Raw genomic sequence first — 115,343 nt, 5'->3', positions numbered from 1 at the left:
CTATTTCTTTATCAATATGAGTTACTTTAGCTCTCAATGATTCTGATGTGGCGTCTCTTAAGGTTTTTCTTTTAAAAATTATATCTACATATGGTATGAATGATTTATAAGATAAATTTGGAGCGTAATCTAAGGTGCTTCCAAATAAGCCATATGTTATTTTTTGTATTTTAGTTTTTTCGAAAAACTGATTATATTGTAATGAGAATTGTCCAATAACTGTATTACTTTTTGTAGCGTAATAAGGAGCTATTTTAAACTCGAAATTTCTTTTAATAAGAGGTTTGTTGTGTAATTTAATACCAAGAATTAGTCCGTTGTAAAAATTATAACCAACATCTGGTTGATAAAAAACTTGATTGGTGTTTGGGGTATTAACATCTTTTAATAATGAAAACTTTATAGGTTTGTTAAATATTTGTTTGTCAATCCTTTTCCAGTTATTTAAAGTATTTAATTCAGGATATAAATTTTCGTAGTTCAATACAAACGTATCGTAATCTCCTTTCTTAAATTTTACAGTTTTTGTACTATCAATATCGTAGATCCATTTTTTAAACTGTACCTCTTTGTCTTTAAGTGCATAAATAGCCAAAGGAGTTATAATGTTTCTTTTGTTTTTTATGGTAACAGATACGCTATCTTTTTCTGTTTTTATGTGTTCTATTTTATGATCTATTTTTTTATTTGTTTTTACAAAATCATTAAAAAACCAATCTAATTTTTTAGTGGTTTTTGTAGAAATTAAATCATGGAATTTGTTACTGGAAATAATTTTCAATTGATTATTCTGATAAAACTCCTGAATTGTTTGGTTTAGAATACTGTCACCTAAATAGCCTTTTAAAAAACGGAATCCTAAACCAGCTTTGTATTTACTTACTATCTTTCTATTAAAGTTAGACAGTGAATCTGAAGATGTATTAAGTGCTTGGTCTAAAAATTGACGCGCTGTAAATTGATAAATAAACGGATATTTATCATTAAATTCTAATTTAGAAATATTAAAGTTTTTTAATGGCCAAGTGCTAGATGCATTACCTAATAGTTTAACTTCTGGGTAAAATTTTTCTACATATTCTATCATTAAATAATTCTGAATACCATCAATTAACCAATAATCTTTTCTTTTATTTAACAGAATTGTATTTTCTATATACCTTTTTGTTAAAGCTTTAAACATGGTAATATCCCATTTAAATGTATCAGAAAAAGGGCGTAAAAATTTTGGTAATTGATTTAAGCCAAAAATTGGGTTTTTACTTTGTGTGGCTTTATCTATGTAGATTTCTATATGAGGGTATTTTCCTAAGTATTTTTGTATAAAAAGTAATTCCCTATTTAAAATACTTGTGGTTAAATTAAAGTCTAATTCTTCAGAGAAAACATCTGTATGAACAGTAACCGTTTTTGTAACAAAGCTTTTTATTTGTGTGGTTTTGTTGATACCTAAAAGAACGTCAGTTTTGTTTTTTCCAACTAAATAATAGTTGTTTTTTTCTTTTTCTTTAGTTTCGTATTGATACAAATTAGATTCTACAATGAATTCTTTTGGTACGTCAATTTCAATCTTAAAATCTGTTCCTTTTTCATATAAATCATCTAGATTTAAATTACTCATATATTGCCATCCTTTGTTGTAAATAGCAGGAGTTATATACCAGTTTCTAAGATGATACCCTTTTTCTGTTTTACCATATTTAGTAAAACGTGCACTTGGTATTTTTACTATATAAATTAAAGATATTTTAATTTTAGAATTTGGATATAACGGGCTTTCAAGAAAAACTTCTAAGATGTCTGCTTGATCTTTTAATTCCTTAAAATTGACACTCGAAAAATCTACAGAAAGGCTTTTTATAGTAGAAGAACCTAGATCTTTTTCTTTTGCAAAGTATAGGTCTTTTTTAAAGTCTTTAATAAATCTTTTAGATAAAGGTGTCTTTCTGTCTTTGTAGCTATTTCCCCAATTGTGAAGGAAGATGCTTGTTAATATAGAGTCTGATGTATTGTAAAAAATAATTTCTTGTTGAATTTTTAATTCATCTTTCTCTGTATCTAATTTAGATTTTATGCTGATGGAGTTCTGTTGTGAAAACACAAAAGTTGATGCGAAAAGGCATAATAGTAATATGTAATAATGATTTTTCAAGTAAATTTCAGCAAATTTATTTTATGAAAGTAGTTTTTTTATACTGGTTCGTTTAGGTGAAAAAACGAACCAGTTATGTAAAAAAAAGAATATAAATTCTTTTTAAAAGTTAGGTTTTAATTGATATTTAGAATAGAATTTATTTAAATGTTCTACAGCTTCTTCTGCAGTATCAACAATTCTAAATAAATTTAAATCTTCTTCACTAATATTACCTTCAGCAATAAGTGTTTTTTTAATCCAATCTAATAAACCACTCCAAAATTCTGTACCTACTAAAACGATTGGGAAACGACCAATTTTTTTTGTTTGAATTAAGGTAATTGCTTCAAAAAGTTCATCCATTGTTCCGAATCCACCAGGCATTACAATAAAACCTTGTGAGTATTTTACGAACATTACTTTACGAACAAAAAAGTAATCGAATTCTAAATTTTTGTCACGATCAATCCAAGGATTATCATGTTGCTCGAAAGGTAATTCTATATTTAAACCTACAGAAATACCTTTTCCTCTGTGCGCGCCTCTATTACCAGCTTCCATAATTCCTGGTCCACCACCAGTTATTACTCCATATCCATTTTGTGTAAGTTGAAAAGCAATTTCTTCAGCTAGTTTATAATACTCGTGATCTTCTTTTGTTCGTGCAGAACCAAAAACTGAAACACAAGGACCAATTCTACTTAGTTTTTCGTATCCATCTACAAATTCTGCCATAACCTTAAAGATTCCCCAGGCGTCTTTTGTTTTTATTTCATTCCAAGTTTTGTGTTGTAATTTTTCTTTTATTTTTCTATCGTCGTTTGTCATTATTCGTCTTTTTTTAAATTTATGTTCCCTTTTTTTGAAAAAAGAAATGCTTGCTAAAATAGTTCTTTTTTCAAAAACTTAGCAGTATAACTAGTTTTATGTTTAGCAACTTCTTCTGGAGTTCCTTTACATAGAATTTTTCCACCTTTTTTTCCACCTTCCATACCAACATCAATAACATAATCTGCTAATTTTACAACATCTAAATTATGCTCAATAATTAAAACAGTATTTCCTTTGTCTGCTAATTTATTTAGAACATCCATTAAAACCCGAATGTCTTCAAAATGAAGTCCTGTTGTGGGTTCGTCTAAAATATAAAAAGTGTTTCCTGTATCTCTTTTAGATAATTCTGCTGCTAGTTTTATTCTTTGTGCTTCTCCACCAGAAAGTGTGGTAGATTGTTGTCCTAGAGTAATATACCCCAAACCAACATCTTTAATTGTTTTTAATTTTCTGTGGATTTTAGGAATTAGTTCAAAGAAAACGGTAGCATCTTCAATGGTCATATTTAAAACATCAGAAATCGACTTTCCTTTATAACGGATTTCTAAAGTTTCTCTGTTAAAACGTTTTCCTTGACACGTTTCACATTCTACTTGAACATCAGGTAGAAAGTTCATTTCTATAACTCTAACGCCTCCACCTTGGCAAGTTTCACATCTTCCTCCTTTAACATTAAAAGAAAAACGACCAGGTTTGTAACCACGAATTGCGGCTTCAGGAGTTTTTGCAAATAAACTTCTAACTTCACCAAAAGTACCTGTATAGGTTGCAGGGTTAGAACGTGGAGTTCTACCAATTGGAGATTGATCTATATCAATTACTTTATCTACATGTTCTAAACCTTCAACTTTCTTGTAAGGCATCGGTATTTTTACACCTCTATATATATGAGCATTTAAAATAGGATATAAAGTCTCGTTTATTAAAGTAGATTTTCCACTTCCTGAAACTCCCGTAACACAAATCATTTTTCCTAATGGAAAATCTACAGAAACATTTTTTAGATTATTTCCAGTAGCTCCTTTTAATTTAATGAATTTACCATTTCCTTCTCTTCGAGTTTTAGGAACGGCAATTTCTTTTCTACCTGTTAAATAATCAGCAGTTAAAGTGTTTTGTTTTTTTAAATCTTCAAAAGTCCCAGAAGAAACAATTTCTCCCCCATGTCTTCCTGCTCCAGGACCAATATCGAACACAAAATCTGCGTGTTCCATCATGTCTTTATCGTGTTCAACTACTAAAACAGAGTTTCCAATATCTCGTAATTTAACTAAAGAATCTATTAGTTTTTGATTATCACGTTGGTGTAATCCAATACTTGGCTCATCTAATATATAGAGAACTCCAACTAATTGAGATCCTATTTGAGTTGCCAATCTAATTCTTTGCGCTTCTCCGCCAGAAAGCGATTTAGAGGTTCTATCTAGTGCTAAATAATCTAAACCAACGTCTAATAAAAACTGGATTCTAGTTCTTATCTCTTTTAATATTTCAGAAGCAATGGTTAATTGTTTTTCTGATAAATCTTTCTCAATATTTTTGAACCATTTTGCAAGTTCAGTAATATCCATTTGAGCTAAATCACTGATGTTTTTGTCTGTAATTTTAAAATGAAGCGCTTCTTTTTTTAATCTTTTTCCTTCGCAAGAAGAGCAAGAAACTTCATCCATAAAACCTTTTGCCCAACGTTTTATAGAAGTACTTTCTGCGCTTGTATATTGATTTTCAATAAAAGAAATAATTCCTTCAAAATCAATTTTGTAATTTCTTGTTACACCAGCAGCTTTAGATTCAATTTCAAAAGATTCGTTTCCTCCATTTAAAATAATGTCTAAAGCTTCTTTTGGAATACTTTTAATGGTATCTGTTAATTTGAATTTATAACGTTCGGCAATGTTTTCTATTTGTTTAAAAATCCAGCTACTTTTTTGTTCTCCTAAAGGAATGATTCCTCCATTTTGAATAGAAACTGAATAATCTGGAATTACCTTTTTTAAGTTGATTTCGTTTGTAATCCCTAAACCATTACATTTATCACATGCGCCTTTTGGTGAATTAAAAGAAAAATTATTAGGTTCTGGATTTGGATATGCAATTCCTGATGTTGGGCACATTAACTCTCTACTAAAATAACGAGGATTATTGTCGTCAATATCAATAACCATCATAATGTTATTCCCAGAATACAAAGCCGTTTTAATTGTTTCCTCTAAACGTTTTTCTGATGATTCATTTATGAGAAGTCTATCAATTACAACTTCTATATCATGCGTTTTGTATCTATCTAAACGCATTCCTTTTTCTATTTCTTTAATTTCTCCATCAACTCTAACCCGTAAAAAACCTTGTTTAGAAATTTGTTCGAAAAGCTCACGATAATGTCCTTTTCTAGATTTAACTAAAGGTGCTAAAACAGCGATTTTTTTGCTATCAAAATCTTTTAAAATTAGTTGTCTGATTTGTTCATCAGAATAACTCACCATTTTTTCTCCTGTATTATAAGAGTAGGCATCTGCAGCTCGTGCAAAAAGTAATCTTAAAAAATCGTAAATCTCTGTAATTGTACCCACTGTAGAACGTGGACTTTTGTTTGTGGTTTTCTGTTCGATAGAAATTACTGGCGAAAGGCCATCAATTTTATCAACGTCTGGTCTTTCTAAACCACCTAAAAATTGTCTTGCATAGGCAGAAAACGTTTCAATATAACGTCTTTGTCCTTCAGCATAAATGGTGTCAAAAGCTAAAGATGATTTCCCACTTCCACTTAAACCAGTAATTACAACTAGTTTTTCGCGAGGTATTTTTACATCAATATTTTTTAAGTTATGGACTCTTGCCCCGTAAACTTCTATATATTCTTGGTCTTTCAAATGTGGAGTTTTTTTCGGAAAAACGCAAAGTTAAAGAATCCAATTTTAATCAAAGAACGATTGTTTAATGCTTTTAATATTTAACTTTTTGTTAAAAAGTGATTCCAGTAAAAACAGGAATCTAAATGTATTGCTATGAAACCATAAAATACTATCTTGCATTTAAATATTTTAACATTAAATGATTGATAGTATTCGACATTTTTTTGAAAGAAATGGATTTCATGTTTCATCGAGATTAGCTGATAGAATAGGAATGAGAGCTTTAAATGTGCGCTTATTTTTTATTTATGTTACTTTTTTTACAGTTGGTTTGTCTTTTGGTTTATACTTAACGATGGCATTTTTATTCAAGTTAAAAGATATGTTATACACCAAAAGAAGTTCAGTATTTGATTTATAGTTTATGAAGATAAATGTATTAGAATCTAAAATAAATAAAACATTTTTTTTAGTTGTTACTATTTTATCAATAGGAACAATTGGGTATATGTTGCTTTCTCATTATTCTTTTGTGGATGCATTATATATGACTGTAATTACTGTAACAACTGTAGGATTTGGAGAATTAAGACCATTTTCTCCAGAAGAAAAAGTTTTTACTATATTTTTAATTTTAACAAGTATTTCTGTTTTTGGTTACGCTGTTTCAGCTTTTTCAGAATATTTAGTAAGTGGTAGATTATTTGAACATTTTAAGCATAGAAAAGTGGAGAAACAAATATCAAATTTAAAAGGACATACCATTGTTTGTGGATATGGTAGAAATGGAAAGCAAGCAATTTTAAAATTAAAAAATTACAATACAAAATTTGTTGTAGTTGAGAAAAATAAGGAAAGAACTGAATCTTTAGAAGCAGAAGGAATCTTAAATATTTATGGTGATGCAACTTTAGATGAAACTTTATTAAAAGCGGGTATAGAAAAAGCTTCTAATTTAATTACGGCTTTACCTTCTGATGCAAATAATTTATTTGTGGTTTTAACTGTAAGTCAATTAAATAAAAATTGTAAAGTAATAAGTAGAGCATCAAACGAATCTTCTTATAGTAAATTAAAAATAGCTGGGGCAAGTAATGTTATTATGCCAGATAAATTAGGTGGGGATCACATGGCGTCGTTAGTTGTTACTCCAGATGTAATAGAATTTGTAGACAGATTAACCATAGAAGGAGAAACAACAGCTAATTTAGAAGAGATTGCTGTAGATGATTTACCGATAAAGTACATCAATAAAACCATTTTAGATTTAGATTTAAGAAAAGAAACAGGTTGTACGGTAATCGGTTTTATAAAACCTGATAAAGAATATATTATAAACCCAGAAGCAGATTGCGTTTTGATTAAAGGGTCCCATTTAATTGTTTTAGGTCGACCAGAGCAAATAATAAAATTAAGAGAATTATTTTAACTAGAACTTACTCTTGCAATGGTAGAAAAAACAATATTATATTTTAAAGTAAATGATTAAAGTTGTTATTACAGGTAGTAATGGATTGTTAGGTCAATCTTTATTAAATTTACTACTTAAAGAAAAAGATACATATAAGGTCTTTGGTTTTTCAAGAGGAAAAAATAGAAGTGGAAGAGATGACTTTTCTTATGTTTCTATTGATATCACTAATGAAGAAAACCTAAAAGATACACTAAAAGAGATTCATCCAGATTTTATCATTAATACTGCAGCAATGACGCAGGTTGATGATTGTGAAGGTGATAAAGAAGCATGTGATTTGCTAAATGTAACCGTTGTTAAATGGTTGACAGAAATTTCTGATGAAATAAATGCGCACTTAATTCATATTTCTACAGATTTTATTTTTGATGGAATAAAAGGGAATTATAAAGAAACAGATACTCCGAATCCATTAAGTTATTATGGATTGTCTAAATTGAAATCTGAAGAAGTTTTAATTAATTCTAAAATTGACTATACTATTTTAAGAACTATTTTAGTTTTCGGAAAAGTATATGATATGAATAGAAACAATATTGTGTTGTGGGTGAAAAGCATGTTAGAAAAAGGTAAAGAAATTACAATTGTTGATGATCAGTTTAGAGCACCAACTTATGTAGAAGATTTAGCTTTGGCTTGTAAAATATCTATGGATAAAAAAGCAACAGGAATTTATAATATCTCATCAAACGAATTATTAAGTGTTTATGAAATTGCACAACAAATTGCTGATGCATTTCATTTAGATAAAAGTTTGATAAAACCAATTTCTACATCAACTTTAAATCAAACTGCACCAAGACCAGCTAAAACGGGTTTCGATTTATCAAAAACAAATAAGGTTTTAGAGTTTTATCCAAAATCTTTTAAAGAAGATTTGCAAAGATTTAAAGTTATTATAGCGTAAAAATCACTTTTATCGCTCAAAACTTGTTGAAAGAGCAATTTTTTATGATATTGCGGCTACGATATAAAAACTAATCAAAATAAATTATGAATAAAAAACTTCTTTCGTTGTTATTTTTAGCAACGCCATTTTTCTCATTTGCTCAAGAAAAAGGTTTAGATCAACAAATTGATGAGGTATTTGGTAATCTTACAGGTTGGTTTGTAGACATCATTTTTTATCAAATTCCTTTTACAGATACAGTTAGTATTTATTGGGTATTATTTCCACTTATTTTAGGAGCAACTTATTTTACTTTTTACTTCAATTTTATAAACTTTAAAGGTTTTTTTACTTCAATAAATATAGTTAGAGGTAAATATGATGATTTAGAAGATAGAGTAGATCATAATGTAGAAATAGCGAAATCTAAATTTACAGATGAAGAAGATAATCCAGATACAATAAGAATTGAAGGGCATAGTGGAGAGGTTTCTCACTTTCAGGCTTTAACTGCTGCTTTATCAGCAACAGTTGGTTTAGGAAATATTGCAGGTGTTGCAATTGCGGTTTCTATTGGTGGTGCAGGTGCTACTTTTTGGATGATTATTGCAGGGTTTTTAGGTATGGCTTCTAAATTTGTAGAATGTACTTTAGGTGTAAAGTATAGAGATATTGAAGAAGATGGTACTGTTTATGGAGGTCCAATGTATTATTTAACAAAAGGATTAAAAAATAAAACATTAGGTAAAATTTTAGCAGGTTTATTTGCAGTCTTTGTAATTGGAGGTTCTTTTGGAGGTGGAAACATGTTTCAAGTAAATCAAGCTTTTCAATTAGTAGAAAATATTACAACACCAGTTGGAGGAGTATCTTTTTTACATGGTAAAGGATGGTTATTCGGGTTGGTAATGGCTATTTTAGTTGGTATTGTTATTATTGGTGGAATTAAAAAAATAGCAAAAGTAACTGATAAAATTGTTCCTTTTATGGTGGCAATTTATGTTGCAGCTTCTTTGTTTGTAATTTTTGCAAACTATAGTATGATTGGTGATGCATTTATGCAAATTTTTAATGGAGCATTTAGCCCAGAAGGAATTGCTGGTGGTGCAGTTGGAGTTTTAGTTCAAGGATTTAGAAGAGCAGCTTTTTCAAATGAAGCTGGTATTGGTTCTGCATCTATTGCACATTCAGCTGTAAAAACAAAGTATGCAGCAAGTGAAGGTATGGTTGCTTTGTTAGAACCATTTATCGATACAGTTGTAGTTTGTACAATGACAGCTTTAGTCTTAATTATTACAGGTAATGTTGCTGCTGAAAATGCATCTTTAAATGATGCGCAAGCTATTTTATTAACTTCAGGAGCATTCGAATCTGCAATTTCTTGGTTTCCTTATGTATTAACTGTAGCAGTTGTTTTATTCGCATTTAGTTCTATGATTTCTTGGTCTTATTACGGTTTTCAAGGTTGGGTTTACTTATTTGGTAGATCTAAAAAAATGGAATATACATATAAAGTATTATTCTGTGTTTTTGTGGTAATTGGTGCAGCAGCAAGTTTAGGTTCTGTAATCGGTTTCTCAGATGCAATGGTTTTTGCAATGATGGTTCCAAATATGATTGGTTTAATAATTCTTGCGCCTAAGGTAAAAGAAGAATTAGTGAAATATAAGGATGCTATAAAAGCTAGTAAAGCATAACATAATTTTTATGAACATATTTAAATCCCATTTCTGGTATAACAAAAGCCAAAGAAATGGGGTTTTCTTTTTAGCAATATTTGTAATCATATTACAATCAATTATTGTTTTTGGTGATTTTTTTTCGGATGACAAAACAGACTTAAATTCTTCAGAAGTCTTATCATTTCATCAACAAATAGATAGTTTACGAGCAATTGAAGTAGAAAACAGAAAGCTTAAAATATATCCTTTTAATCCTAATTATATAACAGATTATAAAGGAGAACAATTAGGAATGTCTTTAAATGAAATAGATAGATTACTTGCATTTAGAAAAACGAACAAGTTTATCAATTCAAAGAAAGAGTTTCAACAAGTAACCAAAGTTTCTGATAGCTTATTAAATAAAATCTCACCTTATTTTAAATTTCCAGATTGGGTTACAAAACGTAATAATTCTTCAAATTCGTCATTGCGAGGAACGAAGCAATCTGTTTATAAGAAACCGAAACCAACTTTAACTACTACGGATATTAATAAAGCAACTGCAGAAGATTTTAGAACTATTACCGGAATTGGAGCAGCCTTTTCAGAGCGAATTATTAAGTATCGTACTAAATTACAGGGCTTTTCTTTTAAAAGTCAACTTAACGAAGTTTGGGGTTTAGAAAAAGAAGTTGCAGAAAAAGTGTTATCAACCTTTAATGTGGCAGAGAAACCAATCATTCAAAAAGAAAACGTAAATACGGTAACATTTAAAGAGTTGTTGAAAAACCCTTACATAGATTATAATTTATGTAAAAAGATATTTGAATATAGAGATGAAGTAGCTGAACTTCAGTCTGTTTCAGAATTAAAAAAGATCAAGGATTTTCCATTGGAAAAGTATGATAGAATAGTCTTATATTTGGTCGCTGAATAATAAATAAATTTCTATAATAATGAACAGTATGTATTTTACTGAAGAGCATGAAGCTTTTCGTGCTAGTTTTAAAGATTTTTTACAGAAAGAAGTAGTTCCTCATATAAACAAATGGGAAAAAGATGGAAGTATAGAACGTTTCATTTGGAAGAAATTTGGAGAAATGGGATACTTTGGTTTAAATACTCCAGAAGAATTTGGAGGTTTAAACTTAGATTTATTCTACACTGTTATTTTTTTAGAAGAATTACAAAAAGTGAATTCAGGTGGTTTTGCTGCAGCAATGTGGGCACATGAATATTTAGCAATGACACATCTTAATAAAGAAGGTGATGATTTTATCAAAAACAAATATTTAGTACCAAGTGTAGAAGGAGATATGATTGGTTGTCTGTGTATAACAGAACCTTTTGGAGGATCAGATGTTGCAGGTATGCGTTCTACAGCAATTAAAAAAGGAGATAAATACATATTAAACGGCTCAAAAACATTTATAACAAACGGAGTTCATTCAGATTATTTAATAGTTGCCGCAAAAACTGATCCTTCAGAAAAATATAAAGGAATAAGTCTATTTGTTGTCGATAGAGCATCAAAAGGAGTATCAGCAACAATGTTAGATAAATTAGGTTGGAAAGCTTCAGATACAGGAGAAATTGCTTTCGATAATGTAGAAATTCCAGCAACAAATTTATTAGGCGAAGAAGGAAAAGGTTTTCCTTATATAATGCAACATTTTGCTTTAGAACGCTTAGTTATGGGAGTAAATGCCCATGCAAGAGCAGAATTTGCAATGGATTATGCTTTAGAGTATATGCAAGAGCGAATTGCTTTTGGTAAATCTTTAGATAAGTTTCAGGTCTTAAGACACAAAATTGCTGAAATGGCAAGTAGAGTAGATATGTGTAAAGAGTATAATTACTCAATTACAAAACGATTAAACGATGGTCAGTATGTAGTAAAAGAGGCAAGTATGTCTAAATTACTTTCTACAAAAATGGCGGATGAAGTTATCTACGACGCACTACAAATGTTAGGTGGTTATGGTTATATGGAAGATTATCCAATGGCACGTTTGCTAAGAGATAGTAGGTTAGGGCCAATAGGAGGTGGGACTTCAGAAATCTTAAAAGAGATTATCGCAAAAATGGTAATTGATAAAAAAGAATACAAGAAGGCAACTTAATAGTAAAATTACAGAGTCCCAGCTTACAATTCTTTAGTTTTGATAACTGATAACTGATAACTGATAACTTTTTTAAGGGCGTTACCTAAAGGTCGGGCTTTCACTACTCGCTTTTTATTTTAAAAAAAAAATAAAAGAGCTCAAACAAACCGTTCAATCCCTAACGCAAATCTGTTATTAAAAAGAATTAGCAATTAATAATTTGTAATTCGTAATTAATAATTACATTTGCAGTCGAAAAAATAAAATCAATAGTTTAGTTACTATTCAAAATATAAAGATACTATGAAGGGAGGTGCCAACTTATGTTAATTATACCAATTAAAGAAGGAGAGAATATAGATAGAGCTTTAAAACGTTACAAAAGAAAATTTGATCGTACTAAAACGATGAAAAACTTGCGTGCAAGAAAGAACTTCACAAAACCTTCTGTAGCAAACAGAGCTCAAAGAATTAAAGCTTCTTACGTTCAGAGATTAAGAACACAAGAAGAAGTAGGTTAGAAATAACTTATATTCTAGAAATAAAACCCGTATTGAATTTTCAATACGGGTTTTTTATGTTTAATTTTTTGTAGTTTTACTAACGACTAACGACTAACGACTAACGACTAACGACTAACTACTAACAATTTGATTGATGCTTTTTTAGAATATCTGTCTTTAGAGAAAAAATATTCTGTACATACAATTACTGCATATCAAAATGATTTAATCTCATTTAGAGATTTTTTAGCTACAGAATATACCCAAGAAGACTTATTGGAAGTTTATTATCCTCAAATAAGAAACTGGGTCGTTAGTTTGGTTGATAGTAAAATATCAAATAGAACTATTAATAGAAAAGTGAGTTCTTTAAAGTCTTTTTATAAGTTCTTACAGAAAACAAAACAAATAGAAAGTAATCCACTATCTAAACACAGAGCTTTAAAAATAGAAAAAAGAGTACAAGTACCTTTTTCATCTAAAGAAATAAATGCTGTAATTAATGAAATAGAAGTTGAAGATCATAATGATTTTGCTTCCATAAGAAACAAGTTAATTGTAGAATTGTTCTATTCAACAGGTATTAGAAGAGCAGAATTAATCAATATTAAACAAAGAGATGTTAGTTTTTCAGACAAAACTATTAAAGTATTAGGGAAAAGAAATAAAGAAAGGTTTGTTCCTTTATTAATGTCTGTAATTCAAACCTTAAAAAGATATTTAGAGCTGAAAAAAGAATTTACAATTGGGGTAGAAGAACTTTTTATTACAGAGAAAGGAAATAAAATTTATGAAACTCTTGTTTACAGAATTATTAATTCCTACTTTAGTAGAGTCTCTTCAAAAGAGAAAAAAAGCCCACATATATTAAGGCATTCTTTCGCAACACATCTTTTGAATGAAGGGGCAGATTTAAATTCAGTTAAAGAGTTGCTAGGGCATTCTTCTTTAGCTTCAACACAAGTCTATACTCAAAATAGCCTTGATGTTATAAAAAAAGTGTATAATCAGGCTCACCCTAGGAGCAATAAAAAAGGATAACGTATGAAAGTATTCACTCAGTCAGTAAATTTTAATGCAGATAAAGAACTTATAAATTATGTAGATGAAAAGGTTTTAACGTTAGTTAAGTACCATGATAAGATAGTTGATGCAGAAGTTTTTCTAAAAGTTCTTAATATTAGTGATAAAGAAAATAAATTAACAGAAGTTAAAATTAATATACCAGGAAGTGAATTAATTATAAAAAGAGAAGCAAAAACCTTTGAAGAGGGCATAAACCTTGCAGTTGATAATTTAAAGAGACAATTAAAAAGGTCAAAAGAGAAGCTTAGAGATTCAATAATTTCATAAGTTTCAAAAAAAAAATAAAAAAAGTTTTTGAAAAAGTTTTGAAATCTAAAAAGACTTCGTACATTTGCAACCCGTTAGGAATAGCGGGTTGTTTTTTGCATCAAAAGCCGATGTAGCTCAGCTGGCTAGAGCAGCTGATTTGTAATCAGCAGGTCGTGGGTTCGAGTCCCTCCATCGGCTCAAAACAACAAAATAATTGTGAAAGCAATTTAGTTCATTGAAATAGTAAATTTAAGGGGAGATACTCAAGCGGCCAACGAGGACGGACTGTAACTCCGTTGACTACGTCTTCGCAGGTTCGAATCCTGCTCTCCCCACAAATTTACATATTGCGAAAGTAGCTCAGTTGGTAGAGCGTCAGCCTTCCAAGCTGAATGTCGCCGGTTCGAACCCGGTCTTTCGCTCAAAAAAATATCAACAAGCCGGTGTAGCTCAGTTGGTAGAGCGCATCCTTGGTAGGGATGAGGTCGTGAGTTCAAATCTCATCGCTGGCTCACTTTAAAAAGAATATTACACGTTAAATATATTTAAACTAAGAATTAAAATTAATAATTATGGCAAAAGGAACTTTTGACCGTTCGAAACCACACTTAAACATTGGTACTATCGGACACGTAGATCACGGTAAGACAACTTTAACTGCGGCTATTACTAAAGTATTAGCTGATGCAGGATTTTCTGCTGCTTTATCTTTTGATCAAATTGATAATGCACCGGAGGAAAAAGAAAGAGGTATTACAATTAACACTTCTCATGTAGAGTATCAAACAGCTAATCGTCATTACGCTCACGTTGACTGTCCAGGTCACGCGGATTACGTAAAGAATATGGTTACTGGTGCTGCTCAGATGGATGGTGCTATTTTAGTGGTTGCTGCGACAGATGGTCCAATGCCACAAACTAGAGAGCATATCTTATTAGGACGTCAGGTTGGTATTCCTCGTATGGTTGTATTCATGAATAAAGTGGATATGGTTGATGATGAAGAATTAATCGAATTAGTAGATATGGAAGTAAGAGAATTACTTTCTTTCTATGAGTATGATGGAGATAATGGACCTGTAATTGCTGGTTCTGCTTTAGGTGCTTTAAATGGTGAGCAAAAATGGGTTGATAGTGTGTTAGAATTAATGACAGCTGTTGATGCATGGATTGAAGAGCCTTTAAGAGAAATTGATAAAGATTTCTTAATGCCAGTTGAGGATGTATTCTCTATTACTGGACGTGGTACTGTAGCTACTGGTCGTATTGAGACTGGTATTGCTAATACAGGAGATGCTGTTGATATTATTGGTATGGGAGCTGAGAAAATGGTTTCTACTATTACTGGTATTGAAATGTTCCGTCAAATCTTAGATAGAGGTGAGGCTGGAGATAACGCAGGTATCTTATTAAGAGGTGTTGCAAAAGAAGATATTAAAAGAGGTATGGTAATCTGTAAGCCAGGTTCTGTAACTCCTCATGCTAAATTTAAAGCAGAGGTTTATGTTCTTAAGAAAGAAGAAGGTGGACGTCACACTCCATTCCATAACAACTATCGTCCTCAGTTCTATGTAAGAACTACAGATGTTACAGGTACTATTAATTTACCTGATGGAGTTGAAATGGTAATGCCAGGTGATAACTTAACAATAACAGTAGATTTACATCAACCAATCGCATTAAATGTTGGTTTACGTTTTGCAATCCGTGAAGGTGGTAGAACTGTTGGTGCAGGTCAAGTTACTGAATTATTAGACTAATTAATTTTTAGTTTATTAATAATAAATTATAAGGGTGTTCCGTTTTTAACGGAACGCCTTTATCAATGAATAAGAAACGGGCGTAGTTCAGCGGTAGAGCACTGGTCTCCAAAACCAGCTGTCGGGAGTTCGAATCTCTCCGCCCGTGCAATAAAACATAAAAGTAATATGAACTTTATACAATATATCAAAGATTCTTTTGACGAATTAAGTAACCACATGACGTGGATATCTAAAGAAGATGCTCAGAAAACAACGGTAACTGTAGCTGTTTTTACAATTATATTCGCATTAGCAGTAGCTGGTATAGATTATGTTTTTCAAACTGGATTAGATAACTTTTTTGGAATGTTTAAATCTAATTAATTATGGCAACTGATTCAGTAATGAAATGGTATGTTGTAAGAGCCATTGGTGGACAAGAGAATAAAGTGAAAGCTTATATTGAAACTGAAATTTCGCGTGTTGGTTTATCTGATTATGTAAGTCAAGTAATTGTTCCTACAGAAAAAGTTATTCAAATTCGAAATGGAAAAAAAGTAAACAGAGAAAGAGCTTTCTTTCCTGGTTATATAATGGTTGAAGCAAATCTTTCAGGAGAGGTACCTCACGTTATAAAAGCAATTACTGGAGTTATAGGTTTTTTAGGAGAAACAAAAGGTGGTGAACCTGTTCCTATGAGAAAATCTGAGGTAAATAGAATGCTTGGTAAAGTTGATGAACTTTCAATTCAAGATGAAAACATTGCAATTCCTTTTAATATTGGAGAAACTGTAAAAGTTGTTGATGGTCCGTTTAATGGATTTGATGGAACTATAGAAAAAGTAAATGAAGAAAAGCGTAAACTTGAAGTAATGGTTAAGATATTCGGAAGAAAAACACCATTAGAATTAAGTTATATGCAAGTAGAAAAGATATAATTGTTACACAAATATTATATATAACGATTTGTTTTTAAGCTTCCAAAATTAAAACAAATCATTAAACATTTTTAAAATGGCAAAAGAAGTTAGTAAAGTAGTTAAGTTACAAGTAAGGGGAGGCGCAGCGAATCCATCGCCGCCGGTTGGACCCGCTTTAGGAGCTGCTGGTGTTAACATTATGGAGTTCTGTAAACAGTTTAATGCAAGAACGCAAGACAAACAAGGTAAAGTTTTACCTGTTGTTATTACTGTTTTCAAAGATAAATCATTCGATTTTCTTGTAAAAACTCCTCCTGCAGCAGTCCAGTTACTAGAAGCGGCCAAAATTAAAAAGGGTTCAGGAGAACCAAACAGAAAGAAAGTAGCATCAGTTACTTGGGATCAAATTAAAGTTATTGCAGAAGATAAAATGGTAGATTTAAATGCCTTTAAAATTTCTTCAGCAATGCGTATGATTGCAGGTACAGCACGTTCTATGGGATTAACAGTAAAAGGAGATGCTCCAGCATAAACTTTATAAAAAGTAGTAAAATGGCAAAATTAACAAAAAAGCAAAAAGAAGCTTACGCAAAGGTAGATAGCTCTAAATCTTATGATTTAGCAGCAGCTTCAGCGCTAGTCAAAGACATTACTAATGTAAAGTTTGATGCATCAGTAGATTTAGCAATACGTTTAGGAGTTGATCCTCGTAAAGCAAATCAAATGGTTCGTGGAGTTGTAACATTACCTCATGGAACAGGAAAAGATGTAAAAGTTTTAGCATTAGTAACACCAGATAAAGAAGCCGAAGCTACAGCAGCTGGTGCAGATTATGTTGGATTAGATGAGTACCTTCAAAAAATTAAAGGAGGTTGGACAGATGTAGACGTAATTATTACCATGCCTAGTGTAATGGGAAAATTAGGTCCTTTAGGTAGAGTTTTAGGTCCTAGAGGTTTAATGCCTAACCCAAAGACAGGTACAGTAACTATGGATGTTGCAAAAGCTGTAAAGGATGTTAAAGCTGGTAAAATTGACTTTAAAGTTGATAAAACTGGGATTATACATGCTGCAATTGGTAAAGTATCTTTTGATGCTAAGCAAATTGAAGAAAATGCAAACGAGTTAATACAAACAATTATTAAATTGAAACCAACAACTGCAAAAGGAGCGTATGTAAAAAGCGTTTTTATGTCTAGTACGATGAGTCCTAGTATTGAGGTTGAGGTTAAAGCTGTTTAATACGTTAAAACTTATAATCATGACTAGAGAAGAGAAATCACAAGTAATACAAGATTTAACAGCAGTATTAGCAGGAACAAATACTTTATATTTAGCAGACATATCTGGATTAGATGCACAAACTACATCTAATTTACGTAGAGAGTGCTTTAAGGCAAATGTTCAGTTATCAGTAGTTAAAAATACATTACTTGCAAAAGCAATGGAGGCTTCAGATAAAGAATTTGGAGACTTACCATCAGTATTAAAAGGTAATACATCAATGATGATTTCTGAAGCAGCAAATGCTCCAGCAAAATTAATCAAAGAATTCAGAAAGAAAACTAAAGATAGACCTATTTTAAAAGGTGCATTTGCAGAAGAATCTGTATATATTGGAGATGATCAATTAGATGCTTTAGTAGATATTAAATCTAGAGAAGAATTAATTGGAGAAATCATTGGATTATTACAATCACCAGCTAAAAATGTTATTTCAGCATTACAATCAGGTGGTCAAACACTTTCAGGTATTATCAAAACTTTATCTGAAAAATAATTACGCGCACAAATAAACTATAATAAACAAAATTTTTAAAACAATTAAAATGGCAGACTTAAAAGATTTCGCAGAGCAATTAGTTAACTTAACAGTAAAAGAAGTTAATGAATTAGCTACTATCTTAAAAGATGAATATGGTATTGAGCCAGCAGCAGCAGCAGTAGCAGTAGCAGGTCCAGCAGCAGCAGGAGAAGCAGAAGAAGAGCAAACTGAATTTGATGTAATTTTAAAAGCAGCAGGTTCTTCTAAATTAGCAGTTGTAAAATTAGTTAAAGAATTAACTGGTTTAGGATTGAAAGAAGCTAAAGGTATCGTAGATAGTGCTCCAGCAGCAGTAAAAGAAGGTGTAACTAAAGATGAGGCTGAAGGTCTTAAAAAATCTTTAGAAGAAGCTGGAGCTGAAGTAGAGCTTAAGTAAGATATTACTCTCGATTTCGAGTTAATCGAAATACGAGAAAACAAATTTAGGTTTAGGTACTAGGAACTATCGTTTTTAGGCCTAAACCATTTTGTGTATATATTCGTTTTTTATTTTTATTCAGATTTTAATCAAAAAAATATTCTCTTTTGGCAACGAAAAACACTACTGAAAGAATCAACTTCGCCACTTCTAAAATGATTAAGGAGTATCCAGACTTTTTGGATATTCAGGTAAAATCTTTCCAAGATTTTTTCCAACTTCAAACAAAAGCAGAAGAAAGAGGTGAAGAAGGTTTGTACAAAACCTTCATGGATAACTTTCCAATTACAGATACAAGAAATCAATTTGTATTAGAATTCTTAGACTACTTTGTAGATCCACCAAGATATTCTATACAAGAATGTATCGAGAGAGGTCTTACACACAGTGTGCCTTTAAAAGCACGTCTAAAGCTGTATTGTACGGATCCGGAGCATGAAGATTTCGAAACTATTGTTCAAGATGTTTATCTTGGAACAATTCCTTATATGACAAATTCTGGTACCTTTGTAATTAATGGTGCAGAACGTGTTGTAGTTTCTCAGTTACACAGATCACCAGGTGTATTCTTTGGACAATCTTTCCATGCAAATGGTACAAAATTATATTCAGCAAGAGTAATTCCTTTTAAAGGTTCTTGGATAGAATTTGCTACCGATATCAATCAAGTAATGTATGCTTATATTGATAGAAAGAAAAAATTACCAGTAACAACATTATTCAGAGCTATAGGTTTTGAAAGAGATAAAGATATTTTAGAGATTTTTGACCTTGCAGAAGAAGTTAAAGTTTCTAAAGCTGGATTAAAAAAAGTATTGGGTCGCAAATTAGCAGCTAGAGTTTTAAAAACCTGGCATGAAGATTTTGTTGATGAAGATACTGGTGAAGTTGTATCAATCGAAAGAAATGAAATTATTTTTGATCGTGATACAATTTTAGATAAAGAACATATTGATGAAATAATAGAAGCAGGTGCTAAAACCGTTTTACTTCATAAAGAAGACAACGATATGGCAGATTACGCTATTATTCATAATACTTTACAGAAAGATCCTACTAATTCAGAAAAAGAAGCAGTAGAACATATCTATAGACAATTACGTAATGCTGAACCGCCAGATGAAGAAACTGCGAGAGGTATTATTGACAAATTGTTCTTTTCTGAACAAAGATATAATTTAGGAGAAGTTGGTCGTTTTAGAATGAACACTAAACTTCAATTAAATGAGCCTATTGATCAAAAGGTATTAACAAAATTAGATATTATAACTATTATTAAATATTTAATTGAGTTAATCAACTCTAAAGCAGAAGTTGATGATATTGATCACTTATCTAACAGACGTGTAAGAACTGTTGGTGAGCAATTAGCAGGTCAGTTTGGTGTTGGTTTAGCTCGTATGGCTAGAACAATTCGTGAGCGTATGAATGTACGTGATAACGAGGTATTTACACCTATCGATTTGATTAATGCAAAAACATTATCATCTGTAATTAACTCGTTCTTTGGTACGAATCAGTTATCTCAGTTTATGGATCAAACGAATCCATTAGCAGAGATTACTCACAAGCGTAGATTATCTGCACTTGGACCTGGTGGTTTATCAAGAGAAAGAGCTGGTTTCGAGGTTCGTGATGTTCACTATACTCATTATGGTCGTTTATGTCCTATTGAGACTCCTGAGGGACCAAATATTGGTTTGATTTCATCTTTAGCAGTTTTTGCGAAAGTGAATAACTTAGGATTTATTGAAACTCCATATAGAAAAGTTGAAAATGGTATTGTTTCTACAGAAGAGCCTATTTATTTAAGTGCTGAAGAAGAAGAAGGTATGAAAACTGCCCAATCTAATTTAGAGTTAAAAGAAGATGGTACTATTGTTTTAGATAGAGTTATTGCGCGTGAAGAAGGAGATTTTCCTGTAGTTTCACCAAGTGAGATTAATTTGATGGACGTTGCTCCAAATCAAATTGCATCAATATCTGCATCTTTAATTCCTTTCTTAGAACATGATGATGCCAATCGTGCATTAATGGGATCGAATATGATGCGTCAAGCAGTTCCGTTGTTAAGACCAGAATCTCCAATTGTAGGTACAGGTTTAGAACGTAGAGTTGCAAAAGATTCTCGTATTTTAATCAATGCAGAAGGAGCTGGAGAAGTTACTTATGTAGATGCAAATAAAATTACTATTAAGTATGATAGAACTGATGAAGAAAAACTTGTAAGTTTTGAATCGGATGAAGTTTCTTACAACTTAATTAAATTTAGAAAAACAAATCAAGGAACAAACATTAACTTAAAGCCAATTATAGAAAGAGGTGATAGAGTTAGTGAAGGACAAGTTCTTTGTGAAGGTTATGCAACACAAAAAGGTGAGCTAGCTTTAGGAAGAAATATGAAAGTAGCCTTTATGCCTTGGAAAGGGTATAACTTTGAGGATGCAATTGTAATTTCGGAAAAAGTAGTTCGTGAAGATATATTTACATCTATTCATATCGATGAGTATTCTTTAGATGTTAGAGATACAAAATTAGGAACTGAAGAGTTAACTAATGATATTCCTAACGTTTCTGAAGAAGCTACAAAAGATTTAGATGAAAATGGAATGATTAGAATTGGAGCAGAAGTGAATCCTGGTGATATCTTAATTGGTAAAATTACACCAAAAGGAGAATCTGATCCAACTCCAGAAGAAAAATTATTACGTGCCATTTTTGGTGATAAAGCAGGTGATGTAAAAGATGCATCATTAAAAGCTTCTCCATCATTAAGAGGTGTAGTAATTGATAAAAAATTATTCAAAAGAGCTGTTAAAGATAAGAATAAGAGATTAAGAGATAAGGAAGCAGTTGCTACTTTAGAATCTTCTTTTGTTTCTAAGTTTGAAAGCTTAAAAGATGTTTTAATAGATAAATTATTTACACTAATCAGTGGAAAAACATCACAAGGTGTTTATAATGATTTAGGTGAAGAAGTTTTACCAAAAGGTAAAAAATATACACTTAAAATGTTAAATTCTGTTGACGATTATGTGCATTTAACAGGTTCTTGGACAACAGATAAAGAATTAAATAGTTCTGTAGGTGAATTAGTTCACAATTACAAAATTAAAGTTAATGATTTACAAGGTTCATTACGTCGTCAAAAGTTTACGATCTCTGTAGGTGATGAATTACCAGCAGGAATTTTAAAATTAGCTAAAGTTTACATCGCTAAGAAACGTAAATTAAAAGTTGGTGATAAAATGGCAGGTCGTCACGGAAATAAAGGTATTGTTGCTCGTATTGTTAGAGCGGAAGATATGCCTTTCTTAGAAGACGGAACTCCAGTAGATATCGTGTTAAATCCATTAGGTGTACCTTCTCGTATGAATATTGGTCAGATTTATGAAACTGTTCTTGGTTGGGCAGGTCAAAAATTAGGAACTAAATATGCAACACCAATTTTTGATGGAGCATCTTTAGATCAGATTAATGAGATTACAGATGATGCAGGTGTACCAAGATTTGGACATACTTATTTATATGATGGTGGAACAGGAAAACGTTTCGATCAACCAGCAACAGTTGGTATCATCTATATGATTAAGTTAGGACACATGATTGAAGATAAAATGCATGCGCGTTCTATTGGACCTTATTCATTAATTACACAACAACCATTAGGAGGTAAAGCTCAGTTTGGTGGTCAACGTTTTGGAGAGATGGAAGTTTGGGCATTAGAGGCATATGGTGCATCTAGTATCTTAAGAGAAATCTTAACTGTAAAATCGGATGATGTTATGGGTAGAGCTAAAACATACGAAAGTATTGTTAAAGGTGAAGCTATGCCAGAACCAGGTTTACCAGAATCATTTAACGTATTAATGCATGAACTTAAAGGTTTAGGTTTAGACGTTAGATTAGAAGAATAACAAAATTGATACAAGAAGTAGGTTTTTAATCTACTTCTTGTAATCATTTATTTATAAGTCTCATTGAGGCCATTTTTACAATTTTAATTCGAATCCATCAACATGGCAAGAAAACAAGAAAAGTACACTGTAAAAAAGTTTAATAAAATCTCAATTGGTTTATCATCACCAGAAGCTATTTTAGAAATCTCTAAAGGTGAAGTTTTAAAACCAGAAACAATAAATTACCGTACGCACAAACCAGAAAGAGATGGTTTATTTTGTGAGCGTATTTTTGGTCCTGTCAAGGATTATGAATGTGCTTGTGGAAAGTACAAAAGAATTCGCTACAAAGGTATCGTTTGTGATAGATGTGGTGTAGAAGTTACTGAAAAGAAAGTACGTAGAGATAGAGTTGGTCACATTAATTTAGTGGTACCAGTTGCTCATATTTGGTACTTTAGATCATTACCTAACAAAATGGGATACCTTTTAGGTTTACCATCTAAGAAGTTAGATATGATTATTTACTACGAACGTTATGTAGTAATTCAGCCAGGTATTGCAAAGAATGTTGAAGGGGAGCCATTACAAAAAATGGATTTCTTAACTGAAGAAGAATATTTAGATATTGCTGACGAGTTACCTCAAGACAACCAATACTTAGACGATACTGACCCAAACAAGTTTATCGCTAAAATGGGAGCAGAGTGTCTAATTGATTTATTAGCACGTATAGATTTAGAAAAATTATCTTTTGAATTAAGACATAAAGCAAATACAGAAACGTCTAAACAACGTAAAACTGAAGCTTTAAAACGTTTAAATGTTGTTGAAGCATTTAGAGATTCTCAAAAGAATAGAGAAAACAATCCAGAATGGATGATAATGAAAGCAGTTCCGGTTATTCCACCAGAATTGAGACCGTTAGTGCCATTAGATGGAGGTCGTTTTGCAACGTCTGATTTAAATGATTTATACAGAAGAGTTATTATCAGAAATAATCGTTTAAAAAGATTAGTTGAGATAAAAGCTCCAGAAGTTATTTTACGTAATGAAAAACGTATGTTACAAGAATCTGTAGATTCTTTATTTGATAACACACGTAAATCATCAGCAGTAAAAACTGAATCTAATAGACCCTTAAAATCTTTATCAGATTCATTAAAAGGTAAACAAGGACGTTTCCGTCAGAATTTATTAGGAAAACGTGTTGATTATTCAGCTCGTTCTGTAATTGTTGTTGGACCAGAATTAAGACTTTCAGAATGTGGTATCCCAAAAGATATGGCAGCTGAACTTTACAAGCCTTTTGTAATTAGAAAATTAATTGAAAGAGGAATTGTAAAAACAGTTAAATCTGCAAAGAAAATAATAGATAGAAAAGAACCAGTTGTTTGGGATATTTTAGAAAATGTAATTAAAGGTCATCCAGTTTTATTAAACAGGGCTCCAACTTTACACAGACTTGGTATACAAGCATTTCAACCAAAATTAATTGAAGGGAAAGCAATACAGTTACATCCACTTGCATGTTCTGCCTTTAATGCCGATTTTGATGGGGATCAAATGGCTGTTCACTTACCATTAGGACCAGAAGCTATTTTAGAAGCACAAATATTAATGTTAGCTTCTCATAATATCTTAAATCCTGCAAATGGTGCTCCAGTTACTGTACCTTCTCAGGATATGGTACTTGGTTTATACTATATGACTAAAGAGAGAATTTCTACTCCAGAAGTACCAATTAAAGGAGAAGGATTAACTTTTTATTCACCAGAAGAAGTAACTATTGCTTTTAACGAAGAAATGGTAGACTTAAATGCTGGAATTAAAGTAAGAACATACGATGTTGATGAAAACGGAGAACAAGTTAGAAAAATTATAAAAACTACTGTTGGTAGAGTTTTATTTAATGAAGTTGTTCCTGCGAAAGCTGGTTATATTAACGAAGTATTAACTAAGAAAAACTTACGTGGAATTATCGGTGGTATTTTAAAAGCTACAGATATTCCTACAACAGGAGATTTCTTAGATCAGATAAAAAATATGGGATATAAATTTGCCTTCCAAGGTGGTTTATCTTTCTCATTAGGGGATATTATTATTCCAAAAGAAAAACAATCTATGATTGATGCAGCCAATATAGAGGTAGATGCAATTGTAGGAAACTATAACATGGGTATGTTAACGCAAAAAGAGCGTTATAATCAGGTAATTGATATTTGGGGTAGAACCAATAACGATTTAACTGAGTTATCTATGAAACGTTTACGTGAAGACCAACAAGGTTTTAACTCAGTATACATGATGCTTGATTCTGGTGCAAGGGGTTCTAAGGAGCAAATTCGTCAGTTAACAGGTATGCGTGGATTAATGGCAAAACCTAAAAAATCGACAGCAGGTGGTGGAGAAATTATTGAGAATCCGATTCTTTCTAACTTTAAGGAAGGTTTATCAATTCTTGAATACTTTATCTCTACTCACGGTGCACGTAAAGGACTTGCAGATACCGCTTTAAAAACGGCAGATGCTGGTTACTTAACTCGTAGATTAGTAGATGTTTCTCAAGATGTTATCATTAACGAAGAAGATTGTGGTACATTAAGAGGTTTAGATGTTATTCCATTAAAGAAAAATGATGAGATTGTAGAATCTTTATCAGATAGAATTGAAGGACGTATTTCTTTACAAGATGTTTATCATCCATTAACTGAAGAGCTTATTATAGAAGCGAATCAACCAATTACTTCACAATTAGCTGAGGCTGTTGAGAAATCTGGAATTGATAAATTACAAGTAAGATCGGCATTAACATGTGAGTCTACTAAAGGTATTTGTGCAAAATGTTACGGACAAAGTTTATCAACTCTTAATAAAGTACAAATTGGTGAAGCAGTTGGTGTAATTGCTGCACAATCTATTGGAGAGCCTGGTACACAGTTAACATTACGTACATTCCACGTTGGTGGGGTTGCAGGTAACATTTCTGAAGAAAATAAATTAATTGCAAAGTTTGAAGGTAAAGTTGTTATTGATGATTTACGTACAGTTGTTGGAAAAGACAATGATGGTAAAGAAGTTGATATCGTAATATCTAGAACTGCTGAAATTAAAATTATAGATAAGAAATCAGGAATTACTCAGAGTACAAATATTCTTCCTTATGGTTCTCATATCTTTGATAAAGATAGAAAGTCAATTAAAAAAGGAGATGTAATTGTTCAATGGGATCCATTTAACGGTGTAATTGTTTCTGAATTTGGAGGAAGAGTTAAGTTTGATAACTTACAACAAGGTATTAATTACTCTGTAGAAGTTGATGAGCAAACTGGTTCTAGAGAACAAGTAATGATCGATTCTAAAAATAAGAAAATCATTGCTTCTTTAATTGTAGAAGATAAAGACGGTGTTGCTTTACGTTCATATAGTTTACCAGTAGGTGCACACTTAATGGTAACTGATGGAGAGAAAGTAGAAACTGGACATACTTTAGTTAAAATACCAAGAAAATCTGGTAAGGCAGGAGATATTACAGGAGGTTTACCACGTGTAACAGAATTATTCGAAGCACGTAATCCTTCTAACCCATCTGTTGTTTCAGAGATTGACGGTGTTGTTTCTTTCGGGAAAATCAAACGTGGTAATAGAGAGATTATTGTTGAATCTAAAACTGGAGATATCAGAAAGTATTTAGTTAAACTTTCTAACCAGATTTTAGTTCAAGAAAATGACTTTATTAAAGCTGGTATGCCTTTATCAGATGGAGCAACAACTCCTTCGGATATTTTAAGAATTAAAGGACCATCTGCAGTACAAATGTACTTAGTAAATGAAATACAAGAAGTATATCGTTTACAGGGTGTGAAAATTAATGACAAGCATTTCGAAGTTGTTGTTCGTCAAATGATGCGTAAAGTTAAAATTATTGATTCTGGTGATACATTATTATTAGAGAATCAATTAGTTCATAAAATTGACTTTATCAAAGACAACGATGCTATCTACGGAATGAAAGTTGTTGAAGATTCTGGAGATTCTGAAAACTTAGTAGCAGGTCAAATTATTTCTGCACGTCAATTAAGAGATGAAAATTCTTTATTAAGAAGAAATGATCAAAACTTAGTTGAAGCAAGAGATGCTAAACCGGCAACTGCAGAACAAGTTTTACAAGGTATTACAAGAGCATCACTACAAACAAAATCATTTATTTCTGCAGCTTCTTTCCAAGAGACTACAAAAGTATTAAATGAGGCTGCTGTAAGTGGTAAAATAGATACATTAGAAGGCTTAAAAGAAAATGTAATTGTTGGTAAGAGAATTCCAGCAGGTACAGGTATGAGAGCTTATGAAAAAATTCTAGTTGGTCCTAAAGACGAAATAGAAAAAAGTTTCTAAATAAACGTTTATTGGTTTAAAATTTTTAAAAGTTGAATTGTTTACTGTAATTTATTTACATTATTCAATTCAACTTTTTTATTTTTTGTACATTTCAACAATTATCGAATTGAACAATATAAATTATGGAAGAAAATAAAAACAAAGAAGGACAAATAAATATTGAATTAGATCAAGAAATTGCTGAAGGAACGTATTCTAATTTGGCAATTATAAATCACTCAATGTCAGAATTTATAGTTGATTTTATTAATATTATGCCAGGTGTTCCGAAGGCAAAAGTAAAATCGAGAATTATATTAACTCCACAGCATGCAAAAAGATTAACACAAGCATTAGCAGATAATGTTAGGAAGTTTGAACAAGCTCATGGAGAAATTAAAGATTATGAACAACCTCCAATTCCAATGAATTTTGGACCAACAGGTCAAGCTTAGTATCATAAAAAAATCCGAAACTTTATAGTTTCGGATTTTTTTATTTTTTATATAGTTCTTGTTTTATTGAGTAACCAATAATCAGCTAAAACCAAAGCGGTCATCGCTTCTACAATAGGTACAGCTCTTGGTACAACACAAGGATCATGTCTTCCTTTACCTGTAATCTCTGTAATTTCATTTTCTGAATTAATTGTTTGCTGAGAGCTCATAATGGTTGCAACTGGCTTAAAAGCGACTCTAAAATAGATATCCATTCCATTACTAATTCCACCTTGAATACCTCCAGATAAATTAGATTGTGTAGAACCATCCTCATTAAAAATGTCATTGTGTTCAGAACCTTTCATTTTTGCACCACAAAATCCACTTCCAAATTCAAAACCTTTTACAGCATTTATTGATAACATTGCGCTACCTAATTGAGCATGTAGTTTATGAAAAATAGGTTCTCCTAATCCTACAGGTACGTTTTGAGCAACACAAGTAATTGTACCACCAATTGTATCACCAGCTTTTCTTATTTCTTGTATTTTATTGATCATTTTCTCTGCTGAAGCTTCATCAGGACAACGAACAATATTACTTTCAGTTTTAGAAAAATCTAAATCTTGATACGGTTTATCTATAAATATTTCTCCTACAGAAGATGTAAATGCATTAATTTTCATGCTAGCAATCAATTGTTTTGCTAAAGCACCAGCAACTACCCAATTGGCAGTTTCACGAGCAGAACTTCGTCCTCCACCTCTATAATCTCTATTTCCAAACTTTTTATCATACGTGTAATCTGCATGAGAAGGTCTATAAACATTAGTGTTGTGATTGTAATCCTTCGATTTCTGATTTGTATTTTTAATGATAAAACCAATAGAAGTACCTGTTGTTTTACCTTCAAATATTCCAGAAAGAAATTCTACAGTATCTGGTTCTTTACGTTGGGTAACAATTTTAGATTGCCCTGGTTTACGTCTATTTAACTCATTTTGTATAGCATCAAAGTCTAGCTTCAATCCTGCAGGAAAACCATCTATAACTCCTCCAATAGCAGTTCCATGAGATTCTCCATACGTTGTTACTTTTAATAAATTTCCGAAAGAATTAAACGACATAAATTATATAATTAGAATAATAAACGCAAATATAATAAACTAGTATACAAGAAATCTATATTACATCAGTTTTGTAATGATTTCTAAAAAGTCTAATTTATCTATAGTAGTTGATTATTAGAAAGATAGGAATTGTATATAACTATATTCAAAAATAAAATAAAAAAAAACCGTTTTTTGTTTTTATAAACTAAAAAACCTTTATATATTTGCAGCCGCATTCAGGGAATACCTGATGAGACACACTGGAGAAATGGCAGAGCGGTCGAATGCGGTAGTCTTGAAAACTATTGACTGTAACAGGTCCGGGGGTTCGAATCCCTCTTTCTCCGCTTAGAGAATCACAATTCTCTCCAAAAGCCCATAAACATTATGTTTATGGGCTTTTTAACTTTCCACAAATATCATATAAAAGCAACGAAATACAAGAGTTTGGTGACCAATTAGGTGTCACTTTTATGTTTTTTAAAGTGACACCTAATTTGGTTTAATTTGTTGTAGATTAGTTAGTTAGGTTTGTTTTAGTAATTAATTTTTCGTATATTTATTACGAATTAATAACTGACACCTATGAATAATTTATTTTCTTTCATCTTTTATATCAAGCGTAGTAAGGCTGATAAGAACGGAAAAGCCAACGTATACTTACGTATAACGGTAAATGGAAAACGTTCAGAGCTAAGTATTTCAAAAAAAGTAGATGTAAATAAATGGGTAGGGGCAGCAGGTAAGCTAAAAGGTGGTTCGGCAGAAGCTCAACAACTAAATAGATATATAGATGATATTTCGAATAAGATTCACAAAATACATCAGAAGCTGGTGGAGGAGAATAAAAAAATTACTGCTCTTAGAATAAAAGAAATCTTTTGTGGTAAAGATGAAAGGCAAAAAATGCTTCTTATAATATTTCAGGACCATAATAATCAAGTGGAAAAATTAGTCGGAAAAGATTTTGCTCCAGGAACACTTGAAAGGTATAAGACTGCAAAAAAACATGTACAAGCTTTTATAAAATTAGATTACAATTTAGAGGATATCAATATAAAAGATGTGAATCATAAATTTATTCATGGTTTTGAATATTATTTAAAGACAGAAAGAAATTGTAGTCATAATACAGCTATTAAGTACATCACTAATTTTAAGAAGATAATCAGAATTGCTTATGCCAATGGTTGGATTAGTAAAGATCCTTTTTATAATTGGAAAGCAAGGCTTAAAACTGTAGATAGAGAATTCTTATCTAAAGAAGAGATTCAAAAATTAGTAGAAAAAGAACTTGCCATTAAACGACTGGATCAAGTTAAAGATATATTTATATTTAGTTGTTTCACGGGATTGGCGTATGCTGATGTTAAAAAATTATCCAAAAATGATATTGTAATAGGTATAGATGGAGACCGATGGATAAAAACCAAAAGAACAAAGACCAACACGAGAAGTAACATTCCGTTGCTAATTACTGCAGAAGCTATTTTAGAAAAGTATAGTGAGCATCCGGATGTAGTACAAAGTCAATTCTTATTACCTGTTTTAAGCAATCAAAAAATGAATGCTTATTTAAAAGAGATAGCAGATGTTTGTGAAATTAATAAAAACCTCACCTTTCATTTAGCACGTCACACTTTTGCTACTACGGTCACTTTAACGAACGGTGTACCTATAGAATCCGTTAGTAAAATGTTAGGACATAAATCACTAAAAACGACCCAACATTATGCTAAAATTTTAGATAGAAAAGTAAGTGAAGATATGCAGGCATTAAAGAATAAGTTCTTAGAACAAAAATCGAATGATTTTAATTCTGAGGGTTTAAGTACGGGGAGTTAATTTAACCATTTTATTTGATGTTTAATTTTAGTAACTATTTAACCAATAGGATCTTTACGTTTTAATTGTTTATTTTTAGACAATTGATTTTGCTAAGATTAAACTATGAAAAGAATCCTCCTACTATTCGAACAACATAATGTTCGTCAAAAAGACATTGTCTTAAAAGAAAAAATATCTATTGATATTCTAAAAGAACAAATAGAAATATCGAAAGATACCCTACAAAAGTTAAAAGTAAGTATCAGAAATATTAATTTTAAAAATAATTCTGAAGAGATTTATTTCTTTAAGCAGATCAAACCCAATATTTATGCAGATTTTATTTTTTATACAGAACAATTAAGATATTTAATTAGTAAACCAAATACGACAAATTCTATCTTAAAAAATTACATAAAAAATGAATTAAAGAAAATAGAAGGTAAAAAGAGAAAAAATATTAAATTCTATAGATATATCAAACAAAAAGGTTTTAATCTAGATAATTGCTATTTTTTGAGAGAAAATAAGCAATTAGAAGTCTTTGATATTGATTTATCAGCTTCTCTTGATAATGAATTTTATACAAGCCATGATACCTTGGCGGCTGAAGTTATTGCTTATGAATTATTAACCAACTTCTATAAAAAAGAAATTAAGATTATTTCCAATCTTGAAGAAGGTCGTTTTGATACAAAACACAATGATGAAATAAATTCTAATTTAAATTGGACAAGTTCTAAAACGGATTTAGTTGAATTGATTTATGCGCTCAAAGTTTCTGGAGCTATAAATGGAGGAGCTGTTAATATTAAAGAATTGATAGAAACCGCTTCTAAATTATTCAATATAAATATTTCTAACTTTTACAAAACCTATTCTGAAATTAAAAACAGAGGAAAAGAAAGAACAAAATTTCTAAATACATTAGTTAATAATTTAAAGACAAAATTAGAGTATGATGATAGTCTTTAGTTTTTCGTAACCTCAACGTAACTACGAAGAATTTTAAAAAGTTAAAAAGAGTACAAAATCATTAGTAAAATAGAGCTATTGATCGTTTTAACAGCGAAAATATTTTTTTCGGTAGTAACGAATAACTACCGAAATTGATTCAAAATATCTTCAGATGTTTGCCTAACGAAAGTCAAAATCGTTGGTTCACGAACACATATTTCTTTAAATAGTAAAAATCGTGAGCTAAATTAACCCAAAGAGGCTGCATGCAATGTGGGGGCATTCTGCAGCTTCTTTATTAAAATAAAGTTTATGTCAGCAACAATTATTACCACAGAAGATCTTCTAGAATTTAAACATGAGTTATTAGAAGGTATCAAAGAAATGATCAATAATCAGTCTAGTTTTGCGCCAAAAAAATGGTTAAAATCATCAGAAGTTAGAGAGTTATTGAGTATTTCTCCAGGAACATTACAAAATTTCCGAATCAACGGAACATTGCCATATTCTAAAGTTGGTGGTGTTATCTACTACGATTATGAAGATATTCAAAAAGTATTAGAAGATAACCGTATTGATAACAAATATTGACGCTAGTTTCATACTAAAGTTCTTTTGGTATTTCATCGCGAGCATCGTGAAAGCAATCTTAGTATGAGAAGTTGAATTTAAAATCCAAGGATTGAATTTTTGTTTCTTTTTGTTTCAAGACAAAATGAAATAATCAAATAAAAAGTACATGAATAAAAGCTTTATTTCTTTATGCAAAAAGTCAATTACATAAAACATCTAAAAGGTGTGTTTATTCAATTCTCTAAAGACAATCGTTTAAATCCAACACACATAAGTCTATACGTTGCATTATTCCAAATTTGGAACAGCAATCGGTTTTTAGAAGAATTCTATATTAATAGAGAAGAGGTGATGAGTTTTTCAAAAATAGGCTCAAAATCAAGATATCATAAATGTATCAAAGAATTAAACCATTGGCAATATATTATTTATTATCCATCACACAATCCATTCAAAGGCAGTAAAATTAAGATGTTCGATTTCGGGACAACCTCTGGACAAGTGCTGTACCCAAGCAGTCCTAAAAATGGACAAGCACTGGTATCTATTAATAAACATATACAAACTAATAAAAACATTAATAAACTTGACAAGCCTAAAAATGAAAAAATAGTAATTGATTTTTTTAAAAAAGAAAACTGGCCAAAAATTGAAGCTCAAAAATTCTTCAATCATTATCAAGGCATTGGTTGGAAAGTTGGTGGGAAAACAAAAATTGTTAATTGGCAAGCCACTGCCAAAAATTGGATGCTAAAAGCTGAGGAGATAAAAAACAAACAATCTTATAAACCAGTTAGCCAAAACTCTGTCTCGAGCTTGACGAGAGGTCAAGACAACCTAAAAACAACTAAAAATAAAAGCTACAATAAACCTCTTTGATGCTATGCATCATTCAGAACTTGTTTCAGATTCTCAAAAATAGAGTTGTCATTGCGAGGAGAAACGACGAAGCAATCTCTTTATATAACAAATACAATACAAAGTCAGAATCTAAACCGACCTATTCAATTTTTAAATCAGATCAAAAAAATGAGTCAGGATTTTTAACCGCCATCGAATCTGGCAGGCGAGTGTCTTCAGTTTAAAAATCACGTAAAATGAAATGCTGTTTGACACTGACTGTAAGGAAGTGGAGTTCATTTCATTTAGTGATTGAGAACTAGAAAGACCGCCGAAGATTCAAGGCTAGATTTTTTTGCTACTTTTTTGATCAATGCAAAAAAGTAAGGATTAAAAAATAAATAAAACAAAACCCAATACACAGTCAGAATCTAAAACCGACCTATTTTATTTTTCGTAAGAATTCAATTTTTATGGAATTCAGAGAACCCAAATAGCCTGCGGTCTGGGTTCGGAAATGGAATAAAAAGTAGAAATCAAGTAAAATAAAAGTGAGTCTTGATTTTTGAATACTTTTTATCAAGAAAAAGTATTAGCATTAAAAGGAAAAGAAATAATACCCAATCTCTAAATTAGTAAGTAATGAGTACCATTCATTCAACATACAATCCACAAAACCCTAGTATAGTTTCTATAGAAAGTACCCAATACCAATTAGGAGAACTAAAAGGAAATCACATTGAATACGATTTCAATAAAATGCTAATATTTCTAGTAGCAAAAGGAAAATCTCTATTTGGCCAAAACTTCAAAATCTTCAAAGAAGACCTAGAAATTATATACAAGCTATGTGTGTACATTATTCAAGACGAAGAGAGTTGTAAAGCACATAAAATAGACCCAAACAAAGGCATTCTATTATCGGGACCTGTAGGATGCGGAAAAACAACATTAATGAAATTAGTAAGACATATAACGCCACATAAAAAAGCATATAAAATAATCCCTTGCCGCAATGCGGTTTTTAGTTTCAATCATATAGGATTTAAAACAATTGAAGATTATGGAAATGATGGTTTTTATTGCTTTGATGATATTGGTATTGAACCTATGGGAAAACACTTCGGAGTAGATTCTAATGTAATAGGCGAAATTTTACTTTCTCGGTACGAGTTGTTTACTCGTAATCCAGAACTAGCTTCAAGATCTTATAGTAAAACCTCAACGGCAAAAAGTGGAAAGGCAATAGTAACACATGGCACTACAAACCTCAACGCAGATGAAATTGAAGAAAGGTACGGAAATCGAGTGCGTTCTAGAATGAGAGAACTCTTTAATTTAATTGCGTTCGATAAAAACTGTAGCGATAAAAGAAAGTAGGTTTCAAAATGTTATTGCGTGGATTTTTAAGTTTTACTGTGCTTGGTCGAAGTATGGCAACCTCATCAAAATAATCACTTTAGGTACAGTGTAAACTCCTCCAAATATATTTTTTGTTGCTTTTTAGATTATTTAGTCGAATCTATATTTTTTGTCTTGGGTAAATTTAATAATGGAGGCATCCTCAAACGGGTAAAACATTAAAACCGATCTATCAATATATGATCGATAAATATATCTGTAGTAAATAAAGGTTTAAGATATTTAAAGGAATTCTGTTGTTTTTTCGATTTTTTAGGTGAATTAAAATCTAAGTATGAAATCACTTTCTTACAATAAGCAATAATTCCCAAAGCTAAGTAACATAATGCGCAGTTATACTGCTCTTCCGTAAAAACTTCAGGCACTAATGCCATTATGTAAAATAGCGGCTCAACGCTGCTTAAAATAATAGCAATAAGTTTATTAGTAGCTATTCATTAACACCAGTAAAATAAAAAAGTCGTGAACTAAATAGCAGAATCCTGCCGCATAAAATAGAAGATAAAAAGAATTAATAGACAATTTTTAAACCTTTAGTGTTTAATATGAAACCATTTTTTCTTGTTTGTTCTCTAAATTTGATTTCACCTCATTAAAATGAAGTTATTTGAAAAACGAAAATTTATCTATTTTTAAAATTCAAACCAGTGCCTTTTTCTTATATGTTTAATTTTATCATATTTAATTACTTATTTTTACTTATAAAAAATTAACAAAATCACATGTTGAATTCAAAAACGAAGTTATTTTATTTTTTTATTTTATTTTTTTCGCAATTAGGAATTGCTCAAAATGCTTTAGAGTTTTCACAATTGTCAGGAGAAAATGTCTCAACACAGAGTATTACTTACGATATTAAACAAGATAGTGTTGGAAATTTATGGATTGCATCTGAAGAGGGTGTTTTAAAATATAATTCTAAATTTTTTAAAATTTATAATAGTTACAATGGTTTACCAGAATCTTTAAGTAACAGGACAAACAAAATTTTTGTAGACTCTAAAAATAATATTTGGGTTGGTTTAAATAACGGTTTTTGTATATATAATAAAGACTTAGACAAATTCGACTTAATAGAAGATAAAAAAAATCTTAATCCGTCTTTAATAAAAGAAATAGGCGAAGATTCAGATGGTAATATTTGGGTTGGTGGGTTTAATGGTTTATGGAGCTATAATGTTACAAGCAAAAAAATAAAAAGGCATATTTCTAAAAAGTCAATTCAGACTTTTGTAATTGTAGGAAATGAAATTTATATTGGGACACAAAAAGGCTTTTTTACATATAACCGAAAAACCGATATCGTAAAGAAAAATAAGCTAAAACCAGGTTTAAAAAATATTTTTTCTATCAATAAAATAAAAAACGATTTATTAGTTGGTACAAAATTTGGAAAATTATTTAAGTTAAAAGTTTCTAATAATAATGTTGTTTTCGATACGATTATTAAAAATTTTTCTCACCGAATTTCTGATGTAATTTTAGATAATTCAGATAATATTCTTGTTGCTACAGATGGAGGTGGTATTTTAAAATTAGATGCTGATTATAACTTAATTAATCAATTTACAGAAGATCCAAATAATATAAATTCAATATCTAGTAATGGTATTTATGATTTAGAAATAAATAAAGAAGGTGTTTTGTGGATTGCTACTTATGGTGGAGGTGTTAATTACGTTGATTTTAATAAATTACCTTTCACTAAAATAGAGCATAAACTTAATAATGAAAACAGTTTAATTACCAATTTTACTAGGTCTATCTCTCAAGACAAAAAAGGAAACTTATGGTTTGGCACCAAAAAAGGGGTTAGTATTTTTAATAAAAAAAATGGAAATTGGAAACATTTGCAGAAGTTTTCGAAAGACAATAAAGTTCAAGCCATTGTTTTAACATTAGAGTCTGATAATAATTTTATGTGGGTTGGTACATATAACCTTGGTTTGTTTAAAGTTAATATTAATGATTATTCGATCGTTCATTATAACTCTCTTTATCCAAAAGAAGACCTAATATCAAGAATTTATAACATAAAAAGAGATTCTAAAAATAATATTTGGGTAGCTGGTATAGAAAAAGATTTAGCAGTTATTTCTCCAGAAAACGAAATTAAAAAATTTCCAATACTTCAAGTAAAAACAATTACAGAAACTTCTGATGGTTTAATGTTGGCTTCTGGTAAAAATGGCGTATACAAAATAAACCTTCAGAATAATAGTTTTGAATTGATAGAAAATTTAAAACCAAATAAAAAATCACTTGCTTTTTCTTCTATTCATTCTGTTGAAGAAACAAAAGATAAAAACCTAGTTATTGGAACAAATGGAGCCGGTATTGTTTTTTATAATCCAAAATCAAAAGAAGTTAAAAAACTAACAATAAACTCAGGCTTACCTTCAGATATTATTCAAGGTATTTTGTTAGATAAAGATGATTTTATTTGGGCTAGTACAACAAAAGGATTGGTAAACATAAAGATTATTGAGAATGACACACTAATAAATGTATTCGATAAAAAAGATGGTCTTGCTAGTACAGAATATAACTATGGGAGTTTTGCGAAGTTAAATGGTGATTTATTTGCATTTGGTGGAGTAAATGGTGTTACTCTTTTTAATCCTGAAAAAATTATTGCTCAAAAACAAAAACCAAAATTAGTTTTTGATGATTTTAAATTGTTTAATAAAAGCATAAAACCATCTGAAAAACCTTTAGGGAAGCATATCAATGAAAAAGAGTTAATTACGCTTAAAAACGATGAAAACTCAATAGAAATTAAATTCACAGGAATACAACATAGTGCTTCTAGTAAAATGAAATATTCTTGGAAATTAGAAGGTTTCGATGAAGAATGGACGAAACCAAGTATAAATAACTTTGCAACTTATACTAATATAGGTAGTGGAGAATATGTGTTTAAAGCCAAAGCATTAAATAAATATAATAATGAAAGTAATACAAAAACGATTAGGATTACAGTTTCTTCTCCTTGGTGGACCACCACTAATGCTTTTATTATTTATTTTATCATTATTGTTTTATTAATTTTTGGAATAATACATTTTACAACGGTTATTATCAATAAGAAAAATGCAGATGATCAAATAGAATTTTTCAACAATATCACACACGAAATAAAAACACCTTTAACAATTTTAATGTCTTCATTGGATAATATTACCAATGAAAAAACAGATGAAAATACTACATCGAATAAAAGAATAAAGACAACTGTAAAAAGAATAAATTCTTTGTTTGAACAAATGCTGAATTTTCATAGAGTAACTTCTCAAGACAGTATTTTTCAAGAAGTATCAAAAATTGATATCAATAAGTATTTAGAAAAAAGAATTTATAATTTTAAACCATTAACAGAAGAACGAAATTTAACGATAGAAGTAAATAACAAATGGGAAAACGAGATTTTTTACTATTATAGAGATGTCTTTGATAAGATTATTTTAAACTTACTTTCGAATGCCATAAAATACTCATTTAACGATGGTAAAATTTTAATCAACTTAAATAAAACTTCTAAGTCAGAACTTAAAATAGAAATAGTAGACCAAGGTTTAGGAATTCCAAAAGATCAACAGAAATATATTTTAAAGCGTTATTACCGAGCAAGAAATGCGATTAATAGTCAAAGTCCAGGAACTGGTTTAGGGTTAATAATGACAAAAAAATTAATTGAAAAAACTGGAGGAAATATTAGTTTTGAAAGTTTAGAAAACAAAGGAACAACTTTTACAATACTACTTAAAAATTTAAAATCTGAATATAAAGAAAGTGCTATTCATGAAAATAATTTGCTAAAAAAAGAACATTCATTAAACGATCAAACAGAAATTGATAAGTTTAGTGATGCTAAAATTTTAATAGTAGAAGATAATGATGAGTTAAGATCTATCTTAGTAGAAGCTTTTGGTACATTTTTTCAGATTTTTGAAGCTAGTAACGGAGTAGAAGGAATAGAAAGTGCTTCTCAAAATTTTCCAGATCTTATTCTAACCGATTTAATTATGCCAGAAATGGATGGAATGGAAATGTCTAAAAAACTTAAAGAAGACATTAACTTAAATCACATACCAGTGTTTATGCTAACTGTTTTACAAAATTCTGCGCAAAAACTAGAAAGTATAGAAAGTGGTGTTTCTGAGTATATAGAAAAACCTATTGATATTAATTTATTGTTGGCGAAAATTATAAATACACTTAAATTTCAAAAGAAATTAAGAGAAAAGTACATTCATGATACTGATGCTGAAAATGCAAATTTATTCAGAAATAAAAAAGATCAAGACTTTTTAATGAACCTAGAAAATAAAGTTATTGAGAATATAGAAAACAATTCTTTTTCTGTGCACGACCTTTCTAAAAGTTTTGGTATGAGTAGAACTTCATTATATATGAAGTTAAAAAATTTAGTAGATTTATCTCCTCAAGATTTTGTAATTCACACCAAATTAAAATTTTCGAAAAATTTATTAATTAAAGGCGAATTAAGTATTAAAGAAGTTGCTTATAGTTCTGGTTTTTCTAATCCAAAATACTTTAGTACTTCTTTTAAAAAATTCTATAGTCAAACTCCTAGTGGTTTTTTAGAAGGGTTAAAAAATTAACTCTTTTACATATTTCTTTTTATTGTTTTTAGTTTTTTTACAAGAAACCTAGTAAAAACAGTCACTTTGACAATTATCGAACCTTTTATGATGTTAATTAAAATCGGAAATCGTAAGGTATAGATAAATTAGCATCATATAAATCAATCCAAATTATGAGAAAAATATTTTATACTCTTTTGTTTTTTTTGCCACTGTCTTTATTGGCTCAAACAACATTAAAAGGGAAAGTCATTGATGATAGTAAGTATCCGCTTCCTGGAGCTTCAATTATTATTAAAGGTAGTACAACAGGTGTAATTACAGATTTTGATGGTAAATTTACGATAAAAATACCTAAGACACCAGCCAGTTTGTTAGTAAGTTATCTTGGTTATACTACTAAAGAAGTTAGAATTACAAATCAAACGACAATAACAATTGAACTAAAGGCCGATAGTGAGCAATTAGAGGAAATTGTTGTCATTGGTTATGGATCTTCTGCAAAAAAAGATTTAACAGGTGCTTTGTCTGAAGTAAAAGAAACTGCAACCGTTGCTGCTCAGTATAATAGTGTTGCTTCTTTATTACAAGGTAGAACTTCTGGTTTACAGGTAAGTTCTAACACAGGTTCTCCGGGAGCACCTGTAAGTATTAGAATTCGTGGTGCAAATAGTTTAAGAGGTAATAATGAGCCTTTATATGTTGTAGATGGTGTAATTATTAATTCTGCGGGTGAAGATGTTTTAGATGGTTCTAGTGATTCTAATGAGAAACAATCAACTCAAAATGGATTAACAGGTATAAACCCAAGAGATATTGAAAGTATGGTGGTTTTAAAAGATGCATCTGCTACTGCAATATATGGTTCTAGGGGAGCTAATGGAGTTGTTTTAATAACAACTAAAAAAGGAAAACTTGGTAAAGCTGTTATAAACACTTTTTTCTCAACAACAATTACTGAAGTAACTAATAGAATACCTGTTTTAGATGGAGTAGGTTTTGCTAATTATAGAAATGATATCGCAGTTCTTAATGGAAACCCTATTGCATATGCAATAGAAGGAAATAGTGTATATTCTACAGATGCTTTAGGTGACAAAACTGGAGATGAACTACGTCAATTAAATTGGCAAGATGAAATATTTAAAACAACTTTCTCTTCAAACATTGGTTTAAACATTAGTGGAGCTACAGAAAAAAATAATTATTATTTGTCTGCAAGTTTTGATGACACAAATGGAATTATTCCAAATACATTTTTAACAAGTTCTAATTTACAGTTCAATTATACGAGTCAATTAAATGACAGGTTAGAGTTAAAAACTAGAATTGGTGTGTATTTAGGAAGAGGTAATATGAATCAAGGAGCATCTATTTCTGGAGGTTCAAGAAGTTTTACAAGACAATTAATTAGTTATAATCCACTTTTAAATGGAGAAATTGAAGATGATCAAGAATTATCTAATCCTTTTAAATTTATTGAAGGTGTTGAAGAAAAAATTAATGAGAAAAGAATAAATGCTTCTGTAAACCTTACGTATTCAATAACTGATAATTTAAAATATCAAATGAGAGCGGGTACTAATTACAGGAACAAAAGTCGTTCTCGTTGGTATGGTGCAGAAACTGCTAAAGGCTCTTTTACAAACGGATACTTAGCACTTGCTAATTTAGAAAAGACATCTTATACATTTGATAACTTATTAATGTATACTAAAAGATTTGATAACAAACATAGGTTAAACGCTACAGTTGGTATTACTTATGATGGTTCAGATTCTAATAATAGTATTTATGAATTAGGAGATTTTCCTATCAGTAATTTAAGAGAAAAAAGCCCCCAATTGGGAGAGTTAGTAATTACTCCTTTTACAGCTTTAAGGTTTAAAGATAATATCTTTTCTTATTTAGGAAGAGCTACTTATACAATTAATAATAAGTATGCTTTTAATGCATCTTTTAGAGCTGATAAGTCATCTAAATTTCAAGGAACAAATCAAATAGGGTACTTCCCAGCGGCATCTTTTGCTTGGACAGCATCAAACGAAAAATTTCTTAAAAATAATGAAGTTATTAATAATTTAAAAGTAAGAGCTTCTTGGGGGCAAGTAGGTAACCAAGCAATTAGCCCTTATCAAACATTTAATAATTATGATGCTGTTTTTTATTCAGATCCTAGCAACTCAACAGTTTTAGGAATAGCAGCTTTAAATATAGCTAACAAAGATTTAACTTGGGAAACGACTTCTCAAACGAACGTTGGTGTAGATCTTAGTTTATTTGATAATAGAATAACTACAAGTATAGATGCATATAGAAAAGAAACAACAGATTTATTAATAAATAAATCATTAGCAACATCTACTGGTTTTCAGAACTTTTTATTAAACCAAGGTGGTTTAGAAAATAAAGGGATTGATTTTACAATTGATGGTTTAGTGGTTAATAAGGAAGATTTTACTTTTTCTATTGGAGGTAATATTTCGTTTAATCAATCTAAAATTACAAATTTACAGGCTTTACCAACAAGTGATATATATATTGATGGAGAATTAATAACCACTCCTTTTTACGAGGGAAGCGCTGTTTCTACAGGAAATAATTTTAAATCGGCTTCAAATGCTTTTATCCAAGGACAAGAAGTAGGCTTATTTTGGGGGTATAAAACTGCTGGAATTTATGAAGATCAAATAGTTGCTGATTCTGGACCAACTTTTAATGGAAATGGAAACTTAGCAGGTGATGTAATTTTTGTTGATGTTAATGGTGATGGAAACATTAATGATTTAGATAAAACTAATATTGGAAATCCTAATCCAGATTTCACATACGGTATCAACACCAATTTAACATATAAAAACTTTACCCTTTCTGCATTATTTAATGGAGTTGTTGGTAATGATATTTTAAACGGAAATTTATTAGTTGAAGCAAATGCACAAGGAGGATCTAATAATATTAGACCAGAAGCTTATAATGATGCTTGGTCTCCAACCAATACAACCGGACAATATCCAAGAATTGGATCTTTAACAGCTACAAATGTACCAAGTGATCGATTAATAGAAGATGGTTCTTTTTTTAGATTAAACAATGTAACACTTGGTTATGATTTTGATATGGCAGAAGGTTCTTTCTTTAGTTCATTTAAACTTTTTGCATCAGGAAATAATTTATTGACAATTACTAATTATAGTGGGTACGACCCAGAACTTACAAGTTTCCTGTATGATGGAACTATCCTTGGTGTAGATTGGGTAGGAACACCAAACACGTCAAGTTTTGTAATCGGTGCTAATATCAAATTTTAAAAATTATAATTATGAAAAATTTATATAAAATATTAATTTTTACCATATTCACTTCTTTATTATATGTGTCATGTGATTTAGAAGAAAATCCACCATTCCTAGCTGAAGAAAATGTTTATACTTCTGTTGAAGGTGCTAGTGCTGCATTGAATGGAATTTATAGCTCAATGGCTAATTTTAATAACTTGAGTGCTGATTTTCATCACGCTACGTTATATATGTCAGGGATGTTTGTAACAAAAAAAGGGTCAGATAAAGCCACTATTGGGAGTTTAACACCAGAGCCAAGTATGAATTATACAACCAATCTTTGGAGAAGTTCATACCAAGCAATTGCGAGAGCAAATGATATGATTGCGAATGTGCCTAGTGATACAGACGATGAAGAGTTAAAGAACATCTTAGGTATCTCTTATTTTTTACGCGCTCATAATTACTTTACTTTAGTTCGTTTATACGGAGGTGTTCCTTTATATTCTTCTCCAGCAACTGTTACAACACTTAATAAAGAAAGAGCTAGTGTAGAAGAAGTGTATGCTCTTATCATAGCGGATGCAGAAAAAGCAAAGAGTTTAATGTTTGATGCAGGTATGCAAACAGGTGGTAGACCAGGTAAATATGCTGCAAGTATGTTATTAGCAAAAGCATATTTAACTTTAGCAGGAAATGATAATGCAAGTCCTAATTGGAAAAAAGCGTATGATGAAGCAATTCAAGTATATGGTAAATATTCTTTAGTTGCTAACTATGGTAATTTATGGGCATCAGAAGGTACTGCGAATAATAATACAGAATCAATTTTTGAAATACAATTTAACGAAGAGAATTCATCTGTATTAACTAAATTATTTACTCCAAATGCAGCATATCCTGGTAGAGGTTGGGAACGTTTTAGAGTGAATCCTGAAGTTGTAGATGCTCACATTGCAAGATATCCAGGTGACCCTAGAATCGACTTTACTTTCGTGTCAGAATACTTAAAACCAAATGGACAAACTGTAAAAGTATATCCAGCAAGAACTAGAGCAAGTTTTAATAATTCTTATCCTTGGGTAAGTAAATACTTTATTAAAGATCAAACGGCTACAACAGATGCTAGTAATTTTAATTATGTACACTATAGATATGCAGATTTATTGCTAATGTTAGCAGAAATTGAAAATGAATTAAATGGCCCTGCAAATGCATATACTTATGTAAATGAAGTTTTAACAAGAGCAAGAAATACAGCTGCAAGTGCAGAACCTGCAGATTGGTCTGGTTTAAGTCAAGATGATTTTAGAGCTGCTATAATGAAAGAATATCATTATGAATTATTAGCAGAAGGGCAAGACTTTTTTGTTGGTCATAGAAGAGGTTATGATTTCTTTAAAACGAATTATATAGATGTTCATAATTCAAGAAATGATAAATCATTTGATATTACTTACCCAGACAACAATAAGGTAATGCTTTTTCCTATTCCAAGTGTAGAAATTGATAGAAACGAAAAAATTTCTGGTACGGATCAAAATGTAGGTTACTAAAACATATAATTCAGAGAAGTCTAATTAATTATTAATTAGACTTCTCTTTCAAATACCTTTTTTTAATTGATGTTAGATAAAATATTTTTGCAAGTAATTTTAATTACAATACTCTTATCATCTTGTTCTTCTAAAGAAACAAGTAATTTTAGTAGTGCAATTTATTTAGAGAAAACACAAACAGTTGAAGAAAGAATAAATGACCTAATGTCTAGAATGACGATTGAAGACAAAGTCTATCAAATGTGTCAATATGTAGGCTTAGAACATATGAAAAAAGCAGAAACGAAGCTTTCAAAAAAAGAGTTAGATAAAAATGACGCTCAAGGTTATTATCCTGGTTTGAATAGCGATAGTATTGCAAAAAGAATTACGCAAGGTAAAATAGGTTCATTTTTACATGTACTTACTGCTAAAGAAGCGAATTATTTACAAGAATTAGCATTAGAATCTCCTTTAAAAATACCATTATTAATAGGTATTGATGCAATTCATGGAAATGGATTGGTAAAAGGAGCTACAATTTACCCTTCTCCAATTTCACAAGCAGCAACATTTTCTGATGATTTAATAAAAGAAGGTAGTAGACAAACTGCGTTAGAAATGAGAGCCAATGGAATGCATTGGTCTTTTACCCCAAATATTGATGTATTAAGAGACCCTAGATGGGGAAGAACAGGAGAAACTTTTGGAGAAGATCCTTTCTTGGTTGGAAATATGGGAGTTGCAACTATAAAAGGTTTACAATCTGATGATTTTAACGGAGAAGATAATGTAATAGCTTGTGCTAAACATTTAATTGCTGGTAGTTCTTCTATTAATGGTTTAAACGCTGCACCAACAGATGTTTCTAAAAGAACACTGTTCGAAATTTTCTTACCACCTTATAAATGTGCAGTAAAAGAAGCGAATGTTTTTTCAATTATGACAGCTCATAATGAAGTTGCTGGTTTACCTGGACATATGGATTCTTTTATGATGACTGATGTTTTGCGAAATCGATGGAATTTTGATGGCTTTTATGTAAGTGATTGGAACGATATTTCTAGAATTGCTAATTGGCATCACGTAGCAAAAGATTTTAAACAAGCTATTGAATTTTCTGTAAATGCAGGAATGGATATGAACATGCATGGCCCTTTTTTTGATGAACATCTTTTAGAATTGGTTAAAGAAGGTAAAGTTTCAGAACAAAGAGTAAATGATGCTTGCTACAAAATATTAGAAGCTAAGTTTAAATTAGGGTTATTTGAAAAACCTTTTGTGGATATAGAAAAGGCTAAAAAAATAAATTTTAAAAAAGCGCATCAAAAAACGGCTTTAGAACAAGCTAGAAAAGGAATTGTTTTACAACAAAATAACACCAGTTTTTTACCAATTTCTCAAAATGGAAATGGAAAAACTATTTTTATTACAGGTCCAAATGCAAACAACCATACAACTTTAGGAGATTGGGTTAAACCGCAACCAGAAGAAAATATTATTACGATGGTAGAAGGAATTTCTGACCTCGGAAAAAAATATGGTTACAAAATTAAGTATTACGATTCTGGAAATCGATCTAAAGAAATAACAAATTCTAAAATTCTTGAAGCAGAAAAGAAAGCAAAAAAATCTGATATTATTGTATTGGTTTTAGGTGAAAATTCTTTTCGTCACGATGCTAGAAGAAAAACTACAGGCGAAAATGTAGATAGAGCTACATTAAAATTATCTGGAAACCAGATGAGTTTAGCTAAAAAAATGTTAGCAACAGGCAAACCTGTTATTGTAGTTTACGTAAGTGGAAGTCCAATTGCAGAACCTTTATTAGAAGAAAAAGCAATTGCAGTTCTAAATACTTGGGAAACTGGAGCTTTTGCAGGACAAGCAACGGCAGAAATATTGTTTGGAGATATGAATCCTTCAGGAAAATTACCGTTAACAATTCCAAGATCTGTAGGTCAATTACAAATGGTTTATAATCATAAGCCAACTAATTTTATCCATAAATATAATACAGAACTTAAAACCCCTCTATACCCATTTGGTTTTGGTTTGAGTTACACAAAATTCCATTTTGAAAAACCAATTTTATCAAAAGAAATTTTCACCAATAAGAATGATGTTATTACTGCTAAAGTAAAAGTTACAAATATTGGAAAAGTTACAGGAGATGAAATAGTACAATTATATATAAGAGATAATGTAAGCTCATTTACAAGACCTGTAAAAGAGTTAAAAGCATATAAAAGGATTTCACTAAAACCAGGTGAATCTAAAATAGTTTCATTAAACATAACAGCAAGTAGTTTAGCAATGTATGATAAAGACTACAATTTTGTTATTGAACCTGGAGAATTTACAATTATGACAGGTAATTCATCTTCTTCAAAAAACTTAAAAGAGACTATTTTAATTTCTAAAGGTGATATAAAACTAGAGCACTAAAATGATCAAAATAAAAAAATATATTCCTATTTCTTTCGCCATTGTTACGGCTTTATTCGTTTTATCTTATTGTGGAAATAAAACAATAAATAAGATTTCTCAAAATAAAACCATCAAAGAAAGACCTAATGTTATTTACATTATGGCTGATGATTTAACGACACAAGCAATTAGTGCTTATGGAGGTATTTATAAAGATATTGCTCCAACGCCAAATATTGATAGGCTTGCAAATGAAGGTATGCTTTTTCAAGATGTTTTAACTACAAATGCTATTTGTGGACCTGCTAGAGCAGCAATTCTTACAGGTAATTATAGTAATTTAAATGGGTATTACAAAAATGAAAGAGGAGGGAAGTTTGACCAAACAAAATGGACTTTCCCACAAGAATTTCAAAAAAATGGATATCAAACTAGTTTATTTGGTAAATGGCATTTAGGTACAGAACCTCAGGGTTTTGATACTTTTAAGTATCATAACTCAGCAGGTCAGCAAGGTATGTATTGGAATCCTGTTTTTAATGAAAATGGAAAAGATGTTAAAGAAAAAGGATACTCTACAAATCTAAGTACAGATTTTGCAATGAATTGGTTAGAAAAAGATCGTAATCAAAAAGCTCCTTTTTTAATGGTTTTGCAATACAAAGCGCCTCATAGACCTTGGGAACCTGACACAAAATATGAAAAACTTTGGGATGATATAGAAATGCCTTATCCAGCTACTTTTAATGATGATTATAAAGGGAGGGAATTAACTGCAGGTGATGCTGAAATGACAATGGATTATTTTTCACGAAGAGATATGAAATTGGAAACTCCAAAAGAATTAAAAGGAAAGGAAAAACTAAAATGGGAATTTTATGGAGCAAAACCTGGCGAAATAGTTCAGCCAAAGAATTTGTCTGTAGAAGAAGGCAAAAAATGGAGATATCAAACATATATAAAAGATTATTTAGCTTGTGTTAAATCTGTTGATGATAATATTGGTCGTGTTTTAAAGTATTTAGATGATAATGATTTGGCAGAAAATACAGTAATTGTATTAACTTCTGATCAAGGATTTTATTTAGGAGATCACGGATTCTTTGACAAACGTTTTATTTATGAAGAATCTCTTAGAATGCCATTTATAGTTAAGTATCCTAAAAAGGTAAAAGCTGGTAGTATTAATGAAAATATTATTACAAATATAGATTTTGCACCTACTCTTTTAGATTTGGCAAACATAGAAACATCAGTGTCAATGCAAGGAAAAAGCTTTCAACCAATTTTATTTGGAAACACTCCAAATGATTGGCAACAATCGATGTATTATCATTATTATGAATTTCCTTATTGGCATCACGTTCAGCCTCATTATGGTATTAGAACAGAGCGATATACATTAGCACATTTTTACCATAATATAGATGTTTGGGAATTATATGATTTAAAGAAAGATCCAAAACAAATAAATAATAGTATAAACGATCCTCAATACACGAATGTAGTTTCTAAATTGAAACTAGAACTTAAAGGTTTAATGAAGAAATATCAAAATAACAAACCTTTAGAAGATTTCAGAAATATAACCAATACAGATTTTGGTTCAATCGTTGAAGGCAAAAAAGGAGAACCTTCAGTTCAAGATATTATTACGAATAAAAAGAAATAAAGTTTTTTAACCTTTTTGATTCTCTTTTCTTCAAAATGAGAGCTATGAGCTAAAAGTTAGCGAATTGGCTCTCATTTTGACGATATAAATACCTCTTCTGATTTTAAGTAGACCATTCTCTTTAGCTTTCACTCTATTTTTACTTCACTAATTACAAGACTAATAATACGTTTTCTTAAAGAGTTCGAATTTATCTGTCTTCTATTTTATTTAAATGAAGAAACTAAAATTAAGAGAAAAAATTGGATATGCCTTAGGTGATGGAGCCGCAAATATTGCGTGGAGAGGTGTCGCTACTTTTTTATTTATTTTTTATACGGATGTTTTTGGATTGAGTCCAATAACTGTTGGTGTCTTATTTTTAGTCGCTCGTTTTAGTGATGGAATTTCTGATATTCTAATGGGAATTATTGGTGATAGAACCAATACAAAGTATGGTAAGTTCAGACCTTGGATTCTTTGGACTGCAATTCCTTTAGCAGCTATTCTTTCTTTACTATTCACAAGTCCAGATTTTAATGATTCAGGAAAAATTGTGTATGCATATATAACATACATTTTATTCACTCTAATTTATACAGCCAACAACATTCCTTATGGAGCATTAATGGCTGTTATGACTGGTGATGATAAAGAGCGTGCAAGTTTAGGTTCTTACAGAATGGTTGGCGCTTTTGCTGGAGGAATGTTAGTGCAAGGAGCTTTATTATATTTAGTGGCAAGTTTTGGAAACATTAATCCAAACATAGAAATTCAACAGATTGAAAAAGATTCTTACAAAGTAAAAGTTTCATCCAAAGATAATTACGAAAACGTAAATATCAAAACAGAAAACGGAATTGCAACTTTTTCTATGATTGATAAAAAAGAAGAACCATCCAAAGGAAAAAGTTTTTCTATGATTGCTGATGAGACATACACTTTTTATGTTTCTGGAGAAGAAAATTTAAAAACTTCAAGTATTTCAATTATAAATCAAGACAAAGGCTATAGCAATGCTATGTATGTAATGTCTGTATTTTTAGCATTGTTACTTTTAGTTACTTTTTTCACAACAAGAGAAAGAGTACAACCTCCAAAAACTCAAAAGCACAATTTAAAACAAGATTTTAAAGATTTAATTTCGAATAAACCTTGGTTAATTTTATTAATAGTTGGTTTGTTATTCAATATTTATAATTCCATAAAACAAGGAATTGTAATTATCTATTTCACACATTATTTAAATGACCAGTTATTAGCTGCTTCTTTTTTAATAGGATTAATGATTGCTTCTATTTTCGGAGCAATGGTTACTGCTCCGTTGAGTAAAAAATTTGGTAAAAAGAATCTATTTATTGGTGCCTTATTATTTTCTGGAGCCATTAATAGTTTATTTCTTTTTTGTTCACCAGAAAATACAACAGCCATATTTTCTATCGGAATTATCTCAGAATTTACAGCAGCAATTTTTCCAACATTATTTTTTGTGATGTTAGGTGATGCAGCAGATTATTCAGAATATAAAAATAAAAGAAGAGCCACAGGACTCATTTATTCTGCAGGTTCTTTCGCGACAAAATTTGGTGGTGGAATTGCAGGTGCAATTATAGGTTTAGTTTTAGGAATGTATCATTATAATGGTCAAGATGCTGTTTCAATTGAAGGAGCAATTCCAGGAATAATAATGTTAATGAGTTGGATTCCTGCAATAATTACAATAATGGCTGCAGCATTAATGACATTGTATCCATTAACACAAACAAAAACTTCTGAAATAACAAAAGAGTTAAACTCAAGAAGACAATTAGAACAAAATAACAACATCATATAATTATGAAAAAATTTCCAGAAGATTTTATTTGGGGTACAGCTACTTCTTCTTACCAAATTGAAGGAGCTGCTGATATAGATGGTAAAGGACCTTCTATATGGGATTCATTTTGCACTATTCCAGGGAAAATTGCAGAAGGAGAAACGGGTAACATAGCTTGTGATCATTACCACAAGTTTAAAGAAGACATTCAATTGATGAAAGAGATGGGCGTAAAAGCATATCGATTTTCAATTGCCTGGGCCAGAGTAATGCCCACAGGAAAAGGAGATGTTAACGAAAAAGGAATTGAATTTTATTCTGAATTAATTGATGAACTTCTTAAAGCCGGTATAGAACCTTGGGTAACACTTTATCATTGGGATTTACCACTTGCTTTACAGTTAGAAGATGATGGTTGGTTAAATAAAAATATAACGAATCATTTTTCGGAATACGCAAATCTATGCTTTGATAGATTTGGAGACCGTGTAAAAAATTGGATTACATTAAATGAACCTTGGGTAGTTTCTATTTTAGGGTATGGCCAAGGTGTATTTGCTCCTGGAAGGTCATCTAATTCAGAACCTTATCTCGCCGCACATCATTTAATTATCGCACATGCAAAAGCAGTTGCAGTTTACAGAGAAAATTACGGGCATCAGGAAGGGCAAATCGGAATTTCTAACAATTGTGATTGGCGTGAACCTCTTACTGATAGCGAAGAAGATAAACAAGCAGCGCAAAGAGCTCTTGAGTTTTTCTTAGCTTGGTTTGCAGACCCTGTTTATAAAGGTGATTACCCAACTGTTATGAAAGAAAAACTGAAGGAACGTCTTCCTAAGTTTTCGGAAGATGAGAAAAAAATGATAAAAGGTTCTTCAGATTTTTTCGGATTAAACCATTATACAACAATGTATGCCGCACATTCAGACGGTACTAAGCAAGAAGAAATTTCAGTTAATGGAAATGGAGGTATCTCAGAAGACCAAGATGTTAACTTGTCTTTAGACAAAAGTTGGGATGTAACGTTAATGGACTGGGCAGTTGTGCCATGGGGTTGTAAAAAACTGCTAAAATGGATTGACGATCGTTATGATCAACCAAACATTTACATCACTGAAAACGGTTGTGCCTATCCAGATAAATTAGTTGATGGAAAGGTTGATGACCAAGAAAGGGTCGATTTTTATCAAGGATACTTAAAATCTTGCCAAGAAGCAATTGAGGATGGTGTTAAATTGAAAGGTTATTTCGCTTGGTCATTTATGGATAATTTTGAATGGGCCTCAGGATACGAAAAACGATTTGGTTTGCATTATGTTGATTTTGAAACTTTAGAAAGAATTCCAAAAAAGTCTGCACTTTGGTTCAAAGATGCTATCGAAAAGAACAGTGTTGAATCAAATAATATAATCAAACAAAAAATTAATTAATTATGGCAGAAAATACAAACCAAGTTGTTAGTAACGAAGACAAAGTTCCTTTTTCGAAGAAACTAGCTTATGCTGCAGGTGGTCCAGTAGATATTTTAGGAGTTTGGGTAATGGTAAGTATTGCTTATCAAGTATTCAACTTCGAGTTAAAAATGCCTCCAACTTATGTGGCGATTATTTTAATGTCGTTACGTCTTTGGGATGGAGTTATGGATCCATTAATGGGTTGGATTTCTGATAATTTTCGTTCTAAATGGGGACGAAGAAGACCTTTTATTTTAGTGGGTGCAATTTTAGCAGGTTTAACATATCCTCTTATTTGGTGGTTTCCAACAGATATGAGTCAAGAAGGAATAATGTTTTGGGTAATTGGTTTCGGAATTTTATTCTACACCTGTTTTACAGTTTGGGCAATGCCTTACCAAAGTATGTTAATGGAAATGACCCCAGATTATAATGAACGTACAAGAGTTGCAGAAATACGTGGGTACTTTCAAACGGTTGCCGGTTTTTTTAACGGTTGGGTTTGGTGGTTAAGTATGTTGCCAATTTTCTTTATTGATGGTGTTGCAAGTCCGGTTAATGGAATGCGTTACATCAGTATTATAATTGCTGTTATTATATTGGTTATGGGAGTTATACCTGCCATTTTTGTAAAAGAACGTTACTATGAAACAGATTTAATTCAGAATCAGAAAAAGGTAAAACTAACAGATAGTTTACGAGAAACATTTTCTAATAAACCCTTTATAATTTTATGTTTATTAACACTATTTTTCTTATTAGGAACCTCAATTTTTGATAGTTATGGTCGATATGTTGGAACCTATTATGTATTAGGTGGCGATTGGAATGAAGGTGCAAAATTTGCAGGTTATGGAACATTTGTGTACACAGGTTTCAGCTTTCTATTTATACCTCTTTTTAGAAAATTATCAGAAAAAATAGGAAAACCAAAAGTCTTAATGATTTCTATGATAATTGTAGTTGTAGCAGTTACAACAACTTGGTGGACGTTTACACCAGATAATCCATGGTTAATGTTAATGAATACAGCTTTTATTGGAGCAGGTTATGCCGGTTTATGGCTAATGATACCTTCTATGCAAGTAGATGTAGTTGATTATGACGAATTAAAAACGGGTGAAAGACGTGAAGGTAGTTTTGCTTCTATATTTTCTTGGGTTCTAAAATTCAGTTTTGTAATTGGTTTTATGATTTCTGGGCCTGTAATTGAAATGACTGGTTTTGATGCTAATTTAAATGGTAATCAAGCAGAAGGTGTTTATGATATTATGAGAATTGGCTTTTTAGTGATACCAATTGTATCCTTATTAATTGCAATTTTACTGTTAAGGAAGTTCCCAATTACAGCTGAAAAAGCATCAGAAATTAGAGTGCAATTAGAGGAAAGAAGAGGGAAGGTTTAATAGTAAACAGCAAAGTTTACTTCGTGAAATAAAAATTAAAAAAGTTATAAGATTTGTGAAATCCGTGATATTCGTGTCTATTTTTTAGCACACAGAAAGGATTTTAAAACGAATCAAACCAATAATCAACGTAAAAATATATTAAAATGAAATACGGATATTTTGATGACAACAAAAGAGAATACATTATTACAAACCCGAAAACGCCAGTAAAATGGACGAATTATGTGGGTACATTATCTTTTGGAGGTATAGTAGATCAAACAGGAGGTTCTTTAATTTGTAAAGGCGATCCTGCATTAAATAGAATTACAAAATATATTCCACAATTACCAGGATCAGATTTTAAAGGAGAAACTTTATACATCAGGTTTAAAGATGAAAATGGGAAAAATAAAATATTTTCTCCATTTTTTGTACCAACTTTAGATGATTACGATTTATTTGAATGTCACGTTGGTTTGTCTTATCAAAAAATAATATCAGAATTTTACGGAATTAGAACAGAGGTTACCATTTTTGTTCCAAATGAAGAAAATAGAGTTATTCGTAAGATTGAAGTAAAAAATATAAGTGGAAAAGAATTAGAAATAGATGTAATTCCTGTTATAGAATTTACACATTTCGATGCTTTAAAACAATACACAAATGCAGATTGGTGTCCTCAAACAATGACAATGAGAGCCAATAAAAATACAGATGGAACTTTGCTTTTACGTCAGTATGCTTTTATGAAAAAAGATACTGAAAACAACTTCTTTACATCTAATTATCCAGTAGATTCTTTTCAAACTGATAGAAAATTATTCTTAGGAGATAACGAATACGGAACTTGGAAAAATCCATTGGAATTACAAAACGAAAGTTTATCTAATTTCGAATCGAACAGAGGAGATAATATTGCCGCTTTATTGCACAAGTTAGGAACTGTTTCAATCGGAGAAACGAAAACGGTTATTACGCAATTAGGACAAGGAGCGCCAAATGAAATTGAGAAAAACGCAGAAAAATATAAAGATGTTGCTGAGGTAGATAAAGCTTTCAAAGAATTGTCAGAATTCTGGGATGATTATTTATCAAAAGCATCATTTAATACGCCAGATTCAGCATTCAATTCAATGGTGAATATTCACAATCCACGTCAATGTCATACGACATATAACTGGTCTCGTTATTTATCTTTATATCAATTAGGTTTGGGAGCAAGAGGAATTGGTTTTAGAGATAGTTCTCAAGATATTTTGGGAATTTTATCTGCAATGCCAGAAAAAGGAAAAGAATTAATCAAAAAATTAATATCTGTTAAGAAAGAAGATGGTTCTGCAATGCACCAGTTTTTCCCTTTAACAATGGAAGCTAACGAAGGTGATTCTCGTGAAGAATCTCACTTAAAAGACTTTTATGGTGATGATCATTTATGGATTGTACAAACGGTAATAGAATATATTAAAGAAACAGGAGATTATGATTTCTTAGAGGAAGAAATTACTTTTTATGATAAAGAAGTGAAATTAAAAGATCGTAAAAAAGGAACCGTTTTAGAACACTTAAAACGTTCTTTAAATTTTACAAAGAACAATTGTGGTCAACATGGTTTACCAATGTTAGGTTTTGCAGATTGGAATGATACTGTAAACTTACCTGGAGATTCTGAAAGTATTTTTAATGCTAATCTTTACGGAAAAGCATTAAACGAAATGGCTGCTTTGTTAGATCATTTAGGAAATACAGAATTAGCGGATACATACAGAAAAGACCACGCTCATATGAAAGAAGTGGTAAATACAAATTGTTGGGATGGAGATTGGTATTTACGTTATTATGAAGATAATGGAAACGCTATTGGATCGAAAGAAAATAGCGAAGGACAGATTTATACAAATGCACAATCTTGGACAATCTTAGCGGGTTTTGCAACTCCTGAAAGAGCTGAAAAAGCGTTAGATTCTGTGGAAGATAAATTGAATACTAAATTCGGAATTAAATTATCTTATCCAGGTTATAATGGATACGATGAAACCAAAGGTGGTGTAACAACATATCCTCCAGGAGCAAAAGAAAATGGTGGAATCTTTTTACATTCTAATCCTTGGGTGATGATTGCAGAAACGATGATGGGTAATGGAGACAGAGCTTTTCAATACTATAATCAAATAAATCCTGCATCTAAAAATGATATTATAGATACTTTTGAATGTGATCCATATTGCTACCCACAAAATATTTTAGGTGATGAACATCCACAATTCGGAATGGCAAGAAACTCTTGGTTATCAGGAACTTCTTCTTGGACATATCAAGCAGCTACAAAACACATAATGGGAGTTCGTCCAGATCATAAAGGATTAACAATTGATCCTTGTATTCCTAAAGCTTGGGATGGTTTTTCTGCGGTTCGTAAGTTTAGAAACGCAACATATAACATCACTGTTACAAACCCGAACAATGTTTCTAAAGGTGTTGTTTCTATGATTGTTGATGGTCAAAAAATAGAAGGAAATATTGCTCCTGTTTTTAATGATGGAAAGGAACATTCAGTAGTAGTTATTTTAGGGTAAATTTTTTAAAACAAATAAATCCTGCAAGATTTAAAAGCCTTGTGGGATTTAAATATAATCTTGATTTTATGAATTCTCAGATTTTGAAAATGTTGTTTTTATCACTTTTTACAATTTTTATTATCTCTTGTGATAATAAGTCAGGTAAAAAAGAAGGAGCAAAAAATCAACCAAAAAATATATTATTTATTGCGGTTGATGATCTAAAACCAATATTGGGTGCTTATGGAAATACAGTTGTAAAAACACCGAATATTGATAAGTTAGCTGCTAATGGTTTTGTTTTAGAAAATAATCATTGTCAACAAGCAGTTTGTGGACCTTCTCGAGCAAGTATCATGACTGGTAAAAGACCTGATTATACTAAAATTTGGGATTTAAAAACACATATCAGAAGCATAAACCCTGATATTGTTACGATGCCACAATATTTCAAACAGAATGGATATCAAACTGCTCCTGTTGGAAAAATTTTCGATTTTAGATCTGTAGATAGACAGCAAGATTCTATTTCTTGGACGCATAGATATGCGAATTTGAAAAGGAAAAACAAAGAATATGTAAATGAAACTACACACATTTCTTACGAAGTTTTACATATTCCTGATAGTGCAACTGTAGATGGAATGGTAGCAACTAGAAGTAACCATTTATTAAGAAAATTTTCAAAAGAGAAAAAATCTTTCTTTTTGGCAACAGGTTTTCATAAACCGCATTTGCCTTTTGTGGTGCCTGAAAAATATTGGGATATGTACCCAATAGAAACAATTACGTTGCCAGAATTTCAAAAAACTCCAGAAGGTGCTCCATATTATGCAACGCAACCAAGTTGGGAGTTAAGAGGTGGTTATGCAGATTTTACAAAAGATTATAGTGTACCAATTTCTGAAGCTAAACAGAAGAAATTGATTCAAGGTTATTATGCAAGTGTTAGTTTTATTGATACGCAAATAGGTTTGGTAATAGATGAATTAGACAGATTAGGGTTAAGAGAAAACACAGTAATTGTGCTTTGGGGAGATCATGGTTGGCATTTAGGCGACCACAATATGTACTGCAAACACACAAATTACGAGCAATCTACCAGATCTCCATTAATTTTTTCAGCAGGAAAAGATAAGATAGGGAAATCTAATTCTCCAACTGAATTTGTAGATGTGTATCCAACCTTGTTAGAATTAGCAGGGGTAAAATCTCCAGAAAATTTAGATGGTATAAGTTTAGTTCCGTTATTAGAAGGAAAAGTTGAGAAAGTAAAAGATTTTGCGGTAAGTCAGTTTCCAAGAGAAGATGATAAAATGGGGTATACTTTCAGAAATAAAACACATCGTTACACAATTTGGATGAAAGATAACTTTAGATCAAATCAACCTTTTGACGCTTCTTTAGTAGATGCTGAAGAATTATACGATTATGAAAAAGATCCAAAAGAAACAAAAAATTTGGTAAAAGAAGAGGCTTATAAAACTGTAAAAGAAGATTTAAAAGCACAAGCAATTGCATTTTTTAAAACTCAAGAAGTTAAATAAAATATGAAAACGAACATATTCATCTCATTAATAATAGTAACGTTTTTCGTTACTATTATTAGTTATAATAAATCCAAAGAACACAAATTACCAGAAGCAATTTCTTATAATTTTACTCCTAAAGATACTACTTGGAAAAGTTTATCAATTAGAGAAAAAATAGGGCAAACTATGATTGTACGTGCGTTTCACAAAGCGCAAGTTGCTGAGTTTGGCTCTATTGAAAAAATGATGGATGAATATCCTATTGGCGGAATTTTTGTTCCCTATTGGGATTATCTTTTTACGCCTCCAAGAGATCAAGTAATTCCGACTATTAAAAATGCGATTTTAGATTATGAAAACGCATCTAAATACCCAATGATTGTTACTGAAGATTTTGAAAGAGGAGTTGGAAGTATTTATAGTGAATTTACAAATATGCCTTCAGAAATGGCAGTTGGCGCTGCAAATAACACAGATTTAGCGTATAAATTTGGGAATGCAATTGCAAAAGAATCGAATGCTTTAGGTGTAAATTGGTTGTTACATCCTTTAGTGGATTTGAATATGAATCCGTTGCAAAGTTTGGTTATTGAACGTGCAATTTCTGATGATGCTACAAGAGCTTATCCGCTTTTAAAAGCGCAAATTGAAGGTATGAACGCTCAAGGCGTAGTTTCAACAATTAAACATTTCCCTGGAGATGGAGCAACCATTAAAAATCAGCATTTAATAACTTCTGCAAATAACTTATCAATTTCTGAATGGAATAAAACCTTTGGTACAATGTATCAAAAAATGATAAATAACGGAACACCAGCAATTATGGTCGGTCATATTCGTTTTCCTGCCTATCAAAAAGAAAAGAGAAAAGGTGTTTTCTTACCAGCTTCTTTATCCGAAGAATTGATGGTTGGTTTGTTGAAGAAAAAAATGAAATTTAACGGAGTAATTATGTCTGATGCTTTAAATATGGGAGGAGCAGCTGGTTATTATGAAAATGAAATTGAAACTTCTTTAGCTGCTTTTAAAGCAGGAGTTGATATGGTATTGTGGCCAACTTTAAAATTTATGGATTCTTTAGAAGTAAGAATCAAAAGAGGTGATATTCCAATGTCTAGATTAGATGATGCAGTGGAAAGAATTTGGGGAGTTCGTGAGCAATATAATCTGCTAAAAAAGAAGGAAACTATTTTTTATCCAATTTCGGAAAAAGAAACAAAAGTTATTCAGAAATATGCACAAGAAATTGCAAATAATGCTGTGACCTTGCTTACAGATAAAACTAAAATTCCACTAAAATCATCACAAAATAAAAGAATTGCAATTGTAAATATTAGTCACGAAAATAGAACAAATGAGTTGCGCTTAACTCAAAAATTATTGCAAGAAAAAGGTTTTGAAATAGATACTATTTTACACAACCCCAATTTTTTAGATTGGGGAGAAAAGTTGAAGTTTTTTGATAAATACGATAAAGTTTTAGTTGCTTTCGAAAATCGATATTTTAGTCCTTTAGGAGCTTCACTTTTAAAAGATAAAGAAGCATTAGGTGTTTGGACAATGGGAATGTTGCCTCAAGACAAAATTATTGCAGTTTCTTATAGCAATCCATATTACGTCAATTTCTATTTCGAGAATGCTTTTATTGGAATTAATGCATATAGTATAGATCGATTTTCTCAAAAAGCAGTTGTAGATGCTTTGACTGGAAATATACCTTTTATAGGGACATCTCCAGTGAAATTAGAGCACGATATATTAAAGTAATATTTATATAAATAACATTCAAAATGAATAAAGTAACCTTCTTTTTATCATTAGTATATTTTCTTTTTTTTAATTCAATAACTGCTCAAAATATTTTACATGTAGCAACAATTGGATCAGATTCTTCTGGAAATGGATCAGAATCTAATCCTTACAAAACATTGCAAAAAGCAGAACAAAAAGTAAAAGCTGGTGATACTGTTTATGTACATACAGGAACTTACAGAAATAGTGATTTTAATGATGGTGATATTTGGGGAGGAGAAAACTTATTAAAAATAACTGCAAATGGTACAGCTACTAATTACATTACATTTAAACCATTTCCTGGTGATGTTGTGATTTTAGAGTTTGATGCTACTTATGGAGTTTTAATAAAAGATTCATCTTATTTAATTTTTGAAGGTTTTGATATAAAAGGAATCTCAGATAATATTACACAGACTGAAGCAGATGATGCCTGGGGATTGTATATTGATAAAAATGACGGACAAGTTTATAATTTAGAGGATGAAATAGGCATAAGTTATCCAAATCCAAGTCCATATAAAAGAGGTGATGACATCCCTAAAATTTCTAAAAACCTTACAAAACCAAGTTATTTTTCTGGAAAAGGGATTGTTGCAAATAATTCGCATCATATTATTATTAGAAACAATATTGTTAGAGAAACTCCTGGTTCTGGTATTAGATCTAATGGTAGCGATTATGTAACAATTGCAAATAACGAGGTGTATAATTGCACTTTTTATACAACAGCAGGCTCAGGGGCTGTTACAGTTGCGGAGGCAAAAGTTATTCCTGAAAATGATTTGTTTGAAGGTGTTAAAATAATTCTTGAGAAGAATTATATACATCACAATGAAAACAGAATGGTTTCTTATGCGTCTTCAAAAGATTTTTTACATTTTGTTATTGATGAAGGTACAGGTTTGTTTTTAACTAGAAATCTAACATATAATCACGGTTATATACAGATTTCAAACAATATTTCATCTTATAATGGAGCATCAGGAATTGTAGTTCATTTTACAGAAAGAGTAATTGTAGAGCACAATACCGTTTTTAAAAATGGGACTACCAATGATAGTTCAGCAGGTGGAATAGGAATCAATAATACAGATAAACTAACAATTAGAAATAATATTTCTTACGCAGAACCAAATCACTGGGCAATTGGTACGTTAGCGAATCCGAATACAAGTCTAACAGTGGCTAATAACCTAGTTTATAATGAAGATGGTTCAGAAAGTATAAGTAGAAATATTTCTACAGGTTGGACAGAAGAAAATCCCTTGTTTGAAGATTCAGTAAATGGTGATTTCTCATTAAAATCGACTTCTCCAGCAATAGATAATGGTTCTACTGACGGAACCCAAACGACAGATTATTTTGGAAATAATAGAGATACATCACCAGATATTGGAGCGATAGAATTTGGTTCAGTGTTGGGGATTAAAGATGAAGATAAATTAGATGCTATTCAAATGTATCCAAACCCAACAAAATCTTTGTTAAACATTAATATTAAAGATGCAAATCTTGAAAAAGGGAAAATTGAAATTTTTGATATATCAGGAAGATTGATTCAGTCAAAGTTAATCACAAAAGATTGGATACAATTAGACTTGAAAGGCCCAATAGGTATATATGTAATAAAAATACAAAACAACAATTCTATAATTATTAAGAAAGTAGTAAAACAATAAATAGATTTAAAACTTAAATTTTTCCCTTACCAATTCATTATATACTTTTTCGCTAATTTACCAGATTCCGTTAAATCTTCATCAGACCAATTTCCAGAAATGTCTGCTGTTGGTTTTAATGCAGAAGCCCCTTCGTCTTTATTATTAATTGACCAATTACAATGTGTAAGATTGTTTTTCTTCATAAATTCCATCCATTTTCTTGTAGATTCTGGGTCTGCTTTTCCTCCTCCATCAGCCATAACACTTCCCCATTCTGTAACAATTAAAGCAACACCATTATCAAGTGCTTTTTGTGCTTTATTCATTAACCATTGGTTATGAGAAGCTGCATAAAAATGTAGCGTGTAAGCAATGTTTTTATATCCTTTTATTGGGTTTTCTGAAGCGTTATCAACATCTTGAGACCATTTTGGTGTACCAACTACAATAATATTATCTGGATCGATTTTACGAATTGCTGCAATCACCTTTTCGGCGTAAGGTTTTATAACAGTATCCCAAGAAACTTTTAAAGGTTCATTATATATTTCATAAATAATATTTGGGTGCTTACTATATTTAGTCGCCATTTTGGTAAAGAATTCAATGGCTTCTTTTTCGTTGTCTTCCGCTTTATGACTGTGCCAATCTATAATTACGTACAAGCCTAATTCTAAACAAGCATCAACAACAGTTTCTAATTTAGTTTGATTTGTTTCCTTGTCAAAAAGATAACTATCGTGAATATCTGGATCTGAAGTCATTGGTATTCTAATAATGGTTGAATTCCAATCAGTTTTTAAATGTTGAACTACATTTTTATTATAAAAACCATTTCCTCTATAATAGTCATTAGACCAAAATAAACTGTTTCCTGCAAAACTTACGGCTTCATCTTTACTGTTTACAATTTGATTTCCATTTACAGATAAAGCACCATTTTTTGAAACCACAGTTGCTTCTTTTCTATTATTTTCTTTATTCTTTATTGATGTTTTTTTTGAGTTACAACTCATAAGAATCATTAAAACTAAAAGGATACTTCTCATATTTTGTTTTTAGTAGAATTAGCACTTCAAACAAATTTAATTTATTTTTTACTGGAAATCCACTGTTTACAGTACGTTTGACGATATCTAAACCTTTTAAGATGCTGAATAAACCTATTTTTTAAAGTTGAAGAGTACTTTTACGGTGTAAAATTATCATCAATTATGAAAGACCATATTTTAAAATCTATTTATTTAAGTTTAATTGTTTTATTCTTTGTTGGCTGTAAAACTGAAAACAAAAAAACAGCAATTAGTGAAAAAAAGAAACCAAATATTGTCTTTTTTATTGCTGATGATATGTATCCGTGGATGTTTAATAATACTGCTGAGGGAAAAGATAAAGACGGAAAGCCTTTAAATTTAACGCCTACCTTAGACAGAATGGCTGCAGAAGGTGTTTGGTTAGAAAAGATGAAAGTAGTTTCGCCTGTTTGTACTCCAAGTAGATATAATTCTTTAACAGGAAATTATGCAAGTAGAGCTAAAAACGAAGCTTTTACTGGTTTTACAGAAGTAAATGATGGTCAAACTGTAATACAGTGGAATTCTTATATTGCTCCTGGTGAAAAAACAATGGGAACTTACTTTCAAGATTTAGGTTATAAAACTGGTTTTGTAGGTAAAAATCATATTATAGAAAGTTTATCTCAAGTTGGAGATGGAGGAGAAAAACCTGAATTAGATGCAGATCCAAATGATCCAAAAGTTCTTGAAGGTTTAGAATATAGATATAAGGAGTTACAAAAAGATATAAAAAAATCTGGATTTGATTATGCGGATAAATTATATCACAACAATCCAAATTGGTTAGGCATAAGAGCGTTAGCTTATCAAAATATGGATTGGATTGCAGAAGGTGGTGTAGAATTTATAGATAAGTATAAAGAAGATCCTTTTTTGCTTTACATTGCATCAACATTACCTCATGCACCACTGCAACCAAAAGTTTCTTGGCAAGCAGACAGAAGAATTACACCTAAAGGGATTTTAAAAAATGCACCAACTGTTTTACCTCAGCCTCCAGTAAAATCTTTACAAGAAAGAATAAAGAAAGCTGGTTATGAAGGAACAAGCAGAGAAAATATTTTATGGTTAGATGATGCAGTAACTGCGTTGTTTAATAAATTAGAAAAAGAAGGGGTTTTAGACAATACAATTGTTGTTTTCTTTAATGATCATGGTCAAAATTTTAAAGGAACTTTATATGAAGGTGGTGTAAATTCGCAAGCTTTTATTTGGAAAAAAGGAGGATTTAAAGTTGGTAGTAAAATGACAAACCCGGTATCTAATGTAGATTTTTTACCTACGCTTTTAGATTTGGCCGGAGATACAAAACATAAAGATAGTTTTGATGGAAAAAGTTTTAAATCTGCTTTAGAAGGAAAAGAATTTGCAGGAAGAACTTCTATGTATCACGAATTAGGATATGCAAGAGCAGTTGTAAAAGATGGTTTTAAATATTATGCAGTAAGGTATCCAAAATGGGCAACAGATTATACTTTGGAACAACGTAAAGATACTTTAGCAAAATACACAAAATTCAGAGAATCTTTTGGTGAACATGCAATTTCAGATAATCCAAAAGATCCTTATGGTCAATTAGAAATGGTTCCTGGTGGTGGAGGAGCAGAACACAATGCTTATTTGAATCATCCTAACTTTACAGCTTCTGATCAATTATATGATTTAAAAAATGATCCTGAAGAGAAAAATAATTTATTTAATGATCCAAAATATGCTGAACAATTAAAAATGTTGAAAGCAGAATTAAATTCTTACATTTCATCTTTACCTGGTAAATTTGATATTTAAATAGAGAAAAATAAAGCAATAGAAAGTAATAAAATAAAAGATGAAATTAAAATTAACGATTATAGCTTCTTTGGTAATTGCAACAATAATAAGTTGTAAAACGCAACAAACGAACTCATCAAATAATAAAAATAAAGTTGTTTCTACAGTATCTAATACAGCTAAAAAGAACATACTTTTTATAGCTATTGATGATTTAAAACCTTTGCTTTCTAATTATGGAGAGACTCAAATGATAACTCCAAATTTTGATAGATTATCAAAGTTAGGAATGACATTTACAAATGCACACGTGCAATATGCAGTTTGTGGTGCGTCAAGAGCAAGTGTCATGACAGGGACAAATCCTGATACAAACAAGGTTTGGGATTTACATACAGATTTTAGAGAATCTGCTCCAAATTTAGTTTCTATGCCAGAACATTTAATTAATCAAGGTTATGAAAGTACTGGATCTGGTAAAATATATCACATTCCTTCAGCAGCAAAAGGACATGATGGAAAAACTTGGAGTATTCCTCATCAAATGCCTAAAAATTATGACCCAAAATATGGAGAACCTGCTTTAGCATATTACCAAAATCCTGAAACTAAAAAGGAAATTGCAAGACTAACAGCAGAGGCAGAAGCTAAAGGATTAAAAAGAGGGAAAATAAGAAGTTACGTTTTTAAAAGATTTAAACCTTCAACAGAAAGTGCAGATGTAAGTGATACTGCTTATAATGATGGTTTGTATACACAAACAGCTTTGAAGCAATTAGAGAGTTTAGAAAACGGAAATAAACCTTGGTTTTTAGCAGTGGGTTATCAAAAACCACATTTACCGTTCGTTGCTCCAAAAAAATATTGGGATTTATATGATAGAGCTAAAATTGAATTGGCTCCTTTTCAGCAATTATCAGAAGGAACACCAAAGTTTGCGTTTCACTCCTTTGGAGAAATTAGAGCATTCTCTGATATAGATAGTAAACTAAAAATTGGTGATAAGATTCCTGAAGCAAAACAACGTGAATTAATACATGGTTACATGGCTTGTATTTCATACATAGATGCTCAAATAGGAATTTTATTAGACAATTTAGAAAAAAGAAATATTTTAGATGAGACTGTAATTGTTCTTTGGGGAGATCATGGTTTTCATTTAGGAGATCATACAGAATGGTGTAAACATTCTAATTTTGAGCAAGCAACAAGAATTCCTTTTATGTTTGCTGGACCAGGAGTTGCTAAAAATCAGAAGAGTCATCATCCGGTTAATTTAGTAGATTTATTTCCTACAATATTTGACTTAGCAGGAGTTAAACAACACCCTCAAACTGATGGAAAATCTTTAGTGAATTTATTAGATTCAAATTCTAAAACAACTGTTGAAATGGATTATGCATATCATCAATATATGAGAGGTTCAAGAATGGGTTATGCAATTAGAACAGATAGATTTAGATATACAGAATGGCATGGTAAAAACTATAGAAGTTCAGATAATTATTATACTTCTGAAATTGTTGGAAGAGAATTGTATGATTATGAGAAAGATCCTTTAGAAACACGAAACCTTGTAAAAGATAAAGAATATACTGCTGTGGTTGATGAATTAAAAAGTAAATTAAAAAATCATTTAACCCAAAAGTAAAGATTAATTTTTTTTGCACATTTTCTAAATTAAACTTAATAATCATAAACAAGTCTAAAGACAGTGTTTAATTAAAACATTAAAATGAAAAAAAGTATCTTATTTTTTACACTCTGCTTTTCTGTTTTGGCTTTTGGTCAGAACAAACCAAACATCTTAATTATTCATACAGATGATTTAGGGTATCATGATTTAAGCTTTACAGGTTCTCAATTATATGATACTCCAAGCATAGACAAATTAGCAAAAGAAGCGGTTTCTTTTACAAACGCTTATAGTAGTTATCCTCGTTGTACACCTTCTCGTTATGCAATGCTTACAGGAACCTATCCTGTAAACGAAAATAAAGGTTGGCTTGGTGGCATACCAAAAGAAAAGAACTTTATAAAGCAGTTTAACAATGCTGGTTATAACACTTCTTACGTTGGTAAATGGCATATTGGTAATGGAGATAGTGCCCCAGATAAATTTGGATTTTCTCATATTTATGCTGCTGGTGAAGCAGGTGGAATTGCATCTCGCCATTATCCTTTTAATATTACAGTCAAAGGCAAAAAGGGTAAATATATTGTTCCGAATGTACAAGAAGATGGAAAAGAAGGAGATTATGCATCAGATTTATTAACAAATGCTACTATTAAATTCATAAAAAACACACCTAAAGACAAACCTTTTTTAGCTGTTTTGGCATATTATGCTGTTCACACGCCTATTGAGGCAAAGCCAAAAGATGAAGCAAGAAATAAAGAACAATTAAAAAATATTGACTTCGGAAACACCCCTGAATATATTAAAGAAGGTGAAGGAAGAAGAAAAATGAGACAAGATGATGCTGCTTATGCTGGTATGGTTGAAAATGTTGATGAAAATGTTGGACGAATTTTACAAACACTGAAAGATTTAGGAATTGATGAAAATACAATCATCGTTTTTTCTTCTGATCACGGAGGATTATCAAATGATGGAAATAAAAATGAACGTCATTTAGCAACTACAAACTTACCTTTAAAAGCAGGCAAAGGTCATTTATATGAAGGTGGAATTCGTGTTCCATTATTTATCAAATGGACAAAAGAATTGAAGCCGAAAGTTGATGATAAATCAATAGTTATTGGTATGGATATTTTTCCAACACTTTTAGATTTAGCTATTGATAAAAAAGTTGATGGAATTGATGGTGAAAGTTATGCAAAAGTTTTAAAAGGAAAAGATTGTTGGGAAGATAGAACTGTTTTTTGGATATCTAAAAAAGCAAGACCTCATAGCACTGGAGATAGTAAAGCTGCAGTTGTAAGATCTGGAGATTACAAGTTGATGCAGTTTTTAGGAACGGATAAAGTAGAAGTATACAATCTAATAAAAGATATTGGAGAAGAAAATGACGTGTCTAAATCCAATCCAAAGAAAACAGCAGAACTATTAACACTTCTTAAAGATTGGAAAAAAGCGTACTTAATTCCTGAAAAATTAAAAATTACAAATCCGAATAAACAGAAAGGGAAGAATAATAAGAACAAAAAGAAAAAATAACAATGAAATTTACTTTAAACCTTTTATATAGAAAGGTAAACTTAGTTGTTCTCACGGTCATAATTAGTCTTTCTCTAAGCACAAATTCTCAAACCATTACCACTTCATTAAAAACTGAAGTTACTGATGTTTCTGATTTAGATATTGGATTTAACAGACGTTCTGATAAAGGAACTTGGTGGACAGACAATTCATTTAAAACATTGGTTTCAGAAATGAATCCTGATGTGGTAAGATATCCAGGAGGTACACAAGCTAATTATTGGGATTGGAGAACAGGAAAATTTTTAGATAATACAGATAAGACTTGGAATAATAAAGAAGTACTTAAAATTCCAGAATTTGTAAACGTTTTACCAAACAGAACTAAAATTGTGTATGTGGTAAATATGGCAAGACCAACTCCAAATACAGGGATTTCTGTTACCGCAAATGAGCAAACTTTAAAAAGTACAGCAACACTAAACTTAAAAATAGACGATATGATATCGGCAATAAACAAGTTTAAAGAAGCTGGTAAAATGCCTTTTGCAGTAGAATTAGGTAATGAATTTTATTTTGGAAATGAAGAAAGTGGAATTTTTCATATTGTAGAAAATGGAGGGTTTTATTATTCTGGTTGGAATGCAGCAAATAATGCGCCCATTAAATCAAATGATAAAAAAGAAGCCACAGTTGTAAATGCAAAATTCTATTTACAACAATGTAAAACGATTGTAAGTAAGTTAAAAACTGAATTTCCTACGTTAAAATTTGCGCTAACAACTACAAAAGAAGAAACAAATGCTGCAGCAAGAGAAAGATGGAATACTACAATCTTTAATGAATTACAAAATAATTCTAATTTTTCTGCTCTAAAAAATGATATTTATGCAGTAACTCAGCATCATTATTTAAATGATAAATATGGTGTGCAAACTGTAATTTCAGATAATTCTTCATCTAAAGTTGCAATCTCTGAAGGAATTAAATATCCAAATGATAAAATATCAGATTATAATTTAGTCCCTAATAATTATAAAATTTGGTATACAGAATTTGGCGAAGTAAAAGAAATTGCTGAAGAAACTTGGGCATCTGCTATAAGATATGGAACATTTATTTATGGTTGGTTATCTTTAGGTGATAAAGTTGGGCAATTAGATTGGCATTATATTTCTGATAATAATGTTGTTAAAATTGGTTCTCCGATGAAGTTAGCGCCAGTAGGAATCGCTGCTAAAATTGTTTCAAAAGCTTTTGCAGATATGGAGCAAATGCAAGAAATTAATTTCACAAATAACCCAATTTCAGTGAGTAATGTAAACTCTTTGTACGGTCTTAAATTTAAAAATGATAAAAAAGAAACGGTATTAATTATTAATACTAGCAATTCTGATTTTTCTCAGGTAGATTTTAATAATTTATTCAGTTATTCTGGGCAACAAAAAATGACACAGTATTATTCTAACGTTCCTCATATTTCTAATGTTTCTGAAGGTAGCAGTAATATTAAATCAATTTTAGCAAACGTTACAAATTCAACAAGTATTAAAAATTTCTCTTTAACTGTTATTGAATCAGAAAATACAGCACTTTCTACTGATAATGAACTAAAAGATATCATCTCTATTTACCCAAATCCTGTAAAAGACATTCTAATTATTCAATCTAAAAATGAGGTAAAATCTGTTTCAATAATTGATTTATCAGGTAAAATTATTTTACAAGTTGAAAGCTTTAAGGATTCACAAATCAATTTAAAATCAATAAAATCGGGTATTTATATTCTAACTTTAGAAACCACAAAAGGTTTTGTTCATCAGAAAATAGTTAAACTTTAAAAATAGTTATATGACTTATAAAAAAATAAATTCTACAATCTTTATTGTTCTATTCTTTAGTAGTGCTTTTTTTATTCAGTCGTGTTCAACTCCTAAAAAAGTTTTAGAAAACAATATTTTAAGTAATAAGGTTGATTTTAAACAGTACAAAACCAATAACATTTTGGTTGGCGCAACTTTAAATCATTATGAATTAAACACAAAAAAAGAAGAGCTTTTTTTAAAGGATTTTAAATATTTAACTCCAGCAAATGCAGCAAAACAAAGTAGAGTTCATCCGCAACCAAACAAATGGAATTGGACAATAATAGATGACTTTATATCTTTTGCAAACAAACATAAACTTGCTGTAAGATTACACGGGCCAATGAGTCCTCAAGCATCTAAATGGGCAAAACAAGACCATAGAACTGCAAAAGAATTAGAAACTAATTTAATAGAATTTACAACTGCTTTTGCCAAACGTTTTAACAATGAAAAATCTGTTGTTTGGATGGATGTTGTAAACGAAACCATCCTTTCTAATGGAAAATGGTTTGGACCAAAAGAAGGTACAAACAAATGGGAAAATCCTTGGTTAAAAATTGGTTTAGATGAAAACGGATTTCCATTATACATATTAAAAGCTTTTGAAATTGCTACAAAACACGCAACAAATATAAAACTGGTTTACAACCAAAATTCAGGTATGGATGCTATAATGTGGGACAAAGTAAAAGAAACAATTTTATATATCCGTTCTAAAGGATACAGAGTAGATGGTATTGGTTGGCAAGCACATTTATTATTAGGCGCAAAACGTAAAGATTTTGTAGACAATACTGATGAAACAATGCGTAAGTTGGGAGGATTAATTGATTGGGCACATCAAAATAATTTGGCATTTCATATTACTGAATTAGATTATTTAGTGAAGACTAAAGATCTCAATAAAAAAGAATCTGAACGCAAGATTCAGAAAAGAGTGTATCAAAAAATAATTGATGTTTTAGTTGAGAAAAGTAAAAATGGAGAAGTAACAATTAATCTTTGGGATGTTGGTGAAAGATTAAAAAAAGGAACAGGTGTTTTTCAGTCTATTTATGATGAAGATTTTAAACCAACTCCAGCTTATGATGTAATAAAACAATTGATTTCGAATTAATTTTTATTTAAAAAAAACTCCTTGAGACCTAAGTCCATTAGTAAATGACGATAATTGAACCTTTTTAGATTTTTAGTTATAGCTTGTAAAAAATGAATTAGGTAATTTCACTTCGGATAAATCCAAAAGGTTAATTATGAAAAGAGTTTTTGCAGTTTTATTGTTTATTGGAAGTATGAGTTTTGTTTCTCAAACAAAAAAAACTCCAAATATCATATTTATAGAAGTAGATGATTTAATGCCTCGTTTTATGAATAAACTGGGAGAAGGATTTGGACACACACCAAACATTGATAGATTAGCTGAACAAGGAGTCCATTTTCCACATGCAGTGGCACAAGGTCCTATGTGTGGTCCTTCTAGAAATACTCTAATTACAGGTTTATATTCTCATAATTTAGGTTTTTATAAAAATGGAGATATGAGATTTCTTCCAGAAAATGTGTGGACTTTTCCAAAAGTTTTTCAAGAAAATGGTTATCAAACTGCTTATGTTGGTAAATCTCATGTAAGACCACAAAAAAGAAATCAATCTAAGGCAGATGCTTTAAAAGCTTATGGATTTGACTTTGTAAATGCTTCAGGAGAACGTCATGCGATTTGGCGAGATCTAAAAAAAGGGAAAGATGTTAGCGAAATTCCGTTTATAAAACATCTTAAAAAAAGAGGGAAATATGATCAGTTTTTAAAAGATAATAATGTTCCTGGTCATAAAATGAGAAGCACAATGCAAGATGATGTAGATTATCTTGATGGATATATGGCGCATGTTGGTTCTTATTGGATTGAAAATGAGCAAGATAAAGCCAAACCATTTTTTATGTGGTTTAACTTTTGCTTACCTCATGGACCTTATGACGTTCCTCAACGTTATTATGATATCGCAAATAAAATTAAAATTCCTGGGCCAAAAACTAATAAGTTTGGACATTTTGTTCCAGAACCTTTATTAGTAGGAAATAAACCTGCGGAAGCTAAAAAACTACCAAAAGAACGTATAGGAGAAGTTGCCAATGTTGCTTTTATGGATAAAATGGTTGGTAAATTAATTGCATCATTAAAAAGATCAGGTGAATTAGAAAATACGGTGATTGTATTTTTCTCTGATCATTCAATTTTCTTAGGAAATCATGGTCGTTCACATAAAACTACTTTATTTGAAGAAGCTTTAAATACTTCTATGATTATTAGTTACCCTAATTTATTTCCAAAAGATAAAATTAGTATGCAACCAATGGAATTGCTAGATTTAATTCCTACTGCATTTGAATTAGCAGGATTTAAGAATCCAAATAAAATTGCAAAAAACGGTATAAGTGTTGTGCCTCTTTTAACATTAAAAGAGAAAGTTAGGGAATATGCTTTTTCTGAAGTTTATGGAGCTCAATCTGCAACAGGAGAACGTTATAGGTATATTACTAGTGAAGGTTATGAAATTTTATATGATAGAGTTAATGACCCTAATGAGATGAAAAACATTGCAAAAGAGAATCCAAAAGTTACAAAAAAAATGGGTGATGCTGTTAAAAACTGGATGAAGAATAGTGGAGCAGTTTTAGAACCAAAAACACATTAAATATAAAAGATGAAAAACTTGAGATACATTTCAATTCTAATTTTACTAATTAGTTTTAGCTGTAAAGTAAAAGATTCTAAAACAGTTTCTACAAACTTAACAAAACCCAACATTTTAATTATTCATGTTGATGATTTAGGTTTTTACGATTTAAGTAGAAATGGCTCTAAAATTTATCAAACTCCAAATGTTGATAAATTAGCGTCAGAATCTGTGGTTTTTAATAATGCATATGCAAATTATCCACGCTGTGTGCCTTCACGATATGCGATGATGACAGGTAATTATCCCGTTCAAAATGGAGATGTTCCTGATGATGGTTTTAAAATGAATGGAATTGCAGACAATAAAAATTTTGTAAAAAATATAAAATCAGCAGGTTACCAAACGGCTTATTTTGGGAAATGGCATTTGGGTGACGAAAAAAGTTTAAATGAATTTGGATACGATTTTAGTTTTGCGGCTGGTCACGCAGGTTCACCAATTAGTTTTTTATATCCTTTTAATGTTGCTAAACGTGGAAATGGTAAGTCTAAAAAATCTCCAATTCCAGATGTTGATACCGTTAGTAAAGATGGCGATTATTTAATGGATGTTATGACAGATAATGTTGTAAAATACATTACAAATACAGATAAGAATAAACCGTTTATGGCAATGTTTTCGTTTTATGGAGTACATCAACCTTTAGAAGCAAAAGAAAAAGATTTTAAAAGAAATAAAGAAGAAATAAAAAACTTCGATTTTGGAAAACAACCAGAATTTATAAAAGAAGGAACTGGAAGAACTAAAATGCGTCAGAATCATCCAAAATATGCTGCTATGGTAGAAACGATGGATGAAAATGTAGGAAAATTACTTCAACTTTTAAAAGATTTAAAAATTGATAACAATACGATTGTGATTTTTTCTTCTGATCATGGAGGTTTATCTAATGACGGAACTAAAAAACGCGATTTAGCAACTTCTAATTTTCCTTTAAGAGCAGGAAAAGGTTGGTTGTATGATGGAGGAATTAAAGTGCCGCTTTTTGTGAAATGGCCAAACCATTTTCAACCAAAAGAAGACAATGAATCTTTAGTAATGCTAATGGATGTTTTTCCTACAGTATTAGATATTACTGCTAAAAAATCATTACAAACAGATGGAAAAAGTCTTCTGCCAATATTAAATAATGATGAAAAATGGACAGACAGAACTGTGTTTTGGCATTCATCAAAAGCAAGACCAGTAAATACAGGAGATACTAAATCATCAGCAATTAGAAAAGGTGATTATAAGTTGATAAATTGGTATAAAGAAGGAAGAACAGAATTGTATAATATTTCTAAAGATCCATCAGAATCTAAAGATTTATCAAAACAAAAATCGCAATTAACAGAACAGTTATTGAAAGAGTTGAATGATTGGAAATCAAATTTTTAAAAAATGAAAAAAATCATATTTATTATATTCCTTTTAGGAACTTTCTGTGGATTTTCGCAAAAAAAATATCCTAAAGGAGAAAATTTAATTGATTACAATAAGATTAAATTCATCAGCACAAATAAAACATTTGGAAAAGTTACTGTAATAGAACCTTTCAAAAAAAGTAATGCTCAATTCGAAATTGAAACGATAACGCAACCTCAATTCATTTATAAAAGTGCTACTTCTATACCAATTCATAAACAATCTGTAAAACTGGGTCGTGTTTTTTTGTTGAGTTTTTCAGCAAAAACTACAAAGTCTAGCCTAGAAACTGGAGAAGCTAAAATAAACCTGTTATTCAAACAATCAGAATCTTACAAAAACAACATTGTATCTACACAAAGCATATCTTCTAAGTGGCAGCAATACTATATTCCTTTTCAATCGGATATAAATATTGATCAAAATAATTTAGGAATTGTTTTGCACTATGGTTTTAAACCACAAGCTTTTTTAATAAAAGATATAAAATTTGAATTGTTTGCTGAAGGAACAAAATTTGAAGCACTTCCAAAAACTGAAATAGTTTACAAAGGTATGGAGCCAGATGCTAAATGGCGTAAAGAAGCGAATGCTAGAATTGAAAAAAATAGAAAGAGTGATTTTAAAATACAATTTCAAAAAAAGGGAAAAGCTATTACAGATAAAACTATAAGTATTAAATTAATAAAGCATAATTTTCCTTTTGGAGCAGCTATAAATGCAAAAGATGTTGTTGCTAATAATGAAAAGTATAAGAACTTTAAAAAGGCATTTGATTTGGCCGTTTTTGAAAATGATTTAAAAATTAAAAGTTTACGCTGGAAAAAGAAAAAAGACCAATTAATTGAAGCTATTTCAATCTTAAAAAATGATAATGTTACTATAAAAGGACATGTGTTAATTTGGCCTGGATTCAATTATTTAACACCAGAAATAAAAGAAAATAAAGACAACCCAGAAAAAGTAACTAACTTAATTGAAGATCATGTTACTAATCTTTTAAAGCTTACCAAAGATAAAATTTCTCATTGGGATGTTGTTAATGAGGCTTATACTAACAGAGATTTACAACAGATAACAGGTTCTGAAGCTATTCTATACAATGGTTTTAAAGCAACCAAAGAATTACAACCAATAGCAAAATGTTTTATTAACGAATACGGAATTATAAGTAAAGGTGGTTTAGATACCAAAAAGCAAGAATGGTATTATAATTTTATCAAACGCATTGATAAAAATACAGGTGGTTTAGTTGATGGAATTGGTATTCAAAGTCATATTGGATCGGATTTAACACCACCAGAAAAAGTATTAGAAATTCTAGATTATTACGGAACTTTAAATATAAAGATTAGCATTTCTGAGTTTACAATGGATATTCAAGAACCAGTAATAAGAGAGCAATATACAAGAGATTTTATGATTGCTGCATTTAGTCATCCTAACGTTAGTGAATTCCTTTTTTGGGGCTATGTAGAAGATGATAGAAAAAAAGTAGATATTTATAAAAAAGATTTTACTATTGGTGCAATGGGTAAAGCGTATTTCTCTTTAATTAACGATGTTTGGAAAACTGATTTTATAGGAAAGACAAATGATAAAGGAACAATTCTTGGAAATGGTTTTTATGGAACTTATGAATATAGTTTTGTAGATGGTTCAAGAGTTGTAAAAGGCGAATTTCAATTAAATCCTAATCAAAATGGAATCATAAACGTACATATTAAATGAGAAAATTACTAACCTTTTTTTGCATACTATCAATAATTGCATGTAATAAAAAAACGTTTCAAGAAAAAGGAATACAAAAAGAATTAAAGCAACCAAATATTCTTTGGATTGTTACAGAAGATATTAGTCCTACGTTTTCATTTTACGGAGACAATACTGCCAAAACTCCTAATTTAGATAAGTTAGCGTTAGAAAGTATGATTTACGATAATGCATTTGCGCCTGTTGGTGTTTGCGCACCTTCTCGTTCTTCAATCATTACAGGGATGTACCCTACAAGTATTGGTACAATGCATATGAGAACTGGTAAAGATGTTTTTTCTTGGGGAAGTCGTTCTTATAAAAAGAAAACTGGAATTAAAGATTTAGAAGGAAGCGATGTTATAGAATACGCTGCTGTAATTCCAGAAAATGTAAAATGTTATACAGAATATTTAAGAATTGCGGGTTATTATACAACTAACAATGCAAAAACAGATTACCAGTTTGCTGCTCCCGTTACAGCTTGGGATGAGAACAATCAAAAAGCACATTGGAGAAATGCACCAAAAGGTAAGCCTTTCTTTTCCGTTTTTAATATTGGTACAACGCATGAAAGTCGTCTTTGGAAAAATGAAAAATTGCCATTAACTGTAGATACACAAACAGTAAATGTTCCTCCATATTTACCAGATAATATTGCTTCAAGAAAAACAATTGCAAGACATTATAGTAATGTAGAATTAATGGATGCTGAAGTTGGAGTAATTTTAGAGCAATTAAGAAAGGATGGATTGTATGATAATACAATTATCTTTTTTTACAGTGATCATGGTGGACCTTTGCCAAGACAGAAAAGAGAAATTTATGATTCTGGATTAAAAGTCCCTTTGATTATTAAAGGATTAAATGGAAAAATAGGAAGAACAGATAGATTAATTTCTTTTGTTGATTTGGCTCCAACAATGCTAAGTTTAGCGGGTATTAAAGCTCCTAATTATATGGAAGGAAATGCATTCTTAGGTGAACATAGTAGTGATAAAAGAGTATATGTTTTTGGAAGTTCAGACAGGTTTGATGAATTTTCTGATAGATTAAGATCGGTTAGAAATAAACGTTATTTATATGTTAGAAACGATTTTCCAGAATTGCCAAAATATAAGGATGTTGGCTACAGAAAAAAGGTTCCTTTAATGGCTGATTTTCTTGATTTAAAAGAAAATAATAAAATAAATAAAGTACAAGAAATTTGGTTTCAAACAAAAACAAAAGAAGAATTATATGACTGTGAAACAGACCCACATAATGTAGTTAATTTAGTAGAAAAACCAGAATATGATGTAATTCTAGAGGAAATGAGAATTGCTTTAAAGAATCATATAAAAGACAGAAAAGATTACGCTTTACAACCTGAGTCTAAAATGATTCTAGAAATGTGGCCTAATTTTGAACAACCAATCACAGCTTCAACAGAAATTAATGTTGAGGGTAAAAATATCTCACTGTCATCAGCCACAAAAGGTGCTTCAATAGCTTATTTAATTTCAGCTAAAGCTGATGAAAAATTAGATTTTAATAGTAAATGGCAAGTTTACTATAAACCAATTAATGTTCAAAAAGGTAAAACTGTTTACACAATTGCTCAACGAATTGGTTATAAAGAGAGTGAAATTATATCACTAAAAATAAATTAGAATGAAATTATTTTTTCCTTTTTTGAGTGTCATTATTATGGCGATAATCTTGTTTTCTTGCAAAGCAGTAACTTTAGAGAAGGAGCAGAAACCAAATATTTTGCTTTTGTATATGGATGATTTACGCCCAGAATTATCAAGTTTTGGAGCTTCTCAAATTATTTCTCCAAATATTGATGGGCTTGCAAAAAAAGGAGTTCAATTTACAAGTGCCTATTGTAATGTACCAGTTTGTGGCGCTTCTAGAGCAAGTATGTTAACAGGAATGTTGCCAACAAAAAACCGCTTTTTAAATTATGATACGTTTGTAGAAAAGGAAACTCCAAATGCAATTACATTACCTCAATTATATAAAAATAACGGCTATACAACCATTTCTAATGGTAAAATTTATCATCATTTAGATGATAGAGAATCTGATTGGAATGAAGTTTGGCGACCTTATGCTTTTGATAAAAAGGATGAAAATTTAGTGCCCACTGATTATTGGCAGTCTCTTTGGAAAGATTATCAAAATGAAAAAAATAGAGTAGAGTACAAAGCTACAAATACAGGGCCTGCTTATGAAAGTGCAGAGGTTAATGATTCCATTTATATTGATGGATTAGTAACACAGAAAGTGATTAGAGATATCAAAAAACTTAAAAATTCTAATAAACCTTTCTTTTTAACTGCTGGTTTTATTTCGCCTCATTTACCATTTAATGCTCCAAAGAAGTATTGGGATTTATATGATAGAAATTCAATAAAACAACCTAAAAATTATAATTATATCCCTAAAAATGCTCCTGAAATGTCAATTAGTACTTGGCCAGAAATGAGAGCATATTCTAATATACCAAAAAATGGACAAGTATCTGATAGTATTGCAATTGATTTAATGCATGGTTATTATGCAACAATTAGTTACACAGATGCCTTAATAGGGCGAATTTTGTCAGAATTAAAAGCACAAGAATTAGATAAAAATACAATTGTTATACTAGTTTCTGATCACGGTTACAATCTACAAGAACATACACAATGGGCAAAATTCACAAATTATAATACATCAACTCAAGTTCCATTAATTATTTACAATCCGTTTTCAAAAAACAAAGGAAAAACAGATGCTTTGGTAGAATTGGTAGATGTTTATCCAACGCTTGCTGAACTTTGTAAACTAGAAACTCCTAAAAATCAATTAGACGGAAAAAGTTTTATAGACAATATAGAAGACATTTCAAAAGAAGGTAAAGAACACGTTTTTATTAAAAAAGGAAATGGTTTCACTTTAAAAACGAAGGAGTTTAGTTATACAGAATTTATCAATCCTAAAGATAATACCACGATTACTTCTATGCTGTATGATCATAAAAACGATAAAACAGAAAATGTAAATGTTGTTAATGATTCAAAATACATAGAAATAGTCTATAAATTAAAAACCATTTTACGTACAAACTATAAATCAAACATAGAAGGAATTTAAGAATACATTAAACTTTGATTCATTTTTTGAGTCAAATTAATTAAATATAATTATAAAAATGAAACAGTATAGCATCTTATTATTTATAGCTTTTTTTATATTAAAGTCAGCTAATGCGCAAAATACAGACAAATCAAAACCCAATATATTATTAATTTGTATTGATGATTTAAGAAATAATTTAGGTGTCTATGGGGATGAACAGGCTATTACACCAAATATTGATAAGTTGGCAAAAGAAGGTGTTACTTTTAGAAACCATCAAGTGCAATATGCAGTTTGTGGTCCTTCAAGATCAGCATTGACGACTAGTTTAATGCCAGAAGAAACGGGGGTGATTGGATTTAAACCCATCAGAAAAATATTAAAAGATGTTATTTTTTTACCACAACATTTTAAGAATAATGGGTATACAACTGCTGCCGCAGGAAAAATTCACGATCCAAGAACTGTTGGAAATAAAGCCAAAGATAATTTCACGAAAGATGGAGATGATGTTGCGTCTTGGACAATTCCTTATTTAGCACCAAAAGGGGGGCATAAATCAAAAGGAATGGCTTTAGATTTTCAAGATTTAACTGATGAAAAATATGTAGACGGAATTATTCGTATAGAAGGAATTAAGTTATTAGAGCAAGTTGCAAAAAAAGATGCTCCATTTTTTATGGCAATCGGATTTAAAAAACCACACGAACCTTTTATCGCTCCAAAAATATATTGGGATTTATATGACAATACAAAATTTAAAGTAGCAGAAAACCAAAAAGCGCCAATTGGTAGAGATGATTTAAAAATCTATGCAATTCACGGGAAAGATGTGAAACAAAATATGAATCTAAAAACAGGTTTAATTAATGATTATTTTCAGTTAAAGTTAAAAAAAGGATATTATGCGTGTACTTCTTTTGTAGATGCTCAAATAGGAATGGTAATCGATAAATTGAAAAAATTAGGTGTTGCAGATAATACTATTATTGTAATTTGGGGAGATCATGGATTGTTTTTAGGCGAACATGGACGTTGGAATAAACACTCTAATTTAGAAGTAGCATCTTCTTCGCCATTAATAATAATTGATCCAAGAAATCCGAATGCAAAAGGGCAAACTTTTTCAGCAGTTTCTACGGTAGATATTTATCCGACTCTTTGTGAGTTGGCTGGTTTAGATATTCCAGAACAACCCGAAAATGCTAAAATTTCTATAGGAAGAAAGATAAAAGGTAGAAGCTTAGTTCCAATTTTAAATGATACAAATGCACAAGTTAAAATTGGAGCAATTACTGTCTATAGAGGTCAAAGAGGTTTAGGGTACGGTTATAGAATTAAGGGAAAATATAGATATATTGAATGGGTGAAAAAAGGAAGAGATAATTTTTATGAATTGTATGATTATGAGATTGACCCAAATGAAACAAGAAATTTAGCTGTTGTAGAAAAAGAGGCTTATGCACCTTTATTACACAAATTCTCAAGAAATATTAGAAGTTTTGGTGAAGCAGATGGTTGTTTAGCTTTATTAAAAACAAAACCTTATCAATTAACAGATAAAAGTAAAGTTTTAAAGAGAGATGCAGATGGAGATGGAATACCAGATGATCAAGAAAAAAAAGGTGACAGTAATGGAAATGGAATCCCTAATTATTTAGATGCTTCAAAATAAAAATAAAATAAAAAAAACACTTTCCGTACTCTTTTTATTAGTGATGCTTTATAGTTGTAAAACAAAAAGTATTGTTAATAATAACCAATCAACAATAGTTAATATTAAAGCAATTGGAGAAAAACCTTTATTAATTCGTCAGCCTTATCTACAAATGGTAAGACCAACAACTTCCACTATTACTTGGAAAACAAATTTGCTTGTAACAAATTGTTCAGTGGTTTATAATGAGTTAAATTCATTAGAAAAAACTGTTGTAAAAGGTTTTTTAACTGAACACGAAGGAAATAAATTTAATGAAGTTGTCATTGTAAATTTAAAGCCAGAAACAACGTATAATTATGCAATTTATTCTAATGGGCATCTTTTAGAAACAGGAGAAAAAATATACATTTAAAACTGCTCCTGATAATAAAAAAACATCTTTTACTTTTTATGCTTTAGGAGATATTGGTGCAAAAGACAAAGGAAGTTTTGCAAAAGAACCAGCAGCTAGAATTACAGAATTAAAACTAAAACCAGATTTTGGTTTAGGCTTGGGAGATATTGTATATCCTAAAGGAGAAAGCAAAAATTACGACAATCATTTATTTAAACCTTTTCAAGAAGTATTTAAAAACACCCCTTTTTATCCTGTTGCAGGAAATCACGATTGGCTTTCTGATCCTGAAAAGAATTTTGACAAAGAATGGGCATTACCAGGAAATGAACATTACTACAGCTTTAGCTATTCTAATGCACTATTTATTGGTTTAGATTCAAGTAATGGAGGGTTTTTTAATAAGGAAGCACAAGTAGTTTGGTTAAAGGAAATATTAGAAGTCAACAAAAATAAATACGATTGGATTGTTGTTTATCTACATCATAATGGAAAAAGTTGTACCTATAAAAATGATTATGAACACGTAATTTCATTGTATTCTATTTTTGCTGATAACAAAGTAGATATTGTATTAAATGGTCATGCACATACATATGAACGTTTAAAACCTTATGATGGTGATGGAAATGTTGATGTATCTGAAACAAACCAGACTAATTATAAAAAACTAAAAAATAGATTTATTTCAATTACTATTGGAGCTGGAGGAAAAATCAATAAAAAATGGAAAGCAGACCCAACAGAATCTAAAAACTGCACAGATGGGTCAATTGTAGCTCATTTTGAACACGTACCAAGTTTTGGTCTTTTCTCTATTGATGGAAAAACACTTTCCTTCAAAGGAATAAATTCTTACACAGGAAAAGAGTTTGATAGATTTACTATAAAAAAATGAAAATGAATAAACTGGCTATCATAATAGTATTCTTCTTTGCAATTAATAGCAGCTCACAAGATAAAAAAACAAAAGTTTTTCTTTTAGCAGGACAATCGAATATGGATGGTCGTGCAAAAGCATCAGATTTATCAGAAATAGATAAACAACGTCTTAAAAAAGCACAAAAAAATGTAACCCTTTATTATAATTTTGATGAAGGAAAACCTCTTGATTCAACAAAAGTTGCAAAACATACTTCCAAAAAATTTAGAGCTGACTATCTTTTTGGCCCAGAATTATTTTTCGGAATTAAAATGTCAGAAAAATATCCTGACCATAAAATTCTGTTAATAAAGCGTTCAAGAGGAGGAATGTCTTTATATGGTGCTTGGAATCCAGATTGGAGTCTTGAAAAAGCAACTTTAATGAAAGAGCAAAAACAACCTAAACTATATGCCGAATTTATAGACTATTCAAAAAAAACACTTGCTAATCTTACAGATTATGAACTCTGTGGAATGTTGTGGGTACAAGGTGAAACTGATAGTGGCAAGCGTTTTGGACCAAAACCTGCAAATGAGTATGAAGTAAACCTAAAGAACCTTATTTCTTCAGCTAGAAAAGACTTCAACAAACCAAACTTACCTTTTTTAATTTTTCAAGTTGGTGGTGGAAAAGTAGTAGAAGGAATGAAAAATACCGCTAAAGAAGATGAAAACGTTGTTTTAATTCCACAGAAAACAGATAAGAAATCGAAATTCTATTTTGAAAGAAATCCACCTCCAGTTGGTCATTATGTAACAAGTAGTATGAAAAAAATTGGAGAATACTTTTTCGATTTTTATATAACAAACTTTCCTAATTAAATATAATGAGATACCTTAAACTAATAACACTTATTGTTTTAATGCCTCTTTTCACAACATGTGCTACTTATAAAAAGTCTAAAAAAGTAACATTTGATAAGAATAATTTAATTCCCTGGTCTATAGTTGGGTTTGACGTTAAAGAAAGAACTCCTAAGCAACGTTTAGAAATGTTAGAACGTTTAGGTTACAAACAATATGCGTATGGTTATAGACCTAAGCATATTCCAACTATGCAGCAAGAATGGGAATTAGCAAAAGAAAAAGGAATTGAAGTAAAAGCAGTTTGGTTGTATATAAATCTACATAAAGATAAAGTAGGCTCTTTAAAACCAGAAAGCGAAGTTGTTTTTAAAAATTTAAAAGAATCAGGTTTAAAAACCCAAATTTGGGTTGGGTTTCAACCAACATATTTTGATAAATTATCTGATAATGAATCGTTAAAACAGTCTATAGAAATGGTAGAATACCTTTCTAAAAAAGCCGAAAAAATAGGTTCTAAAATAGCACTTTATAATCATGGAGGTTGGTATGGAAAACCAGAGAACCAACTTCGTATTATAAAATCTTTACCAAAACAAAATTTAGGAGTTGTGTTTAACTTTCATCACACGCATGATTCTTTAGATGAATATTCAGAAAATATTAAAAAACTGTTTCCGTATTTATGGTCAGTAAGTTTAAATGGGATGAAATCTGGAGGGCCAAAAATCATCACTATTGGAAAAGGTGATTTAGAAAAAGAGATGATTCAACAATTATTAAACTTAAATTATAGAGGTCCTTTTAATATTTTAGGGCACGTAAAAGGAGGAGATCCAGAAGTGATTTTAGAAGAAAATTTTAAAGGTTTAAAAACTTTATTTTAATATGATAGTAGTATTTAAAGATTGTTTTTTTCTGAAAAGCACAATTTTTCAACAAGTAAATTACCTAAATTGTAGTTGATTTTATCCTTAATCGATTACGTTTTAATTTTCTAAAAACACCTTAAAGTCATTGATTTTAAGGTGTTTTTACGTTTTTTAAACCCTATTAGACAATTATTGAACCTTAAAAATCAATTATATGTAGAATTTTACAACATCAATATTAATTGAATTTAAAAAACCAAATACAAAATGAAAAAAATAACATTCTTATGCATTCTTTTTTTAGGGCTTTCCACGTTAGGCTTTTCTCAATCTAAAAAAGGACTAAAAAAAATTGAAAAAAAAGCAACTGAGTTAGTTGAAAAATTAAATAAAGAAATTTTAAAAGGAGATAACAGTTTATCATTATCTGATGAGCAAAAAGAAAAGGTGGCTAAAATTCAAGTTGAGAGAATTACCGCTTATAGAAAATTAGGTAAAAAGGCTAGTAAAGAAGATAAAAAGAAATTAAATAAATCTTACTACTCAAAAATTTTTAAAGTACTGACTAAAGAACAAATGAAGGCTCGTAAAAATGGAAAAAAGAAATAAAGTTTGAAAAATAAAAAAATCATATTATTAATATTAATCTCTCTAACGTTAACTGCGTTTGGGCAAGTATCCCCTAGCCAAATGGCAGCTAACATGGGGAGAGGTATTAATTTAGGTAATGTATTAAGTGCTCCTGTTGAAGGAAATTGGGCGCCAGCATTTACAGAAAGTTATTTTGAAGATATTAAAAATGTTGGTTTTAAAACAGTTAGAATACCAATTGATTTTTTTGGAAGTAGAACTTCCGGAGATACTTCTGGATATTCTAAAAATGCCAATACTTCTTCTAGTTACACCGGTAATTCTTCAGATTATATCATAAAAGACTCTTATTTAGATAGAATAGAGCAAGTTATAAAATGGTCTTTAAACAACGGTTTAATAACCATTCTAGATTTTCATGGATCCACTTTAAAAAGTGAATTTTCTTATACTTTTAGCTCAAAAGATAAATGGTCTGCTTATTATACACACCCAACATCTGCTAAAAGAGCTGCGGATAATCAGAAGTTTAGAGCAATCTGGACACAAATTGCAAATCGATTTAAAGAGTATTCAGATAATTTATTATTTGAAGTTATAAACGAACCTTATTTTTGGGTAAGTGATACTGAAATGGATATTTTAAATTCAGATATTATTTCAATCATTAGAAATTCTGGAAGTAAAAATCTTAATAGAAATATTATCATTACAGGAGGTTCAAAAAACTCTTATGAAGCTGCTTTACAAATTGGTGATGCTATTATAAAAAGTGATGACAATCTAATTGCAACATTTCACTACTATTGGCCAAGAGCTTTTACAGCTTCTGCAGGAGAAGTTGATAATGATTTTGATTGGGGAACAACAGTAGACAAAACAGAAATTGACACCAATTTTGGTTTCGTTAAATCTTGGTCTCAATCTAAAAATATTCCTGTTTTATTAGGTGAGTTTGGCGCAGATAACGAAAAAGGTTATGATTATTCTAAAAACACTGTTGGCGATTTTGGAGGACCTGATAAAACTTCTCGTGAAGAGTTTCATCGATATTTAGCTCAAAAAGCAATTGATCTAGGTTTTTCATTTACAGTTTGGGATGCAGGTGACAAATCAAACAAAACAATTTATAAAGTAGAAAACAGAGGTTGGGTTACTGGTGTTAGAAATGCACTATTAGGAATTAATTGCTTAAACTCTGAAATTATTAAAAACGCAGATATAGAATGTGGTTTTGATACTAATTGGAGTTTATTTGTTCAAACTCCAGCAGTTTCTGCTTTTTCAGAAGCTCAGGCTTCTAATAGTAGAAATAGCTCTAAATCTTTACAAGTTAATGTTACAACAAGTGGTGCAGCATTTAACAAAATTATTTTAAAAAATGCTCTTGTAGATAATAACACTCTTTCTGGAAAAACGATCAACTTTTCAGCTTTTGCAAAAGGGTCTGTAAACAACCTGCAGTTTAAAATAAGAATTAAGACCATTACTAATGGAACTACAGTATTATCTAGTTCTTCAAATTTTACGTTATCAAATTCAAATTATCAATTATTCGAATATGAATACAAAATTCCTCAAAATACAACATCACTAGAGTTTCAAGTATTGTGTGGCAATAGTATCGGAACTTATTATTTTGATGATTTTTCTGCAATTGACCAAAATATTTTAAATGTAGAAAATGACGTTACTGTAACTTCTGCCTTCAGGGTTTACCCAAATCCGGCAAATCAATTCTTAAACATCTCTTCAACTAAAAAAATAAAACAAATTCTATTAAGAGATATCAATAGCAAAATTTTTACAATTAAAGTGATTGAAAATCAAATAGATGTATCAAAATTTAGCAATGGTATCTATTTTTTACAAGTTTCTTTTGACGATAACACCTCTAAAATTTCAAAAATTATTATTACTAACAATTAAATCTATTCTTATGAAAAAAATTACTTTTTTATTATTAATGATCTTACCATTTATTGGAATTGGACAGACATTCGACTTTACAAACACAGATGATGGTTGGACAGTGCTTGGAGGTGTAACAGCAACTAACGAAGCAACTTCAATTAAACTTACAACAAAAGACAATACAACAGATGGTTCTTTAAAAAACCCAACGTTTGCTACTCTTACAGCAGGTGTAGATACATCTGTAAATACAATTGTTGGAGTTACATTAAAAAATATTAGTGCAACTGGTCCAGATTTTTTAAGAGTTTCTTTTTTAAAACCTTCTGGTGGTAGAGTATATAAAAACCTCGACATAACTACTGGAGATGCTGATTTTGTTACTTATTGGTTTGATATGTCTAATGCAAATTGGACAGGGACAATGGATGATATTAAGTTACACTTTAGAGCTGCTGGAAACACTGATTATGTATTGCCAGATCCTCAAGTAACTATAGATATTGATAAAATTCAAATTGTAGCAACAATACCGACTACACTGCAAGAAATATTTAGTTTTGCAACAAATAATGATACTGAGGGTTTTATAGCAACAAATGGAGCTATTTCTGGCCCAACAGCAGGTACATTAACATTTACACCAGAAGCATTAAAATTTGCAAAATTAGTTCAGAATTTACGTCATGTAAATGCAACTACTAATAAAACAGTTACCATTGTTTTGAAAAATAATTCTTCTACAAATGATCAATTACGTTTTGTTGCAAATGGTTCTACTGTTACCAAAGTAATATCGACAAATGATACTGAAGCAAAAACGTATGTTTTTGACTTAAAAGATATTGCTGAATGGACAGGAGATGTGTCTTTTTCAGTTGGTGTTGGTATTAGCACAGGCGACAATGCAGGTAAAGCAGCAGATGCAGGTACAATGGAGTTTAGCAGTATTGTTATAGATAATACAGAAGTGTTGTCTACAAAAGATAATGTTTTTAACAATTTATCTATTTACCCAAACCCAGCAAATTCTACTATAAAAATTAATACAACAAATACAATTTCTAAAATTTTAGTGTTTGATATCGCTGGTAAAAAAGTATTAGAAAGAGCATCTAACATAACAAATACTTTAAACGTTTCTAAACTAAATAGCGGAATCTATTTCGTAAAAGTTATTGATACTAAAAATAATTTATCTACACAAAAATTAATAATTAACTAAAAATCAGAAAATATGAAAAAAATTATACTAACAATTTGCTTTCTTGCTTCAATAGTTGTGAGTGCGCAAACAAATACATTTAACGACTCACTTCTAGATGGTGTTGCTGCAACTACTGGTGCAGGAGATGATACTTGGGAAACAGCTACAAATTGGTCTTTAGGAATAATACCAACAGCTGCACATGATGTAGTTATTCCTGATGGAATGTTAGCTAAAATAAAAGTAGCCGGAGCTTTAGCAAATTCTATTACTGCTTCAGGAACAGGGAAATTACAAATAAATGCAGAAAAAAGTTTAAATGTAACTAATAATGTTACTTCTGGTTCAAATAGTAATATTCTTTTTGTTACTGCAACTGGTAAAAGTATGGGTACCTTAATTTTTGGAGGTACATTTTCTGGTGGAAACATTACTGCTAAAATGAGATTACCTAGTAATGATGATTGGCATTTAATTTCTTCGCCTCTTAAACAAGCTACAATTAATAATTACGTTACTAATGCAACAACCATTGTAACAAATGGTAGTAGTAAATATTCATTAGCTTCTTACAATGACGCAAATGCTGCAGGGTTAAAGTATACTTATTTTCCAAATCCTTTACCTAATACAACTGACAAATTAGAAAAAGGTCAGGGGTATTCTACAAAATTGAACAACACTGGAGATATAACAAAACCAGATGTTCAATTTAAAGGTAAATTAGTTGATGCTGATTTTACTATTGCTATTACGGATGGTGGAAATGGATTTAATTTAATGGGGAATCCTTTTACTACATATTTGTTTGCAAATACAGCAGCACATGCAACTAATAATGTTTTAGCTTTAAATTCAGGAATTCTTGATGAAGCAACTTTGTGGTTTTGGGATAATACTGCTGGTGGAGGTACTGGAGATTGGATAACAAAAAATCTTGGAGATTTTGCTACATATCATATTTCACCAGTGCAAGGTTTCTTTGTAAAAGCAAAAACAGGTGGTGGTGCTTTTAAGTTTCAAGAAACGATGCAAACACATGCAAAAACTGATGGGTTTTATAAAACTTCTAAAGATAGATTTGAAATAGATTTATTAATAGCTACAGATGATGTTAGAAGAAGTACTTCTATTAGATATACAGATAATTCTACAACCTCTTTTGATAGTGGATATGATAGTTCTCTATTTGGTGGTTATAGTTCAGAGTTTGCTCTTTATACACAATTAGTAAAAGATAATACTGGTAAAAAATTAGCAATACAATCTTTACCTAATGCTAATTTAGAAAATATGATTATTTCTGTAGGCGTAAATGCTAAAGCTGGTTCAGAAATTACTTTTAGAGCAGACGTATTAAATGTACCTGCTGGGTATAACGTATATTTAGAAGATAGAACAAACAAAACACTTATACGTTTAGACGAAACAGATGCAACTTATAAAACAACAGTTTCTGAAGCGGTTACAAATGGTCGTTTTTATATACATACTAGAACATCTTCTGTGTTAGGTTTAGATGCAACATTATTAAATAGTGTAAGTATTTATAAAACAAGTAATAGTAATTTAAAAATTACTGGTTTAACACAAGGAGAATCGACTGTTTCATTATATAACCTTTTAGGTAAAAGAGTGATGACTACTTCTTTTGAAGCTGCCAACACAAATAATGTTTCGTTACCAAGCTTATCAACAGGAGTTTATATTGTAAAACTTCAATCTGATAAAGGAACTTTAAACAAAAAAATAATCTTAGAATAATTTACGAGAATTTTTAAAACAAGACAAAATGAAAAATAATATAAAAAATACAGAAGAAATTACTCGTAAAGACGCTCTTAAAAAGATTGGTAATTACGGTAAATATGCAGCACTTACTGCACTAGGAACTTATATGATATTAAGTCCACAAAAAGCGCAAGCTGCTAGCCCCGAAGCTCCAGGGACAGGGTTTTAAATATTAAACATAATTGTGTCATTCTAAAAGGTTGACGATTATTAATAAATTTAAAAAAGGCAGTAAGTATTTTTACTGGCTTTTTATGTAAAAAATTATGAGAAAAGAAATGGTTATTAATTAACTATATCTCCAACAAAATGTGTAAATGTCCCTCATGCCAATCTAGTTATAGAAAAAGACTAACAAGGCGTTTTATTTTAAAGTTGATACCTAAAGCCAAAGGATATAAATGTTATCATTGTAAAGAAAAGTATTTAAAAACACCTTTTATAGAACATCCTTTTATATTAAAACAAGGATACTCTCAAGAAGTTTCTTTAATTTGTCTAAAACAAAAAATCCTCCAAATTTGGAGGATTTTTTGTTTCTGTGTAGACGCCGAGAAACAAACTCGGATCCAAACGAGCAGTTAAAAGGCTTTTCATACTTAGTTCTTTATTAATTATCGACTAAAAGTTGATTAAACATATCTATGGTATCTTCGTCTAATGTTCTGTATGTTGCTTCAGCTTCTTAGCGAGTTTAGATAGATCGGTTAATTGTATGTGTTGAAAAATAATAATGTTTGTTATTCATTTTATAATTTTATCTGTTTAGATGCAACACTTTGGGGAAATATCTTCTTTTTTTATAATAGAATCATTACCCCCCAACTGTTGCAAAGAAATCTGGGTTATTAAATTTATGATGTTTAACTTAAGATTGATTAGTCTGCTTTGGTTTTTATAACTAATACAGATTTTACCCTAAAATGTAGATTATCGGTTTAGGCATAATTTTGTTCTTGATCCAATTATTAAATTAGTTTGATAATTGAATTTTCTATTCCTGATCTTATGTATAATACTCTCCCAGAGATTTGGTGTTTTTGTGGGATTCCCTTTTTACTCATATTATGAACACTAGAAATATTCATTGATAGTATTTCTGTGACCTCATGCCTTGTTAAATGTTCGTTTGGTGATAAAAGTTTACGTGTTTTATATAATGATGCTAGAAATCATAACGAGAAGAAGGTTGTAGTTAAATAGCAAATTGTACTAAATTCTTTTTGTAAATATTTAGGCTATGAAGATTATTTTGATTTTGCTGAAAATAATGTAGTGTTAAAAAATAATAGTGAACCACATCAGGGAAAACAAAAAAATAAAAAACTTGAAGCTACTGAAGGATTTTTAAAAGGCGTACAAAACAATAAAATTGCTGTTATATTAAGTATTATTTTTCTTACATTTTTAGTCGTTTTTTCTATCAATAAACAAAGATGAATGGTTTGAGATAATGATAAATATGTCGAGGTTAAATTTGATACAGAAAAATACAGTGTATGCCAACTAAAAATTCACAAAGAAGAAAGGATAAAATTTTTCAAAAAAAATGAGCCTAATTGTGAGGTAAAATATTTTGGGGAGAATGGTAAAGCAATAATTTGGTACGGAAAAAAATCAAATGGTAAATTAGAAGTATTTACATCTTTAGGTTTGCATCCTCAAACGGGTAAAACATTAAAACCGATCTCTCAATATATAATCGATAAATATATTTGCACTAAATAAAGGTTTAAGATATTTAAAGGAAGTCTATTTTTTTAGAATTTTTAGGGGAATTAAAATCTAAGTATGAAATCACTTTCTTACAATAAGCAATAATTCCCAAAGCTAAGTAACATAATGCGCAGTTATACTGCTCTTCCGTAAAAACTCCAGGCACTATAACGCCATTATGTAAAATAGCCGCTTCCCAATGCTTAAATTGTAACTATAAAGATATTTTAAGGATATTCATAAACTCCCGTAAAATAGAAAGGTCGTGAACTAAATAGCCGCTAATCCAACGCTCACGTAGTTACAAAATAGGATAATATAGTTATTCAATAAAGGTTCTAACACTTATGCATTGTTTTTATAAGTGCTATTTTAGTTTCAATAAAATGTTGAGGTAATATGTAAATTAGAATGATTCAAATAGTTTTGAGAGCACCTATAAAATCAAGAAAAATCCAATAAGAGTATAAATGTTTATTTGTTAACAAAACTGTAGTCAATTGTTTTCACTAAAAGTAAATGCGAATTACAATCTTACTTTATGAAGTATAATCGATAAAGTTTCAAATAGTAAAGAAATTTTAGGGCATCCACTTTTAACAAAAACAATCAAAAGGATAAAGCAAAACAAATAAAAAGTTATACACTTATCCACGCTGCTGCCAACACACTAGGTATTTTAATGGTTGTTTAAATTTAGTTCAAATAAAAACCCACATCGTAGAGAGGTGGGTAAAAATTGCTATGAAAAAGCCTTGAAAAAGGCTTCCTGAAAAAGAAGCTTAAATATAATGAAATAAAAGCCAAATAACAATGATTACAAAAACAATCCAAATCACAGAAGTATCAGTAGATGAATTAGCAGATAAAGTTGCTGATAAATTATTGCTAAAAATTGAAAGCTATTTAAAACAATTATCAAAAACCAAAAGTGATGAGTTGTTAACTCGTAAAGAAGTTGCTGAGTACTTAAAAATAAGTCTAGTTACTGTTAGTTCTTGGTCTAAATATGGTATTATAAATCCAATACGTTTGGGCAATAAAATTCGGTTTAAAAAACAAGATATTTTAAATGTTTTAGAACAACAATCAATCAATAAAAAAAGAGTGTACTAAATAGTCTATTCGATTAGTATAAATAAAAATGTCTAGCTATAATTTGGCTGTTTTTTTGTATCGAGTTCTCTTTTTTTTGCATTATGAGCTATAAAGTTGGTTTTTATAGCTCATTCTTATTTTTTCAATCAGGATTAACTTCACTAATTACTTTCAATTAGGTTGGTTGTATTGTAAGTTCTTTTTTATTCTATTTTTTGATATCTATGATCTAAGATAGTTTTATAAGATAGTTGCATCTCATCAGATAAAAAAGAAGCTTCAATGAATTGAATCGCTTTGGTTTTGTTTTTTAGCATGCGTTTAAAAACACCTTTGATTTGTTTTTCTGTCAATCCTAAGTCAATCCCTAATTGTTCAAAATGTTGTTTTTTTAGATTGCTTTTTTTCCCTGTAAGGGTTAAAGCAAGTTCTTCTGTATCTTCTGGCAATAGAATTGCAACATTTAACAAGTCATAAGCAGGGGCTAGTTTCCAGCCAGAAGCACTCTCAATCATAGAAAAATTCTTCAAATGCATGTCATTATTTCCTGTTAAAAAACTAAACAATGCCAATTCAAAAAATAAGATTTTATCTAATAAGGTGTTACTCGCATATTGCCCAATTGCTTTTCCTACTTTTTCCATAGAGCTTTTATATTTATCAAAAGCTTCTGTAATTTGAAAAAAGTCAATCATATGTATCTTGTCTCCTTCAGAAGTTCTATCAATACGTTTGGTAATATAAGAAAGCTCACCAGAGGCAAGTCGTATCAAACTAGAAGGAACAACGCTAATACTAAATGCTTCAGCAATACGCATCGTTAAATGCTCATTTTCTGGTATTTCTTTATATGCTGATGAGGGTGGTTTAAAAATATAGTTTCCTCCCAAGGCCCCAACAACTGTAAGTCTTGGGTTTTCTTTTGTACTAGTATTGTTGTCTAAAGACATTGATAGTTTGGGTTGTACTCCTGGCACAGCAATACTTCTAGAAATAACATCTTTGGCCAAAGCATCCATCTCTGTTAAATTATAACTGAGTTTGGGTGGAGTAGTAGTTCCAAAGAATTCTAAAGCACATTTTTTATGAAAATCAATTTCATTTTCTAAGGCTTTATAACAGTACAAACAGTTTTTTTTAGTTTTCATTAGACTCTTTTATGGGTACAACACTAACAGCTCCTATACAATTTTGACAACAAGCTAATAACAAACCCATTTTATCATTTGATTTTATCTTCCAGTTTTCGGTTGCTACATTCAATAGCCATCCTTCAGGAATCAATCCTTCAAAAAAAGGAAACAAACGGTTACTAATATAGGGGGCTTTTCTTACAGGCATACTAAAAGTAATAAATGATTTAGGGTGTTTTACAACATATGTTTCATCATAAACAAAAACATAATCTCCTTCACCAGTTTCTGTAATCGTTCCTGCCAAAATCTCTTTATAATATACGTTACCTTGTCTCATTTGCTACTTTTTTTGATACTGGTGCCAATTCGTGTCCAAACATCGCCAAAACCAAATTGACTTTTTCTAAATTCAAATTGGTTTTACCTTGTTCTATTTTTCGTATCACAGTTAAAGCAACACCTGCCCGTTCTGCAAATTCTTCTTGGGTAAGCTGTACTTCCTTTCTACGTTTTTTCACAAATTCAGATAACAATTCCATTATATGCTTTTAGATATAAATATAAGCAAATATATGAATTTATATGCATTTAAGTATAATTTATTAAAATAGTGTCTTTTTATATGCTTTAAGATATAATGTGTAGGGGTAATAGAAAAGATAGAAAGGTAAAAAAGAAAAACAAAAAAAGACAGCAAAACAATTGGTTCTCCTTGTACTGAACTTGTTTCAACTTCTCATTATTCTTATAACTGGTGTAATAGTATTAAAAGAGGTACTCTTTAACGCCAACGCTTTTAGCCTATAAAGGTCAAGCCCTCCGGGTTTTGAAAAAAATCTCCACTTTAAACGGAACTTGTTTCAGTACTTATTTACGTCTAATCAACATATATAAAGCATCAACTAAGTACTTTCTAAATCAGTAGTATTTTTCACAAAAACCTTGATAGTCTAGCCACACCAATTAAAAATAAGCTTTCTTTTTGTTGTTTTCCTTTTCAAAATTTTATGGAAAAAAGCGAAGCACAGCAAAAGAATCTTAACTTTTAATTAGATAATTATGCAAGCTTTTGAAATCAAGACACACCAACCTGGACGCAGCTATCCAAAACCTCATTTTTTTATTTTAAACAAAGGGCTAAACTCCGGAAAACCTTTTGGAGCTCCTGTAAGAAATTCGTTTGTAATTTCTACAGAAACGAACGAACAAAAAGAAGCACTCTTTCATTTGTCGTATATGCTTTTAGAGTCAAAATGTTATCGTATTTATTTAAAAGGGTCTGTCATTCCCTTTATTTACATTGCTGATGTTAAAAATTTATTGGTAAAAAATAGTAAGTATTTTGGTCAGAATAATTTTGAGTCCAAACTCAAGGCATTAAAAAAAGTGGAGGAATTAGAAATTGTTTTTAAAAATAAATACGAAGCCATTCAAGAATTAAAAAGGGTCTTAATGTGTTCTATGAAGTTCGAGAAGTAATAAAAAAAGCAGTACAATTATTTTTTGTACTGCTTTTTAATGGATTTGAGTAAGAGTTTCATTAGTACAGAAGCTACAAAACTGACCACAGCTCCCAGAATCGCAAGAACAATCGTAGCAATATAATCTTGGGTCCCAATATTGGGGAATGAAGAGAAAAATGTGCCTCCTAAAACTCCTGCTGTTAAATTAGAATTTGGAAAATGTGGACTCATAGGAGTTATTTTTTTACGGATTTTTCTGGAGAATTTTTGTCCATTATTTTTGGACTATCAGAAACAACTGCTTGACTTACGGCTGTTGCTACAGTTCCTACAACAGTCATATAAGTCGCGATTGAAATTACTATTGCAGGTACACTAATTGGAGCGGCAATAATTGCACCTCCTGCAGTTGCCAATGCAATACCAATATTTCTTAATAGCCTAAAAAATTTAGGGGTTGGTTTTTTATAACGTTCGATAATTTTCATAATTCTGTGATTTAATAGTGAATGATATTTTTTCTTTTCGCTCTTTTGCTTGATACACTAAAGACAATAATTTTTGCAGTGCATTTTTTGAGTGAAGACCTTTGCCAATGCCACTTAAATAGCTGACAGGAGCAATACAACCTTCCAAATCTTTCTTTGCATCATTTGCTGGATGAAACAAAATGTAGCTTCTACCAGTAACATTTTTGACAATCAAATGATGTTGAAATCGTTTCGAAAATCGGGGTTCAATTTCATAGTTCCCTTCTGGAATACAAGAAATATTTCGCTTGTTATTTTCCCAGGGCAATTCAATGGTGTGACAGAGAAATGCCTGAGAGCAAAAGAGAGTACCATTAGTACCCTCTTTAAAATATGCTCTTTCTAATACCAACTCCATAATTATGGAGTATCAATAGTAACAACTGATAAAGCATTGTAAGCTCCATTTTTTAGAGCATACATTTGTCCATTTACCTCTTGATAAAACTCAATTCCTAAAACTTGTACCACTGGTAATGTAGAGGCAGCAGTAATAGAAGCTGTTAATGCAATCGGTGCAGTATCGGCAGCTGAATAAGGTAAAATGGCAGTTGCATCATTCTCAAATGTTGAGGTTTCATTCACAAAATCTAATTCTGAAGCTCCCATCACTACTTTAAAATGTGTAGTTCCATTTGGAGCAGCAACACGAATGGTTGGAGAAAATGCTGCAATTGTTAAAGTTGCATCTCCAGTAACTCTATCAAAATTTTTACCATAAGCAGCAAATAATGTGGATCCTAATTTACCATTCAAATTGAATTCAAATCCTTCCAATAAACTCAAATTTCCATCTTGTAAATTTCTCAATCCTCTATCGTTTACTGCATCAGTTTTAACAATTGCCACAAGGTCTTTTGTCAATCTACTCACCACACGTTTGTCTTTTGCATTTTGCAAAAGCACACGAATGGCATTTCGTAAAACTTTTCCTCCTTTTCCTGCGCGTCCAAATTCAGAACCATTTTCACGTGTTCTTTGAAATGCTGGGTCATTTTGGATTCTACTTTTATCCACGCCTCCTTTTTCACGAGCTAAATGACCATCTCCAGTTTTGTAAAACGAGATCCCTCCAATAGTTCCTTTCAATTTGATAATTCCTGTTTGCTTTGCCATAATATTATATTTTTTGATTATGAGATCAAATCACGTAACTTTAGAGCGTATTGTAAAAAAAGGCATTCCAGAAATGACCATCCATTCCGATACAACCAAAAACATCTTTTTATTCGGTTTTTAATAAAGGTGATTGCAGTCTTCGGTATGGATAAAGCATAGATAAAGTATCATGAATCAAAAAAGAGCTTGTATTTATCCAAAAGATATCCAACGCATAACTGGTAGGAGTGAACGGTATGGTCGTAAGCTATTAAATGATATAAAATGTTTCTTAGATAAAGAGCCTCATCAATTTATAACAATCAATGAATTTTCAGAATATTCGGGTATTCAGATAGATATCGTAAATCAGTACATTTTAGACTAAAAATTAAGAATCTATTTCGGTGTCAGTTCGTGAATTTAAATCTTAAAACCCCTATGAATAAAGGGAACAGCCGTTTAGTTTTAGTTCCTCTTTCTCCGCAAAACCCTTGTTAATCTATTGATTATCAAGGGTTTATTTTTGGAGTTGACAGAGGCGTTGACAGTTGTGTCCTTTAAAAAATCTTCATTAGTTCTTTTACTTTCTTTTTTCTTAATTATTTATTCTAGTTTAATATTTATATTTCTAACTTTATTTAATAAACAAAGTTACTATTATGGAAAACCCATTTGAAATTATAAATCAAAGATTAGATCGAATTGAATTTTTACTTGAAAAAATAAATTCGAATATCGAAAGAAATACCTCAAAAAGTAATTATCCAGAAATAATGGGGATTAATCAATTGACGGAATATTTAAATTTATCTAAAACTTACATTTATCAATTAACAAGAACACGCTGTATTCCTCATTCTAAGAAAGGAAATAAATTATATTTTGATAAAGAAGTTGTCACTAAATGGGTATTAGAAAATAAAATATCTACACAAGAAGAAATTGAACAAAAAACTGATAAATATTTATTAAAAAAAGGATTAAATCTAAAAGTAGGATTATAATTTTTGAGTTATAAAAATCAAAAATAATGTCAGCAACGGATGTATATAATATTGCAAAACATTTATCTAAAGATGAATTGATAAAATTAAACGTTATGATAAATCGTGATTTAGTTAAATCAAAATTAACCAATACAATCAAAAAACCATTACCAAACTTCAGCTTTGAAGATGGTATAAGATACCTTTTAGAAAACCATATTAAAAAATCTTAACAATTAAAATGTTGTATGTTTATTAATAATAATAATAATAATAATAAAGAATTATTTCTAATAATTTTTTAATTCACTCTTAATTATTGAAACAATACTAAACGGCATATTTCTAAATGTTTTTTCATCTCTTAAGCTAACATCAATATTTATAATTTTATTTTCAGATAAATATTTAATATCAGAAATTTTATCTTTTAAATAGGAATAATTATTATCAGTAAGCTTACGTAAAAATTTCTTTTGTGTTTTTTTATCTTCCCTAAAACGTCTATTAACTTCTGAAATATTATTAAAATCAAATTTACTCTCATCATAACTCAACATAAAAGCTGAAATTATTTCTAAATACTCTAAAAGTGATATTTTACCAGCATTTCTGCCCTTTTCTAAAATTCTTTTATCATATTTATTATCAAAAAAGACCTCTAACCAAGGATTAAAAGTACGAGGATCTGGATACCCTAACTCTTTACGTGTTTGTGCTAATGTAAATACGGTATTTTCATTAACTTTATTAATAATTTCCTTTTCTAATGCTTCAGGAATATTATAACTTTTGGACATACTATCTAAAATAGATAATTTCTTATAGATTTCAACAGCTTCTTCTTTCGTCTTTCCTTTTAGTTTCTTTTCCCGAAATTCTTGCATCAGATCAATCAAACTTGTAAAATCTTTTGCGGCATTAAAAAGCTGTAAAAATTCCAACAGAATATCTACTCCAAGCTCTGACTTTAATTTTTCTTCAAAATCTTTATTATCTATTGATTTCTCTAATAAATCACCAAATGCTATTTTAGCTTTTAACCTACTGCCATATTTCTTAATAAAAAATGTTTCAACCATTTGAATACTCAAACTTTCATTATTTGGTATAACAGTTTCCTTTAATATTTTTTCAAAATCAATCATAAAACAAAAATAGCAATGCTATTATGACATTGCTATTATTTTTAATTAATAAAATTTAAAAAGTAGTTTTAAACCCTGTTATTCTCTGCAATTCCAATATTCATCATTATTATCATTTAATTGATTTGAGTGATTGTCTAAATCAGCTTGTGTTGGGTCATCTTTGAAATTTCTCATCTTTTTGTTTTTTTTAAGAATTAATAATATTCAAAATTAGTAAGTAAAGACCACATCTTTTTTAATTAATACACGATTAAGTATATTTTTAAAAATATTAGCCAAATAGTGAGTGAATAATCTAGAAATGGTAAGAAATAGAATTTATAAAATAAAAAGGAGTATATTTAATTTCTTTTTCGAAGAAGTCTTTTTCAAGGCTTATTCATAGCAATTTTTACCCACCTCTCAGCGATGTGGGTTTATTTTAAAAAAAAACTAAAACATTTCCTACTTTCTCAAACCTCTTACTTCTCTATTGTAAATTTCTTGAAATAATAGATTCTTAAACAAACCATTGGCTTTATCATCAGTCATTTTATTATAGAAATCTAGTTTTGTATTTATAAAGTTTAAAAACTCGTCATCAACTTCTTCTTCAAATTTATCTTTAATATCATTTTTAGAATTCTGCTTATTGAAATACGACATTAATTCTTGATTATCATATAAGTTTTTCTTGACACGATTAAAATCTAATTTATCTTCTTCTGTAAGTTCCAAACCAAAGGTATCATTCAATACTTTTATAATGTTAGATAAATAATCTACGTCTTCATCTATATTTCCTCCAGTTCCTTCTGGAGTCATTCCATAATCTTCACCATCTTCTTTAACTAAAGATAAATCGTTTTGAAATTTAAATTGAATCTTATAACTATCTAACTCTATATCATTAACAACATCTAAAGGCAAATTACTTTGTATGTATGGTAATTTTTTAAGTAATGCTGTAAGAAAAACATATTTCTTCTCAAGCTCTACATCTGTAAACGTAATAATCTGACTTAAAAAACGATAAATTTTTATAAACGACTTTGCTGCCGCTTTAAAACCTAATTGATCCTCTTCTTCTAATTCATCTGCAAAACGCGTTGAAATAGAATTTAAAATAGGTTGCAATAACTCAAAATCATCTCCTTTTCTAAAAAATATTTCTGCAAACGTATTTACTTCTGTTTCATAAAAAATTTTATATTCTTCTACTTGATTTAAAACATCATATAAACTATTAGGATCTGTTTCATTTTCTTCTTCCATAAAGTTTTTACCATAGAAATGCTGAAAATCAGCTTGCACTAACTCAGGGTCATTTACAAAGTCTAATACCATTGTAGCATCTTTACCTCTTCTGTTTCTATTTAACCTAGAAAGAGTTTGCACTGTATTTGCTCCTCCTAATTTCTTATCAACAAACATTGTTTGTAACAAAGGTTCATCAAAACCTGTCTGAAATTTATTAGCAACAATTAAAAGTCTCTATTTTGGCAACTTTAAGGCTTCAGGAATACTAATTTTCCCTTCAAGATTATTCATATTAACCTCAGTGTATTCACCATCAGTTTCATCATCTTTAACAGTTCCTGAAAAAGCTACCAATGCGTTGTATGGTAAATTCATTTCACTCATTAACTCATCAAACTTTCGTTTGAAACGTACTGCGTGCAATCTAGATTTTGTAACCAACATTGCTCTTGCCTGACCTTGAATTTCATTTTGCGTTTTACTCACAAAATGTTCTAACATTATTCTTGCCTTTTTCTCAATTGCATGGTCTTGCAAGTCAACATAATTTGCTAAAACACGAACTGTTTTTTTCTTTTCGTATTCTTTATCATCAATTTCTGTTTGCTTTATTAACTTGTAATAACGCTTAAAAGACATGTAGTTTTTTAACACATCTTTTATAAAGCCTTCTTTAATGGCTTCTTCCATTGTATACTCATCAAAAGCAGATAATTGACCATTTATTTTAGTCCCAAATAACTCTATTGTTTTTGGCTTTGGTGTTGCTGTAAAAGCGAATTGTGAAATATTATCTTGTTGTCCTTTTTTTGAAATTTCTTCAGCAATAATTTCATCAACAGTTTTTATATTTTCTTCATCTTTGGCAGCTTCTTCTAAACTTAATGCTTTACGCATGTGTCTTGAGGTTTCACCAGATTGAGAACTGTGTGCTTCATCAATTAAAACAGCATAATTTCTATCAGAGAAACTACCCACAACATCTGAAATTACAGGAAATTTTTGAATTGTTGTAATAATAATTCGCTTCTTGTCTTCTATTGCCTTTTTTAAGTCTTGTGCAGTAGTTTTTTCATCTAAATAAGCAACAACTCCAGGAGTGTTGTCTAACTGACGAATATTATCTTGAATCTGTTTATTTAATATACGTCTGTCTGTAACTACAATTACAGAATCGTACAGTGCTTTATTATCTGTATAATTTTGATAAAAATTAGCCAATCTGTATGCTAACCAAGTAATGGTATTTGATTTACCTGAACCTGCTGAATGCTGCACTAAATAGTTTTTACCTGTTCCGTCTACTTTTAGTGCTTCTAGAATTCTGTTTACCGCTCTTCTTTGATGAAAACGAGGAAACAATAATTTAGTAGATTTCTTTTCTTCTAACTTTTTTGTAGTAGAGTTATATACTTTTTCTTTATCAACTTGTACACTAATAAAATTTTGCACCAAGCTTAATAAAGAGTCTTTACGCAATACATCTTCCCAAAGGTATGATACTGCAAAACCATTTGGGTTTTCATTCACTAATCCTTTATTAAAAGGTAAAAAGAACGTAGACTTCCCCTTTAATTGAGTTGTCATAAACACTTTTTCTGTACCTACTGCAAAATGTACCAAACAACGTTTAAACTCTAAGAAACGCTCTCCCTTGGGGTCACGGTCTTGCATATATTGTTTGATTGCATTGTGGTGATTTTGTCTTGTTAATGCATTTTTAAGTTCTAAAGTAACTACAGGAATTCCGTTGATGCATAATACAATATCTATTTCGTTTTTATTTCGATTAGAATATTGCAATTGACGTACTAAACTTAAACGATTTTGACCAAAGGCAATTTCGTGTTCTGGAGTTTTATTATGTGCAGGTTTAAAATAAGCCAATGCTAATTTCTGACCTCTATCTTTTACTCCATTTCTTAAAACGTCTAACGTTTTATTTTTAGTGATGTTTTTAGCAATCGTTTCTACAATTTTAACATCAACTAAAGCGCCATATTGTTTCTCTAATGCTTGGTATTGTTTTGGTTGTGTGTCTTTTATAAAGGCAATAATTTCTGAAGGAATTACACATAAATCTTTGTCATATAAAGCTGGTGACACACTTGTATACTCTTTAACTGTTTTTGTTAAGTAGTATTCTATATGTTCCTCAAAATGAATCTCTTTAGTTCCTGATGCCATAAATTATTTTGTTAATATATTTATAGAAGCTTCATTTCGTATTCCTTTAGACAGTTCTTTTTTGTTTTTCACACCCAATTCTTTTAGTTTACTTGCTTGTAATACTAAATTATCATTACCACTACTTAATTGTTTAAAAGAATCATTATAAGAAGATTGAGCTCTATCTAAATGAGTACCTACTTTTTCTAAATTATCTACAAAACCAACAAATTTGTCATATAATTTTGCTCCTCTGTCTGCAATAGCAATTGCGTGTTGGTTCTGATATTCACGTTTCCATAAATCTACTATTAATTTTAATGAAGTAATTAAATTTGTAGGGTTCATTAACAGAATACGTTTGTCGTATGCATAATTCCAAAGGTTAGCATCTCCTTGCATTGCAGCAATATATGCTGGTTCACTTGGTATAAACATCATTACAAAATCTAAGGCTTTGTTATAATCGTCATAGCCTTTTGTACTTAAAGAAACAATATGATTCTTAATTGCTGAAATATGACTACTTAACTCCTTCTTTTGTTCATCAACTTCAGATGTTGCTAAGTATCTTGTAAAAGCATTTAAGGAAACTTTAGAATCAATAATTACATGCCTATTATCTGGATATTTAATTACTGCATCTGGTCGCATTTTTTTATTTTCTGAATCAGACCTTAATGGTTTTCCATCATCATCAGTTAATTGATGCTCCATAAAGTACTCTTCACCTTTGCGTAAATTAGATTTTTCTAAAATACTTTCCAGAATCATTTCACCCCAATTACCTTGGGTTTTTGCTTCTCCTTTTAAAGCATTTGTCAAATTGATTGCATCTTGACTAATCTGATCGCTTTTAACCGATAATTCTTTTACCTTTTCACCTAAAGAAAAACGCTCTTTACTTTCTTTATTATAAACATCTTCTACTTTAGTTTTAAACTCATTAATATCTTTATTTAAAGGACTTAATAACTCCTTAATTTTTGATTCATTTAATTCTGAAAAAGATTTGGTATTGTCTTTTAATATTTTGCTTGCAATATTTTGAAACTCTAGATTAAATTGTTCTCTTACTTCCTTAATTTCTTTTTGTTCTCTTGTTAGTTTGGCTTCTAAAGAGGTGTTTTCTGCCTTAGAAGTTGCTAAACTTTCGTTAGTAGTGTTGTATTTGTTATTAAGACCATCTAATTCTTCTTTTAAAGTTTTAATAGTTTCTTCTTGTTGATGAATGGTGTTTTTTGCAGCAGTTAAATTCGCTGTTTTGGTTGCTAGATCACCAGAAACTGTTTTATTTTCTTCAATTTTAGAACTGATATTTTTCTCTTGACCTATTATAACATCTGTTTTTTCTTTAAGAGTTAAGGTATTTGCATCTTCATTTGCAAACAATCTAGCTTGTTCTTTTTCTAGCTTTAAAACTTCTTTTTCTGAGTTTTCAAGTTCTTCTTTTACGACTGAAAGTTGACCCTCTTTTTCGAAAATATCCTTTATTTGTTGCTGAATTTCACTATTAGAAGTTGCCTTAAATTCTGCAAATTGTTTATCTAGTAATACAAATTCTTTTTGACTCTCTTCTTTTTGTTGATTTACTGATTTATTAGTTTTAAAATTGGAGATTAACCAACCAATGATAAAACCAAGTATAACTCCTAGTACAATGTATAATACAATCTCTCCCATAATTTTTTCTTTAGACTAGCGATCTAATTTTTTAATTAATTTTTCTATTTTTTTCTATTTTACCCATATTTATTAAGAATATCTGTTTATTAAAACCTAAACCTTATCATCTTTAAATTTTTCTACCAATTCACTCAACTCCTTTCCTTTAACACCTATTTGATTTAAAAGTTTAACCTTTTCTTCTAGGTCTTTCTTTTTTTCTTTTAGACTTTCAATTTCAAATTCTAAAACTGATTTTTCATTAAGAATTGCTTCATCATATAATGTAACTAGTTCTTCTTTAGAAATAGCATTAAACTTATTTAAATAATCTACAATATTTTGTAGTTGAGTGACAATAATGGATACTAAAACAACACCTTTATAAATAACTTGAAAGGTATCACTAACACCTTCTTTACTCGCCTTATTCCAAGTTAAGAGAATATCAAAATTAGCCAAAGTATATCTTTGAAAACTCGACTTATCAATATGAAAAATAGATCTTCTAGGTAAAATTTCGTTTATTTCAATCTCGAATTTTTCGTTTTTAACAATATATGTTCGCTCCATATTTTTTTCCTTTTAGATTAAACCTTTTTTTCAGAAATTTGCCAATCTCTTAAATCTATTTTACCTGTAACTGCTTCGCTAATGATAGATTGACGATAGGATTTTAGTTTTTGAATTACTGTTTTTACTTGAATAATTGTTGAATCAATTTTATCTGCTTTTAAATTAATTTGATAAACAATCTTATTTTGCTCTTCTATTTCTAATTTTGGAACATATAAGTTTTCAATTGTAGGTTTTCCAAGTCCAAATCGGGTAACTCCATTAGCGTTTGTTTCAAAAAAAGATTTTACGATATCGGTTTGTAAAAACCTAAAAAGATATTCTCCTTTTAGTTGATTTTCATAAGTTGATAATATCGCTAAATGATAACCGCAAACAGTATTTTGGAAGGTTTGAGTTACAAATGTTGGAACACCAATATCATCAGCACTTTCAGAATCTTTAGTAATTATTACTTGACCTTTTTTCAATTGATATTTTTCATATTCCGAAAAGGTACAAGTACCTTCACTTAATTTAGTTTCTGGTAGAATTTTATCATTTTTATAGGCATCAGGATAATGACAAATATTTACTTTTAGTTCATCCTTATATTGATGTCTATCAACACTACTAAAAGAAACATCAGAAATATACTTCAACTTCACAACCTTCCAGTGCTCTGGTATTTCTCCAAACCATTCTATACCAGAGTTTTTCATTTTAGCATTTTTATCTAAACCTTTGCATACTAATTCATTAATAATGGCTTGCCTTTGTGCTTGTAGTTTTTTTATAAGTTGCTCCTTTTTATCAATTAAAGCATCTATAATAGTTGTTTTGTGGTCTAAATAATTTGCTATTTTGGTTTGTTCTTTTAATGGTAATGAAAAAATATTTAATTTTCTCAAAACAGACAAAGAAACAAAGTTTTGAACACCTCCATTAGAATTTAAATCAAACTGTCTCTCTATAAAATCACTTGATAAAAGATAGTTTAAATAGGAAGTATTTATTTCTTCATTATTCGATGTCTTAAATAAAGCAACATTTTTTATTGAAAATTCACGATTTGTTTTAACAATAACAGGAGAACCTACACTTCCAATCATTGGCATTAAAATATCACCTTTTGAAACATCGGATCTTTTAATAATATTAAAGTGATCTTCTTCTTTTATAAATTTACATTTATAAAAATCTAAATTACCAGAAACTAAATCTTTTGAAGTAACCAGCGGGTATGTATAAGCACTTTCATCTACATATGATGGCGAGTCGTGAGTCCCATCTTTAACTTCTACCAAATAATTCATCTTACAACTCTTCCAGTGGATGGGTAATTCCTTAACTAAATTAGGAATAGAAGTTTCTTTATATGATTCGTATTTCTTCATTATACCAACAAATCATTTAAAAGTTTAGCAATCTCTTTTTCTAATTCTATAATATCCTCCTTAATTTCAGAAGCTGGTTGTAAACCTTTGTATTCGTAAAAATATTTGGTGAAATTAATTTCGTAGCCAATACGTGTTTTGTCATAATCTATCCAAGCTTCTGGCACGTGAGGTAATACTTCTTTTTCGAAATACTCATCTGGATGATTACCTAAAGAAACGTTCTCTTTGTCTCGTTTTTTAGAGTCTGGTTTTTTTACTTTTTTCAAAAACTCTGATAACTCTTTTAATTCTTTCTTGGTTATTTTAGATAAAACTTGGTTACAAAAAAGCCTTGAAAATTCAACATCATCTAAAAGTTCAATATTAGATTCTATTTTACTTTTATGATGTTCTAAATCGTCTAATAAAGTCTGTATATCATAAAAAGATTTTTCTTTAATCACGGGATTTTTAAAACAACTATAACTTTCTTTTAGTTTTTCTATTTCTTCTGCTCCTAATTTTGGTTGTTCTATAGTTAATTGGTAAAAGCCAAAATCGTCGTTATTATAAATTTTACAATATTGGTTTTCTTCAAAATTGGTGTATAAAGTTACCAATTCGTTAATATGTTCTTGAGTTAATTCGTTTCGTTTGTTTCCTAAACTCTTTTTGTTAGAACGTGCAAAAATATGTTCGGTTTCTTCTTTCCCTTTTGCATTTGTACCTGTTACTTTAGATGCATTTGCATTTATTAACTGTACTTTTCCTTTACGTTCTTTTGTTTTTTTATTGGTTAAAAACCAGATATACGTATTGATACCTGTGTTGTAAAACAAATCTTTAGGTAAGGCAACAATACACTCTAACCAATCGTTTTCTATAATCCATTTTCTAATATTGCTTTCACCACTTCCTGCATCACCTGTAAACAAGGGAGAACCATTGGTTACCACACCTATTCGTGAACCATTTTTCTCGTCCATTTTAGAAATCATATGTTGTAAAAACAATAATTGTCCGTCACTTGAACGTGGTGTACCTGCGTAAAAACGTCCTGCAGGGTTTAAGGCTTCGTTTTCTATATAATTTTTGTCTTTTTTCCAAGTAACTCCATAAGGCGGATTCGCCATCATATAATGGAATTTTTTCCCTTGAAATTGATCGTCTGTAAATGAGTTTCCGTGTTTTACATCTCTTGGGTTTTCACCAGATATTAAGGCTTCCGATTTTGCAATAGCACAAGATTGCTCGTTTAATTCTTGTCCGTACGTTAAAATAGTTGGCTTATTTTGGTTGTCTTTACAAACATCATCTAACACAAAATTCTTACCTAAATTTACCATTCCACCTGTACCACAAGCAGGATCAAAAATAGTTCTGATGATTCCTGATTTAGATAATTCGTCTTTTTCTGGAGTAAAAATAATGGCATTCATTAAGGCAATTACATCTCTTGGTGTAAAATGCTCTCCTGCTGTTTCATTAGATTGCTCGTTAGAAACACGAATCAATTCTTCGAAAACATAACCCATAGAGTGGTTGTCTATCGTATTTTGATGTAAATCTATTTTACAAATAGCATCTATCATTTCATACAACAAACGGTTTTTAACCAAACGTGCAATTACTTTATCGAACTGAAAACTTTCTAAAATATCTCTTACTTCTGCATTGAAACCATTTAAGTAATTATTAAAATTGATTTCTATGTATTGTGGTTCGTCTTTTAAAGAATGTAAGGTATGTTTTGAGGTGTTATAATAGGTTAAACCTCCTGCAGCCTTCTTTAAGATTGGGTCTAATTTATCTTCACTTACTTTGTCTCTAAAATCGGTATAAGATTTGCGTACTTTCTCGTTTACATTTTCGAGCATACAATCTAATCTTCTTATTACTACAAATGGTAATAACACATCTCCTATTTCATTCTTCTTGAAGGCATCTCGTAATACATCGTCTGTTATTCTCCAGATAAAACCTACGTCTACTTTGTTATTATTGGTGCTCATTTATTGTTTTGTTGTTGTTGTACGGTACAAATATATATATTATGTGTGCGGTTGATATGCACGATTAGTTGAAATTCAGAAAATTGGATATTTTATCTCCTTGAATGTAATCTGGATTGTTCTTATTTAAAAAAGTAATAGTCTGTTGAATATCTTCAACTAACTTAATTGCCAAATCATGATTTTCTTTTTTAGCCAAACTTGAATAAGATATTTCTCTTCCTTTTGTTATTTTCTGACCTCTGTTATTCCAAAAACTAAAAGTATCTCCAGAATAAATTCTTTCGTAATTTGTTAAAATCCCCCTATCATGCTCACGCTTTGTAAAAATTAACGTAAAAGACGGACGCTTGCCTAATTGGGTAGATAATTTACATGTTATTTTTTTCTTGATTTCATCAAAAGTATAACTAGAGCGGTTAGGGTCTGTTACTATAATAATATTTGCTTTAGTAAATGATTCTAAACATAATACGTCTAAATAATTTATTAGGTTTAAATCAATAGTATCTGTATCCGTATCTTTATTACTTAAAATAAAAGGATCTATAATCAGTATATCTGTTAAAGGCAATGAATATTCTTTTAAATCACTCCATGTTTTAAAATTGTCTCCATTAATTCTCCATTTTCTTTCAAAATCGTAATCATTTTGATTAATGAAAAGTTTATTAAGAATTTGTATTTCTTCCCCTACCTTACCTACCAAAACGCAACCAGAGTTTTTAAATTTTTCAGTTTCATCATCTTCCAATAAATACACTGATGTTAATTTATTAGAACAAAAATCATTAGAACTATTAGATTTTAATGGTCTTACTGGCTCTTTGTAATCAAATTTAATTACATTTATTTCACCCATTCCTTGACTCAAAGTAGTTATCCAATTTAATAATAAAGGACTTTCTTTTAAATCGCTTTTCGGGAAATTAAAGTAAACGTTTAGCTGCTTTTTTAATAATTTATTACAATCATCAAATAAAGTATGACTCTTAGATTTTATAAAAGAAATTAAATTAGCTTTATCTATATAAATATCCATAATTATAAAATATCAAAAGCTAAATTAGAACTAACATCAAAAAAACCAGAGCCAAATTCATTTGTAAATTTTCCATCTTTTCTATAAATCATAGAGTATGGTTTATCTTGTTTATCAAAATAATAGGCTTCAAAAGGGGTTTTAGTATTTTCTTCTTTTTCATTAATTTGCTTCACAATAATTTGAGACATCCTAATCATATATTCAGAATGAGTTTCTAAAATAAATCGAACACCAAATTTGAGATTAGCTTCTAAAAACAATTCTGCTAATTTTGATTGCAAACCAGGATGCAGATTTGCTTCAGGTTCTTCTATTAGAATAACAGATAAGTCTTCTTGAAACAAAGCCCCTTTTTCAGCTACTTTTCTTTGATTTTCTAGAATGCTTGAAGCTATTGCTAAAAGAATTGAAAAGACTTGTCCTGCTCCAAAACCTTTGTCTGACAAATTAATCCAAGATTCATCTTCAAAAACTTCAATTTTTGATACTGTAGATTCGTAAGTCGTAATTCTATAATCATCACCAATATCAAAATAATCTTTAGACATCCATTTTTTCATAAACTCTAAAACAGTTAAATCTGAATGCAATTGTTTTTCAAAATGATTTTGAACCAAACTATTAATATCTACATCTTTATTTTCGTGTATAAATATTTTATTTTGGCTACTTCTGTTGGGGCTTAAATGTTTAACATTAAAAGATAAAGCTAATAAAAGCTCATCACCAAGTTTGTTAGCTTTGTCAAGCTCTAAACTTTCATCTGAATTTTTAAAATCATTCTTTTTTCTTTTGCTCCCAAGGTTATTATCAACCAAATACTTAGGTAAAACAGTTCTTATAATTTTGTCAATTCTTCTATTTGAAATGCTAAAATCATCTAAAGAAAATCTAGGACTATAAAATAAGATTTTATTATCTACCGTTTGTTTTTTAAGTAATTTATCTATTTTGTTATTTTTTTTTTCATACTCTAAAATCATCTGATTCAAAGAGATGATACCTTTATTACTCTCTGATACTATTTTTTTTAATTCCTCTGTTTTATTTTGGTAGTCGTTTTGGTAAAATTCTGGTAAACTAGAAACGTCTTTGGATTGAGACTCTTTAATTGCCGATGAAATTTCGATTAACTCACTCTCTATGTACTTTATCCTTGATTGCCCATCATTAATTAAATTTTGAATCTCATTTTTATTATTTATAAGAATTTCTTCTTGAGTTAACTCTTTTAAATTATCAGTTTTTTTTGATTTATTCATCAAAAGTGAATCTACTTTAAGTTGATAAGTATTTAAACTTTCTAAATTCATCTCTATAGTTGCCTTATCTGACCTTACCATTCTTAAATTCTTTAATACCCCATTTTGATGATGATGACCTGTCTGAAATATTAAAGTTATTTTATATCCATTATTCTGGTATTCAAAAGAAATATCTTTATTCAGTTCTTTATAGTTTACTCTATTAACAGCACTCTTAAAACTTTCAATTTTATGTTTATAAAAATTATTTCCATGAAAATTTAATTCAAAATGGTCATTAGATTTCACATAATCTTCCAGAAGCAATAAAGATTTTATTACTGTTGATTTCCCAGAATTGTTTGTTCCTGTAAAAAAAGTAATTGGCGCTAAATCTAAGCTCCAATTATCTTCTATTTTTCTAAAGTTTGATAATTTTATTCTTTCCATTTTTGTTTATGAGTATTTTTTAGTTAATACTCCAATTCTCTTTGCAATTTTATTTCTTAATTCTATAGGTTTTAAAACCTTCTCTTCTTTCTGAAATTTTAGATTCTAATTAGTCGTTTAAAACTACATTTAGGATAATACCTATATACCCTTTTTCTAAATCTTCTTTTTATCATCATACAAATTTTGAATAAACACTGGAGTTTCATCAAAATCAACTTCTTTACTTTTATTATCTTCTATTGTTTCTTTAATAAATTTAATATCATCAAAAATGGTTTTTCTACTATAAAGAGTTCCTGTTTTTGCTTGAATAGCTTCAGCTAATTTATCCCAAGTAAATGAGCCTGTTGGCATTGCAAAGCATTCATCTAAAATGGTTCTTCGTTTCTGAATATTTTTATTTTGTGACATAAGTTTGAAGTGAAAATCTAGTTTTAGATGAAATTAAACATATCTATTTTTTATAAATATTTAATCACCACCAAAAACACTGTCATAACTCATTGAATCTTCATCAAAATCTTCATTATGTCTATCTGGAAACATTCTGTCTAATTCTTCTTCGGGATCAAAAGGTTGTGATTTTTTAATAAATTTTTTAATTTTAATTACTAATTTCTCTAAAGCATCTAATGTTATAGATTCAGGAACTTCTTGAGTTGGTTCAAAATTATATTTCGGATGTTTCTCTGCTTGTTCAAATAGGTAATGATTTTCAGCTTCTATTTCCTCAATAAGGAAATAGAATTCTCTTTCGTCAAAATTATTTTCATCTTCTTTTACTTTTTCTTTAAGTTCCTTAAAGGAATCTATGTAGTATTCAGCTTTCATATAACAATAGATTAATACATTTTTATACGTCAAATGTTGAAGTAGAAATGCACTTTATGCAATTTTTTTTTGAACATTAAAAATAGTGAATTGAATTGAGATACTATTATGGAAAACCATAATTATATATTTACAGTAAAGTAATATAATCTATTAACTTCTAGGGTCAACCAAAACAGGTATCTTCTTAGATTTAATTACATTCATACTACAAAATCTAATACGATTTGTGATCTATCAAAAACACCAATAGGTCTATAGATTGAGCTTTTTCAAAAATCCCTTTTCAACTTCAATTTTACCACAAACATCATCATTATAGGTTTTATCTTTTAATAAGCTTCCGTCGAAATACTTTAGATTGAATATTATACTCCTATTAAACTGAATAAACATTCCGTTATGTAATAATATTTTAAAGTCATCTTTAAAGAAATTCTTAATGTTATTAGAAGCAGCTGCATGTTTAATTTCTATAAGATTCGTGTGTAAATTATTTTCTAAAAATATTTTTTTTGATTTTGTATGACTTTCAATACATCTAATATTATGAGGATAAATAATATATTCAATGTTGTGAATTGATTTTATTAGCAATAATCCCCTTGAAATTATATTAATATTTTCAAATAATTTAGTTTTGTACTCTCTACCAACTTTGATCTTTGCACATTTATAATTATGTGAAACGGAAGAAAGTAAAACCTTTTTATCTGCGTAATCATAACCTTTTATATCTCTTTTTCGAACTAAATAATAGCTTGTTATTTGTATAAAATTGCTCAAATTATTTCTGCAACAAATTTTTGCATTCATTTTTTCTTGTATTTTGACCAATGATGTATAGCTAACATCTATCAAAATAAGTTCGGAGCAGGAAAGATGAAAATTGATTTTCTTTTCATTGTATTCCGCATAAAAAATTAAAGACAAGGGTAATTTAATAACAAGAGATTTTGAGTAATTTTTTTTCTCAAAACTTAAGCCCACACTTTTTAAACTATCTAGTTCAATTTCTAATTTTGATATTTCATCTAATCCCAAATGCCTAATATCAATTTTAAGTTCAATTGTATCGATATTTTTAGCTTGTTTTTCTGTGGATTCCATTTTTGTGTCGATTATTCAAAATTTATGGTTAATACATCAATTCAATATACTTTTACCAATATAATTTAAAAATACAAATATTATGAAAGGTATAAATCAAGATTATGATTATTCACAAGATGAACTGGATAATCACTCAAATCAGTTAAATTCTAATAATGATGCCTATTGGTCTTCTAGGGATTAAGAGTAATTAAAATTTTATCAAGTAGTGTGTGAATAAAAGTCAAGATTTACGTCTTGGCTTTTGTTGTTTTAATTAAACAATTTTTTAACTTTTCTACAATCTAGGATCACTCAGAATTCCCATCTTTTTAGATTGAATTACATTCATACTACAAAACCCATAACGATTTGTAATTTTCCCATAACACCCATAAATACCAATTCCATTTACTGGGTACAAGTGTACTACATTTGTAAAATGTACTGCATCAAAATAATTACCATCTTTATCAACAAATGTGCTTAATCTCATTAGTTTTCCCTGAGAAGTTGTGTTGTATCTGGTAGTAACCAATAAACCATAGATTAAAACACTCTGATTTTCAAAATCAATCATTTGATTTGCTTTGATACTAGGAAAAAAAGGTTCTGCAATTAGTTTAAAATAATCGTGAATTGTAAAGCCTAATAATTCCATTTCATCATATACATTTTCAAGCCAATGAGATTCTAGTTTTGGAAGTTCATATTTTTTATGTTGAATTTTAAAAAGTTGTGCTTGTTTTGATTGCTGCTTTGTGGCGTTTAATTTAAATATAGCTTGCCATAATAATTGTGTTTTTGTTTTTCCAGTAAATCGAAAAGCATCAATTCTAATAAGTATTGTAAGTTGTTCAATACTGATAACAACACGTTCTATAAAGTTTTCTAAAGACGTAAATTCCCCATATAATTGTCTTTCAGTTAACAGGCGTTTTATAACTAAATGTTCTAAACTTTTTAAATAACCAAAACCTAAATAAATAGTTTTATCGATAACTATGTTTGGGTGATTGCTTTTATTGATACAAGGCAATTCTATAATTGCGCCTTTCATTCTAGCTTCGTGTATATAATGCGCTGCGGAATAAAAACCACCTCCATTATTTAAAACTGCTACCATAAATTCGATAGGATAATAGCATTTTAAAAATAAACTCTGATAGCTCTCAACTGCATAAGAAGCGGAATGTCCTTTTGCAAAAGCATAACCAGCAAAACTTTTAATTTGATTCCAAACTTCAAAAATCAAAGCATCTTTATGTCCTTTTTTTTTACAATTAGAAACAAACTTATCTTCAACAGCTTTAAACTCTTTAAGAGAACGATATTTACCACTCATTCCACGTCTTAAAACATCTGCTTCACCTAATGTTAAATCTGCAAATTTACTTGCCACTTTCATCACATCTTCTTGATACACCATTACGCCATAAGTCTCTGGCATAATTTCTAATAAAATAGGGTTTGCATCTTTTCTTTTTTCTGGAAAACGATGTCTTTTAATAAACTCGTCTTTCATCCCTGAACCAGAAACTCCTGGTCTAATAATAGAACTTGCAGCTACCAAACCTAAATAATCTTGTGTTTGTAATTTTTGCATCAAACCACGCATTGCAGGAGATTCTACATAATACGCACCAATTGCACCTCCAGACTTTAATAAGTGATTAATATTTTTATCTTTTTTAAAACTTTCTACATCTGTAATATCAATTGGAGGATCATTGGGTCTATTCTTTTTTATAATCTCAAGCGCTTCTTTAATCTTTGCCAAACCACGTTGACCTAAAATATCAAATTTAAAAACACCTACATCATCTGCAATATTCATATCAAATTGAACAGTAGGATATCCTTTTGGAGGAAGATTTGTTGCAGAATAATAATGTATAGGTTTGCCTAAAATTAAAATCCCTGCTGAATGAACACTTATATAATTAGGAAACCCTTCAATTAATTTTCCATACTTCAAAACTAACTTTGCAATACTATCTATTTCTTGTTGTTGATAAACTATTGCATTGTTGTTGCTTGCCAGTTGCTCTGCTGCTGCATTATCGTTTCTTTGCTGTTGCTTGCCAGTTGCACTACTGTTGCTTGCCAGTTGTTTTGTTGTTGCTTTCCAGTTTCTTTGTTGTTGCACTCCAGTTGCTCTGTCATTGCTTGCCAGTTTTTCAGTTGTTGTATTACCATTTCTTTGCTGTTGCACTCCAGTTGCTCTGCCGTTACTTGCCAGTTGCTCTGCATTATTACTAGTAATATTAGTTTGTTTAAGAAACGTTTTTTGCTGTTTTGATGCCTTACTCAGTTTATCAATTTCTTCTTTTGGAAGCCCAAAAACCTTTCCTAATTCTCTAATTACTGCTTTGTATTTAAATGTATTGTAAGTTGCTAAAAGTGCAGTGTTTTTAAAGCGTTTAAAAATATAGTTGGTAACATCATCTCTATCTTTCCAAGAAAAGTCAATATCAAAATCTGGTGGAGATGCTCTAAATGGATTTATAAATCTCTCAAAATACAAATCTAATTCAATAGGATCTACATCTGTAATACCAATAATATAAGCAACAATACTATTTGCGCCACTTCCTCTACCAACGTGAAAATATCCTTTACTTTTTGCATAATTGACAATGTCGTAATTGATTAAAAAAAAAGAAACAAATTTTAATTCAATAATAACGTTCAATTCTTTTTGAAGTCTATCATTTACTTTTTGTGTTACATTTTTATATCTCCTATTGATATTACTATTGCAAAGTTGCAATAGCATCGTGCAATCTTCTTCAAAACTATTGCAATAGTATTGCTTGTTTTGATTTTCTCTATTGCTACCAAACCCAAATTCACTATTGCACTGTTGCAATAGTGCTGTTGTGTTTGCAGTTATATAAGGGAATTCTTCAAAATGTTGTTGCAATAGTGTTGCTGAATACATTTTATCTGTTGGTAAACATTGTTCAGTTGTAGGCAGTTTACTTAACAACATATTGTTACCTATTGCACGCAATAGTCTATGTGCATTAAAATCATTTTTATTGCGAATTGTAACTTGTTGTTGTATTACAAGTTTATCTTCATACTTTTTTAAATATGAAAATCTAAGTTTATTAATTTCAGCAACAGAAACACCAACAAATTCATTCTCTTTAAAAGAAGTTAAGTTTAATTCTAATGCTTTTTCAAAAGGATAAATAATAAAAACATCTTCTAAAAATTCTGGTTGATCTGGAATAGGTGTTTTAGATTCTAAAAAGGTTGACAAATACCTATTGATGTTTTCAAAACCACTATTGCTTTTGGCTATTGCAATGTATTGCTGAGTATTGCCATTTCTAAAATCTACACCAACAACAGGTTTAATGTTTTGTTTTTTAGCTTGTTGTATAAAATTTAAACAAGCAGAAGTATTGTTAATATCTGTAAGTGCAATAGTATCAATATTGTTTTCTATTGCAAGTTGCAATAGTTCTACTTCGGAAAACGTACCATAACGTAAAGAATAATATGAATGACAGTTTAAATACATTATTGCTTTCTATGTGCTAAAAGAGTTGGAGGTTCACCATTAAAAGGGTTGCTAAAACGACCAATAGTTTTAGCTCCCATAGAAGCAGCTCTTGTAATACTTAATTCACCATATTTATTTCTAATAGTATCCATGGCATTATATAAATCGAGCATTTGTTCAGAATCATCAAACAAATTAATTTGATAATTACCACTAACAATATCTGTAATCTTTACACCTACCAATCGTATCAATAATCTTCTTTGGTACAACTTCTTAAAAAGTTCTAATACTGTCGGTATGATAATATGATCTGCACTTGTATAAGGGATTTTAACTTGCTTTGTGTAGGTGTTAAAATCTGAATATCTAATTTTTACAACAATTACGGATGCTAATTTGTCTCCTTTACGAAGTTGATATGCTAAGTTTTCTGCCATCGCAAAAATGGTTTCAGACAGTTTCTTCATATCAATAGTATCTTTATTAAAAGTACGTTCTGTTGAAATAGATTTTCTTTCATGAAAAGGAATTAAAGGTGGATTGTCAATTCCATTTGCACGTTTCCAAATTGTTCTACCATTTAGTCCCAAAACACTCACCAACATTTCAACAGGCATTTCTTGAATTACTTTTACTTTTTCTACTCCTAAATTTCTTAAAATTTGATATGTTTTTTCTCCAACTGAAGGTATTTTTCGAATTGATAATGGTGCCATAAATTCTTTTTCAAATCCTTCATTAATTAACAGCTGATTATTTGGTTTAGCTTCACCAGTTGCAACTTTTGAAACAATTTTATTTCCAGATAATCCAAAAGAAATAGGCAATCCACTTTCTTTTATAATTCGTTGTCTTAATTCTGATGCATATTTATAACTTCCAAAAAAAGTATCCATTCCTGTTAAATCGGCATAAAATTCATCAATGCTTGCTTTTTCAAAAATCGGCACTTTTTCTTTGACTATTTCAGTAACTATTTTAGAATATTTAGAATAAATACTTGTATTTCCTCTTATAATTACTGCCTCTGGACACAAACGTCTTGCTACTTTCATAGACATACCAGAATGCACCCCAAAAAGTCTCGTTTCATAGCTACAAGCAGCTACTACACCACGATCACCAGTTCCACCAACTAGTAGAGGTCTTTTTTGTAAACGACTATCAATCAAGCGTTCACAAGACACGAAAAACGTATCCAAATCTAAATGTAAAATATTTTTATTCACATCACAAAATTAGCTACAAAAACAAACAATCATTGCTTATATTTGTAGTATTATGAAAATTATATCGAAAAATATCAAACACTTAAGGACATTAAAAAAACTTTCTCAAGAAGGTTTAGCAGAAGAATTGAAGGTAACTAGATCTCGTATTGGTTCTTACGAAGAAAGTCGTTCTTCACCTACACTAGAGTTTTTACTAGACCTATCTGATTATTTTAAAATACCAGTTGATATTCTATTGAGAAATGATTTAACAAAAACAAAAGACACGTCATTTATACAAATAGGAGAGAAGAGAGTTTTATTCCCTATAACTGTTAATGAACACAATGAAAACTTGATTGAAGTTGTTTCTACAAAAGCATCAGCAGGTTATTTATTAGGGTATGATGATCCAGAATATATAGAACAATTAGAGAAAATTAAATTACCTTTTTTACCAACAGGAAAACACAGAGCATTCCCCATAAAAGGAGATTCTATGTTACCTATGAAAGATGAATCTTATGTAGTAGCAGAATTTGTAGAAGACATAGTAGATGTTAAAAACGGAACTTCTTACATTATCGTTACTAAAAATGATGGAATGACGTACAAACGAGTGTATAATCAAATTGAAGAGAAGGGGAGTTTACTCTTAAAACCAGATAACAGAGAATATCAATCTTATGAAGTTCCTATTTCTGAAGTTTTAGAACTTTGGAAATTTACATGTAGCATAAACACGCAAGAATATGATGAACATGAGTTGAAATTAAGTAGTATTATACAAATGTTTAATGGACTTGGAGTTGAGTTAAAGCAATTAGAAAAATCTCTAAGAGCGAATTAA

At 30.1% G+C, this 115,343-nt stretch carries 87 protein-coding genes, 6 tRNA genes and 1 pseudogene (2 of these 94 only partly in view); 67 read left to right on the top strand and 27 right to left on the bottom strand.

Annotated features, from left to right (window positions below):
- The 3 genes from BTO07_RS06915 to uvrA all read right to left on the bottom strand — a co-directional run.
- On the bottom strand, window positions 1-2,101 hold the 5' portion of the coding sequence (locus BTO07_RS06915; protein ID WP_232457101.1) for an aminopeptidase. It extends 659 nt beyond the left edge of the window; 2,101 of the gene's 2,760 nt are visible here — the first part of the coding sequence; it begins with the start codon at window positions 2,099-2,101; its stop codon lies off the left edge, out of view.
- 153 nt (window positions 2,102-2,254) lie between these two features.
- Window positions 2,255-2,962 (bottom strand): TIGR00730 family Rossman fold protein, encoded by a 708-nt coding sequence (locus BTO07_RS06910; RefSeq protein WP_087520534.1) that lies wholly within the window; start codon window positions 2,960-2,962, stop codon window positions 2,255-2,257.
- A 53-nt stretch (window positions 2,963-3,015) separates the two neighbouring features.
- Window positions 3,016-5,838, bottom strand: coding sequence for an excinuclease ABC subunit UvrA (gene uvrA / locus BTO07_RS06905; protein ID WP_087520533.1), 2,823 nt, complete (start codon window positions 5,836-5,838; stop codon window positions 3,016-3,018).
- A 181-nt stretch (window positions 5,839-6,019) separates the two neighbouring features.
- Between uvrA and BTO07_RS06900 the strand changes: the two genes are divergently transcribed.
- The 24 genes from BTO07_RS06900 (at window position 6,020) to BTO07_RS06785 (ending at window position 27,426) form a co-directional block, all read left to right on the top strand.
- Complete coding sequence (locus tag BTO07_RS06900; protein WP_087520532.1) at window positions 6,020-6,241, top strand: PspC family transcriptional regulator; 222 nt, start codon at window positions 6,020-6,022, stop codon at window positions 6,239-6,241.
- 3 nt (window positions 6,242-6,244) lie between these two features.
- Entirely contained in the window at window positions 6,245-7,249 is a 1,005-nt protein-coding gene (locus BTO07_RS06895) for a potassium channel family protein (protein WP_087520531.1), read from the top strand.
- A 52-nt stretch (window positions 7,250-7,301) separates the two neighbouring features.
- Window positions 7,302-8,201, top strand: a complete 900-nt coding sequence (locus BTO07_RS06890; RefSeq protein ID WP_087520530.1) for an SDR family oxidoreductase — start codon at window positions 7,302-7,304, stop codon at window positions 8,199-8,201.
- Between the two features lie 86 nt (window positions 8,202-8,287).
- Window positions 8,288-9,880: an alanine/glycine:cation symporter family protein gene (locus BTO07_RS06885; protein WP_087520529.1), complete on the top strand. Its 1,593-nt coding sequence runs from the start codon at window positions 8,288-8,290 to the stop codon at window positions 9,878-9,880.
- Between the two features lie 10 nt (window positions 9,881-9,890).
- On the top strand, window positions 9,891-10,784 hold the full coding sequence (locus BTO07_RS06880) for a ComEA family DNA-binding protein (protein WP_087520528.1): 894 nt from the start codon (window positions 9,891-9,893) through the stop codon (window positions 10,782-10,784).
- A gap of 19 nt (window positions 10,785-10,803) precedes the next feature.
- Window positions 10,804-11,970 (top strand): acyl-CoA dehydrogenase family protein, encoded by a 1,167-nt coding sequence (locus BTO07_RS06875; RefSeq protein ID WP_087520527.1) that lies wholly within the window; start codon window positions 10,804-10,806, stop codon window positions 11,968-11,970.
- A gap of 305 nt (window positions 11,971-12,275) precedes the next feature.
- Window positions 12,276-12,473 (top strand): 30S ribosomal protein S21, encoded by a 198-nt coding sequence (gene rpsU / locus BTO07_RS06870; protein WP_036822200.1) that lies wholly within the window; start codon window positions 12,276-12,278, stop codon window positions 12,471-12,473.
- Window positions 12,474-12,602: 129 nt separating this feature from the next.
- The gene (locus BTO07_RS06865) at window positions 12,603-13,496 is read left to right on the top strand and encodes a tyrosine-type recombinase/integrase (RefSeq protein ID WP_087520526.1); all 894 of its coding nucleotides are present in this window, start codon (window positions 12,603-12,605) and stop codon (window positions 13,494-13,496) included.
- Between the two features lie 3 nt (window positions 13,497-13,499).
- Entirely contained in the window at window positions 13,500-13,808 is a 309-nt protein-coding gene (gene hpf, locus BTO07_RS06860) for a ribosome hibernation-promoting factor, HPF/YfiA family (protein WP_087520525.1), read from the top strand.
- Window positions 13,809-13,914: 106 nt separating this feature from the next.
- Window positions 13,915-13,988 (top strand) — tRNA-Thr (locus BTO07_RS06855).
- Between the two features lie 55 nt (window positions 13,989-14,043).
- Window positions 14,044-14,125, top strand: a tRNA-Tyr gene (locus BTO07_RS06850).
- Window positions 14,126-14,139: 14 nt separating this feature from the next.
- Window positions 14,140-14,212 (top strand) — tRNA-Gly (locus BTO07_RS06845).
- A 17-nt stretch (window positions 14,213-14,229) separates the two neighbouring features.
- A tRNA-Thr gene (locus tag BTO07_RS06840) sits at window positions 14,230-14,302 on the top strand.
- Between the two features lie 60 nt (window positions 14,303-14,362).
- Entirely contained in the window at window positions 14,363-15,550 is a 1,188-nt protein-coding gene (gene tuf / locus BTO07_RS06835; RefSeq protein WP_087520524.1) for an elongation factor Tu, read from the top strand.
- Window positions 15,551-15,626: 76 nt separating this feature from the next.
- Window positions 15,627-15,698, top strand: a tRNA-Trp gene (locus BTO07_RS06830).
- 20 nt (window positions 15,699-15,718) lie between these two features.
- A complete protein-coding gene (gene secE, locus BTO07_RS06825; RefSeq protein ID WP_087520523.1) occupies window positions 15,719-15,916 on the top strand; it encodes a preprotein translocase subunit SecE in 198 nt (65 codons plus the stop codon).
- 2 nt (window positions 15,917-15,918) lie between these two features.
- Entirely contained in the window at window positions 15,919-16,470 is a 552-nt protein-coding gene (gene nusG, locus BTO07_RS06820; protein ID WP_087520522.1) for a transcription termination/antitermination protein NusG, read from the top strand.
- A 76-nt stretch (window positions 16,471-16,546) separates the two neighbouring features.
- Complete coding sequence (gene rplK / locus BTO07_RS06815; protein ID WP_087520521.1) at window positions 16,547-16,984, top strand: 50S ribosomal protein L11; 438 nt, start codon at window positions 16,547-16,549, stop codon at window positions 16,982-16,984.
- 20 nt (window positions 16,985-17,004) lie between these two features.
- Window positions 17,005-17,694, top strand: coding sequence for a 50S ribosomal protein L1 (gene rplA, locus BTO07_RS06810; RefSeq protein ID WP_087520520.1), 690 nt, complete (start codon window positions 17,005-17,007; stop codon window positions 17,692-17,694).
- 19 nt (window positions 17,695-17,713) lie between these two features.
- Entirely contained in the window at window positions 17,714-18,232 is a 519-nt protein-coding gene (gene rplJ / locus BTO07_RS06805; protein ID WP_087520519.1) for a 50S ribosomal protein L10, read from the top strand.
- A gap of 49 nt (window positions 18,233-18,281) precedes the next feature.
- Complete coding sequence (gene rplL / locus BTO07_RS06800) at window positions 18,282-18,653, top strand: 50S ribosomal protein L7/L12 (protein WP_087520518.1); 372 nt, start codon at window positions 18,282-18,284, stop codon at window positions 18,651-18,653.
- A gap of 149 nt (window positions 18,654-18,802) precedes the next feature.
- A complete protein-coding gene (gene rpoB / locus BTO07_RS06795; protein ID WP_087520517.1) occupies window positions 18,803-22,612 on the top strand; it encodes a DNA-directed RNA polymerase subunit beta in 3,810 nt (1,269 codons plus the stop codon).
- Window positions 22,613-22,714: 102 nt separating this feature from the next.
- Entirely contained in the window at window positions 22,715-26,989 is a 4,275-nt protein-coding gene (gene rpoC / locus BTO07_RS06790; protein ID WP_087520516.1) for a DNA-directed RNA polymerase subunit beta', read from the top strand.
- Window positions 26,990-27,114: 125 nt separating this feature from the next.
- Window positions 27,115-27,426 (top strand): DUF3467 domain-containing protein, encoded by a 312-nt coding sequence (locus BTO07_RS06785; RefSeq protein WP_087520515.1) that lies wholly within the window; start codon window positions 27,115-27,117, stop codon window positions 27,424-27,426.
- A gap of 47 nt (window positions 27,427-27,473) precedes the next feature.
- On the opposite strand, the gene aroC is transcribed toward BTO07_RS06785, so the two are convergent.
- Window positions 27,474-28,538 (bottom strand): chorismate synthase, encoded by a 1,065-nt coding sequence (gene aroC / locus BTO07_RS06780; protein ID WP_087520514.1) that lies wholly within the window; start codon window positions 28,536-28,538, stop codon window positions 27,474-27,476.
- Between the two features lie 247 nt (window positions 28,539-28,785).
- On the opposite strand from aroC, the gene BTO07_RS06775 reads away from it, so the two are divergent.
- The 18 genes from BTO07_RS06775 (at window position 28,786) to BTO07_RS06685 (ending at window position 59,876) form a co-directional block, all read left to right on the top strand.
- Window positions 28,786-28,870 (top strand) — tRNA-Ser (locus tag BTO07_RS06775).
- 238 nt (window positions 28,871-29,108) lie between these two features.
- A complete protein-coding gene (locus tag BTO07_RS06770; protein ID WP_087520513.1) occupies window positions 29,109-30,368 on the top strand; it encodes a site-specific integrase in 1,260 nt (419 codons plus the stop codon).
- A 105-nt stretch (window positions 30,369-30,473) separates the two neighbouring features.
- The gene (locus BTO07_RS06765; protein WP_087520512.1) at window positions 30,474-31,325 is read left to right on the top strand and encodes an RteC domain-containing protein; all 852 of its coding nucleotides are present in this window, start codon (window positions 30,474-30,476) and stop codon (window positions 31,323-31,325) included.
- A 294-nt stretch (window positions 31,326-31,619) separates the two neighbouring features.
- A complete protein-coding gene (locus tag BTO07_RS06760) occupies window positions 31,620-31,898 on the top strand; it encodes a helix-turn-helix domain-containing protein (protein ID WP_087520511.1) in 279 nt (92 codons plus the stop codon).
- Window positions 31,899-32,069: 171 nt separating this feature from the next.
- Window positions 32,070-32,759 (top strand): hypothetical protein, encoded by a 690-nt coding sequence (locus tag BTO07_RS06755; RefSeq protein WP_087520510.1) that lies wholly within the window; start codon window positions 32,070-32,072, stop codon window positions 32,757-32,759.
- Between the two features lie 603 nt (window positions 32,760-33,362).
- The gene (locus BTO07_RS06750; protein WP_232457100.1) at window positions 33,363-34,100 is read left to right on the top strand and encodes an ATPase; all 738 of its coding nucleotides are present in this window, start codon (window positions 33,363-33,365) and stop codon (window positions 34,098-34,100) included.
- Window positions 34,101-34,864: 764 nt separating this feature from the next.
- Entirely contained in the window at window positions 34,865-38,767 is a 3,903-nt protein-coding gene (locus tag BTO07_RS06740; RefSeq protein WP_087520508.1) for a hybrid sensor histidine kinase/response regulator transcription factor, read from the top strand.
- Between the two features lie 155 nt (window positions 38,768-38,922).
- Window positions 38,923-42,060, top strand: a complete 3,138-nt coding sequence (locus BTO07_RS06735) for a SusC/RagA family TonB-linked outer membrane protein (RefSeq protein WP_087520507.1) — start codon at window positions 38,923-38,925, stop codon at window positions 42,058-42,060.
- An 11-nt stretch (window positions 42,061-42,071) separates the two neighbouring features.
- Window positions 42,072-43,586, top strand: a complete 1,515-nt coding sequence (locus BTO07_RS06730) for a RagB/SusD family nutrient uptake outer membrane protein (RefSeq protein WP_087520506.1) — start codon at window positions 42,072-42,074, stop codon at window positions 43,584-43,586.
- A gap of 69 nt (window positions 43,587-43,655) precedes the next feature.
- Entirely contained in the window at window positions 43,656-46,016 is a 2,361-nt protein-coding gene (locus tag BTO07_RS06725) for a glycoside hydrolase family 3 N-terminal domain-containing protein (RefSeq protein WP_087520505.1), read from the top strand.
- 1 nt (window position 46,017) lies between these two features.
- Window positions 46,018-47,670 carry a sulfatase family protein gene (locus BTO07_RS06720; RefSeq protein ID WP_087520504.1) on the top strand — a complete coding sequence of 551 codons (1,653 nt, stop codon included), beginning with the start codon at window positions 46,018-46,020 and terminating at the stop codon, window positions 47,668-47,670.
- A 214-nt stretch (window positions 47,671-47,884) separates the two neighbouring features.
- Window positions 47,885-49,483: an MFS transporter gene (locus BTO07_RS06715; protein ID WP_087520503.1), complete on the top strand. Its 1,599-nt coding sequence runs from the start codon at window positions 47,885-47,887 to the stop codon at window positions 49,481-49,483.
- 2 nt (window positions 49,484-49,485) lie between these two features.
- A complete protein-coding gene (locus BTO07_RS06710) occupies window positions 49,486-50,898 on the top strand; it encodes a GH1 family beta-glucosidase (protein WP_087520502.1) in 1,413 nt (470 codons plus the stop codon).
- 2 nt (window positions 50,899-50,900) lie between these two features.
- Complete coding sequence (locus BTO07_RS06705) at window positions 50,901-52,328, top strand: MFS transporter (RefSeq protein ID WP_087520501.1); 1,428 nt, start codon at window positions 50,901-50,903, stop codon at window positions 52,326-52,328.
- 146 nt (window positions 52,329-52,474) lie between these two features.
- Window positions 52,475-54,886 carry a GH36-type glycosyl hydrolase domain-containing protein gene (locus BTO07_RS06700; RefSeq protein ID WP_087520500.1) on the top strand — a complete coding sequence of 804 codons (2,412 nt, stop codon included), beginning with the start codon at window positions 52,475-52,477 and terminating at the stop codon, window positions 54,884-54,886.
- Between the two features lie 68 nt (window positions 54,887-54,954).
- On the top strand, window positions 54,955-56,415 hold the full coding sequence (locus tag BTO07_RS06695; protein ID WP_087520499.1) for a sulfatase: 1,461 nt from the start codon (window positions 54,955-54,957) through the stop codon (window positions 56,413-56,415).
- 3 nt (window positions 56,416-56,418) lie between these two features.
- On the top strand, window positions 56,419-58,167 hold the full coding sequence (locus tag BTO07_RS06690; RefSeq protein WP_087520498.1) for a glycoside hydrolase family 3 protein: 1,749 nt from the start codon (window positions 56,419-56,421) through the stop codon (window positions 58,165-58,167).
- A gap of 23 nt (window positions 58,168-58,190) precedes the next feature.
- A complete protein-coding gene (locus tag BTO07_RS06685) occupies window positions 58,191-59,876 on the top strand; it encodes a T9SS type A sorting domain-containing protein (protein WP_087520497.1) in 1,686 nt (561 codons plus the stop codon).
- 26 nt (window positions 59,877-59,902) lie between these two features.
- On the opposite strand, the gene BTO07_RS06680 is transcribed toward BTO07_RS06685, so the two are convergent.
- The gene (locus BTO07_RS06680) at window positions 59,903-60,907 is read right to left on the bottom strand and encodes a glycoside hydrolase family 5 protein (RefSeq protein WP_087520496.1); all 1,005 of its coding nucleotides are present in this window, start codon (window positions 60,905-60,907) and stop codon (window positions 59,903-59,905) included.
- Window positions 60,908-61,072: 165 nt separating this feature from the next.
- Here BTO07_RS06680 and BTO07_RS06675 point away from each other — a divergent pair, with 165 nt between their 5' ends.
- The 21 genes and pseudogenes from BTO07_RS06675 to BTO07_RS06580 all read left to right on the top strand — a co-directional run bounded on the left by BTO07_RS06675 (window position 61,073) and on the right by BTO07_RS06580 (window position 89,729).
- Entirely contained in the window at window positions 61,073-62,722 is a 1,650-nt protein-coding gene (locus tag BTO07_RS06675) for a sulfatase family protein (protein WP_087520495.1), read from the top strand.
- Window positions 62,723-62,762: 40 nt separating this feature from the next.
- The gene (locus tag BTO07_RS06670) at window positions 62,763-64,355 is read left to right on the top strand and encodes a sulfatase (protein ID WP_087520494.1); all 1,593 of its coding nucleotides are present in this window, start codon (window positions 62,763-62,765) and stop codon (window positions 64,353-64,355) included.
- A gap of 84 nt (window positions 64,356-64,439) precedes the next feature.
- Window positions 64,440-65,885 carry a sulfatase gene (locus BTO07_RS06665; protein ID WP_087520493.1) on the top strand — a complete coding sequence of 482 codons (1,446 nt, stop codon included), beginning with the start codon at window positions 64,440-64,442 and terminating at the stop codon, window positions 65,883-65,885.
- Between the two features lie 2 nt (window positions 65,886-65,887).
- Window positions 65,888-67,708 (top strand): T9SS type A sorting domain-containing protein, encoded by a 1,821-nt coding sequence (locus BTO07_RS17410; protein WP_087520492.1) that lies wholly within the window; start codon window positions 65,888-65,890, stop codon window positions 67,706-67,708.
- A gap of 10 nt (window positions 67,709-67,718) precedes the next feature.
- Window positions 67,719-68,852, top strand: coding sequence for an endo-1,4-beta-xylanase (locus tag BTO07_RS06655; protein WP_087520491.1), 1,134 nt, complete (start codon window positions 67,719-67,721; stop codon window positions 68,850-68,852).
- A gap of 136 nt (window positions 68,853-68,988) precedes the next feature.
- Window positions 68,989-70,428, top strand: a complete 1,440-nt coding sequence (locus tag BTO07_RS06650) for a sulfatase family protein (RefSeq protein ID WP_087520490.1) — start codon at window positions 68,989-68,991, stop codon at window positions 70,426-70,428.
- 9 nt (window positions 70,429-70,437) lie between these two features.
- Window positions 70,438-71,853 (top strand): sulfatase, encoded by a 1,416-nt coding sequence (locus BTO07_RS06645; protein ID WP_087520489.1) that lies wholly within the window; start codon window positions 70,438-70,440, stop codon window positions 71,851-71,853.
- A 3-nt stretch (window positions 71,854-71,856) separates the two neighbouring features.
- Entirely contained in the window at window positions 71,857-73,611 is a 1,755-nt protein-coding gene (locus BTO07_RS06640; protein WP_087520488.1) for an endo-1,4-beta-xylanase, read from the top strand.
- A complete protein-coding gene (locus BTO07_RS06635) occupies window positions 73,608-75,284 on the top strand; it encodes a sulfatase family protein (protein WP_087520487.1) in 1,677 nt (558 codons plus the stop codon). The genes BTO07_RS06640 and BTO07_RS06635 overlap by 4 nt, the downstream gene beginning before the upstream one ends.
- Before the next feature lies 1 nt (window position 75,285).
- Complete coding sequence (locus BTO07_RS06630; RefSeq protein ID WP_087520486.1) at window positions 75,286-76,755, top strand: sulfatase; 1,470 nt, start codon at window positions 75,286-75,288, stop codon at window positions 76,753-76,755.
- A 58-nt stretch (window positions 76,756-76,813) separates the two neighbouring features.
- On the top strand, window positions 76,814-78,415 hold the full coding sequence (locus tag BTO07_RS06625) for a sulfatase (protein ID WP_087520485.1): 1,602 nt from the start codon (window positions 76,814-76,816) through the stop codon (window positions 78,413-78,415).
- Window positions 78,402-78,812 carry a fibronectin type III domain-containing protein gene (locus tag BTO07_RS06620; protein WP_157663301.1) on the top strand — a complete coding sequence of 137 codons (411 nt, stop codon included), beginning with the start codon at window positions 78,402-78,404 and terminating at the stop codon, window positions 78,810-78,812. The genes BTO07_RS06625 and BTO07_RS06620 overlap by 14 nt, the downstream gene beginning before the upstream one ends.
- Window positions 78,813-78,855: 43 nt before the next feature.
- Window positions 78,856-79,692, top strand: a pseudogene (locus tag BTO07_RS06615) (metallophosphoesterase family protein); the annotation flags it as partial.
- Between the two features lie 2 nt (window positions 79,693-79,694).
- Complete coding sequence (locus tag BTO07_RS06610; protein WP_157663300.1) at window positions 79,695-80,540, top strand: sialate O-acetylesterase; 846 nt, start codon at window positions 79,695-79,697, stop codon at window positions 80,538-80,540.
- A 5-nt stretch (window positions 80,541-80,545) separates the two neighbouring features.
- Window positions 80,546-81,409, top strand: a complete 864-nt coding sequence (locus BTO07_RS06605) for a sugar phosphate isomerase/epimerase family protein (protein WP_087520481.1) — start codon at window positions 80,546-80,548, stop codon at window positions 81,407-81,409.
- Window positions 81,410-81,661: 252 nt separating this feature from the next.
- A complete protein-coding gene (locus tag BTO07_RS06600; RefSeq protein WP_087520480.1) occupies window positions 81,662-82,003 on the top strand; it encodes a hypothetical protein in 342 nt (113 codons plus the stop codon).
- Between the two features lie 3 nt (window positions 82,004-82,006).
- Entirely contained in the window at window positions 82,007-83,914 is a 1,908-nt protein-coding gene (locus BTO07_RS06595) for a cellulase family glycosylhydrolase (RefSeq protein ID WP_157663299.1), read from the top strand.
- A 10-nt stretch (window positions 83,915-83,924) separates the two neighbouring features.
- A complete protein-coding gene (locus BTO07_RS06590) occupies window positions 83,925-85,124 on the top strand; it encodes a T9SS type A sorting domain-containing protein (protein ID WP_157663298.1) in 1,200 nt (399 codons plus the stop codon).
- 12 nt (window positions 85,125-85,136) lie between these two features.
- Window positions 85,137-86,870: a T9SS type A sorting domain-containing protein gene (locus BTO07_RS06585; RefSeq protein ID WP_087520477.1), complete on the top strand. Its 1,734-nt coding sequence runs from the start codon at window positions 85,137-85,139 to the stop codon at window positions 86,868-86,870.
- A gap of 28 nt (window positions 86,871-86,898) precedes the next feature.
- Window positions 86,899-87,066, top strand: a complete 168-nt coding sequence (locus BTO07_RS17405) for a hypothetical protein (RefSeq protein WP_198342520.1) — start codon at window positions 86,899-86,901, stop codon at window positions 87,064-87,066.
- A gap of 2,360 nt (window positions 87,067-89,426) precedes the next feature.
- Window positions 89,427-89,729 (top strand): helix-turn-helix domain-containing protein, encoded by a 303-nt coding sequence (locus BTO07_RS06580; RefSeq protein WP_087520476.1) that lies wholly within the window; start codon window positions 89,427-89,429, stop codon window positions 89,727-89,729.
- A gap of 185 nt (window positions 89,730-89,914) precedes the next feature.
- On the opposite strand, the gene BTO07_RS06575 is transcribed toward BTO07_RS06580, so the two are convergent.
- Genes BTO07_RS06575 through BTO07_RS06565 form a run of 3 tightly spaced genes read right to left on the bottom strand, consistent with a single transcriptional unit; the run spans window position 89,915 to window position 91,386 of the window.
- Window positions 89,915-90,859, bottom strand: coding sequence for a HipA domain-containing protein (locus BTO07_RS06575; protein ID WP_087520475.1), 945 nt, complete (start codon window positions 90,857-90,859; stop codon window positions 89,915-89,917).
- A complete protein-coding gene (locus BTO07_RS06570; RefSeq protein WP_087520474.1) occupies window positions 90,849-91,184 on the bottom strand; it encodes a HipA N-terminal domain-containing protein in 336 nt (111 codons plus the stop codon). Before BTO07_RS06570 ends, BTO07_RS06575 begins: the two co-directional genes overlap by 11 nt.
- Window positions 91,171-91,386: a type II toxin-antitoxin system Y4mF family antitoxin gene (locus BTO07_RS06565; RefSeq protein ID WP_087520473.1), complete on the bottom strand. Its 216-nt coding sequence runs from the start codon at window positions 91,384-91,386 to the stop codon at window positions 91,171-91,173. The genes BTO07_RS06570 and BTO07_RS06565 overlap by 14 nt, the downstream gene beginning before the upstream one ends.
- Window positions 91,387-91,906: 520 nt before the next feature.
- Here BTO07_RS06565 and BTO07_RS06560 point away from each other — a divergent pair.
- Window positions 91,907-92,326 (top strand): DUF6943 family protein, encoded by a 420-nt coding sequence (locus BTO07_RS06560; protein ID WP_087520472.1) that lies wholly within the window; start codon window positions 91,907-91,909, stop codon window positions 92,324-92,326.
- Window positions 92,327-92,343: 17 nt separating this feature from the next.
- Here BTO07_RS06560 and BTO07_RS06555 read toward each other — a convergent pair whose 3' ends face one another.
- From BTO07_RS06555 to BTO07_RS06540, 4 genes are read right to left on the bottom strand one after another with little or no spacing between them, the layout of a single operon-like run.
- Window positions 92,344-92,541 carry a hypothetical protein gene (locus BTO07_RS06555; RefSeq protein ID WP_087520471.1) on the bottom strand — a complete coding sequence of 66 codons (198 nt, stop codon included), beginning with the start codon at window positions 92,539-92,541 and terminating at the stop codon, window positions 92,344-92,346.
- A 5-nt stretch (window positions 92,542-92,546) separates the two neighbouring features.
- The gene (locus tag BTO07_RS06550; RefSeq protein WP_087520470.1) at window positions 92,547-92,798 is read right to left on the bottom strand and encodes a hypothetical protein; all 252 of its coding nucleotides are present in this window, start codon (window positions 92,796-92,798) and stop codon (window positions 92,547-92,549) included.
- Window positions 92,776-93,198 carry a DUF5675 family protein gene (locus BTO07_RS06545; RefSeq protein WP_087520469.1) on the bottom strand — a complete coding sequence of 141 codons (423 nt, stop codon included), beginning with the start codon at window positions 93,196-93,198 and terminating at the stop codon, window positions 92,776-92,778. The genes BTO07_RS06550 and BTO07_RS06545 overlap by 23 nt, the downstream gene beginning before the upstream one ends.
- 2 nt (window positions 93,199-93,200) lie before the next feature.
- A complete protein-coding gene (locus BTO07_RS06540) occupies window positions 93,201-93,956 on the bottom strand; it encodes a hypothetical protein (RefSeq protein WP_087520468.1) in 756 nt (251 codons plus the stop codon).
- A 644-nt stretch (window positions 93,957-94,600) separates the two neighbouring features.
- Between BTO07_RS06540 and BTO07_RS06530 the strand changes: the two genes are divergently transcribed.
- A complete protein-coding gene (locus tag BTO07_RS06530) occupies window positions 94,601-94,945 on the top strand; it encodes a helix-turn-helix domain-containing protein (protein WP_087520466.1) in 345 nt (114 codons plus the stop codon).
- Between the two features lie 26 nt (window positions 94,946-94,971).
- The gene (locus tag BTO07_RS06525) at window positions 94,972-95,160 is read left to right on the top strand and encodes a hypothetical protein (RefSeq protein WP_087520465.1); all 189 of its coding nucleotides are present in this window, start codon (window positions 94,972-94,974) and stop codon (window positions 95,158-95,160) included.
- 57 nt (window positions 95,161-95,217) lie between these two features.
- On the opposite strand, the gene BTO07_RS06520 is transcribed toward BTO07_RS06525, so the two are convergent.
- From BTO07_RS06520 to dinB, 14 genes are all read right to left on the bottom strand, one after another.
- Window positions 95,218-96,075, bottom strand: a complete 858-nt coding sequence (locus BTO07_RS06520) for a hypothetical protein (RefSeq protein ID WP_087520464.1) — start codon at window positions 96,073-96,075, stop codon at window positions 95,218-95,220.
- 447 nt (window positions 96,076-96,522) lie between these two features.
- Window positions 96,523-97,542, bottom strand: a complete 1,020-nt coding sequence (locus BTO07_RS17400) for a type I restriction enzyme subunit R domain-containing protein (protein ID WP_442956818.1) — start codon at window positions 97,540-97,542, stop codon at window positions 96,523-96,525.
- Window positions 97,543-97,551: 9 nt separating this feature from the next.
- Window positions 97,552-99,504 carry a DEAD/DEAH box helicase family protein gene (locus BTO07_RS06515; protein ID WP_198342518.1) on the bottom strand — a complete coding sequence of 651 codons (1,953 nt, stop codon included), beginning with the start codon at window positions 99,502-99,504 and terminating at the stop codon, window positions 97,552-97,554.
- 3 nt (window positions 99,505-99,507) lie between these two features.
- Window positions 99,508-101,169: a DNA recombination protein RmuC gene (gene rmuC, locus BTO07_RS06510; protein WP_087520463.1), complete on the bottom strand. Its 1,662-nt coding sequence runs from the start codon at window positions 101,167-101,169 to the stop codon at window positions 99,508-99,510.
- Between the two features lie 96 nt (window positions 101,170-101,265).
- Window positions 101,266-101,724: a hypothetical protein gene (locus tag BTO07_RS06505; protein WP_087520462.1), complete on the bottom strand. Its 459-nt coding sequence runs from the start codon at window positions 101,722-101,724 to the stop codon at window positions 101,266-101,268.
- Between the two features lie 17 nt (window positions 101,725-101,741).
- Window positions 101,742-103,103, bottom strand: coding sequence for a restriction endonuclease subunit S (locus BTO07_RS06500; protein ID WP_087520461.1), 1,362 nt, complete (start codon window positions 103,101-103,103; stop codon window positions 101,742-101,744).
- Complete coding sequence (locus BTO07_RS06495; protein WP_087520460.1) at window positions 103,103-105,097, bottom strand: type I restriction-modification system subunit M; 1,995 nt, start codon at window positions 105,095-105,097, stop codon at window positions 103,103-103,105. Before BTO07_RS06495 ends, BTO07_RS06500 begins: the two co-directional genes overlap by 1 nt.
- A 64-nt stretch (window positions 105,098-105,161) precedes the next feature.
- Window positions 105,162-106,139, bottom strand: a complete 978-nt coding sequence (locus BTO07_RS06490) for a hypothetical protein (protein WP_087520459.1) — start codon at window positions 106,137-106,139, stop codon at window positions 105,162-105,164.
- 2 nt (window positions 106,140-106,141) lie between these two features.
- Window positions 106,142-107,836, bottom strand: a complete 1,695-nt coding sequence (locus BTO07_RS06485; RefSeq protein WP_087520458.1) for an AAA family ATPase — start codon at window positions 107,834-107,836, stop codon at window positions 106,142-106,144.
- A 156-nt stretch (window positions 107,837-107,992) separates the two neighbouring features.
- On the bottom strand, window positions 107,993-108,250 hold the full coding sequence (locus BTO07_RS06480; protein WP_087520457.1) for a hypothetical protein: 258 nt from the start codon (window positions 108,248-108,250) through the stop codon (window positions 107,993-107,995).
- A gap of 60 nt (window positions 108,251-108,310) precedes the next feature.
- Window positions 108,311-108,670, bottom strand: coding sequence for a hypothetical protein (locus tag BTO07_RS06475; RefSeq protein ID WP_087520456.1), 360 nt, complete (start codon window positions 108,668-108,670; stop codon window positions 108,311-108,313).
- A 255-nt stretch (window positions 108,671-108,925) separates the two neighbouring features.
- Window positions 108,926-109,780, bottom strand: a complete 855-nt coding sequence (locus tag BTO07_RS06470; RefSeq protein WP_087520455.1) for a hypothetical protein — start codon at window positions 109,778-109,780, stop codon at window positions 108,926-108,928.
- Between the two features lie 280 nt (window positions 109,781-110,060).
- On the bottom strand, window positions 110,061-113,297 hold the full coding sequence (locus BTO07_RS06465; protein WP_087520454.1) for a DNA polymerase III subunit alpha: 3,237 nt from the start codon (window positions 113,295-113,297) through the stop codon (window positions 110,061-110,063).
- Window positions 113,297-114,511 carry a DNA polymerase IV gene (gene dinB, locus BTO07_RS06460; RefSeq protein WP_087520453.1) on the bottom strand — a complete coding sequence of 405 codons (1,215 nt, stop codon included), beginning with the start codon at window positions 114,509-114,511 and terminating at the stop codon, window positions 113,297-113,299. Before dinB ends, BTO07_RS06465 begins: the two co-directional genes overlap by 1 nt.
- Window positions 114,512-114,563: 52 nt before the next feature.
- Here dinB and BTO07_RS06455 point away from each other — a divergent pair, with 52 nt between their 5' ends.
- The gene (locus BTO07_RS06455) at window positions 114,564-115,343 is read left to right on the top strand and encodes an XRE family transcriptional regulator (RefSeq protein WP_087520452.1); all 780 of its coding nucleotides are present in this window, start codon (window positions 114,564-114,566) and stop codon (window positions 115,341-115,343) included.
- Window positions 115,340-115,343 carry the end of an SOS response-associated peptidase gene (locus BTO07_RS06450; protein WP_087520451.1) on the bottom strand. Its footprint extends 707 nt past the window's final position, so 4 of the gene's 711 nt are visible here — the last part of the coding sequence; its start codon lies off the right edge, out of view — the gene reads right to left on this strand; it ends in the stop codon at window positions 115,340-115,342. The two genes, BTO07_RS06455 and BTO07_RS06450, sit on opposite strands and share 4 nt — an antisense overlap.

It is taken from the genome of Polaribacter sp. SA4-12 (genome assembly GCF_002163675.1).
In the GTDB taxonomy this organism is placed as follows: Bacteria; Bacteroidota; Bacteroidia; order Flavobacteriales; family Flavobacteriaceae; genus Polaribacter.
Note: the sequence above shows the minus strand (reverse complement) of the source record. Positions and strands in the feature narration are given on the sequence as shown.

Bases quoted from the DNA above. Each gene is read 5' to 3' on its own strand.
- BTO07_RS06910 (WP_087520534.1), bottom strand. From the start codon at position 2,962: ATGACAAACGACGATAGAAAAATAAAAGAAAAATTACAACACAAAACT.
- BTO07_RS06900 (WP_087520532.1), top strand. From the start codon at position 6,020: ATGATTGATAGTATTCGACATTTTTTTGAAAGAAATGGATTTCATGTT.
- BTO07_RS06895 (WP_087520531.1), top strand. From the start codon at position 6,245: ATGAAGATAAATGTATTAGAATCTAAAATAAATAAAACATTTTTTTTA.
- BTO07_RS06890 (WP_087520530.1), top strand. From the start codon at position 7,302: ATGATTAAAGTTGTTATTACAGGTAGTAATGGATTGTTAGGTCAATCT.
- BTO07_RS06885 (WP_087520529.1), top strand. From the start codon at position 8,288: ATGAATAAAAAACTTCTTTCGTTGTTATTTTTAGCAACGCCATTTTTC.
- BTO07_RS06880 (WP_087520528.1), top strand. From the start codon at position 9,891: ATGAACATATTTAAATCCCATTTCTGGTATAACAAAAGCCAAAGAAAT.
- BTO07_RS06875 (WP_087520527.1), top strand. From the start codon at position 10,804: ATGAACAGTATGTATTTTACTGAAGAGCATGAAGCTTTTCGTGCTAGT.
- rpsU (WP_036822200.1), top strand. From the start codon at position 12,276: ATGTTAATTATACCAATTAAAGAAGGAGAGAATATAGATAGAGCTTTA.
- hpf (WP_087520525.1), top strand. From the start codon at position 13,500: ATGAAAGTATTCACTCAGTCAGTAAATTTTAATGCAGATAAAGAACTT.
- tuf (WP_087520524.1), top strand. From the start codon at position 14,363: ATGGCAAAAGGAACTTTTGACCGTTCGAAACCACACTTAAACATTGGT.
- secE (WP_087520523.1), top strand. From the start codon at position 15,719: ATGAACTTTATACAATATATCAAAGATTCTTTTGACGAATTAAGTAAC.
- nusG (WP_087520522.1), top strand. From the start codon at position 15,919: ATGGCAACTGATTCAGTAATGAAATGGTATGTTGTAAGAGCCATTGGT.
- rplK (WP_087520521.1), top strand. From the start codon at position 16,547: ATGGCAAAAGAAGTTAGTAAAGTAGTTAAGTTACAAGTAAGGGGAGGC.
- rplA (WP_087520520.1), top strand. From the start codon at position 17,005: ATGGCAAAATTAACAAAAAAGCAAAAAGAAGCTTACGCAAAGGTAGAT.
- rplJ (WP_087520519.1), top strand. From the start codon at position 17,714: ATGACTAGAGAAGAGAAATCACAAGTAATACAAGATTTAACAGCAGTA.
- rplL (WP_087520518.1), top strand. From the start codon at position 18,282: ATGGCAGACTTAAAAGATTTCGCAGAGCAATTAGTTAACTTAACAGTA.
- rpoC (WP_087520516.1), top strand. From the start codon at position 22,715: ATGGCAAGAAAACAAGAAAAGTACACTGTAAAAAAGTTTAATAAAATC.
- BTO07_RS06785 (WP_087520515.1), top strand. From the start codon at position 27,115: ATGGAAGAAAATAAAAACAAAGAAGGACAAATAAATATTGAATTAGAT.
- aroC (WP_087520514.1), bottom strand. From the start codon at position 28,538: ATGTCGTTTAATTCTTTCGGAAATTTATTAAAAGTAACAACGTATGGA.
- BTO07_RS06770 (WP_087520513.1), top strand. From the start codon at position 29,109: ATGAATAATTTATTTTCTTTCATCTTTTATATCAAGCGTAGTAAGGCT.
- BTO07_RS06765 (WP_087520512.1), top strand. From the start codon at position 30,474: ATGAAAAGAATCCTCCTACTATTCGAACAACATAATGTTCGTCAAAAA.
- BTO07_RS06760 (WP_087520511.1), top strand. From the start codon at position 31,620: ATGTCAGCAACAATTATTACCACAGAAGATCTTCTAGAATTTAAACAT.
- BTO07_RS06755 (WP_087520510.1), top strand. From the start codon at position 32,070: ATGCAAAAAGTCAATTACATAAAACATCTAAAAGGTGTGTTTATTCAA.
- BTO07_RS06750 (WP_232457100.1), top strand. From the start codon at position 33,363: ATGAGTACCATTCATTCAACATACAATCCACAAAACCCTAGTATAGTT.
- BTO07_RS06740 (WP_087520508.1), top strand. From the start codon at position 34,865: ATGTTGAATTCAAAAACGAAGTTATTTTATTTTTTTATTTTATTTTTT.
- BTO07_RS06735 (WP_087520507.1), top strand. From the start codon at position 38,923: ATGAGAAAAATATTTTATACTCTTTTGTTTTTTTTGCCACTGTCTTTA.
- BTO07_RS06730 (WP_087520506.1), top strand. From the start codon at position 42,072: ATGAAAAATTTATATAAAATATTAATTTTTACCATATTCACTTCTTTA.
- BTO07_RS06725 (WP_087520505.1), top strand. From the start codon at position 43,656: ATGTTAGATAAAATATTTTTGCAAGTAATTTTAATTACAATACTCTTA.
- BTO07_RS06720 (WP_087520504.1), top strand. From the start codon at position 46,018: ATGATCAAAATAAAAAAATATATTCCTATTTCTTTCGCCATTGTTACG.
- BTO07_RS06715 (WP_087520503.1), top strand. From the start codon at position 47,885: ATGAAGAAACTAAAATTAAGAGAAAAAATTGGATATGCCTTAGGTGAT.
- BTO07_RS06710 (WP_087520502.1), top strand. From the start codon at position 49,486: ATGAAAAAATTTCCAGAAGATTTTATTTGGGGTACAGCTACTTCTTCT.
- BTO07_RS06705 (WP_087520501.1), top strand. From the start codon at position 50,901: ATGGCAGAAAATACAAACCAAGTTGTTAGTAACGAAGACAAAGTTCCT.
- BTO07_RS06700 (WP_087520500.1), top strand. From the start codon at position 52,475: ATGAAATACGGATATTTTGATGACAACAAAAGAGAATACATTATTACA.
- BTO07_RS06695 (WP_087520499.1), top strand. From the start codon at position 54,955: ATGAATTCTCAGATTTTGAAAATGTTGTTTTTATCACTTTTTACAATT.
- BTO07_RS06690 (WP_087520498.1), top strand. From the start codon at position 56,419: ATGAAAACGAACATATTCATCTCATTAATAATAGTAACGTTTTTCGTT.
- BTO07_RS06685 (WP_087520497.1), top strand. From the start codon at position 58,191: ATGAATAAAGTAACCTTCTTTTTATCATTAGTATATTTTCTTTTTTTT.
- BTO07_RS06680 (WP_087520496.1), bottom strand. From the start codon at position 60,907: ATGAGAAGTATCCTTTTAGTTTTAATGATTCTTATGAGTTGTAACTCA.
- BTO07_RS06675 (WP_087520495.1), top strand. From the start codon at position 61,073: ATGAAAGACCATATTTTAAAATCTATTTATTTAAGTTTAATTGTTTTA.
- BTO07_RS06670 (WP_087520494.1), top strand. From the start codon at position 62,763: ATGAAATTAAAATTAACGATTATAGCTTCTTTGGTAATTGCAACAATA.
- BTO07_RS06665 (WP_087520493.1), top strand. From the start codon at position 64,440: ATGAAAAAAAGTATCTTATTTTTTACACTCTGCTTTTCTGTTTTGGCT.
- BTO07_RS17410 (WP_087520492.1), top strand. From the start codon at position 65,888: ATGAAATTTACTTTAAACCTTTTATATAGAAAGGTAAACTTAGTTGTT.
- BTO07_RS06655 (WP_087520491.1), top strand. From the start codon at position 67,719: ATGACTTATAAAAAAATAAATTCTACAATCTTTATTGTTCTATTCTTT.
- BTO07_RS06650 (WP_087520490.1), top strand. From the start codon at position 68,989: ATGAAAAGAGTTTTTGCAGTTTTATTGTTTATTGGAAGTATGAGTTTT.
- BTO07_RS06645 (WP_087520489.1), top strand. From the start codon at position 70,438: ATGAAAAACTTGAGATACATTTCAATTCTAATTTTACTAATTAGTTTT.
- BTO07_RS06640 (WP_087520488.1), top strand. From the start codon at position 71,857: ATGAAAAAAATCATATTTATTATATTCCTTTTAGGAACTTTCTGTGGA.
- BTO07_RS06635 (WP_087520487.1), top strand. From the start codon at position 73,608: ATGAGAAAATTACTAACCTTTTTTTGCATACTATCAATAATTGCATGT.
- BTO07_RS06630 (WP_087520486.1), top strand. From the start codon at position 75,286: ATGAAATTATTTTTTCCTTTTTTGAGTGTCATTATTATGGCGATAATC.
- BTO07_RS06625 (WP_087520485.1), top strand. From the start codon at position 76,814: ATGAAACAGTATAGCATCTTATTATTTATAGCTTTTTTTATATTAAAG.
- BTO07_RS06620 (WP_157663301.1), top strand. From the start codon at position 78,402: ATGCTTCAAAATAAAAATAAAATAAAAAAAACACTTTCCGTACTCTTT.
- BTO07_RS06610 (WP_157663300.1), top strand. From the start codon at position 79,695: ATGAATAAACTGGCTATCATAATAGTATTCTTCTTTGCAATTAATAGC.
- BTO07_RS06605 (WP_087520481.1), top strand. From the start codon at position 80,546: ATGAGATACCTTAAACTAATAACACTTATTGTTTTAATGCCTCTTTTC.
- BTO07_RS06600 (WP_087520480.1), top strand. From the start codon at position 81,662: ATGAAAAAAATAACATTCTTATGCATTCTTTTTTTAGGGCTTTCCACG.
- BTO07_RS06590 (WP_157663298.1), top strand. From the start codon at position 83,925: ATGAAAAAAATTACTTTTTTATTATTAATGATCTTACCATTTATTGGA.
- BTO07_RS06585 (WP_087520477.1), top strand. From the start codon at position 85,137: ATGAAAAAAATTATACTAACAATTTGCTTTCTTGCTTCAATAGTTGTG.
- BTO07_RS17405 (WP_198342520.1), top strand. From the start codon at position 86,899: ATGAAAAATAATATAAAAAATACAGAAGAAATTACTCGTAAAGACGCT.
- BTO07_RS06580 (WP_087520476.1), top strand. From the start codon at position 89,427: ATGATTACAAAAACAATCCAAATCACAGAAGTATCAGTAGATGAATTA.
- BTO07_RS06575 (WP_087520475.1), bottom strand. From the start codon at position 90,859: ATGAAAACTAAAAAAAACTGTTTGTACTGTTATAAAGCCTTAGAAAAT.
- BTO07_RS06570 (WP_087520474.1), bottom strand. From the start codon at position 91,184: ATGAGACAAGGTAACGTATATTATAAAGAGATTTTGGCAGGAACGATT.
- BTO07_RS06565 (WP_087520473.1), bottom strand. From the start codon at position 91,386: ATGGAATTGTTATCTGAATTTGTGAAAAAACGTAGAAAGGAAGTACAG.
- BTO07_RS06560 (WP_087520472.1), top strand. From the start codon at position 91,907: ATGCAAGCTTTTGAAATCAAGACACACCAACCTGGACGCAGCTATCCA.
- BTO07_RS06555 (WP_087520471.1), bottom strand. From the start codon at position 92,541: ATGAGTCCACATTTTCCAAATTCTAATTTAACAGCAGGAGTTTTAGGA.
- BTO07_RS06550 (WP_087520470.1), bottom strand. From the start codon at position 92,798: ATGAAAATTATCGAACGTTATAAAAAACCAACCCCTAAATTTTTTAGG.
- BTO07_RS06545 (WP_087520469.1), bottom strand. From the start codon at position 93,198: ATGGAGTTGGTATTAGAAAGAGCATATTTTAAAGAGGGTACTAATGGT.
- BTO07_RS06540 (WP_087520468.1), bottom strand. From the start codon at position 93,956: ATGGCAAAGCAAACAGGAATTATCAAATTGAAAGGAACTATTGGAGGG.
- BTO07_RS06530 (WP_087520466.1), top strand. From the start codon at position 94,601: ATGGAAAACCCATTTGAAATTATAAATCAAAGATTAGATCGAATTGAA.
- BTO07_RS06525 (WP_087520465.1), top strand. From the start codon at position 94,972: ATGTCAGCAACGGATGTATATAATATTGCAAAACATTTATCTAAAGAT.
- BTO07_RS06520 (WP_087520464.1), bottom strand. From the start codon at position 96,075: ATGATTGATTTTGAAAAAATATTAAAGGAAACTGTTATACCAAATAAT.
- BTO07_RS06515 (WP_198342518.1), bottom strand. From the start codon at position 99,504: ATGGCATCAGGAACTAAAGAGATTCATTTTGAGGAACATATAGAATAC.
- rmuC (WP_087520463.1), bottom strand. From the start codon at position 101,169: ATGGGAGAGATTGTATTATACATTGTACTAGGAGTTATACTTGGTTTT.
- BTO07_RS06505 (WP_087520462.1), bottom strand. From the start codon at position 101,724: ATGGAGCGAACATATATTGTTAAAAACGAAAAATTCGAGATTGAAATA.
- BTO07_RS06500 (WP_087520461.1), bottom strand. From the start codon at position 103,103: ATGAAGAAATACGAATCATATAAAGAAACTTCTATTCCTAATTTAGTT.
- BTO07_RS06495 (WP_087520460.1), bottom strand. From the start codon at position 105,097: ATGAGCACCAATAATAACAAAGTAGACGTAGGTTTTATCTGGAGAATA.
- BTO07_RS06490 (WP_087520459.1), bottom strand. From the start codon at position 106,139: ATGGATATTTATATAGATAAAGCTAATTTAATTTCTTTTATAAAATCT.
- BTO07_RS06485 (WP_087520458.1), bottom strand. From the start codon at position 107,836: ATGGAAAGAATAAAATTATCAAACTTTAGAAAAATAGAAGATAATTGG.
- BTO07_RS06480 (WP_087520457.1), bottom strand. From the start codon at position 108,250: ATGTCACAAAATAAAAATATTCAGAAACGAAGAACCATTTTAGATGAA.
- BTO07_RS06475 (WP_087520456.1), bottom strand. From the start codon at position 108,670: ATGAAAGCTGAATACTACATAGATTCCTTTAAGGAACTTAAAGAAAAA.
- BTO07_RS06470 (WP_087520455.1), bottom strand. From the start codon at position 109,780: ATGGAATCCACAGAAAAACAAGCTAAAAATATCGATACAATTGAACTT.
- BTO07_RS06465 (WP_087520454.1), bottom strand. From the start codon at position 113,297: ATGTATTTAAACTGTCATTCATATTATTCTTTACGTTATGGTACGTTT.
- BTO07_RS06455 (WP_087520452.1), top strand. From the start codon at position 114,564: ATGAAAATTATATCGAAAAATATCAAACACTTAAGGACATTAAAAAAA.